We start from the raw sequence: 115,343 nt of genomic DNA on the forward strand, positions 1-115,343 counted from the left end.
TGATTTTTTGTTTGAAATATCTTTCCCGTCATCTATGCCCTTCTTCTATTTTAAACCTCTGAAGCGACTAGTTTTAATCCTCTTTTTATCAATTCCCTTATCTTTAAGGAATTGTTTCATAGTATTGACGTCATCAGGCTGTCCTGCTAATAGATAAGTCGCATCGTTACCATAGCGCTCAACTGCTTCATTTAAATAGGCTTGACTTTGAGAAAGACTCGAGCTGCTCTCATAGCTTAGATTTGCATGATTTTTAGCTGAATCTTCCAGTTCATTGTTAAAGGCCAACACCCCTTTACTAAAATGACTCAAGACCAATTCGTGTTTACCTAGCTCTTCTTTGATGATTGGGCGAATGGCCGCAATGCCGACATCTGAAGCAAAACACACTAGTGGTTGATCACTCTCAGTAATGGTTAGGGAGTCTTCTAGCCAACTAAGCTTTAGTTCACTTCCCTCTGAAAGGCTAGTCAGGTTATTTTTGAATAGACTGCCACTATCATGCGTCAAAATCAAAATCTCTTCTTCCTGTAGCGTTGAGGCAATAGTCAGCCAGCGACTAGCTTTCTCCTCCTTAGCATCACTCCTGCTTGCACCAGTGACTACCTCCATATTTTTTGAATTGCTATCTTTATCGTTTGACAAACTAATCTTAGCGTAGGAGCCTGCCTTCCACTGCAGATTATCCGGTTTACTTAAATGTATCAGCCTTAAATCCCCATCTACTTTTTCAATCGAGGCTACAGTGAGTGTTTGGCTCCGTCCAAGATAGGCGATAATGCCCCAAATGATAAGACTTATAGTCGCAATGACAACTAGAATTATGTATAACATTTTTTTACCTCTTTTCTGTTTACGTTTTTCCAACTTGATACTTCCTCTCTGCTGATGAGTGAATATATCCAACGTTCATTCATTTTAGTGTAAAATAAAGAATTGCTTCTTTATTTCAAAATACCTTTAACAAAGTTAGTTGCAAGTATTTCAAGCGTTCTACTTAACTCTGGCACATCTTGTTCTGTGATTTGCATATCCATGTAATAGAAAAGATTGTAGACACGTAAAATATCCTGAATTTTATCTTGCGAGTAACCTTCTGCTAACATTCGACTGGTGAAAGTTTCGACTAAAAAATTGTGGAAAGGATTTGAGACTTTGCCTTCTTCGGAGGAATAATATCCATGTAATTCATCTGCGATTGCAGGATTATACCACTCCTTAAGGATTTTGTTGGAAGAAACCAAGGAACGTGATCGTCCAAAAATTTGGCTAACGAGTTCAACCATGTCCATCTGCCAATCAATTTCTTCAATCATAGCTTGACGAGCGCGATTGTTCTCATCGATGTAGATATCCAAAAAAATGGCTTCTTTACTATCATAATAGTTATAAAAAGAGCCGACTGCCATACCGGCCTGCTTGGCAATTTCTGAAATTCCTGTCGCTTTGTATCCCTTTTTAGAAAAGACTTCATGCGCGGCTAACTTTAGGGCTTGTTTTTTATCCACAGCTATCGTGCCTCCTTTTTGTTTGAGTGAATATATTTTGTATTCATTCATATTGTAAAATAGAAAGTTCAGTTTGTCAATCATAATCCTCTCTCATCAACAACTAAATCCTAGTACTTATAGCACTAGGATTTAAATCTCTCTATTAGTTTGACAAGATAAGTGCCGCAATCAATGGGCTGATAAAGACATAAAGTAAACCCGTCACGCCAATTGCCAGACCTGCCATGGCGCCTGCGACTTGACCATATTTGAAGGCTGTCCCGGTCCCCACCGCGTGTCCCGTTCCGCCTAGGGCTAGCCCAACTGCTACATGGTCTTCAATCTTCAATACTTTTAAAACAACAGGCCCTAGAACGCTTGTCAAAATCCCAGTAGCCACTACAACGACTAAGGTCACAGTTGTCATACCTTGCATCTTGTCGATAATCCCCACCGCCATAGCGGTCGTAACTGATTTAGGGAAAAGCGAAATCGCTAGGAAGAAATCCATGCCAAAAAGTTTAGCAAGGAGTGCAGTAAATGTCGTATTAATTAACACCGCAATGGAAGTCCCTAAGAGAATACTGCGTATATGGTGTTTCATCAAGTGGAAGGTTTTATAAAGCGGAATGCCCAAAGCTACTGTTGAAGGCACAATCAAGGTGTTAAGATAACTGCCTCCCACGTAATAAGCGTGATAAGGAATGCCGGTTAGCTTGAGCACTACAATAATTAAGATTGTCGCAATCAGAAGTGGCGTCGTCAATGGGTGAGGCCAACGTCGATTGAGTCGCATACCAAGATAGTAAGCTAGAATGGATAGTCCAAGTCCAAATAAGGGATTTTCCCAAAAATTAGCAGTCACCTAGTTTACCTCCTCAGTAAAGTCGTCCACAAAACGATCCTCGTAGTTGCCTTCATAGCGGTTCTTAACGTAATTAACCACTAAGGCAATGACCACAATATTAAGCACAATGGCCCCTACTATGATGAGCACAATAGGTCCTAGAAAAGGCGCAATGACCTCATAACGGTCCATAATCCCAACTGCTGCCGGCAAAAAGAGAATGGTCATATTGGCCAAGAGAAAGTTACCTACTGCATTGACATGACGCAAACGTAGCAGCTTGAATTCAAGGGCTAAAAATAGGAGGATTAAGCCCAAAATAGAGCCAGGAATCGGTAATTGAAAATAAGTCGAAATCCCCTCTCCTATAAAGGCTAATAAAACAATAATCATGAACTGGACATAAAGTTTCACAATGAATCCTCCTTTTCTCACAATACAAGTTTACGCTTTTTCGGCCAGATTGCAAGTCAAAAAAAGGATTGGCGCTTAAGTCCAATCCTTCAACTGCTTAATGGGCAAGCTTACCTTGGTTAGCTACGGCAGACATTTTAGCTGCCAAGGCCTCTTGGTCACCTAGGTAATAATGTTTAATTGCTTGGAAGTTGTCATCAAATTCGTAAACAAGTGGAACACCTGTTGGAATATTCACTTCCATAATCTGATCTGCGCTTAGTTTATCAAAATACTTAACGAGTGCACGAAGTGAGTTACCGTGTGCTGCAATAATGATGCGTTGACCTTCTGCCATTTGTGGCCGAATCACTGTCTCAAAGTAAGGGACAACCCGCTCGATGGTAGTTGCAAGACTTTCCGCTAATGGCAAGCTATCCTCAGCAGGAACACGCCGATATTGGTCTTGCAAACGCGGGTTGCGACCATCACTAGCTTCCAAGCTTGGTGGCAATACATCAAAGGAACGGCGCCAGATTTTAACCTGTTCTTCCCCATATTTTTCTGCCGTCTCAACCTTATTCAAGCCTTGTAGGGCGCCATAATGGCGTTCATTTAACTGCCAAGCCTTATGAACGGGTATCCAAGATCGGTCTAGCTCAGTCAGAACGGCATCCAATGTATGAATGGCCCGTTTAAGATAGCTTGTATAGGCCAAATCAAAGTCAAAACCTGCTGCCCTGAGCTGGCGCCCTGCTTCATGTGCTTCAGCCAAACCTTTGTCGGTCAGTTCTACGTCCGTCCAACCTGTAAAGAGGTTAAGCCGGTTCCACTCACTTTCACCATGACGAATTAAAACTAATTGTTTCATAAAATCTCCTCCTAACATTGATAGTAGCCATAATGGAATTTGGTATTAGATCGTTTGATACGTGTTAGGCCTAAGTCTTCAAAAATAGGGTCTTGATAGTGGGCTTTGACAACGATGCGGTGCCTTGCCACCCGCTTAGCCTGCTCTAAAGCTTCCTCGGTCAAGGGCTGTCGATTGGCTAAAAGACGAATACCATCTAAGTTCTTGGATTCTTCAATTCCCACCTTGAACATTGGATCAAAGTAGACACAGTCTATACTCTTATCTTTTGCTTGAGCAAGATAGGTTTGATAATCCTGACAGTAAGTCACCAAGTCTCTCATAGCCTGAGTAAAACGACTATCTTCCATAACAAATCGAGACAGCCCATCACTTACAATCAAATGCACCAAGGGATTAAACTCTAAGGCAGTGACCTGGTAGCCAAAATACTGCATCACCAGGCTGTCACTGGCCATCCCCATGGTGGCATCCAGGACACTAGCGCCAGTTGGACAAGCTAGGGCTTCCAACAAAGGGTCGCGGCCGTTAAGTGCCCTGAGCCAAGCAGTATTGGGATGGAAAAATAGTTTCTGACCCTCCGTATCATAGTAGATTAACTCATTCTTGTTAAGGACTAAGGCACCCTCTGCCTGGCAATAGATTTGCTTCATGGTACGCTTACCACGGTCCTGATAGATTCCACCGTATAGTTGGGCCAACTCCTGGGCGCGCTTTACTAAGCCTGGCTCTTTGTCAATAGCCGTTGTGACAATCAAGGTCATACCTCCACCTCTTCCTGACCTTGGTCTTGGGAGAAAAAGAGGGTGCGTAACTCATGCCAGGTCCATTGAACCCAGAAGTTGCAAATCGTCACGAAAAAAGCAAAGATAAGTAAGATCACAATTAAAGCCTGAATACCAAAGAGCCAAGTCTTAAAATCTGAAAAGTTAGTTAGTACTTGGACGCTTTCCCAAGACAAGGTTCTTCTAAGGCTAAGTCCAGGGGAGCTAGCAGAGGCCAGCAACCGAATATCCATCATATAAGCAATGGCGATAAAGCCTATTACAATCAGTAAGGCGATGATTTGGAGGACAGACTTTTCCTTAAAGCTCAAATAGTGTCGCTCGCGACTAGGAATTCGGGTTCGCTTCTTTTTATTCTTATTTTTTCTGTGGTTGGATCGTTTTACCATGTCTTGCCCTCCTTTCTAGTTTTTCCCTTAATTGTCTGCCATATATCAAAGGCTAAATAGATTAGATGAGATGTCACCATATAAAAAATGAAAATAACAATTAGGACCGCTATAAGAGTCAATAGATAACTGAAAGATTCTGACTCAAGCATCTTTAAGTCCATCAGGCGGTTTACATCATCATGGAAAATAAAATGTACCTTCCTGACTGGAACGGGCCAACGACTGAGATAGAAAGCCCAACTTATGACCAGGGTCAAGGCTATTGATAGCCAAAACATTGTCCATTCTCTGGAATTACGAGGAGTTTTGCGGTCTACAGGCCAACCAAACCTTACTGCCTTTTTTTGCTGCCTATTGCCCATAGCTGCCTTTACCCCTTTCCTCTTTACTTTAAGTCTAGCACTTTCAATCAGACTTTTCAATTCAAGCAACCCCCACATAATCTATAGAAAAGAGCCCCTTAAAACTAAGGGACTCTTTCTCTACATTTCATTAAATATCTAGGGCAAATCGACGTTCTAACTTGGCTTGAAGCAAGGAATATGCCGTACAAATTAACCAATAGATGACCGCTACCAAGATATACATGGTCATGAAGTCATGTTCTGAGGCTCCTACCACTTTAGCCTTCTGGAATATCTCTGGTACACTAATAATGGCGGCAATCGAAGAGGACTTAACCAAATCTAGCATAACATTGGATAAGGGGGGAATGGCTAGTCGTGTAGCTTGAGGTATCACCACATAGCGAAGTGATTGTCGATAGCTCAGACCGACAGCAAAGGCTGCTTCCCATTGACCTTTTTCCACGCCTTCAATACCGGCACGAATAATTTCAGCCGTGTAGGCAGAAGCCGTAATGGACAGACCCAAAATGGCAGCCGTAAATGCCGACATGACAATCCCCATTAGTGGTAAGCCATAATAGATAAAGAACAAAGTAACTAGAAGTGGCACACCACGGAAAAAGGAAATATAGGCAATTGCAATAGCGCGTAAGCCACGCAAAGGCGCTAAACGCAAGAGTGCTAGGCAAAGTCCTCCAAACGTGGCTAAGAGAAAGCTAGCTAAAGACAAAGTCAATGTATTGCCCAGACCTTGTAGTACTGTTGGCAGTCCTTTGAGCGCCAATTCTGGATTAAAGATATAGTGCCACTTGATAGTCAAGAGCAAATGGGCCATCTTAACGATCCACTTCCACTACAGGTAGATCTTTAAGTTTCTTACCACCGATTTCTTCCTTCTCAGTTGAGACATCTTCCCCTTCATAGAACTTCTTAGAAAGTTCTGCCAAGGAACCGTCTTTACGCATTTCTTCTAAGACTTGGTTGATTTTTTCTTGTAAGGTCACAGATTCCTTGTTAAGTACGAAGGCTGCCTTACTTGGGTTATAGAAGACATTCCCTACCTTAGTCTTGAAGTCTGGGAAGAGCTTGTTGGCATTCTTAATGGCAATGGTTTGGACATAGTAATCATTTGGAATGAAGTCAGTCCGACCATTGTGGATATCCGCAATGTATTGTTCCAAGGTCCCGTTGTCATAGGTGACAGCTTCCGCACCTTTTGCTTCAGCAATGGCCATGTATTTGGTAGTTGCTTCCCCAGCTGCCTTCTTACCTTTGAAATCATCTAAGGATTTAATGCCAGAATCGTCGGACTCACGAACTACAATAGAACCGAAGCTATATTTAATTGGTGTTGAGAAAAGGAATTCTTTTTCACGTTTAGGTGTGATGTCGTAGTCGTTGGCTACAATATCCGCTTGTCCTGACTTAATGGCTGTTAACATGCCATCTGTGTTCATTTCCTTAAATTCGAGTTCAAGGTTTAATTTTTCAGCAACCTTACGCAAGATTTCAATGTCATAACCAGTTAAGACATCTTTACCCTCTACTTCTGAGTGGAAAGTTGATGGGTAGTAAGCCCCTGAAGTTGCTACAACAATTTTGCCTGATTTTTGGATGCGATCCCAAGACTCATCCGCAGCTTGCACCTGATGCACAGGCGCCAATAATGCTCCCCCTAAAGTAATCAGGCTAGCAGCAGCCACAATTTTTTTCCATTTCACATTCACCATAATAAACCTCCTAGGTTTTAAGATTTGATTTCATTCTAGCATCTAGAACAGTTACTTTCAACTGTTCTGCTCAATAAATATTGATAAACATAGCTGTTTCAGAAATAAAATAAAACAGTTTTATTATCTGTACCAAAACAAAAGAGGAGCTTAGCTCCTCTCTTCTTATCACAAACTATTGATCTTTTTCTTGTTTCTTATCGTCATCCGTTAGTTCGTGGACAGTACGTTTGAATGACACAAACATTTTACCAATCGACTCTCCAAGTTCTGGTAATCGCTTAGGGCCAAAAATCAAGAGCGCACCTAAGACAATCAAAATTAAACCCGGCGCCCCAATATCACGAAGTAATCCCATCTTGCTTCCCTCCTCTTCTCTTACGATACAAAATCCAATGGCTAATTAAAATACTAATCTCATAGAGTCCCACCAGAGGCACTAACATGGCCAAGTCGCTGACAAAATCAGCTGGCGTTAAGACAACAGCCAATACCAAGAGCACAAAGTAGGCATAGCGACGATAGGCGCTCAACCACTTAGGTGATAGCAAGCCTATATGGGTCAAAAAAGCGACTAAGAATGGCATCTCAAATAGAAAGCCTAGTGGCAAGGTCACGCCAAAGATGAAATCCAAATAATTTCCAACTGTCAGACGCGTTTCAAAGAGTTCTTGACTCCAATTCAAGAGCACTTGTAACAAGGCCGGAGCTACCAGATAAAAGCCAAAAGCTAATCCCATGATAAAGCAAAGAAAGACAGCTGGCAAGTACCAATAAATGGCACGCAACTCCTCTTGTTTAAGGGCTGGTTTGACATAGGCCCAAATCTGATAAGTGACAAAAGGTAGACTAGCGCTTAAGGCCACTAAACTGGCCACTTTAACATAGAGCCAGAGAATTTCATTAGGTCCCAAGGCTAAGAGCGGCTGGTCCAGAAATTGCGTCACTAAATGATAAAAAGGATCTACTAAGAAAATCCCAAGGCAAAACCAGAGAACAAACCAGATGAGAGAAACAATCAAGCGGGATCTAAATTCTGCCAAATGCCCTACTAGACTGAGTTGCTTGCTATCAGTCACCTGACTTCTCCCCTTTCGACACTCGAAAGAAGATGAGCAGCAAGACCAAAAGATAAAAAGCCTGGCTAGCCACTGTCCACCAAGTTGGATAAAAACCTAGCCATTCAATGGCCTGTAGGTTACCCCATACAATTGGCTTGGCTGGCAGGTACTGCGTCACAATCAAGGTATGGATGCTGACTCCCAATATCTTGAAAGCTAAGACGTAAATCCCAACAGTGAGTATCTTAAAGAGCCATGGGAGTGATAAGCGATTGGCTAAGTATTTGAGAATCAAGCAGACCAAGCTTAAAATCAATGTAGCGAGACTGATGCCAAGTAGCATTTCCCAAAAGGAAATTTTAGGCAGTATCCCCACTAAGAATAGAATTGTCTCTGCCCCCTCGCGGAAGACGGCTAGAAAGCTGACCCCAAATAGGGTCCAAAGTCTTCCACTCTTTTGATAAGCTACCAATTGGCGATCAATATAGGCTTGCCAAGAGGCTAGGCTTGAGCTCCGATGTAACCAAATCCCTACTAGGGTTAAGGTCACCACCGCAAAGAAGCCAGTGACTGCTTCAATTAATTCCCGTGCCACACCTGAGACAATAGTCGGCAATAGTGCTGTTAATGCCAGAGCCAAGCCAATACTTGCTAAGAGTCCAACACCTGTCCCTGCATAAACATAAGCGAGGGGGCGTTTGGCCTTGAGGGATTTTAGGCTAGCAACCAAGGCCAAGACGATTAACATAGCCTCTAAGCCTTCGCGCAAGACAATGAGTGAAACATCCCAGTAGGAATACTGGCTACTCTTATTAATCTGCTTAAGTTCGTCAATTAAGGCATCTAGCTTGGCTTGGTAAATCGGATCTTGCCCCTTAACCATAATGACGGGCGTTTCTTGCTCAACTCGGGTGTAGAGTTTATAATTACGGGTCGAAACCTCGCCCTCTATGCTGGGCCAGAGTTCAATGAAGGATTGCATGAGCTGCTTGGCTTGGTTGGTCTGTCCTTTAGTAAAGGCATCTTTGGCTCTATCTAAAAGTTGCAAACCATCTTTCAAGCTAGCTCCATTTGTGGTTGAAACTGCACTAGCCTCTGTACCTGTCAGAAAATCTTGAATGGCTTGTTTCAAGCTATCGCTATTGACCTCAATAACTTGGTAATCGACCGGCTCCAACTCAATCGCAGCCCGTAATAGGGCCAAGGCCGTTTCAATTCGATTGTAATGGGCGCTAGATGTTGACCGAACAATACTTTCATTAGCAGTCCAACCACTATTGACCTGCTTATAAGCCAGTTTAACTGCTTCAATATCTTGCTTGGCAATGGCAGTCTCTAATTGATTGAACAGAGGCGTCATTCTTTTCTCAAGCTTAGTCTTAGCAGCAGACTCATCCACTGGATTCTGTTCCTTGTCGAAAGCCAATAGCGCACGCGAAATGGTCACAAGATTTTCATGAGTCAAGTCTGCTTTAGCTGCCTCAATGGCTGACTTAGTTGCTTGACCCGCCGGGCTAGTCGCCTGGCTTTCCTTGGCAAAAGAGCTGTCTAAAGCCTCTAGTTTTTGCTGAGCCAGACTGGAGTCGCCTTGCTCTAGTGCCTGAGTTGCTTCCGTCACCTGAATAAAATAGGACTGCAAGTCCGTTTTGGCACTGACAAAAGGACTAAAAAACAAGATAGCAAACAGAGCTAGGCAACTAACAAATCTATTCAAATAGGCTTTGACCAAGATAGCCACCCTTTTCTACTCCCGGTAGGATAGCAAAGAGGCCACTCCCTACATGGGTAATGTATTCATTTAATTTGTCCTTGGTCCCTAGATTCTTCTGGACCTTAATGAATTGTTGGGGATCCTTTTGAAAGGAAATAAAGAGCAGGCCAGCATCAAATTGCCCTGTACGCGGATCAATACCGTTAGCATAAGAAAAGGCTCTGCGGTATATTTCTTCCCCCACTTCTTTAGCTAGCCGGACATGGCAATCTTCTGGAATCACAAGGTTGCCCTTGTCATCTTTGAGTTCCAGATCCACCGGATCAAATTCATCAACTGCCCCAAGAGGCGCCCCACTGTCACGATGACGACCAAAGGTATTCTCTTGTTCCTTTAGACTAGTACGATCCCAGGTCTCAAGGTGCATTTGGACACGTCGCACAATCAGGTAAGTCCCATTTTTCATCCAATTGTCTTGGTCACACCAAATGACACGGTCAAAATCATCTTGACTGGTCACATTAGCAGTTCCATCCTTAAAGCCAAAAAGATTACGAGGGGTAGAGCCCTGGCTAGTAATTGCAGCATAGCCCGTCTGGCTCCATCTAAGGGTTAAATGTTCGCGCCCCTTGCGAAGCAAGTTGCGAACCGCATGAAAGGCCACCTGGGCATCTTCAGCACAAGCCTGGATACAAATATCTCCACCCGTAAAAGCCTCTTGCAATTGATCACGTGCGAACTTAGGTAAGTCCTCAAGCTCAGGCAATTTTTTGCTTGTTAGTTTGAGCTTGTCTAAGAAACTCGGACTGACCCCAACCGTAATGGTAAGGCGCTCAGTCCCCATGCCGACCGCCTCGCCGGTATCGGTAGGTGGTAGCATAGTATTCGATTTATAAGCCTCAACTAGCTCACCCTGCATCATGCGAGCAATATAGGTTGTCCAAGACTTGAAAATACTACGAATAATCTCCAAATCTTCCGTCGCCAAATCCAAAACAGCAAAATAGACCTGACGCTGAATGGGTGTGGTGATGCCTGACTGACGCTTACCATAAAATGGAATAGCTTGGTTGGCGTCTTCTTGGGCTAGAGCATCTTTGGGTGAAGTCCCACCAAATAGTAATTTCATGATGCTCGGAGCCATCATAGCCCCTGCCCCCATCATGCCCGCCTTCTTAATAAAATCGCGACGGGAAATGGGTTTGTCATACCATTTTTCGTCTGATTTAGCGACCACTTTCATCAGCCTCCAAGATAACGGCCATTTGCGATAGGGGTTCCCCTAACTTAGTAACCGCTTCAGCTAGGGCTTTGGTTTCTTTCTCGTTTAATTCTGTGTAGAGTTTGTAATGGTCGGCATCCACTTTGTGGCTTGCCAAGAGATCATTGACTGCCTTAAATTTTTCGGTTAGGTTTTTGGCCAATTCAGGATCCTTGGCAGAAATTTTGTCCTTAAAGATGTTAAAGATTTTCTCTGCTCCCGCAATATTCGCTTCAAAATCATAGAGGTCTGTATGGGAATAGATTTCCTCTTCACCAGTAATCTTGCTAGTTGCCACTTCATTCAGTAAGTCTACAGCGCCTGTCAGCATGTTTTCAGGTGTTACCTCAACTGTCGCGACTTTGGCCTTAAGCTCCTTAATGTCATCTACTAGCTGCTTGGCATAGGACACTGCAGGCTCGGTCTTACCCTCTTCCCACAGGATTTGTTCAATTTTGTGGAATCCAGACCAGCCTTCTTCGGTTTGATTGTCTTCCACATAGTCTGCTAGACGGTAGTCAATCTTAACATCAGATTCTGCAAAAAGCTCTGCAATAGGTTCTGAACGCTCATAAGATTTACGAATCAGAGGATAAACTTTCTTAGCTTCATCCAACTTGCCATCTTGGATTAGCTTAGCAAAGTTTTCCGTATCTTTTAGAAGCTGATCAATCTCTGCGCTTACAAACTTCTTGTAAGCCTCAGTTTCAGCACTTAAATCTACTGATTGAGCAGAGCTTGACTCCTCAGCTAATACAGAATAGCTAGTTAATGAAACAGTGGCCACTTGAGCTCCTAATAGAGTGAGGACTGCTAACTTCTTCCAATTCTTTTTCATTTACCTTCCCGCTTTTATCGATAGATTTCTTGATAAGACTATCATACCCTATTGTAGCAAGAAAGAATATCCTTTCTAAATAAAAGAGAATTAGTTCTACTAAGGAATTACTTGTTATAATGTCGAACGAACGATTTACTAATACAAAAAAACGACCTGTTATAAGGTCGTTTAACTCTCTATGTCATTTGGTCTTGTTTAATAGCTTCCATAGCTCCTAGTAAAGCCTCAAAGAGTGGCGCATCCTGAGGCGAATGGCCTGCTTCTTCGACAATTTGGAACTTAGCATGAGGACAAGCCTGGGCTAAGGCATAGGCCCCACTCGGACGGCAATCGACGTCATAACGGCCATGGAAAATTGACATAGGAATATCTTTGAGTAAATGGGCACGATTGAGGATGTAGTTGTCCTCTCCCCAGAACATCTTGTTAGCAAAATAATGGGCTTCTAGCAGGCCGAGCGAGCGGTCAACTGGTGCTAGTTCTGCATCTGGATCAGGGAAATTTGGTCGCAGCGTAATAACGGAACCTTCCCAGGCACTCCAACGTTTCATGGCTTCTTCTGCTAGGTCCTGATCATCCCCAATCATCCGGCGATAGTAGGCTGCTACTAAATCACCTTGTTCCTCTTGGGGGATAAAATCTCTAAACAAGGCGAAGGCTTCAGGATAGAACTCGCTTGCGCCAAACTGAAAGAGCCAATCAGAATCTTCTTGGCGACCCAAGAAAATTCCGCGCAGTATCAAGCTCTTAACCCGCTCTGCATGATGAATGGCATAGGTCAAAGCCAAGGTCGAGCCATAGCTACCACCAAATACATGCCAGTCCTCTATGTTGAGTGTCTGCCTAATAATCTCTAAATCCGCCACGCTATCTAAGACAGTATTTGCTTCTAGCGAGAGGAAGGGCTGACTTTTGCCACACCCACGTTGATCAACTAGAATAATCCGATAAAATTCAGGGTCGAAGAAACGTCGAGATGCCTCCCCAACCTGGCCACCAGGACCACCGTGTAAGAAGACTACTGGACAACCTTGAGGCTTGCCTGCTTCTTCCACATATAAGGTATGTCCACAACCAACAGGAATATGATGGCTGGCAAAAACTGGTGTATTAAGATAACCTAGCATGATTTCCCCTCCTTGGAGCGACGGACCCACCATTCAAATTGGTGAGCATATTGATTTTTATCATCAACCAGTCCTTCTTGAATTTCTACACATTGCCACTGGTCTTGATCTAGGTCAGCGACAAAGGTATCTGCCGGAAAAGTTGCCTTAATCTGCGTCCGAATAACTCGGTCTGCTAAAGGTAATAAGGCAGCAAAAATCTCGGCTCCTCCAATAACCATGACTTCTTGATCTTCAGCCAGGGCTTTGATTGCTTCTAGGTTATGGACACGGTGTAGGCCTTCAATTTCAGACTTATAGTCTTCTTGTCGAGTCAAGACGTAACTTGTCCGGCCAGGCAAGAGGCGACAGCCCATGGATTCAAAGGTCTTGCGCCCCATCAGAATAGCATGGCCGAGTGTCACTTGCTTAAAAAATTTGAGGTCATTGGGCAAGTGCCAGGGTAGTTGATTTTGATAGCCAATACCGCCTGCTTGGTCTTGGGCATATACAAGCGTCAGCATGGTGATTATCTTCCTTTCTGAGCAGTTTTTTTAGACGGCAATCGGCGCCTTAATGGTTGGCCAAGGCTCATAGCCTTGTAGTCGAATTTGGTCAGTAGAGACTTGATCAAATTGCTCGAAATCGTCAATTTCCAATTGTGGCAGAGGCTTAGGCTCTCTGCTCAAGAGTGTCTCCGCCGCCTCCAAATGATTGAGATAGAGATGAGCATCCCCCAAGGTATGCACAAAGTCCCCCACCTCTAGATCACATTCTTTGGCAATCAAATGGGTTAAGAGCGCATAGGAAGCAATGTTAAAAGGCACACCTAAGAAAACATCAGCACTACGTTGGTAGAGCTGGCAGGATAACTTGCCGTCATACACATAAAACTGGAAGAGTGTGTGACAAGGTGGCAAAGCCATACTAGGCACATCCTCAGGGTTCCAGGCTGACACAATTAGGCGTCTAGAATCAGGAGAATGCTTAATCATGTCAATGAGCTGGCTAATTTGGTCCAAAGTCTCGCCATTTCGAAGAGGCCAAGAGCGCCATTGTGCACCGTAGACATTGCCTAAATTACCGTAGCGTTCAGCAAAGTCATCATCAGTCAAAACTCGTTCATTAAAGGCTGCTAATTCCTGCTGGTAGATTTCATTAAAGTCTGGATCAGCGACTGCACGCAAGCCAAAATCAGTCATATCAGGGCCATGATAGTCAGGAGACTCCACATAGCGTTTGAAGGCCCACTCGTCCCAAATATGATTATTGTGTTCTAGTAAATAGCGAACATTGGTATCACCGCGTAAAAACCAGAGCAATTCGCTCTTAATCAAGCCAAAGGGAACGCGTTTAGTCGTCACCATGGGAAAGCCATGGCTCAAATCAAAACGCATCTGATAACCAAAAAGGCTCTTGGTCCCTACCCCGGTACGATCAGTTTTGACATGACCTTCTGCTAGGATTTTTCTGACTAATTCTTGATATTGTTGCATGTGCTTCTCCTTTGCTTGGCTTTTTTCTTACAGCGTCCTATGGCGCCAATTCACTTAAATAGTCATATCGCTCATAAAGATGATAGAGGTGAGCTTCGGTCGCTTCCAATTCTGCTTGAAGACTCATTAATTGGCCAGCATCTTGACTGTTGGCTTCCATGTCTTCCTGAATCTGATTAAGGCGATTCTCAGCGTCTTCAATTGCCGCTTCAATACCTGCCCATTCTTTCTTCTCTTCATAGCTTAACTTTTTCTGTTCACGTTTCGGTTTATTGCTTGGGGCAGGCGCTATCTTTTCCTTTTCAGGGACTGTCTGCTCCTTAGCAAGGTAGTCAGAATAACTGCCCCAATAGGTGGTATAAGCCCCTTGCCCCTCTAATATCAGGTACTGGTCTACTGTCTTATCTAAGAAATAACGGTCGTGAGATACCACGACGACAAGCCCTTCAAATTGGGCTAAATAATCCTCTAAGACCGTCAAGGTATCAATATCCAAATCGTTAGTCGGCTCGTCTAAGAATAGGACGTTGGGTTCCTGAATTAAGAGCGATAATAAATATAACCGACGTTTTTCTCCCCCTGACAGGCTGGAAATGGTAGAACCATGATTAACCCGAGGGAAATTGAATTGTTCTAATATCTGTGCGGCACTTTTGGTGCGGCCATCAGGACTGACAAAGTTATCAGCGATTTGCGTCAGATAAGATAAAATCCGCATGTCTCCCGGCAAATCTTGATCTAATTGGCGGTAGTAGGCTAAGCGGACCGTCTGTCCTAGCTTCAATGTCCCAGCCGCTAAGTCATGATAACCTGCTAGGGTATTGAGAAAAGTCGTCTTACCGACCCCATTGGCACCAATCAGCCCAATACGTTCGCCTTTGGTGAAGTGCTTAGTATAGTCTTGGATGACAACTTGCTGCCCCACTTCAATCCGTGCCTGCTCCAACTCAATAACCTGGTTACCGATTCGTTGTTGATCAAATTCAAAACCAGAGGCCTCTAGGCTATCCTGACGCGCAGCAATATCTTCCTTTAATTGGTCGAATCGCTCGATTCGTGCCTGTTGCTTGGTTGTTCTAGCCTTGGCTCCCTTTCGCATCCAAGCCAATTCGGCTTGATAGAGCTTGTCCTGCTTGTCTTGCATTCTTTCTTCAAGCGCGAGTTCAGTCGCCTTCTTCTCTAAATAAGCTTGGTAGTTGCCACTATACTCGCGGAAACGACCGTGTCTTAACTCGACAATCTTATTAACGGTCCGCTCCAAGAAATAGCGATCATGGGTGACCAAGAGTAGCGCGCCCTTGTAGGAAGCAAGGTATTTTTCCAGCCATTGCACAGAATTGACATCCAAATGGTTAGTCGGCTCATCTAAGATAAGCAAATCTGGCTCGGCAATGAGGACCTGGGCAATGCCAATTCTTTTCTGTTCCCCACCTGAGCAGTCTCCTACTCGTTGATTGAGATTAACAAGACCTAATTGTGTCAGGACGGTCTTGGCTTTAACTTCAATCTGCCAAGCATCTGCCTGATTCATGGCTTCAGTGATAGACTGAAAGGCTTCCTGAAGCTTGCCATTATCAGGATCTGATAACAAGGCAAGATTGGCCGCCTCATAGTCATGCAAGAGCTTCAATTCTGGCGTATCTCCTGCAAAGACCGTATCTAAAATAGTCTGGTTAGGATCTAACTCAGGATTCTGCGCCAAATAGGCTATGCGATAATCCTTTGGCTTGTCAATAGTCCCTTGATCATAGTCGGTCTGATCTGCCAGCACCTTCAAAAAGGAACTCTTTCCGGTCCCGTTGGGTCCAATCAAACCAATACGATCCCCTGTCCGAATGGCAAAGTCAATGCCCGCTAGCAAGGTTTTGGTTCCATAGGTTTTCTCTAATCCTGTGACTGCTAAGGTCTTCATGTCATCATTCCCTCATTGTAACTCTATTTATTATAGCAAATTTGGCTAACTAAGTCTAAGCTCTATTGGCTAGGCAAACTGGGCCCGGTATAGGGCCGCATAATGACCGTCTAAAGCCAATAGTTCCTGGTGACTACCGGATTCTACCACCCCCGCCTCAGTTACTACCACGATGCGATCCACATGTTGAATGGTGGCTAAGCGATGGGCAATAATGAGACTGGTCCGTCCTTTTGTTAATTGATCAAAGGACTGCTGAATATACTGTTCGGTTTGCGTATCTAAGGCGCTAGTTGCCTCATCTAAGATAAGAATGGAAGGATTCTTCAAGAATATTCTTGCGATTGACAAACGTTGTTTTTGCCCACCAGATAAGCGTACACCTCGTTCCCCAATGGCTGTATCCAAGCCATCAGGTAACTGAGCAATGACTTGATCTAGTTTAGCCGCGCGAATGGCCTCTTCCACCTCAGCCTCACTAGCATCTAAACGACCATAGAGGACATTCTCGCGAATAGTCCCATCGAACAAGAAAACATCCTGTTGAACAATCCCAATTTGCTGCCTGAGCGATGACAAGGTGTATTCCCGAATGTCCTTGCCATCAATCAAGACTTGACCCGATGTGACATCATAAAAACGCGGCAGGAGATTGACCATACTGGACTTACCTGCCCCACTTGGGCCGACTAAGGCCACGCTCTCCCCGGGCGCAATGGACAGATTTAATTGCGAAATGACAGTACGCCCCTCTTCATAGGCCAGTTCTACATTACGATAATCTATTTGGCCTTGGAAGTGTGGCGCTGGCTGGGCACCAGGCAGGTCCTGAACCGCCACCGGTTTAGCTAGTTCTTGTCTGAAACGTTTGAAGCCGGCAAAACCCTTAGGATAAGTCTCAATCATGATATTAATACTTTCAATCGGCTTAACAAAGGTATTGGCCAATAGGACAAAGCCGACTAATTGGCCCGTCGTTAGCTCCCCTTTGAGGGTGAAATAAGCCCCGGACACCAAGGCAATTAAGGTAATAATGCGCATCAAGACATAGTTAAAGGCGCTAGAAGCGGCCATGGTTTGGTAGAATTTAAGTTTATTCTCGCGATAGTCTTGAATCAGACCTTCAAAACGCGCTTCTTCATGGGCTTCATTAGCGAATGCCTTGACTACTCGTATACCACTGAGGCTATTGGATAAACCGGCGTTAAATTCCCCCAATTGACGATAGACTTGGCTATTAATACGTCCCATCTTCTTATTGAAGATAGCCAACGCAACTCCCAAGATTGGCACCAGAATCACTGTCCCAATGGCTAATTGCACATGAACCTGCAACATGAGCCAAAAAGCCCCCACCAAACTCATCAGGGTAATGAATAAATCTTCAGGCCCATGATGGGCTAGCTCCCCGATTTCGAACAAGTCACTGGTTAGTCGCGACATGAGCTCCCCCGTCTGCTTATTATCGAAATACTCAAAGGACTGTCTTTGGAAGTATTGGAAAAGCTGACGTCGCATATCGGTCTCAATGGTAATACCCAACTTATGCCCCAGATAGACTACAATGTACTTCATCACCATGTTGAAGAGATAAAAGGCAAGCAACAAGAGACAGACCCAAATAACCGTCTGATAATGGCCTGTTGGTAAGATGGTGTCAATAACCCGGTTGACAACAAATGGAAAAGTCAACTCTAACATAGCCGAAATAACAGCGCAGCCAAAGTCAATCATGAAGAGCTTCTTATAAGGCTTGTAATAGGCAAAAAAATCGCGCAACACTCACATCATCCTTTCTCATAAAAAGGCTGACCCTCTGGCCAGCCTTGTTTTGGCTAAAAACTGTTAATCTATAGCTAGGTTAGAGACTTCCCCCTACTTAAGCTGACCTGTCTTGAGGTCATAATCCGTATAAGGTCGCTCTAAATCCAGCAATAAAGCATCGTGATGTGGCTTTTGATTCTGGCTAGGCGGTGGCGTCATATAGTCACCAAACGCCTCACTCAAATAGGCATCATAACCCGCTGGAATGGGCATTTCTGTTCCTTCAAAAGGCTTGAAAACAGCCTGATCAAAGGCCTCAATTGGATAGAGTTTGCTCATATAGTAAGGACCGGAACACAACTCAATACGGTAAGCCGCCTCTTGGCGAGTGGTCTTAGTCATCTTTTTATGAGCCAGTGACCAGATCTTATAACGGAGTTTAGAACTTGGGACTAGGCCCAGCAACACTCGACTGCCCCAGGCCAAAAGGCCCCCATGCTTTTCAGGCACGGTTTGAGCGCAGAAGAGCGAATAGATTAATGCCCAGACCTTCTGGGTCTTACGTTTCCAGGCTGAGGCCGGCGCATAGTCCAAAGGCAGTACATCTAAGGCCAGGCCATGTGGCAAGTCTAAGTCAGCTTGATAAGGCTTGAGGCAAGTTGTCTGGCGGTCACGAATCGTGATGAAGAGGTTACGGTCGACATAGCCCGCATGAGACCGCGACAGAAAATAACGCGAATCTGCCTCTTTGGGCCAGAGTTCCGCCAAACGTTCATAATCTTCCCTTGGCATAAAAAAGTCTAAATCATCGTCCCAGGGAATAAAGCCTTGATGACGTAAAGCCCCAATCGCGCCACCACCACATAAGTAGCATAAGAGATTATGCTTCTGGCAGAAGGCAACAAAGTATTGGGCCATTTCTAGGCTTTTGGCTTGAATGGGTTCCATCTAACCCCTCCTTATTTTAATTAATCACTAGATATTCCACTTAGCCACCGTTTTAAATGGTGTTTTACGGTCTTCTTCGAAGAATTGATAGATATCCTTGACATCCTCTAAATCCCCTACTTGGTGGATAATCATCCGCAGTCTTGAGGATACTTGTGGGTTTTCCATTAAGGCCACCGCCAATTGGAAGTCCTCACGTCCCGAGCGAGAAGAACCAACTAAGGTCAGGCCTTTTTCTAAGACATCACGGGTATTGACTGGCACTTCCGTCTCGGAAACTCCCATTAAAATCAGCGTTCCTTGAGGTTTAATATACTTAATAATGTCACGAATGGCTTCCTGACTGGCATCACCACCCACACACTCAAAGGCATGGTCGAAGCTGAAATCTTCCGGAATATCTTGCAATTCATATACTTCATCTACAAAGCTGAAAAGTCTTAATTTATCGTGGTTTTTACCTACTACAATAATCGTAGCATCTGGGAACTTAGCTCTTAAGACGGTAGCTTGGACAAAGGCTAGCGAGCCAGATCCCCAAACCACAATCCGGTCACGCTTGGATAAGGCCATAGAGTCAAAACGACGGGCCCCGTGCGCCGCCACCGAGACAAACTCGGTCATGGCCGCTACCACATCTGGAATGCTATGATAGCCCACAACGCGGTCTAATGGTAAATGCACAAATTCCTGCATGAAACCATCGTAACCACTGGATAGGAAGTGAGTTCCTTCCACATAGTTCTCATAGAACTCACCTGAATGGTCAAAACCTTGCGGTGGCTGATTGGGAATCATGACGACCTTATCCCCTACTTGATAGGTGCCGGTTTCGTCACGTACGACGATGCCGCAACACTCATGAATCAAGGCCATTGGTAATTTTTGCTTGAGCACTTTGGCTGAACGCTTGCCTTGGTAATAGCGTTGGTCTGCATGGCAGAGAGCCATATAATTAGGTCGCACTACGACTGGCTTAGCCGAGTCTGTCGAAACATCTTCATACTTAACTGAGAAGAAGTATGGGCGAAGTAATTGATAGACGCGATTAATCACTTTAGATCTCTCCCAACATAGCTTCTGCAATCTTCAAATCGGTCACCGTCGTAATCTTCAAGTTAGAGTATTCCCCTTTTACTAGGCCAACACTTTTCCCTTTGAGGACAAAAACCTTGCAAGCATCGGTTAAAATCTCACGCTCGTCTTGACTTAGACTAGCGAAGAGGCTATCAAACTGATTAATACGGAAGGTTTGAGGTGTCTGACCTTGGAACATGTGAGCCCGATTAGGAATAGAACTAATGGACTTACCGTCTTGGGATTCCACAATGGTATCGTTAGCCATGACCACTGTATCAGTCGCATCATAGTCAGCCATGACCTTGATGTTGTCTTGAATCATACGGTAAGAGACAAAAGGACGTACCGCATCATGAGTTATTAAAATGGCTTGGTCGGAAACAGGACCGGCCGCCTTAATATCTGCAATGATATTAAGGATACTATCATTCCGATCCCCACCCCCATCAACGGCTTTAATCTTAGACTCATGGCCTGGCAAGTGTTTGCTTACTAAATCATTGAAGTAGACTAACCAGTTAGGATGAACGGCTACATAGACTTGGTCAATGTCTGGTACTACTAAGAATTTTTCGATGGTATGAATAATAATGGGCTTATTGCCTAACATGAGGAATTGCTTAGGCATATCTTGAATCCCCATTCTAGATCCAATGCCCCCTGCTAGAATACCTGCATAAATCATGCATCTCTCTCCTTCTCACTGTCGTAAAGTGTCTTTCTATCCTAATTATTATAGCACATCTTATATCGACACGCATAGAAATCTCATTGCCTTAAGCATTTTATTAAGAAATGATCACACATCCAAAACAAAAAGCCAGACACTTGTCTGGCTTCTGGCTAATTTTTTGCTTCCATTTGCGAACGTAGCGCTTCTAAATCCTCTAGGCTATCAATTTCAAAGGTCTGATGGCCTTCAATTGGATAAACATGTACGTTTAAATCAGCTAGGTTATCCTTGACCACGTCATCCCAGTAGAGATTAGCATAATCAGCTTCTTGGTAGTAGCCTTCAATTAACTGCTGCAAATGCTGTCCATCTTCCTCACTCCAATAGGAGACGCCAGACAGAATCCGCCCTTGACCACTTTCTACCGTAATGGCCGTTACGCGAAGGTCATCTTGCTGGTAATGCAAGACCCATTCATCCTTGAAGCCTTCTTTGGCTACCCCAAAGTAAAGGGAGCTTTCGGGTGCTGATAACAAGAAGTTATCAACTAGGAAGTTATCAGCATCAATAACATAGGCATCACTCAAGTAGTGACGGACCAAGTACATGGTGTAGAAGTTATTGTAGCTTTCATATTGGTCATTGTGAATCAAGGTCACGCCATACTGGTCCTTCAGAAAATCGAATTTTTCAGCCAAGTACCCTGTCACAACAATAATGTCTTCAATCCCTTTAGCCCGCAAGAATTCAATCTGGCGCTCAATTAAGCTTGTCCCAGCGACTTCAATTAAGGACTTAGGGGTTGTAAGGGTGATTGGCCGCAAGCGAGTTCCCATACCAGCGGCGAGAATTATTGCTCTCATAGCTTAGGCTCCTTCGTGTTGTGAAACTAAGACACTGCTTACAATCATCAAAGCCGCCGATAGCAAGAGAATGGGGTTAAATTCAGCCCCTCCTAGCAAGATGGAGAAGACAATGGCCCAAATAGCGTATGAGATATTGAGTGCAGTAGCCTTTACAGGACCAATTGTATCAATTGCGCGATAAAAATTCAAATAAGACAATGTGCCTAAGACAGCAACACCTAAGATTAACCAAAGTACTGGTTGACTCATAACAGCCGTCACGCTAAAGACCAAGTCAGATTCGAAGGTAATAAAGCCCAAATAAACTAAAGTAGAGACGCATTGACGAATCCAAAGAGCTTGCTTAGGATTCAAATCTTCCTTCATCCCAATGGAACAAATCACACTCTCCAAGGACCAGCCGACTACGCTGAGAAAGGCTACTAAGAAGCCAATAAGTTGGGCATTAGATTGCATCATATCACCAGATAGACTAACACCCAAGACCGCTAACACGGCCAAACCCAAACCAATCCAAACTGGCTTAGTAATCTTTTCCTTAAGAATTAACATACCTAAAAAAGCAGCAACCACTGGGTACATCGAGGAAATACTTGCTGTTAAGCCTGCCCCAATCGCATCTACCGCATAGAGATAGGCTCGCATACCCATAGGGCCACCTAAAACAGCTGCTAACATGACCACAAAGGAACTCTTGCTAGTCAATTGTTTGAAAGTTTGCTTGAGTTGACCTTGACGAACCAACTCCCCTGTCATCATTAAGGCAGAAAAACCATCATGGAAGAGAGCCAATAAGAGAGCGGCTCCAGCCAGTCTTGGATCCACTAGCGTGAAGGGTAACATCATCAGAATAACACCATTATAATGGGTATCTGCCCCCCACAAAATACCTGACAAGAGACCGGCAATGATGCCACTTCTTTCCTTATTTTTCATCTAAGTTCATCCTTCCTTTTTTAGAGCATGGTAGCGCGCTAGGTTAGCCTGCGCACGACGGTAACGCTCAATCCCGTAGTCTCCGAAATCATCGCCTCGGCTTTCCTTGAAAATGGTCCAAACTGACCAGAGGAAGTCTTGGCAAATTTGATAGATTAAGAGCTTGGTCTTCAAGCTATCCGGCACCTCTTGATCTTGACAGTATAGGCTTAAGAAGCGGTCTTCCTGCTCTTGGCTGAAGCCGCATTCTAGACTATGGGCCGCTAAATCCCAAGCCAAGTCGTTCATACCTGAATATTCCCAGTCAATGAGATAAGATTTGCCGTCTCCACCTTTGACAAAGTTCTCTGGAACTGTGTCAATGTGACATGGCACTATTTGAACTGGTAAGTCAGCCAAATCTTCTTGTAGTTGGAAAACTTCCTGACGTGTCGCCTGATAGCCGTCAAAATAGTCCGCCTCTACTTCATCCACAAAACTCTCATACTTAGCAATCTCCTCGAAGACATCAAAACGGTTATCAAAGTCTAATCCTGATTGATGTAACTGTCTGAGGAGTCCCGTTGTCATTCGCATATTGTTAAGGTAAGTCGCTGTATTAGCATTCAAGGTTTCAGCGTCTGGAATGAAGGCTGACACCTTGGTCCCTGTCACTTCGTCAAAGTAGAGGGTCTCAGCATCTAAGCCCAGAATATGCGCTAAGAGGCTATTAGATTTTTCTGCCGAGCGATTAATAAACTTCTCCGTCCCGTTACCGGCAATCCGAATGATATAAGGTTGGCCTTTAAGGGTGACCTTGTAGTTCTTGTTAGTCATACCACCGGCACTTTCTAAGGTCGCAATTTCCTCAGGGCTGGCATCCATCTGATCGGCCAAGAACTGTTCGACTTCTTGCTTAGCAGCCTCTTCTTCCTTACGAACCAAGCGAGGATAAACGCGCTTAAGCACATGGTGAACCTGGCTAGCATCGTCAATTTCGCCCCAGAAGAAGTCATCCAGTTTAAGGTAGCCCAAGCGGTAGTCTTGCGCAACATCCAACATAATATATTCATAGTTAACATAAGGATTGAGGTTGTCAGCATAAATGGCCAACATCTTAAGGTAGAAAGGATAGGACAATTTGGACAGGCCAATCATTTCACCGTCAATACGGTTGAATTGGTGAATATCCTTACCCATCTTATATACATAGCCATCACGCAATTCCACCATGGCCTCATCATGTTGCTCACGCACACTGGTAATCAGCATAGCAGAATCACTAGCGACCTTATTCAGCCCCTTAATCCCACGAATTTCAAAGAGCAAGTCCCCTTCAATCAGGAAGAAGTCCCCATCAATATGAGGAGCCGCCGCGGCCAAAGAAGCCATGGTTCCTGTGTGGGCATAAGCCTCGTTGACTACTAGGGTCACATCAGGCATATCAGCGACATGTTGAGCCAAGAGGTCAGCTTGGAAGCCAGCCACTAAGACAAAACGCTCTACTCCTTGGTCCCGTAAAACTTGGAGCGTCCGGTCTAATAAGGTATGGTCCCCCAGAGATAGGAGTGGCACGGGTTGGTCCAGATGACGAGGTTGCCCCGCAGCTAGAATAACTGCCTGATGGATCTGTTCTTTTGCTTGAGCTAATTGAATCTTACGGGCACTAGCATCCTTAAGGCCAGTCTCTAGTAGTGCTAAGCCCTTTTCTGTCACTTGATACTGATTACGTGTCCCTTGACGCTCAATCTCAATGTAGCCTTGTTCTTCAAGACGCTTAAGAATTAGATTAATCTTGCCTAGAGATAAGTTGGTCGCTTGTGCCATATCACGTTGACTGCCCGCTTCTGCTCGGTTCAAGTAATACAGCAAGGTCATTAAGTCATTCATGTGAGCCCTTCTTTCTTCGTTCATTTTTTGAACTTTAGTCTAGTATAAACTACTTCTCGGCCTATGTCTAGGGTTTTAGCCCAAAAAGTTCAAATAATGAACAAACCCTCAGCATTTAAAGCTGAGGGTTTGAGCTCCTATTTTTTGGGAGTTTTTTTAGCGCGCCATTCTTTCCAAAGCTTGGCCAGGGAGAAGATTGGCTTATTTCTGACCAGTTGCTCTTCCGCCAGATAGTTCCGCATGGCCTTAAGGGTCTGGCCGGCTTTAGAGACGACAAAATGATAGGTGCCAGCAGACTTAGTATCAATGAAGAAGCCTCGGATAAAGCCACGTTTCATCAACATGATAGCCCGAACCTGACGAATTTCGCCCCAAGGAATCTGAACGAAATCAGCTGGATTGCGGTCATTATAGAATTCAAAGGCCTTGTTACCGACTAGAATACGGCCATGGCGCCCCATAACGCCACCAGACATCCAGTTAGCAGTCGTCACGTAGTCTGCCCGGCTATTCAAGGATTCAACCATACTTCTCTCTCCTTTTACAGTGCTTTAGAGTAGTGGAATATCAATCTGATCATAAACCGCCTCTTGATTGTTGGGCTGGTCCTTATCTCGCTTGTCTAAGTAAGCTTGTGCCTGCGCCACAGTCGTCAAACCATGTCGCTCCCAATTAATCAGAATCCGATCAATATATTTGAGGCTGAGCGCTTGGCGCAAGACAGCTTCTTTAACTGCTAGGCGAATTAAATCAGGCGCATAGCCATCTTGTTTGAGCCAGCCATTCAGGGTCTCATATTCGAGCGCTGACAGGGAACGGCCAAACTCCCCTTCTATCAGAGGAATCAACTGACTTGCTGTTATAGCCTCTTGCGAGTCGTTTGTTTGGTCTGTCTCAGCGCTAGTAGTCGTCGTCTGATTTTGAGAAGATGATGGATTCAAGGTCTCTAAGCGCTCAAACAGTGGTGCTAGACTCAACCGGTCTTGGCCCGACGCATCCACCTCAAAAACTAAATAACCCTGATCGGCCAAGAGCGAGAGCTGAGACATGGCTTGATGTGACTGCCAACCATAGTGCTGACAACATAAGTCTACAACGGTCATAGGACTCAATTGACCTTCTTTCTGACCTAATATTGTCGTTACTAGGAGAAAAGTCTCAGGGCTCAAGCCTAAATCTTGATAATGGCTGAGTAAAACCTGTGGCAAGACCACAAAGCCTTCTTGATACCAGTTATACATGATGCTCCCTCCTCTTAGTCTAGTTTTCCTATTAAGCACAGGGCAGCTTCCTCAGAATAGGAGACTGCCCTTTTACTAATTAGCTCTTAGGCCTTCTTAGCCTTTTTACTTTCACGTTCACGCGCACCCTTATCAAGGATTTGCTTACGTAGACGAACGCTCTCAGGTGTTACTTCGCAGTATTCATCATCATCCATGAACTCTAAGGATTCTTCTAGCGTTAGGATACGTGGACGTTTAATAACCGCGGTTTGGTCCTTGGTTGCTGAACGAATATTGGTTAATTGCTTAGCCTTGGTGATGTTGACTGTTAAGTCGTTCTCACGGTTGTGCTCTCCGATAATCATCCCACCGTAAACTTCAGTCCCTGGGTTAACAAAGATGGTCCCACGGTCTTCTAAGTTCATAATCCCATAAGTAGTAGCTTGGCCAGCTTCAAGCGCAACCAAAGCACCATTACGGCGGTTCCCAATATTGGAATCAATCACTGGTTGGTAGTCATCAAAGCTATGGTTCATAATCCCATAACCACGTGTCATGGATAAGAACTCAGTAGAGAAGCCAATTAAGCCACGCGCTGGTACAGAAAAGACCATACGGATTTGGCCATTACCTGTGGTCACCATATCTGCCATTTCAGCCTTACGTTGACCCAAGGCTTCAATAATCGCCCCCATGTATTCTTCTGGTGTATCAATTTGTACGCGTTCGAATGGCTCACAAGTCTTGCCATCGATTTCCTTAAGAATCACCTTAGGACGTGATACTTGGAATTCATAACCTTGACGACGCATGTTCTCAATCAAGATGGCCAAATGTAATTCCCCACGACCAGATACGATAAAGGCGTCTGGTGAGTCAGTTGGATCCACGCGCAAGGATACGTCTGTTTGCAATTCTTGCATGAGGCGATCTTGGAGGTTACGTGAAGTCACGTACTTACCTTCTTTACCTGCAAATGGTGAGTTGTTAGTTAAGAAAGTCATTTGTAGGGTTGGCTCGTCAATATGGAGAATTGGCAAGGCTTCAGGGTTCGCAGCATCCGCTACGGTCTCCCCAACGAAGATGTCTTCCATACCTGATAAGGCGATCAAGTCCCCTGCCTTAGCCTCGTTAATTTCCACGCGGTCTAAGCCGAAGAAACCAAACATCTTGGTAATACGGAAGTTCTTGCTAGTCCCGTCAACCTTCATAAGGGTTACGTTGTCGCCGACTTTCATTTTACCGCGGAAGATACGACCAATCCCGATACGACCCACATATTCGTTATAGTCTAAGAGAGAAACTTGGAATTGTAATGGTTGGTCTGAGTTATCAACTGGCGCCGGCACGTGTTCGATAACAGCATCAAAGATAGCATCCATGGATGGCTCTTGATCTGCTGGATTATCAGACAAGCTAGATGTCCCGTTAAGGGCTGAAGCATAGACTACAGGGAATTCTAATTGATCATCATCTGCCCCTAATTCAATGAAGAGTTCTAAAACTTCATCAACCACTTCTTCTGGACGAGCAGAAGGCTTGTCAATCTTGTTCACAACGACAATCGGTACTAAGTGTTGTTCTAAGGCTTTCTTCAAGACGAAGCGAGTCTGAGGCATGGTGCCTTCATAAGCATCCACCACCAGAATAACCCCATCAACCATTTTCATAATACGTTCTACTTCGCCACCAAAGTCCGCGTGACCTGGGGTGTCCAAGATATTGATGCGGGTCCCCTTGTAGTCTACGGCAGTGTTCTTGGCCAAAATCGTAATCCCACGTTCTTTTTCAATGTCGTTGGAGTCCATGGCACGCTCGTCCAATTTGGCACGCTCATCTAGGGTGTTGGACTGTTTGAGCAACTCATCAACCAATGTGGTTTTACCATGGTCGACGTGGGCAATAATGGCAATGTTTCGGATATCGTTACGCGTATTCATTAATTTCTCCTAACTGATCTTTTTCTTCTGCTAAAACGCGGATGACTTCTTCATGGACAGTGTCATGCGCGAAAATGATAGGACTAGCTGACAAAATGGATAAGGCTGAGCCGTCTGGCTTAGTTGCCTTGAAGCCCATAGCCTCACAAATGGCCCAACCAGCAGCAAAGTCCCAAGGACTTAATTTGAAACTTAGGTAAACAGCTGCCTCACCACGAATGACTTCGATCACTTCAAGCGCAGCAGAACCGTGCGCCCGAACACCTAAGACATTTTCTAAGAGGCGTTGACTATTGCAACGGTTTTGGGTAAACATGGCCACGTTCCCTACTGCTAGAGAATCTTGCAGACGGTCAATCTTAAGTGGGACTAGAGGCTGGCCGTTGAGAGTAACTCCTTGGCCTACTATTCCGGCATAAAGGTCATGTTTCATGACGTCGTAAATATAACCTGCCAATGGCTTACCATCTTGGAAAATCCCAATCAGAATCCCAAAGTTATTCTTCTGCTTAACGAAGTTAAGGGTGCCATCAATGGGATCAATGACCCAGACAATACCGGCCAAGTCTTCCGTTCCCTGACTCATACCTTCTTCGCCAATGATGCGATGGTCTGGAAAATGACTGGTAATCTTATCGACAAAGTAAGCCTCTGTCGCCTTATCCATTTCTGTAACCAAATCGCTGGCCCCTGTTTTCTGATCCACTTGAAGGGACCGTTTGAGTGATTGCCGTAAATTCTCAGCGGCTTCTTCTAGCCAGGCTAAGACATGGGCATGAACTGTCTTAAAATCTTCCATTTGAACCTCCTATGTTAATACGCACTACGGGGTTGTCCGCTGAGGAATCCTTAAGAGACTTCATTTGCTGAACGACCTGGTAGATAGAATATCCACTAGCTGACTGAAAAGCTCGATCGAGTCGCTTCTCTTCGCCAATACTAGTCACTATTTGCTTGAAGGATTGATAACGTGGCCACAGAGAATTGAGTTTAACACCACCTTGGTAAACCGATTCTACCGCTGATAGAAAGTCGATGACCGTGATTATTTCCTCTGTCGTCCAATCCGGGTTCAGAGGGTATTCAAACTGTGTCATACACGTTCCTCCATTCAAAACACTCTAACTATTATCATACCCTATTTTGACCAAAAAATAAAAGGTAAACTTCATCGTCAACGCTTACAGAATAGATTTTGTTATCATTTGGCCTAGTCGCTAGATTATTGAAGCTTAATATACGAATTTTATATAGCTCTCCTTCTCCTAATTAAAAAGCCAAGTTGACATGCAACTCAGCTTTTTCTATGAGTTTAGTTTCCTAAGGTTTGGCGCCATTCAAGAAGCGAGGCTACATCTTCTTGTGCGATATAGTCTGCTTCCAACGCAGCCTCAATTAAGGCGTCATAATTAGTTAAGGTATGGTAGCTTACCCCAGCTTCAGCAAATGCCTCTTGAGCTTTTTTCAGCTCATAGGAGAAAATGGCCACAACCCCTAACACTTGGCAGCCTGCCTCTTTTAAGGCTTGAGCCACCTTAAGCGAGGACAAACCAGTCGAGATCAAATCTTCCACTATGACTACCTTGGCCTCCGGAGTTAAGCGCCCTTCAATCTGGTTAGTCTTGCCATGTTTCTTAGCAGAGTCCCGTACGTAAACCATGGGCAAATCCAGCAAATCACTGACCCAAGCCGCGTGGGGAATACCAGCGGTTGCTGTCCCCGCCACCACTTGGACCTGAGGGTAATGCTCCTTAATCACCTGACTTAAAGCTTGGGCAATCTTGCGTCGGACTGACGGATAAGACATGGTCAGGCGATTGTCACAATAGATTGGCGATTGAATACCTGATGTCCAAGTAAAGTAGTGGTGGGGCTGCAAGGCGACCGCTTTAATGGCTAATAATTCTTGGGCAATTTCTTTAGCACTAGTCATGAAAATCCTCCTTTTCTTACTTCAAGAAGCTCTGACAAATAGCCTCATAAACAGAGACTGGATCACTAGCCAAAGTAATCGGCCGACCAACCACAATATGGCTTGATCCTAGTTGTCGGGCAACTTCCGGTGTAGCAATTCGCTTTTGATCCTGACTAGGACCACCTACCAAGCGTATACCTGGCGTGACAATGGCAAAGTCTCGGCCACATGCCTCCCGAATGACGGGTGCCTCATGAACCGAGGCAACGACTCCATCCAAACCCGCTTCCTTGGTCAACTGGGCGTAATGGCGGACACTGGTCACTAGGTCAACTGGAATCAATTGTTCAGCCTGTATTTGTTCTTGAGAGGTAGAGGTTAACTGGGTTACAGCGATAGCCAACGTTTCAGGGCTGCCCCCATCAAGCAAGCCTTGTTTGGCAGCCTCTAGCATTTCCTTACCACCCGCGGCATGAAAATTGAGCATATCCACTTTGTACTGAGCCAAACCCTTGCTTGCTCCATAAACCGTATTGGGAATGTCATGTAGCTTAAGGTCTAGGAAGATGCGATGCCCTCTTTCCTTGAGAGCAGATAAGACTTGTGGCCCATTTTGTAGATAAAGTTCCATCCCAACCTTAAGATAGAGCTGGTCGTGGCTCCTAAAGAGTGCTAGAAATGCCAAGGTTTCTTCTAAATTTTTGAAGTCTAGTGCGACGATGACATCGCTAGAAAATGTTCGGTTCATAGTTCCTCCTTATGAATCAAGTTCGACTAAGCCAAAGGCGTGATATGGAAAGAGGTGGATTCTAGCACCTTCAAGAGGGCCATACTGGTATCTAAAGAGGTGAAGCAGACGATTTCTTGCTCACTGGCTACCCGACGAATCTTAAAGCCATCCTTGGTGACATCTTTATCCTTAGAAGTAGTGTTAATGACTAGGTCTACTTGTCCTTGATAGATGGCATCTAAGACATTGTGATCTTGGCTACCAATTTTGCCTACAGAAGCTACTTTAAGTCCTGCCTGACTTAAGTAATCAGCAGTACCTGGGGTAGCCAAGAGATTGAAGCCCAAGTCACTAAAGCGACGTGCCAATTCTAAGGCTTCCGCCTTGTCTTCGTTAGCCACTGTGAAGAGGATAGTCCCTTGATCCTTGACCTGGATACCGGCAGCCACTAGACCTTTGTAGAGGGATTTTTCCAGGGTTAAGTCGCTACCCATGACTTCCCCAGTTGACTTCATTTCTGGCCCTAAGGCAGTATCAACATCCTTGAGTTTTTGGAAGCTAAAGACTGGTACCTTGGTGTAAACAGCAGACGGTTCAGGCAGCAAGCCAGTCTGATAACCAAGGTCACTTAAGGATTGGCCTAAAATAGCTTGCATGGCTAACTGCGCCATTGGGACACCTGTAATCTTGCTGAGGAATGGGACGGTCCGCGAACTACGTGGGTTCACTTCCAAGACATAAAGTTCACCCTTGCTAAGCACATACTGGATATTAAGTAGGCCTACAATGTTAAGCCCCTTAGCCAGGCGAATGGTATAGTCGACTAGTTGCTCCTTCTGAGCCTGGCTTAAGGTCTGAGGTGGGTAAACGGCGATGGAGTCACCTGAGTGGACCCCTGCCCGCTCAATATGTTCCATAATGCCCGGAATAACCACGGTTTGGCCATCACAAATGGCATCGACTTCGATTTCTTGACCGATGAGATAACGGTCTGTTAGGACAGGATGTTCCGGCGACACCCGCACAGCTGTCTCCATGTAACGACGCAAATCAGCTTCTTCATAGACGATTTCCATGGCGCGACCGCCCAAGACATAGGAAGGTCTCACCAAAACTGGATAGCCAATGGACGCCGCGTTAGCAACAGCCGTTTCCGTATCTGAGGCTGTCTTACCTAAAGGTTGTGGGATATCTAATTCATGCAAGAGCTGCTCGAACTTATCTCGGTTTTCAGCCTTGTCAATTTCTTCCAGACTAGTTCCAAGGATTTTGACCCCATGTCTTTGGAGTTTGTCGGCTAAGTTAATGGCAGTCTGACCACCAAATTGCACGACCACCCCCAGAGGCTGCTCGTGATTCAAGATAGCCATGACATCTTCTTCGGTTAGCGGTTCAAAGTAGAGTTTATCAGAAATGGTAAAGTCGGTTGAGACGGTTTCTGGGTTGTTGTTGATAATAATGGCTTCATAACCTGCCGCCTTAATGGCCAGGACGGCATGAACAGTCGCGTAATCAAATTCCACCCCTTGACCGATACGGATTGGGCCAGAGCCTAGCACCACGATTTTAGGTTTGTCCGTTACGATGGATTCATTTTCTGCTTCATAGCTAGAATAGAAATAAGGAGTTGAAGACTCGAATTCTGCCGCACAGGTATCCACCATCTTGAAGACAGGCGTGATGCCCGCTTCTTGACGTAGCTGATAAACTGCTGCCTCTGTAGTCTGCCAACGGTGGGCAATGATTTTATCAGAGAAACCGTAACGTTTGGCATAAGCTAAGAGATTGAGGTCATGCGGATGGGCCTTTAGTTCATGTTCCAAATCAATAATATGTTGCATCTTATTAAGGAAGAAGCGGTCTATTTTGGTCATGTCATGAATCTGATTAACGCTGACGCCCCGTCTCAGGGCTTCACCTATGAAGAAGAGGCGTTCATCGCTAGCAGCTTGGACCTTTTCCATGATTTCTTCCAAACTAAAGCTATCACCATTAGGTAGTCCCAGGTGATGGACGCCGTATTCTAGCGAGCGGATGGCCTTAAGCAAGGATTCCTCATAAGTCCGTCCCATAGCCATAACCTCACCGGTTGCCTTCATTTGAGTGCCTAACTTACGGTCGGCGCGTTCAAATTTGTCAAATGGAAAACGTGGAATCTTGCTGACCACATAGTCTAGACTAGGCTCAAAGCAGGCATAAGAATTCTGGGTGACAGGATTGAGAATTTCATCCAAGCTTAAGCCGACAGCAATTTTAGCGGCAATCTTAGCAATCGGATACCCCGTTGCCTTAGACGCTAGGGCAGAAGAACGAGATACGCGCGGGTTCACTTCAATGATATAGTAGTTAAAGGAATCTGGGTCCAAGGCTAATTGGACATTACAGCCCCCTTCTATCTTAAGGGCACGAATAATTTTAAGGGACACATCGCGCAACATGTGATACTCCCGGTCGGTCAGGGTTTGAGATGGGGCCACCACAACTGAATCCCCGGTATGAATGCCTACAGGATCAATGTTTTCCATGTTGCAGACGACAATGGCAGTATCATTGGCATCTCGCATGACTTCATACTCGATTTCCTTGTAACCTGCGATGGATTTTTCTAGCAAACATTGGGTCACGGGCGAATAATGGAGACCTGAAGAGACAATTTCATCTAAATCCTGGTCGTTATAACAAATACCGCCACCAGTCCCCCCCATGGTAAAGGCGGGACGGACAATAACTGGATAGCCAATTTGCGCCACAAAATCTCGAGCTTGATCTAAGTTGGTCACAATTTCAGATTCAGGTACAGGCTCACCTAATTCCTGCATGAGCTGACGGAAGAGTTGACGGTCTTCCGCTTGCTCAATGGAGGCTAGTTTGGTGCCTAGTAATTCGACACCGTATTGGTCCAAGACACCCTGACGATGAAGTTGAACAGCTAAGTTGAGCCCTACCTGGCCACCAAGGGTTGGCAACAAGGCATCAGGCCGTTCCTTACGGATGATTTTGCTGACGAATTCAAGGGTTAGGGGTTCCATATAAACCTTATCAGCAATCTGACGGTCGGTCATAATGGTGGCCGGATTGGAGTTAACTAGAATGACTTGATAGCCCTCTTCCTTCAAAGAAAGGCAAGCTTGAGTCCCGGCATAATCGAATTCTGCTGCCTGTCCAATTGTAATGGGACCCGACCCAATGACCAGAATGGTTTGAATATCTTGACGTTTTGGCATGATAGGACTCCTTTACTTGTGGCGACGAGACTGAGCTTGGAAGGCTTTCATATTCTCAATGAACTGATCAAAGAGATAATTAGGATCATGTGGTCCTGGCGATGCTTCTGGATGGTATTGAACCGAGAAGACTGGATAGAACTTATGTCGAACGCCTTCGCAGGTACGGTCATTGACTGACAAATGAGTTAATTCCAGATCTGTATCTGCTAATGAATCAATATCTACGCTATAGCCATGGTTTTGCGAGGTCAAGTCTACCTTGCCTGTCAAAAGGTTCTTAACAGGATGGTTGGCCCCACGATGACCAAATTTGAGTTTGTAGGTCTTGGCCCCTGCTGCCAAACTGATCAGTTGGTGGCCCATGCAAATACCAAAAATCGGTAGTTTGTCCATAATTTGACCAATCATGGCAATGGTCTCTGGCACATCCTCAGGGTCACCCGGCCCATTAGAGAGCATGACCCCATCAGGTTGAAGGCGTAAAACTTCCTGAGCACTAATATTATGAGGCACCACCACAATGTCACAGTTGCGCTCATTAAGCTCACGTAGGATACCTGACTTCATGCCCAAATCAACCAGGACTACTCGATAGCCCGTTCCTGACGATAGGAAGGCCTTAGATGTCGACACTTGGGCAATTTGGTCCCTAGGCAGTTCAGTCTTTCTAAGCTCTTCTAGCACTTGTTCTGGATTTTGAGACAGGTCAGTAATGATACCCTTAATGGTCCCATATTGACGAATCTTCCGAGTGAGGCTGCGCGTATCAATACCCCAAATTCCTGGAATATCTAGTTCTTTGAGGGCTTGGTCTAGGGACATTTGGCTACGGAAATTGGAAGGCTGTTGGCAAACTTCTCGGACTACTAACCCCTTGATAGAGGGATTAATGGTCTCAAAGTCATCACGGTTAATACCGTAGTTACCAATTAAGGGATAGGTAAAGGTAACAATTTGACCGTTATAGGAAGGGTCTGACAGCGTCTCCTGGTAACCGGTCATAGCTGTGTTGAAGACGACCTCGCCCACCATGGCACGGTCAGCACCAAAGCCATAACCCTTGTAGATGGTGCCATCTTCTAAAATCAATTGCTTATCATAGCTGTACATAATCTCGCTCCTTGTCTTACTCGCTCTTAGGCAAAAAATGTGGCATCTTGATAGGCGATACGGCCTTGGCTAATAGTCAGGATAGGCCAGCCATAGACTTCTTGACCGGCGTATGGTGTATTCCGACCTTTGGACAAGAAATTCTCTGGTTCAATAGTTGCTACTTTGTCTAAATCGATAACGACCAGATCAGCTGGCTGCCCGACGGCTAAGCTTCCATAAGGTAGGTCAAAGATCTTAGCCACATCAGTTGACATCTTGTCCAAGAGGAATTCTAGGGACATAATGCCTGGCTTGACAAAGTGGGTATAGAGCTGGCTAAAGGCTGTTTCAGACCCCACAATACCAAAGGCTGCCTCCTGCATTGGCAAGTCTTTCTCAGTCATAGCATGAGGTGCATGGTCAGTAGCGATAATGTCGATAGTGCCATCTAAGAGACCAGCAATTAAGGCCCGACGATCCTCGGCTGCGCGCAAGGGTGGATTCATTTTCCAGAAGCCATGGTTGTGAGGAATGTCGTCCTCATCACTCAGTAAATGATGAGGGCAGACTTCACAGGTCACCTTAATGCCGTTGGCCTTAGCCTCGCGAACCAAACGAACAGATTCCTTAGTCGACACATGGCAGACATGATAGTGACAGCCTGCCGCTTCAGCCAAGAGAATATCGCGAGCAATCTGAACTGACTCGCAGACAGATGGTATGCCTGGCAGACCCAGTTCTCGACTGCGGCAACCACAGTGCATACAACCACCCCGAATTAGGGAATTGTCCTCGCAATGGGCCACAATGGCTTTGTTGAGGCGGGCGGCAACGCACATAGATTCATACATCATATTGGCATTTTGGACCCCACGCCCATCATCACTGAAGGCAAAAACATGTTGGGCTAACTCGTCAAACTGAGCGTAGTCCTCCCCTAGCTCCCCTTTGGTAATGGCACCGTATGGGATGGCGCGAATGACAGAATCACGTGCAATAATGTCTAGCTGGGGCTTGAGATGCTCATAGGAATCAGGAACTGGATTGAGGTTAGGCATGGGCATAGCTGTTGTAAAACCACCTCGCGCAGCCGCTCTGGAAGCATGGTAGATATTTTCCTTGTATTCAAAACCTGGTTCCCGCCAGTGAACATGGACATCAATAAAACCCGGTGCTAGGAGTTTACCTTTTAAGTCAAACACTTGATCAGCAGTGGCATTGAGCTCCTTGTCCATGGCTAAAATCTTGTCCCCATCAATCAGGATTTCGACAGGCTGCAAATGTCCCTTGACCAGACGGCGACCATTTTTGAGTAATAGCATGATGTGACTTCCTTTCTATCTTGTTAGAGGGCGTTATCGGAAATTATTTTCTCCAGAATGGCTTGGCGCATATAACGGCCATTGGTCATCTGGGTGAAAATGCGAGATTGAGGAGCTTCCACCAACTCAGAGGCAATCTCCATGTCCCGGTTGACTGGTGCTGGATGCATGACAATGGCCTGTGGCTTGAGGGCTCGGTAGCGAGCTGGCGTTAGGCCATAACGGGTATGATAGTCGGCCTGGCTTAAGGACACTTGCTCCTGATGGCGTTCAAATTGGACACGCAAGAGCATGCAAACATCAACCTGGCCAATGACCTGGTCGAAGTCGACCATTTGGCCCAAAGTCGGGTCTGCAAAGACTTGAGGTCCTACAAATTGAACCTTGGCACCTAAGCGAGTTAGCATGTGATAGTTGCTTCGGGCCACCCGCGAATTCTTGATGTCACCTGCTATAACGACTTCAAGTCCTTCTATGCGGCCAAAATGCTCATAGAGGGTCATCAAATCTAACAAGCATTGGCTTGGATGCTCCCCGCTGCCATCACCGCCACTGACTATAGGAATGGTCAAGCCTTCAAGTTCTTGATAGTATGCTTCTTGGCTATGGCGAATGACCAAGATGTTGCAGCCAATCGCTTCAAGCGTCTTACAGGTATCGTAGAGGGTCTCACCCTTGTTAAGAGAGGATGTAGACGCATCAAAATTCAGGACCTGCAAGCCTAACTTCATTTGAGCCACCTCAAAACTGTGCTTGGTCCGCGTTGAGTTTTCGAAGAAAAGATTGGCCGCTATGAGGTCGGGCCGTTGAATGGGGCTAGCTCCCGCTTTAAGCTCTAGGGCTCGTTGGATAAGGTCATAGACCTCCTCCTTGCTTAAGTCCGACATTTTCACTAAGTTTCGCATACGTCTCCTCCTTATTATGGCTATCAAACTATAAGAAAAAACCACCTAATAGTCCTCGCTATCAGGTGGTTGACTTATGAGCGTCTTATTATCGCCTAACAAGACCCTTAAGTTTTCCTCTTGATAGCCTCTCTGGACTAGCTTAAAAAGTCAAATCTTAAGTGAGTAGAATTTCTTCAGTCCCATCCACTTCTTGCAGACAGACATGGACATTCTCCTCATGTGCTGTGGGAATGTTCTTACCAATAAAGTCTGCCCGAATGGGAAGCTCGCGGTGGCCGCGGTCCACCATAATGGCCAAACGAATGACCTGGGGACGGCTAACGTCGAGGATGGCATCCATGGCGGCACGCACAGTACGGCCTGTATAGAGGACATCATCCACAATGACCACAGTCTTGTCAGTTAATTTGTGAGTAAAAGAAAGATGTTTTATTTGCGGGTCATCATGATTCTTAACCAAATCATCCCGATAAAATTGAATATCGATGTGTTCTACGGCTACTTGAACCTGGGTGATGGTGGCTAGTTTCTCCTGCAGGCGATCAGCCAGATTAGCCCCTCGAGTCTTAATGCCGACCAAAACTACTTGATGAATATCGGTCCGCTCATTGATTTCATGCGCCATGCGGGTCAGCATGCGATTGATTTGGCTAGCATCGAATAAAACACGTCGTTTCATAGTCACTTCTCCATCTAGACAAAATCGTCGACATGGCCAAGTCTAAGCTGGCCTGAGCACCTTGGAAACCTCACGGGATTTCCTTAAAAATTCGGATTTTGCCCCTAAATTGCTACTAGTATACCCTTAAAGCCAGCCAGTGTCAATTAAATAAGTCAAAAAGCCCCCTAAAAAGGGAGCTTTCTTTCTATTGCTTTCGTGTTTTTTTGTAACCGAATAGAACGGCTGCACCAGCGATTACAAAGACTAGAGCGAGTAACCAACCAAAGCTGGATTCTTCCCCTGTCTTAGGTAAGGCTTTCTTCTGAACTACGGGTGCTTGAGAAGCTTCAGAGCGGGATTCAGACTGGCTATTAGCTGCTGCCTTATTAGGGTCTAGCTTCTTCTCATTAGTATTTTGCTTGTTAGCCAAAGGCTTGCTGCTTTCATTGGCTTTTGATTCTGAAACAACACTATAGGCGATATCTTGACTAGCTGTATTGCTACGGCTGTTTTCATTAGGTTTAGCCCCAACTTCATTGCTGCTAGACTTCTCAACCGTTACTGGCTTATTGATTTCACTGCCACTTGCTTGACTAGAGCTAGACTCATTACTTTGCTTAGGCTTAGCTGGTTTGCTAGTGCTAGCCACACTTGCCTCACTGCTTGATTCAGCAGCTGGGGCATTTGGTGTAATGGCAGTAGGCACAGAATTGGTCGCATTCTCCCAAGCTTCACGCATTTGACGCTCTGGTTCGTATTGAGGCATCTCAATCACATTACGAACACCTGGTTCTGTCTCAGCCTTGATGCCCAAGTTTTTCAAGACATCCGCTTCTGTAGTGTAAACCATAATATCTGCTGTATAAGCTGATAGGTTACCTTTAGAAGTTGAGTATTCTGTTAAGTAACTGGATACCTTGAGGTTGAAGCGCTTTGGATCCATCATAATGCCCCGTTGGTTGAACCAATCAACTGTTTGGACAATGGAAGCATCCTTAGAAGAGTGCGTCAAGAAGTTGACTTCTTGAACAAATTCCCCTGAATATAAGTCATAGATGCTGTATTTTAAGATAGCGTTCAAGCTCTCTGCCTGAGCTGCGAAAGCTGGTACTAGAATAGTCGCAAATAATAGTAAGGTCGCGATTATTTTCTTGAATGATCTCATCATCGTTTCCCCCTTAAGTGGATTCTCGAATCTCGTTACACTCATTATACATCTATTACAAATCAATTACAAGCCTTTAGGCCATGAATCCACTACTTTTTTCATAAAAAAGCTGTCGCTTTAAGAAGCTAAGCCCTTTCACAATACTTTAAGAAAAGAGCCGAGGCTTGCCCCGGCTCTGACCAATATATCATATATGATATATTGGGAACTTAATTAGACGTGAATTGGATGACCTAAAGCCAACTCAGCAGCATCCATAACTGTTTCAGCTAAGGATGGGTGTGAGTGGATTGTCAAGGCGATGTCTTCAGCGTTCAAGCCGCCTTCAACTGCCAAGGTCAATTCAGCAATGATGTCAGAAGCGTTAACCCCTGCAACTTGTGCCCCTAAGATGGTGTTGTCTTCCTTATCAACAACTAAACGTACGAAACCTTCAGTTGCGTTCAAGGACAAGGCACGACCGTTCCCAGCTAATGGGAATTTAACAGCTTTAGCATTTAAACCAGCTTCTTTAGCTTGGTCTAAAGTGTAACCTACAGAAGACAATTCTGGATCAGTGAAGCAGACTGCTGGCATTGCCACATAGTCAACTTCTGATGCTTGCCCAGCAATTGCTTCAGCAGCAACCTTAGCTTCATAGCTTGCTTTGTGGGCTAAGGCAGCACCTGGAACAGCGTCACCGATAGCGAAGATGTTTGGTTTGTTAGTGCGACCTTGTTTGTCAACATTGATCAAGCCACGTTCGCCCACGATAACCCCTGCAACTTCCAAGCCACAGTTATCAGTGTTAGGACGGCGACCCACAGTTACTAAGCAGTATTCTGCTTCAACAGTGTGTTGTTTGCCCCCTACTTCATAAGTTACCACAACAGACTTGTCTTTTACTTCTGAGTTCAAAGCCATAGCGTTGGTGATGATATCAACACCCTTCTTAGCGAATTCGTTCTCCACTAATTTAACCATGTCTTTTTCAAAAGTTGGGATGATTTGGTTAGAACCTTCCAAGATTGTAATCTTAGTACCGAAGTTAGCGAAAGCACCTGCTAATTCTGAACCGATGTAACCCCCACCGATTACCACCATAGAAGATGGGATGTGGTCTAAGGCTAAAGCACCAGTAGAATCAATCACGCGGTCGCTGTACTTGAAGCCTTTGATTTCGATTGGGCGGCTACCAGTTGCCACGATGGCATTGTTGAAGCTGTAAGTTTGAGCTGAATCTTCTTTGACAACACGTAATGTATGGTCATCTACGAAGAAAGCTTCCCCTTCGATAATCTCTACCTTGTTCTTCTTAAGTAACATGCGGATCCCGCCGGTTAACTTAGCAACAACTTCTTTGTCTTTCCATTCTTGGGTACGTTTGAAGTCCACAGTGATGTCTTTGGCAATAACCCCAAAGTGGTCACCGTGTTTAGCATTGTGGTAGGTGTGGCCAGCGTTGATCAAAGCCTTAGAAGGGATACACCCTACGTTCAAGCAGGTCCCCCCGATGTAGTCTTTTTCAATGATGGCAACTTTTTGGCCGAGTTGAGCAGCACGAATAGCTGCTACATACCCACCAGGGCCAGAACCAATCACGACTGTGTCGAGTTCAATTGCGAAATCTCCTACTACCATAATCTATTTCACCTTAACCTTCCATCAATAATAATTCTGGGTCAGCCAATAAACGTTTTAATTCGTTCATTGCGTTTTGTGCAGTAGCACCATCGACGATACGGTGGTCGAAACTCAAGGACAATTTCAACATACGGCCAACAGCGATTTCGCCTTCAGCGTTAACCACTGGTTGAACGTTGATTGTCCCCATCCCTAAGATGGCAACTTCTGGGTAGTTAATGATTGGTGTGAACCATTGACCACGTGCAGAACCGATGTTAGAGATGGTAATAGTCCCTTGGCTCATGTCTTGAGCAGTTAATTTACCTTCGTGAGCTAAAGCTGCCTTGCCGTTGATTTCATCTGCAATGTCGAATACTGACTTGGTGTTAGCGTCTTTGACGTTTGGTACGAAGAGGCCACGTTCAGTGTCAGTTGCAATACCGATGTTGTAGTAGTTCTTGTAGACAATTTCTTGGCTAGCGTCGTCAATGGAAGCATTGAGGACTGGGAACTTCTTAACAGTTGCTACTAAAGCTTTTACCACGTATGGCAAGAAGGTTAACTTAGTACCACGGTTAGCGGCGATGTCTTTGAACTTCTTACGGTGATCCCATAAAGCAGATACTTCTACTTCGTCGAAGAGGGTTACGTGAGGCGCAGTGTGTTTAGAGTTAACCATTGCCTTAGAAATAGCTTTACGCATTGGAGATAATGGTTCGCGAGTTTCAGCTTCGCCCTTACCAGATACGTATGGTTGTGCTGGTGCTGCAGGTGCTGCCGCAACGCTTGCTGCTTGAGCTGGTGCTGCTACTTCTGCAGCCGCAACTGGTGCTGCTTCACCGTTGAAGGCTAAGACGTCAGCCGCCACAACACGACCACCCTTACCAGAAGGTGTTACTAAACGAATGTCAACACCCTTGTCACGAGCTAATTTACGAACTGATGGCATTGCTAAGACACGTTTACCTTCACCTGCAGGAGCGCCTGTTGGGGCACCTGGGCCTGCTGGTGCTGCAGGTGCAGCTTCCGCAGCTGGAGCCGCTTCTGGTGCAGCTTCTGCAGCTGGTGCTGCATCGCCATCGTCTTCGTGGCCTGGAGCGTCGATTTCAACTAAAACGTCCCCTACGCGTGCAACAGTTCCTTCTTGAACCAAGATTTTTAAGATTTTACCAGTAACTGGAGATGGAATTTCCTCAACTGATTTGTCGTTTTGGATTTCCACTAATGTATCGTCTTCTTGAATGGTGTCGCCTTCTTTAACGTCCCATTTTACGATTTCGCCTTCGGCAATCCCTTCACCGATATCAGGCAATCTGAATTTAAAAGCCATGTTATTTACTTCCTTTCCTCAACTGAATATTAGAAGTTGTATACTTCGCGTACTTTTTCTTCGATGTCTGTTGCGTTTGGCAACCAGTCATGTTCGGCTTGACCGAATGGGAAGATGGTGTCAGGTGCTGCAACGAAACCAACTGGTGCTTCTAAGGAAAGAACCGCACGTTCAGTGATTTCAGCCATTACGCGAGCGCCAACCCCTGCTTGACGTTGTGCTTCCTGAACCACTACTACGCGACCAGTTTTCTCAGTGGTTGCGACGATTGCTTCGATGTCAAGTGGTTGAACAGTACGTAGGTCAAGGATTTCAACAGAGATTCCGTCTTTTTCAAGCTTTTCAGCCGCTTTAACCGCTTCACGAACCATTGCCCCGTAAGTGATGATGGATACGTGGTTTCCTTCTTTGACAACATTAGCTTTGCCTAAAGGAATGGTGTATTCAGCTTCTGGCACTTCCTCACGGAAAGAACGGTAGAGTTTCATGTGCTCCAAGAAGATAACTGGGTCGTTGTCACGGATAGATGACAAGAGCAAGCCTTTAGCATCGTATGGACCAGAAGGAATAACAACCTTGATACCTGGAGATTGAGCCAAGAGACCTTCCAAGTTATCCGCGTGCAATTCAGGCGTGTGAACCCCACCACCAAATGGTGCACGGAAAGTGATTGGCATGTTACGGCTACCGCCAAGACGGTAACGAGTACGTGCTGCTTGAGCAACAACAGAGTCCATTACTTCGAAGACGAAGCCTAAGAATTGGATTTCAGGGATTGGACGGAAACCTTCCAAAGCCAAACCGATGGCCATACCACCGATACCAGATTCTGCTAAAGGAGTGTTGAAGACGCGGTCTTCACCAAATTCTGCTTGTAAACCTTGAGTGGCACGGAATACCCCCCCGTTCAAGCCGACGTCTTCCCCAAAAATAAGGGTACGGTCGTCATTGCGTAATTCAATGGCTAACGCTTCTGTGATAGCCTCAATCATCGTTTTTTGAGCCATTATTAGTTATTCTCCTTTGCTTCGAATTTCTTGATTTGTTCTGCTGTGATGAAGTCTGGTGTTTCGTACATGTTCTTCAAGAAGTCAGAAATCTTTTGTTTAGGTGCTTGGTCAGCTAACTTGATGGCTTCCTTGACTTCTTCCTTAGTACGTTCGATCACCGCTTCTTCTTTTTCTTGAGACCAGAGGCCTTTTGATTCTAAGTAAGTACGGAAACGAATGAGTGGATCTTTTGCACGCCATTCTTCTTGAACACCGTCTGGTTGGTAACGGGTTGGGTCATCACCTGATAAGGTATGCGGACCGAAGCGGTAGCACATTGTTTCGATGAGGACTGGACCATTACCTGCTACAGCGTAGTCACGCGCCGCTTTGGTTACAGCATAAACTGCTAAGATGTCCATCCCGTCTACTTGAATCCCTGGGATCCCCGCAGCAACTGCTTTTTGAGCCAAAGTAGGCGCAGCAGATTGGAGCGAACGTGGCGTAGAAATCGCCCAACCATTGTTTTGGATGAAGAAGATGGCTGGTGCTTTGTAAGCGCCGGCGAAGTTAATCCCTTCGTAGAAGTCCCCTTGTGAAGAACCACCGTCACCAGTCCAAGTCGCAGCAACTGCGTCTTTACCGTTCTTCTTAAGACCTAAAGCAACCCCCATGGCTTGCACGTATTGTGCCCCGATGATGATTTGTGGTGGGTAAGCATTGAAGTCAGCTGGGTAGTTGTTCCCTTCTACGTGACCACGGGACCATAAGAAAGCCTTGTGGAGTGGTAAACCATGTTTGATGAGCTGAGGCACATCACGGTAACCAGGCAAGATGTAGTCTTCTGGTTTGAGGGCTGCAACAGAGCCTAATTGTGATGCTTCTTGACCAAAAGTTGGAGCGTAGAAGCCTAAACGTCCTTGACGGTTCAAAGCAGTTGAACGTTCGTGTAAGATACGGGACCATACCATATCTTCCATCAATTGAACCAATTCTTCATCAGATAAATCTGGTAATAAATCTTTGTTGACAACTTTACCTTCTGGGCTCAAGACTTGGACCATGTCGAAGTTAAAGTTATCTGGACGCAATAAGTCTTCAATCTTAACTTTTTTTGCCATACTTGTACACTTTCCTCTCTTTATTTAACTACTACCAAGCAAGACAGACTTAATTTCTGTATTACTGGTAGACTGTACCTTATAAATTTACCACTCTTGGCAAGCAAATGCAAGCTCTAAGGCTTGATAATAGTCACTTTAGCCCCTATCGTCCGTTTTTGTGAATGATACAATATAAGGGCCTTTTATCCAAGAAAAACGGTTACTTTCCGTCGGAAAGTGGATACATTAAGGGTTGAACTGTAATACTACAATTAAATATCTGTTTCAAATTCGCCTTATAATGACGAAACAGCATGTGTTTTCTGGTATCTTTCCAACTAATATTTCAGTTAGTGAATTTTACTTCACATGGACTTATTAAAATCACGCGCTTTTGGGGTTACTCTTCACAATCTAATTGAAGCACAAAAAAAGACCTTCCCCCTGATACAGGAAGAAGGTTTATGCTTAGTTTATTAGGCTTTGGCTTTCATAACCCAATGCTGTTCTTGCGCTTGCACCCAATCATGAGGCGCCTCTAGTTCAGCTTGACTTGGCTGATAGACAATCCGTTGACGCTGACGGTCCTGATCTGGATCTGGCAAGGGAATAGCTGACAGTAGGCTCTGAGTATAAGGATGTAGCGGGTACTCATAGAGCGCTTCAGCAGTTGCTAATTCCACCATGCGACCTCGATACATCATGCCAATACGGTCACTAAAGTATTTAACCATGGCCAAGTTATGGGCGATAAAGAGATAGGTCAAGCCTCGCTCTTCTTGCAAGCCTTGCAATAGGTTAATGATTTGGGCTTGGATGGAGACATCCAAGGCTGAGATAGGTTCATCGCAGACAATAAACTTAGGTTCAACCGCCAAGGCACGCGCAATCCCAATCCGTTGGCGTTGGCCGCCCGAAAATTCATGCGGATAGCGTAAGGCATGTTCAGGTGACAAACCGACTGAAGCCAGGAGCTCCGCCACTTTGGCATCTCGCTCTGACTTGGAGGCTACCAAGCCATGGACTTCCATACCTTCAGCTACAATATCTTGGACCTTCATACGAGGATTTAAGGAAGCATAAGGATCTTGGAAAATCATTTGAACGTCCTTGTTATAATCCAGTCGCTCTCCCTTTGATAAGTCGCTTAAAGCCTTCCCCTGATAGAGAATCTGGCCATCAGTTGGCTGATAGAGGTTGACAATGGCACGGCCAATGGTTGATTTACCACTACCCGACTCCCCTACTAAACCAAAGGTCTCCCCCGCTTGCACGGTGAAGCTAACATCGTCTACGGCCTTAACGACCGTATGGTCCTGATGATAATACTGTTTGAGGTTGCGCACTTCAATTAGAGCTTGTGTCATGCGATTCAGCCTCCTTCTTAGCTTGATAATAGGCATAGCGTTCTTGAATGCTAGCCGGTGGTGTCACTTTAGGGGCATCTGGATGCAAGAGCCAAGTTGCGGCATAGTGACCCGGATTAACCTCAAACATTGGAGGCTGCACTTCAAAATCAATATCCAGGGCATACTCATTACGGCAGGCAAAGGCATCGCCCTTTGGTGGATTGAGCAAGTTAGGCGGGGTTCCTGGAATGGCATATAGTGGACCTGACGAGGTCAAGGTCGGCGTCGCTGACAAAAGTCCCCAGGTGTATGGATGTTGTGGATTATAGTAAACTTCATCCACAGGCCCAATTTCGACTAGTCGACCCGCATACATCACCGCCACGCGATCTGCGATATTGGCTACCACCCCTAAATCGTGGGTAATGAAGATAATAGCCATGCCCTTCTGACGCTGAATATCCTGCAAAAGCTCAATAATTTGCGCTTGAACCGTAACGTCTAAGGCAGTCGTTGGTTCATCGGCAATCAAAATTTCTGGGTCCCCTGCCAAGGCAATGGCAATGACAATCCGTTGGCGTTGACCACCTGAAAATTGACTTGGGTAATCCTTAAGGCGTTGCTCAGGGTCCTTAATCCCACAGAGACTGAGTAAGTTGCAGGCTTCCGCGACTGCTTCTGCACGCGAAAACTTGCGATGTTTGATGATGACTTCCACCAATTGACGCCCGATGGTCAAGGTTGGGTTAAGCGAAGTCATGGGATCCTGGAAAATCATGGCAATTTGCGAGCCACGGATTTTTTCCATTTGCTTATCACTTAAGTTGCGAAGGTCTTGACCCATAAAATCAATCTTGCCCTCATTAATAGTGGCACTCTGGCTCAATAGACGCATAATGGCGCGGGAGGTCACGGTTTTACCGGAACCAGATTCCCCTACGATTGCCAAAGTTTCACCTTTGTGGAGTTGGAAGTCCACGCCTCGAATGGCTTGGACAGTTCCCGCATAGGTTTTGAATTGAACCTGTAAATTCTCGATGCTTAAGACACGTTCTGTCATAAAGTCACCTACTCTTTCATTTTAGGGTCGAAGGCGTCACGCAGGCCGTCCGCCAGAAGGTTGAAGGCTAGCATTAAAATCGAAATGACACCCGCTGGATACCACATTAAGTGCGGCAAGAAACGGAAGGTCTTGTAACCATCGTTAATTAAGGTCCCCAGACTAGCTGCTGGCGCTGGAATCCCAATCCCAATGAAGCTTAGGAAGGCTTCGAAGAAGATAGCTGCTGGCAAAGCAAACATAACTTGGACAATAATCAGGCCCAGCATATTAGGCAGAATGTGACGGAACATAATTTTAAGGGTTGATTGCCCCAGCACACGAGCTGCTAAGACATATTCTTGTTGCTTGATACGAATAGTTTGAGCCCGTACCACACGAGACATGGAAATCCAGCTAGTCAAGGCAATGGTAATAATGATGGACACAATCCCTGGTTGGAGCACTAAGAGCATGAGGATGACAATGACTAGGTTAGGAATCCCTGATAGGATTTCTAAAATCCGTTGCATGAGGGTATCGATTTTTCCCCCAAACCACCCAGAAACCAAGCCATAAATGACACCAAAGACTAGGTTAATGGCTGCTGCCACAAAGGCAATCAAGAGGGAAATGCGTGTCCCATAGAGGATACGCGACAGCAAGTCACGGCCTAGAGCGTCAGTTCCTAAATAATAGTAGGTACCTGCCGGTACTTTGGCAGCTAGGTAACGATCGACCAATTTTCCAGCCCGGTTGGCCCCATAACCATTAAACCAGGATAAACCTTCTAGTCCTGGAATTTTAGGTGGCAAATTGGCATAGGATGGATTCTGAGCCGTTGGTGAGTAAGGCGCAATCCAAGGCGCCAGAATGGCCAAGATAATAAAGGCCAGAATAATAATCAAGGAAACCATAGCCGCTTTATTGCGTCGCAAACGGCGCCAGGAATCCTGCCAGAAACTCAAGGCTGGCACATCACTCATGGCATCTTGGCGACCACAGTCACGCTTAGCCAGTTGCAGTTTTTGCGCGGTTAGGTCCCCTGCTTGAGCTAGTAAAGCCTCATTATAGGAAGACTTAGCTAATTCATGTTGCATCTTAGGCACCTCCGGTCAGACGGAGTCGTGGATCAATTAACCCATTGACTATGTCAGAAATTAAAATCATGACCACTAACAAGGTGGAATAGAGAATGGTAACCCCCATAATGGTTGGGAAGTCGTTCACCATAATCGACTTGGTGAATTGTTCACCGATACCTGGAATGGAGAAGATATTTTCCACTACCAGGGAACCTGTCATCAAGCCAGCCGTCATAGGCCCAATAATAGATAGGAGTGGGATGATAGCATTGCGTAAGGCATGGCGCATCACTACATAGAAGCGGCTGAAGCCTTTGGCCCGAGCCAGCTCAATATAATCCGCATTGAGGACTTCAATCATTTCCGTCCGGACAAAGCGGGCCGCATCCGCCATCGGTGACAAGGATAAGGCAATGGTTGGCAGAACGGTTGAGGCAAAGCCATCACGCCAGAAGGCAATCGGGAACCAAGCTAAGACCACGGCAAAGAGAAATTGCAAGACAACGGCGAAGACAAAGCTTGGGACTGAACGGCCCGCAATGGCAAAGACCGAAGTGAAGCGGTCTATCCAGGTATTCTGGTAGACAGCCGAAATGACACCTAGGAAAGTCCCCAGTACAGTCCCCAGCAACATGGCTTGCAAGCCCAATTGCATAGAAGGACCCGCCCGGTCAATAATAAGCTGAGAAACTGGCGTATTGTTAAATTGGAAGGACACCCCTAGGTCCCCCTTGAGAATATTGAGCAAGTAACGCCCATATTGAACCCAAATTGGCTGGTCCAGGCCATACTTAGCGTTGAGGGTTTGAATTTGGGCAGCAGTCAACTGATCTTCATTGGAAAATGGCGTCCCTGGCAGGAGCTTCATTAAGAAGAAAGTGACAGTTACAATAATAAAAAGCGTCAAGAGCATGTAGGCTAGGCGCTTGACCATATAACGAATAAAGGCTTTCATAGGTCACATCCTTTGTCCCCTTGATTTGGTGTCTTAGGGGTCTAGTATCTCTTATATTATAGCCTATCTGCCCCCTTTGACTCTAGTCACTTGCTCTAAAAAATCAAAATTCCATTTGAATGTTGTCCTTTGGCCTAGGAAAGACCTGCAAAATCCTTATTCTACTGGGCTTTTTGTCTTGTTGATAAAGTCAGCAAAAAGACGAACATTCTAGTCACTTCTCCCCTACCTTTCTTATGATAGGGACAAAAAAAGCTGAGACAGCGTCTCAGCTTGAGCCTAGGACTTAGGCTTCTTCATTGCTTACTTCTTCTTTTGGTTCTAAGTCAGCTACTGAAGGACGTACGCGTTCGCCTTGTTTAACAGTGGCAACAGCGCTTAATTCGTAGGTTAAGTAGATGCCTTCGCAGTCTAAGACAACCAAACGGTTTGCCAAGTCCACTTCTTCAACAACCCCGTGTAAGCCGCCAATTGTTACAATGGCATCCCCTTTTTTGAGGGCTTGCAACATTTGTTGCTTTTCTTGAGCTTGACGTTGTTGTGGGCGAATCATGAAGAAGTACATAACCCCCATGATTAAGACAAAGGGTAATACACTAACTAGTAAATCCATTTTGTCACTCCTTATTGTGTTCTATAATCTATACTTTATCAGACTCTGCTATAAATTGCTAGCAGTTTCTAGAAATTACGCGCATTGGCCTTGCTATAACCGTATTCTTCGAAGAAGGCTTGGCGGAAGTCTAAGAGAGAGTCATTTTCAATGTGGTAGCGGACTTGCTTCATGAGATTGAGCAAGAAGTGGACATTATGAATGGAAGCCAGACGCAGGCCGAAAATCTCGTCACACTTAATCAAGTGGCGAATATAAGCTCGACTGTAGTGCTTGCAGGTGTAGCAATCGCACTTCTCGTCGATTGGACGGAAGTCGCGGGCATACTGAGCATTCTTGACTACCAGACGTCCTTGGCTTGTCATACAGGTCCCATTGCGGGCAATCCGTGTGGCCAAGACACAGTCAAACATATCTACCCCACGAATGACGCCATCAATCAGCGAGTCAGGTGAGCCAACCCCCATTAGATAACGTGGCTTGTGCTTAGGCATGACAGGCGTCAAGTAATCCAGGACTTCATTCATCTCTTCCTTGGATTCCCCAACTGATAGGCCTCCAATCGAATAACCTGGGAAGTCCATAGCAATCATATCTTGAGCATGAGCTAGGCGTAAATCCTTGTAGCCTGCCCCTTGCAAGATACCAAAGAGGGCTTGATCCTGTGGACGTTGGTGGGCCCGTAAGCCTCGCTCAGCCCAACGCGTCGTCCGTTCGATTGAGCGTTTGACATAGTCATAAGACTGGTCAAATGGTGGACACTCGTCAAAACTCATGATAATGTCAGCACCTAATTGGTTTTCAATGTGAATGGCCTTTTCAGGCGACAGGAAGAGTTTCTCTCCATTAATATGGTTGCGGAAGTGGACCCCTTCCTCCGTGATTTTACGCATGTCGCTGAGGGAGAAGACTTGGAAACCACCTGAGTCAGTTAGAATCCCCTTGTCCCAGTTCATAAATTTATGTAGGCCACCGGCTTCCGCTACCAAGTCTTCACCTGGTCGTAACCAGAGGTGGTAGGTGTTGGCTAGGACAACGTCTGCCCCCATCTCCTTGAGTTCTTCAGGCGACAGGCCCTTGATGGTTGCCAAGGTACCGACCGGCATATACATGGGGGTCGGGAAGGATCCGTGCGGGGTATGTAAGATTCCCAGGCGGGCGCCAGTATGTTTTTCTTCTTTGATGAGTTCATACCAGACTGCTGGTTTGGTCATGTCATCGACTCCTTTATCTGTTCAGTGCTCTCCCATTATAGCAAATTTCGCCTGTCAAAACCACCACTTTTGACGTAGTCCGACTAGACAAAAAGCAGCGAGACCTAGGCCTCGCTGCTCATGCTTATTTTGGTTGTTTTAAGACATCGTTCAAGGCTTCCGCAATGGTTGGATGGGTGAAGAGGAAGTCGCGAATTTCAGTGTAAGGCACCTTGGTCTTGATGGCTAGAGCCAAGAAGTTAATGACTTCTGGCGACATAACCCCATAGTGAGTCGCACCTAAAATAGTTTGATCTGCCTTGTTGACAATGATCTTGAAGCTACCGCGGTCATTGCCGATGACTTTGGCTTTAGGCACAGCCGCCATTGGTAAGCCGAAGACTAAGACCTCATGGCCCGCTTCCACAGCTTGCGCTTCCGTCAAGCCCACATGTGATAATGGGGTTTGGAGGAAGACGGTGTAAGGAATTAGATTCCGGTCAGACACCTTGCGAGACTTGTCGCCCCAGAGTTGGTCTTTGACAATGCGGAAATCATCTAGAGATACATAGGTGAATTGTGGGCCACCTTTGACATCACCCAGAGCGTAAACGCCAGGAACTGCTGTTTCTAAGTGCTCATTCACTACCACTGCACCTTGAGCATCCAATTCAATATCCGTATTTTCTAAGCCTAATTGCGCAGTATTTGGACGGCGACCAGCTGCCACCAAGATGGCATCAGCTTCTAGACGTTGACTTTGCCCTTGGTAGTTATAGGTCACAGTCCCACCGTCAAAGGCCAAATCTTGAATGCCTAAGTAGAAGGTCAAACCAGCAGCTTCCATATCTGCCTTAATTTGAGCGGCAATTTCTGGTTCTTCACGTGGCATGAAGCGGTCAAAAATATCCAAGACGGTCACTTCAGAACCGAAGGTCCGGAACATATCGGCCATTTCCAAGCCGATATAACCTGCCCCTACCACAACTAAACGTTTTGGCAACTTTTGTAAATCCAAGGCTTCTGTTGAAGTTAAGACAAAATCATTGCCTTCTAAGCCAGGAATAGCTGGTAAGGCGGTCTTAGCCCCAGTGTTAATGAAGATGCGGTCCCCTGTCACTTGACGAGTTTGACCGTCAGTCAAGGTGACTTCAAGGCTGTGGTTGCCAGTAAAACGAGCCCAACCAGTCCAAACTTCGGCACTCGCTTCATCTGCAATCATGTGATAGTTTTTGTCGTTTAAAGCAGCAATTAACTTAGCCTTACGAGCAGCCGCTGCTTCGAAGTCTAAGCCTTGGCCTGCTGCTTCAATCAAAGTCTTAGATGGAATACAGCCGATGTTGATACAGGTCCCCCCGTACATCTTAGGAGAAGCTTCAATTAAGAGCACTTGTTCTTGACGACCAGCCAAGGTTTTCGCTAGGGTTTTGCCCCCTTTACCAAAGCCAATCACGATATTTTGATAATGTTGTGTCATGTTAATCCCTCATTTCATTCTTGCTATAATCCTAGTTTAGCTCGCTTGCCAGGAAAAAACAATTAGGTACTTTTTGGTAACTAGTGGCCCCCAATCAAATCTGCCCGCTGGATAGCGGTCGCTCCCGGCAAGAGACTGCTGGCGCGGACTAAACTACCATAGCCATAGCGTTCCCTAACAGCATCCACCACACGTTCTGCCCTTTCTTCTTGGGCGGACTGTTCCGGGTCTTGGAAGAGAGAGAGCTGGATTGAGCCGGCTGCCTGCAGGTGACTGACGGTCAGATGCAGGCTCTTAACAGGTAGGCGGAAATAGTGACGCTTGAGCAAGGTCTGGCTGTGGGCCATGAGTTGCTTGCTACTGGAGGTCAATTCAAAGGTCATTTGACCCCCCGAACGCTTGGGGACGATGTCCTTGCCATAGCCTATACCCAAGCCTAAACAAGATGTCATCCGCCCTTCTCGTCGCAGGCGGCTAGCTAGGTTATCAGCCATTTCTCGGACCACCAAGGCGACTTGCCTATAGTCCAGATAGTTCCTTTCCAAAATCTGGGAAGCACTATAAACCTGGCTCTGAGGACTATAAGCCTCACGTATGACACTGGCATCTAACCCATTGGCGTGATAATAGAGTTCTGCCCCCTTGACCCCAAAGCGGGCCTTGAGTTTGCCCAAATCGGCATGGGCCAAATCCTTCACTGAGTAGATTCCCATAGACTCTAAGGACGTCTGAGTGCGACGACCAATCCCCCAGAAATCACTGAGCTTTTCAATCTTCCAGACTGTCTCTGGAATCCTAGCGTAGGACCAATAAGCTAGATAAGGTGACCGGTACTTGGCCACATTATCCAGGCAGAGCTTGGCAAGTAGCAGATTATCCCCTATGCCCACGCAGGTCGGTAGGCCATAGCGCTTGTAAATTTCATGCTGAATCTGCCAGGCAATCTGATAATTGGAACCAAAAAGAGCATGACTGCGCCCCACATCCAAGAAAGCCTCGTCAATCGAATAAACATGCAAATCCTCCCAAGCCACATACTGGAGGAAGATTTGGTTAATATCATGGTTACGCTGAACATAAAGATTCATACGCGCCGGTGCCAAGACGATATCCGAATCCCGCTTAGGTAAATCATAGACCCGACTGCCCGTGCCGATGCCGTATTCTGACTTCATACGAGGACTGCTGGCCAGGACTAAACCTCCTTTGAGATGAGGCCTGGAGACCACACAAAGCTTGGCCGTCAGCGGGTCCAGTCCCCTTTCTACGCATTCAATACTGGCGAAGAAGGACTTGCAGTCAATGCAGAGGATGTCCTGTTTGGGGAAGAGGTCAGTGTCACGCTCAAGCATGGTCCCACCACTTGGTCGGCTCATAGACTTGGACGTGGCGGATGGTCTCGTATTCAACCGGTGAGTTGTCGATGAGGACAAATTGATCCGCCCGTCCAATGACCTGCCCCATATAGTAAGCATGGCGCTCTGCTACCTGCACATTGAGGGTCACCTTAACCCTCAGTCTTTCTTGAAAAGCCCGCTGGAGTTGGGCATCAATTTCGGACTCGGTCATGACCTCTGGCGCCTGATAAGTCGCCAAAACCTCCTCTCGATTAGCCAGAACACTGGCCTTCAAATGAGGGCTGGAGAAAAAAGGCTGCCACTTCTTCATGCCACGGTCATGATAATTTGTATTCATTGCCATTGTATTCACCTCATCTTAAGTATACGAACACATGTTCGTTTTGTCAATGGACTTGCACCCTTTGAAATAGAAAAAGCCCCTTCCCTAAATCTAGGGAAGAAGCTTCTCTCTTCTTTATAATGTTGCCAATTTGGCTGCAATAGCTTGTCCTAAAGCTTGATGATTTTCCTCGTCCATGTGAACGAAGTCGATATTGGAAGGTTGGGCCACGGTTTTAGCATCTAAGAAGGCCACGCCGTACTGGTCACAAATTCTTTCCAAGATATTGGCTAGGTATTCTGATTGCATAACGCCATACTCATCAATTTCCTGGTATAGGAATTCGGGATGATTCATAAGGCCACGCCCCACCACGATAGGAGATACCACCAAAATTTTGGGTGGAGCCTGATGACCCCAGTTAGCAGGATTCTGAATGTACTTAATCATTTCCCCAATACCTAAGGCAATCTGATTGGCGCATTTGCCAAAATGACGTTTGAACTCATTGGTTCCCAACATGATGACTACCTGATCCAGCGGAGCATGGGATTGCATGACCATTGGCAAGGCCGTCATGCCGTGTCGCTCAGGATTCTTATGGTCGGGGCTATTGACCGTTCGGCCATTGAGCCCTTCTTCGATAATTTCATCCTCTGGCCGCAAAGCTGCTAAGACACGGGTCCAGCGCTTGGGGTGACGACTGGCATTAAGGGGATTGAGGCCCCAGGTATTGCTGTCACCAAAACAAAGAATTCGCATGCTAGTCGCCTACTTTCCTTTGGCGGTCTTAACCTTACCTGTCCACTCAGTCATCCCACCCTTAAGGATGTAAATGTCATTATAGCCATTGCGTTTGAGACGAAAAGCCGCACGTTGGGCGGTCCCGAAAGCCTCGTCTACTAGGTAGACCGCTTGGTCCTTACGGATTTCCTTGAAGCGCATCTTGAATTGAGAACTTGGGATATTCCGCGCCCCTAAGATATGCCGAGCCTCAAACTCAGCCGCTTCACGAACATCGATTAATTGTCCCTTACGCCCTGCTGCAATCAGGTCTTCCTGCTTAATGGCTTTGGCAGCATAACGCCCCATTCCCCACAAGATGCCATAATAGAGGGTGTAAATCACAATAATACTTAATAAAACAACGGTAATAAAATTCAGAATTTGCATGCTTCTACTCCTAGTCCTTATTTAGGGCAAGACGTACTAATTGGGCTGCCCCGATAACCCCAGCATCGTTCCCTAACTCTGCCAAGACAAGCTGAGTGGTGTCTTTAATTGGCGGGAAAACATATTGATTGAAAAATACTTGGATTTTGTCCAAGAGGAAGGTACCGGCTGCGGATACCCCGCCACCTATCACAATCTTAGAAGGGTTGAGGGTATTGGCCACATGAGAACATGCCAAACCTAAATAGCGGGCGAACATATCCACAATATGGTTAGCGAAGAAATCGCCATCCTTGGCTGCGTCGAAAATTAATTTAGAAGAGAGCTCGTCGCCATTATCAACGGCTGCCTTAATTGGTGAATCACCTGCATATTCTTCAGCAAATTTACGGGCTAGGTTGACAATACCAGTGGCTGAAGCGACTGTCTCCAAGCAACCTGGCTTACCGCAGGTACATGGAATTGGGTCCGTTGTTTCAACGGTGATATGGCCGACTTCGCCAGCTGCCCCGTTAGCCCCGCGCACCATTTGGCCGCCAGAGACGATACCGCCCCCAACACCTGTTCCCAGGGTAAACATGACCACATTGGCTTCGCCATTACCGGCCCCTTTCCACTGTTCGCCTAAGGCTGCCACGTTGGCATCATTATCAAGGAAGAAAGGCATATCCAAGGCTGCTTCGAAGGCATCTTTCAGGCGCTGTAGGGTCCGCCAGTTAAGGTTGAAAGCCCCAATTACCGTCCCAGCTTCTGCGTCCACCTTACCCGGTGAGCCCATGCCAATCCCTAAGAAATCTTCTTTAGTAAGGCCATAACGCTCCATATGTTCCTGAATGGACTGGATAATGGAAGGCACGATGTGCTTGCCATCCTCAAGGATGTTGGTCCCAATGGTCCATTTTTCCTGAATTTCCCCTTCTGAGGAAATAATCGCAAACTTGACGGATGTCCCGCCTAAATCAATACCTAAAATTTTCTTTGACATAAATCTCACTCCTAGCGATAGATAAGGCTATTATTGAATCTAACAATTCCAAAATAAATCAGGCCGGCGCTGATAGCCAGAATAACTAGCAGGGCCAAGAGGCGATGCCACCATGTGCGGCGGAAAGAATGTGGCAGTTGCAAGACATAAGTCAAGCCAACCCCATAGAAGGCGCCACCTAAATGGCCAAAAAAGTCAATGCCTGGTGACAGGAAGGAAAAGACTAAGTTAATCACGATTAAGGCCGCATAGTTCTGGGCTCTTGCACTCAGACTGTAAGAATCCGGGTAGAGATAAGATAAGGCCAGATAACTAGCAAAGAGTCCAAAAACAGCCCCACTAGCCCCGATTGAGACACTATTATAATTAGAAAAGGCAAAGGAGACAATGTTGCCGCCAATCCCCGCCCCTAAACTTAGTAGCAAGAAGCGCCATTTGCCCATCAGAGGCTCTAATTCTTGACCTAAGAAATAGAAAGAGACACTGTTCAAGGCGATATGTTGCAAGTCAGCGTGCAAGAAGACAGCCGCCACTAGCCGCCACCATTCATTCCTAAGAACAATCGCAATATTATATTTAGCTCCCAGTAGAAGCAAGGCGCTGCCCCAGTCTAGTCCAGTTCGGGTTAACCCAAAGGTGCCAATAAACATGGCGACACACACCAATAAAAAGAGGTAGGTCACCCAAGGGCCGCGTTGAATTCGGCGCCAGGTTCGTTTGATTTCCATAATACCCTCCGTCCTCTAAATCGTTCCCAATTATTATACCTTATTTTTGGCTTTTCGCCTAGGGCTGATTCAATGAGCGCGCTAACAATAAACGTCCCACTGCCTGATCATGTACCTCTGCCTGCCAAGCCGACTGGTCATAATATTGACATGGTAAGACCAGGCTCAGCGTTGGCGTCTCGATCTGAGCCAAGAGGCGATCATAGTAGCCACCACCGAAGCCAATCCGCTGGCCATCCTCCCGGAAGGCTAGACCCGGCACCACCAAGAGATCTAAGCTAGCTAGATCCACTGCTGGCTCCGCCTGACTAGGTTGGTAGATGCCACGAAAAACTTGTTCCAAACTCTCCTGTCCCTGATACAAACAGAAATCCAAGGCTCGCTTAGGCATCATGCGCGGCAAGAAAACTTGATAGCCTAAGTCTACCAAAGGGTCTAGCCACTTGGCTGTGGGCACTTCTTCTCCTACGCCATAATAGAGGCCAATGCGCTGATAGCCTTCGTCCGCAAATAAAGCCAAAAACTGTTGCCATAAATCATCCGTTAATTGCTGGCGACTAGTAGCAGGCATGGACTTAAGGGCTGCTAGGGTAGCTTGCCGCAGGCTAGCTTTTAAATCTGTCACGTTGGTCATAGGGGGCCTCCTTATTTTAAGCGTACTTCAAAGACATAGGGATAGTACTTGCCGGTCACATAGAAGCGGTCCCCTTCAATATGGGCGATGCCATTAAGCACATCAGGTTTACCACCCGGTGTCAACTGAGCTTCTAGTTTATGTTCCTTAATCAGTGACGTAAAATCATACTGACTCTCAATGACGCCCGTCTCAGGGTCCAATTTCACTATAAAAGGGCTCTGCCAAATATTGCCGTAGAGCTTGCCATCGACGAATTCTAATTCATTGAGCCATTTAACAGGCTTACCTTGGTCCGTCACCGTCACCTCGCGCTTGAGCTCAAAGTTTTTAGCATCTCGTTCCTGCAATTTTGTAGAACCATTGGTCATCCAGAGACTGTCGCGACTGGCATCATAGGCCAGGCCCCAGCCTTCCCCCTCATAGTGAAAGGTCTCCAAAATGGCCAGGGTCTTAGGGTCTCGTTTGTAGGCTAGACCCTCTTTGTAAGTAATCTGCCAGACCGCATCCGGCGTTTGGGTTAGCCCCTCACCAAAGACTTGGCGGTCTAGTCGATCCTTAACTTCTAGCTGGCCCGTCTCCAAATTCAAGACGCCTACAACAGAATCGCCGTATTGGCCTGTCGACATAAGCAATTGGCCCTCAGGACTTACTTCCAAACCTTGGGTAAACCAACGGTCATCTCGCTCATATTGGGCCAGTACTTCATAGTCAGCCTGGTGGGCTGCCTGCACTAGCTGATTACTTGCACCTAGAGAAATTAGGGCCAAGAGCCCCAAAACTAGAGGGTATTTTTTCATCTCACTCACTTCCTCACTTGAGTTTCGCTCCATGACTTGATATGATGATAGTAACATATATTGAGTGAAGGAGCTACTTATGCTATATAATTTCTTATTAACTTTTATCCGCTTCATTTTCCGCCTAATCAATGGCCGTGAAGTGGTCCAAGGATTAGAGAATCTACCTAAGGATCAACCCTACATTATTGCCGCAACCCACCGGTCCTTGACTGATCCCTTGTTTGTAGCCTTTGAGACCTATCCTCATCAGATTGCCTTTATGGCCAAGGAAAGTCTCTTCAAGTTCAAGCCACTGGGCTGGCTCTTCCGTAAGGTCAATGTCTTCCCCGTCAATCGCGACAAACCCTCAACCAGCACTATCAAACATGCGGTTAAGATTATGAATGAAGATGGCAAGATTCTAGGAATCTTCCCTTCAGGCTCTCGTCATACTACTGAGATTAAGGGTGGGACAGCCTTCATCCAAAAACTCAGCAAACAAGCTATCGTGCCTTGTGCCATCCAACCACCTATCGGCTTCAAGCAATTCTTCTTGCGCCGTCGTTGTAAAATTGCCTTTGGTGCCCCAATTCCTTACCAAGAAGGTGTCAAGTACGACAAGGACAAGTTAGCTCAAATCGATGCCCAATTGGCTGAAGAATTTGCCAAATTAGATCATCAACTAGATCCTAACTATCACTACCAACCACGCAAAAAATAAAGCATATCCACTCCCATTATATCATATAGGATATAATGGGAGTTTTTTTCATTCAAAAGACCCTGGCAATTGGAAGGTACTCCAACTGCCAGGGTCTTGACTGATTTTATTGATTATTCTAAGCCTTCAAAGAGAAAATCAATGGGCTTAGGATTCTTAGCGGTACTGTAGTAGCGGCCGAAAAAGAGAATAGCATGGTGAGCCTGAGCCCAATCTTCCTTGGGGATAATTTCCATCAAGGCTTCTTCTACCTCCAAAGGAGTGGCATTGGCTGGCACAAAACCTAAACGTTTGGCCACCCGATCCACATGGGTATCTACCGCCAAGGCCGGAATGCCAAAACCTACAGCCAAGACCACATTGGCAGTCTTACGACCAACCCCTGCCAAGTCCATGAGCTCCTTGCGGGTTCTAGGCACTTCCCCACCATAGCGCTGCATCAACTGCTCGCAGCATTGATAGATAAACTTGGCCTTATTGCGATATAGGCCAATGGTTTGGATATAGGGCTCTATTTCCTTAGGCGAAGCTTGCAAGAAGGCTTCCGGTGTAGGAAAGCGTTCAAACAAGGCCGGCGTCACCTTATTGACCGAGACGTCGGTGGCTTGGGCACTCAACATGACCGCAATCAATAATTGAAAGACATTGTCATGGATGAGTTCGCAATGGGCGTCCGGATATAGGGCTTGAATTCTCTTGACAATCACCCTAGCTTTGTCCAAGGGCATGGTAATCTTGGCTGACATAGCATTTCCTCCTGATAGTCTGGCAAATTCCCCTCTATTATAGCTCAGGCCTCCGTCGCAGCCAAGCGACTTGCTTATCCTATTGGGCAGGGAAAAGAACCGTCCGACCTGCTTGGGCATCATAGCCTGGCATAGCCAAACGCAGGGCATCCTTACCAGTCATAGGGTCCACAATGCCTAGGCTGTATTGATAATGCCCTGCCTGAGAACTTTCTTGGGTCGATAGTTTTAAGGCCACACTCACCTTCTCTTGGCGCCCGGGCACTAGCTGAGACAAGGTCAGCGGCACTTCAATCTTTTTAAGCTCTTTACCCTGATTATCTTGAAGATAGAGGTATACCGGCCAGTCATAGTAGAAAGGCGCAGCCCCCTTATTTTCAAAGGTCAAGGTCATAGTCTGCTCTTGCCCTTTTTGCTCTAGCTGAGCCTGAGAGACATAGATTTGATAACCTAGTTGGCTGAGTATTTGCTGATAGGCTGTCCGGCCTAAATCAGCTTTGGGCGCCTTGGGCCCAATAAAGGTCATATGCGAGGCTTTGACATGCTTCAAGACTTCTTTGAGTCTTGACCCCATCAAGTCTTCCATAGAGTGGGCGCTGGTCATTTCGCCACCAATAGCGACGGTCTTCCAAGCCTGTGGCATGGCAAGCAAGCTCTTATTTTGAGTCTGGTCATAGACGCCCCCACGTCTAATCCAGTCAAGCCACTGGCTGGTATTGAGGGCTTCCCCGACCATGTCATTATAGAGCCCCAATTGATAGGTCTGACCCCATTTAAAAGGCCGGCGCATGAGAATCTGGGTCTTAGGAAAAGCCGTGCGCCAAGGCGCCACGTAACCTTCCAGAATGTCTTCAGACGGTAACCTTTTGAGTCCCTTTTCATAGTTGACATGCCACTCGCCCCAGTGGCCGACACTGCCCAACTCAATGAAGGAGACAAAGCCATCCTGCCCCCAACGCTGCCCCATGGCAGCCACCGCCTTATCATGGGCTTTAATCAGGGCCTCTTGACTATAGTCTGGCGAAAAGCCTTGGCCATAATCGGTTTGATACCAGTCACCGGCGCCCTTAATACGTTGGTAGAGCCAATCTGGAATATCCTGATGGCGGTCTTGGCCAGGCATATCCAGTACAAAGCGCAAAACCAGATGCTTGCCTTCTTTGCGCCAACGGTCAAACTGATTGGCCTTCTCAATGGCCTCAAAATCAAACTTGCCTTCCTCTGGTTCCAGCTCCTTCCAAGTCACATCCACATAGAGGAGCTGCACATCAGCCTCTACTTGGGATTTTTCAGCCTGGAGGGCATAGCCCATGAGGGGGTTGCCTGATTCAGGATCTTGCCAGTCAAAGCTAGCCTCTCGCAAAACTTGGTCTTGGGCATTCACTCGACTGGCTTGGGTCAGACTGACCACTAGCAAAGACACCATGGCCACCCAGCTTAGAAAATGTTGTCGCATATGCTCCCTCCTAGTTGCTAGCTAGCTTTTAAGCGACTAGCCATGATACTCGCCATTGTACTGAATTAAGGTTATATCTTCCACGTCCTCAAGGGCTTGGATTTTCTCCATAAAGAGGAAATCATTTTGTGACTTACAGAATACCTCAATAGCGGCTTCGATACTGCCGTCTTTGCGCATGGTGCGAGACTTGATGAAGAATCTCATTTTACCAAAGGCTTGCACAATGGCATCCCCTGTTTCTAGGCCTTTGTAGTGAATGACTGCAATGTAGACCTTGCCAGACTCCTGACGGAAATAGAAAACTACAATCATGAGAATCACAATCAAGGCCGCACAGACCGACAGCACAAACATACCAGCCCCTAGCGTAATACCCGAGGTAATAGCCCAAAAGAGATAGAGCAAGTCCATGGGGTCCTTTACTGCCGTCCGATAACGCACAATAGACAGGGCCCCGACCATCCCCAAGGAAATAACCACGTTGGTCGAAATAGCTAGAGTCACCATACAAGTCAGCACCGTCATCCCAACCAGTGTCACCGCGAAGCTACGCGAGAAAACCACGCCAGTATAAAAGCGACGATAGACAAAGTAGATAATGCAGCCCATAACGAAAGCCAGCAAGAGCGAGCCAATCAGTTTGGGCAAGTTTTCAGCAGCAAAACGCTGCGTTTCGATAAATGAACGTTTAATAACGTCTTGGACGCTAGTATTCATTCAAACCCCTCCTTCATCGACCAAATTAGAAATGCTCATGGTCGAACCAATAATTGAAGCCATGTTTATAGGCTGTCTTTTCATAGCAGAGCACGTATTTAGAGACTGCCGTATACTCCAAGGCTCCAGTCGGCACCAACTGACGCACGATTTGTGGCATAAGTTCCGTATATTTGACTTCTAGAATTAACTTGTCAGGCGGCAAGACCGGCAAGGTGGGCAACTTAGCGTCAAAAATATCAAAGGAACCAACCGCCGCACGCACATCTGTATCGAAGGTTACCCGCACCGTCCCAGCATCTAGAATCCAAGGCTCTCGTTCGTAGTCCACAATGACGCGCGGACGCATCATATTGGTCACGCACTCGATATAGAACTCACGCGCTAGGGAATGAGGACTTTGCTTAAGAAAATCATAGTGGCCTAGCAAAATATCCTCTACCTGGGCCCGTGTCAGCGGCGCACTTTCCTTATAGATATAGGCGCCGAATTTCTTCTTACGTTCAAGCCGAATATAGTGGTCCTGAAAGTTATAGATACGAATCCGATACTTCTTCCGCATCAGAACCCCGGCATCTTTTTCTTCGTAGGCAGATTGCCAGTAATCATCAAAATAGAGACTGCGAATAGTATAGCCGTCGCCCTTGACATGCTTGTCCAAGGCCAAAACAGGCGACAGACGACGTCGCAAACTGTCCTGATCATGATAGGAAATCAGATACTTGTTCTCATGTCGATAAGTCTCTCCAGAGGCTTGAATTTCTTCTTGCCAAGTCAAGTTTTGAGACTGCCCCCACAGGGAGCTTAAAAACTTATTCTTCATAAACATCCTCACTAATCTTCCCATCAGACTGAATGAAGAAACTCTTAACGCCGAAGTGTTTACCCGCTTCTGTGACATAGTAGTCGAAGGCATCGCGGCTCTCCCCAGCTTCATTAGTAGCTGTCACACGAGCAAAATAGTGCCCTTTTTCCGGCATGTCTAGGACTGTCTCAGGAAGAGTTAAGCCTTCCTCTGTATGGATGACGTCTTTGAATTCGAAGTCTTTGGCTACTTCAACCTTATAGGTTATCTTTTGCCCCTTCAAATCATAAGCCGCATCCCAACGGACTTTAAGTTTGCCATTCTCGTCCTTCTCAGGAATCCCGATAAAGAACGGCATTGGCTTCTTAAGGCTGTCCAGATAGTCCTGATAGTTGCTCTCAATTTCTTGCGGAATTGCCGCTGCTACTTCCTCATATTGGCTAGGCGTCAAACCTAGGTGCGTGCTATCAGGTTCCTTGGTTACATATGGCTGGACGGTCGCCTGATACTTGGCTACTTCTTGACTCAGATAGTCAGGCGTCAACTTGCTTCTCAAATCTTGAATGGCATCATCTAATTCCTTTCGGAATGTTTCAGACTTAAGGGCGCGTTGGAAAAGACGGTTCCCCCAATAGTTGCTGATACCAGACTCCCAGGAAGTCTTACCCGCAAACTGCTCAATCTCATATTCCTTCTTGAAGAAGGCAGAATCATGATCCCAGGGGATAAAATACCAACGCTGACTGTTCTGCGGGCTATAGAGATAGACATTCCGACTCTGAGTATCGGTGTTACCAATTAAAATCTGGAAGGCCAACCAGTAGGTCAAATTTTCTCGATCAAAGTAAGTATCCAAGGTCTGCTCAATGGGTTGGTCCAAATCATTGACTGCCTGTAACATCTCAATCAATTTACGATGATCGTGATCACCCTTAATTTCTAGCAACTTCTCAAAGGCTTGCTTATCGAAGTCTGGATCATTTTCTGGTTTAATGACCTCTTCATAAGGCAGAAATTCAAAGAAGTTGACCTTATAGAGTTGGGCATTACTATCCAGACCATGTGCCTTTAGGCCAGCCCCATTGAGCTGTTCCACTTGGGTATAGAGGCCATAATCCACAAATTTATCTGGCTCAGAACCATTTTCATCCTTAACATAGAGATGAACAAATTGTGTCCGTAAACCCATGATTTGAGGAATGCCACGAATCAAGTCATAAGCCAACTTGTTACGAAAACGCAGGCCATCAGTTTGGTGCTTATTAAGATTGAGGGTCCGCTGTCCTTGCCAGCTCCCCTTATTCTTCTTAAGCTTAATCTTGTAGTTTTTCTGTTGGTTACGGCTGGAAGTCTGACCCCGAACCTGGACCGTCGCATTCGGTACTGTTTCATTGTAACCCACCTGACCTGCCAAGGGACCCGAGTCATCCCCTGCCTGTAAGATGGCCGCCACTTGATAACGTGGCACGCCCCATTTCTCGTAATCATAAGCAGAATAAGTATTGATTTCTTCCCAGGTGTGGTTGGTATTTTCTGACTCGACGCCTGACTTAATGGTCAGGTAGAGGGTCTTAACCGACTGAGGGTCTTCTTGATAAAGCAAGTCCTTATCTCGCAAATGATAGTTACTTTCGGCAAATTCGACAGTATTCTCCTGACTGACCGAGGATGATGTGCTAGTTTCTTCTTGACTACAGGCTCCTAGGACACACGTCGCTAGAATCATCACCAGAAGCCCCGCAAGTTTAGGATTTTTTGGTGGCACGAGCGCCCACCCCTTTCAGATAATCATAAAGTCGACTGAATAAGCCTTCATGTGTTATTAAGGTCATCGGCTGGGCACTAAGTGTATAGTACATTAACTTCTTAGTAAAGCGGTCGAGACGCCAAAGAGCCAGCAAGAAGAAAATACTTGCGGCTACTAAAAAGCCAAAACCTAGAAAAGCACGATTGAAGAATTGCGAGGCCATGGTAAAGACTGGCGAGGCAATAGCGAAACTAGTAGCAGCCATCAAGGCTCCTTGATAGTCCGTAAAGTACAAGAGCATGGACAAGAGGACATTGGCAATGGCATAGATTCCATAGCCAACACACAGAATCCGGAAGTAGCCTCGCATGAGGTCATTAATCCCTAGTGGTAGGACATCCAAGAGCGCATTCCCAGCAGAAATGGCTAGGACCGTTACGAACAATTGCTTCCAAGCCAAGGCAAGGAGTTCTCGAATCATAACCGTAATCATCTCAACTTCTGCTTCCTTAATATCAGCAAGCGTCCCTTTCTCATTGAAAAGTCCATAGTAACGCTGATATTTAGGATAGAAATGGACCTCGGTTGCTAAGGCGAAGTTGATGGTCGTTACTAAAATTGTTAGGAAAGCCAAGAGTACCGGCACATCATAGACTTGAGAGGCATAGAAGAGACCTTTGACACGGCTCCCCCAGGGACCAAACCAGACCACAAAGATGTGGCCAAAAATCCCGATATGCAAGAAGAAACCAATCAAGGTCAAGTCGAAGAACTTGTCCATCCATTTGAAGAAAAGGAAGGACTCCTTTAGCATATCCAAATCCAAAGGGAAATAACGTGCCAGCAAGTAGACAATCCCCAGAAACATAAACCCATAACCCACGCAGACACTCAGCAAGAGCGCCGTTAAGGCTGGAAACTTAATGGCTAAGAGGCACCAACCTACCAAGAATGTCAGGACACTTGCTGCCAAAAAGGCTAAGAGAATGGACTTATAATCTTTGAGGGCGGTCAGATACTGGACCCCATTCCAGACAAAAATCAATTCCATAAATAAGATCAAATTCAAGACTAACTGAACAGGCGTTAAGCCAGAAAATATGAGAAATGGCGTATATAATAAGGCCCCTATTCCAATCATAGTAGCCGAAGAGCCCCAAAAAGATGGAATAATATAAGCTTCTTTCTCTTCATAAAGCATATCCGAGGCAAAACGCGTCACTGCATAAGAGAAGAAAGAATTGACTGTCAGAGAAGCTAAGATAGCGTAAGTAATCATACTAGTCAAGAAATCTCGATCTAAACGATTGAGGCCCACATAACCTGCCAAATAAGAAATCCCAAAGATTAAGGTTCCCCCAAGGACCATGGGGCCAGCATAGATTACGCCCGTATAGCCATAGGCTTTGGCACGTGAGAAGAGGCCTTTTTGGTCAAAGACCTTACGTAGTTCAAATCCAATCCCTGCCATTAGGCACTCACCTCCTCATACATGGCCAAATAACCCTTGAGCATACGGTCATATTGATAATAACGTTGAACACGTTCCCGCCCAATGGCGCCCATTTTGAGTCGATCTTCTTGCGAACGACACATGGCTTCCATGGCATCCGCCAAACCCTTTTGATAAGTTGGCGGCACAATATAGCCCGCTATTCCTAAGTCATCACCAGGTCCGCCTTCTAACAGTTCCCGACAGCAACCCACATCGGTTGTCACACAAGGACGACCTGATGCCAGTGACTCTAAGACTGATAAAGGCTGAGCCTCCGAGATGCTGGTCAGAATGGTAAAGTCTAAGTTTTCCATATAGGAAACTATGTCCACCCGACCCGTAAAAATCACATTATCCAATTGCATTTGCTTAACCAAGTCATAGCATTCTTGGGCATATTCCTCATCATCCACGCCACCCATAATATGGAGGCGAACATTATCAAGCCGGTTACTTAACTCGTAGAAGGCATAAAGCATGGTCTTAATATCCTTAATAGGTGCCAGACGCACAACCGCTCCAATATCTACCACACCATCTGGAATCTTGGCAGGAACAGAAGCAAAGCGTTGGACATCAATCCCATTCTCTACCACACGGCAACGTGCTGGATCACATCCAATCTCAATTTGAGTCAAACGCGCTTGGGTGAAAAGGCAAGAGATGATTTGGGCACGACTGTAAATAATATCCGATAACATGTAGAAAAACTTAATCCAGTGTTCCTTCATACTTGGTAACACCCAGCTAGAGCGGATGATTTCTTCCTCTCGCTCCCGGGTATAGATACCGTGCTCACTCAACAAGATAGGCTTATCGTAGCGATATTGGCCTAAAAGCGCCAAAATTCCACTATAGCCAGTTGAAATAGCATGATAGACATCTGCCTGAGGAACAGACTGGCCTAAGAGATAGAAGACAGGCAAAAGCATCGAGCGAATGGTATGGAACACTTCAGCAAAAGCGTTATAGGCATATTGCTGCTGAACCATTTCCACCATCATCTCAAGGAAATTCTCACTCTGGAGGAAGTCAACAGGGTTCAGTTTCTTATCCTGATAGAGCTGGCAAAGCACCTGCCAATCAGGCCGACCTGTCTCCATGACCTGTCTTAGGGCGTCCAGTTCAGAGGCCGTAAAATGATAATCAAAGAGTCGCTTACTTGGCGCCACATGTAGCGCATCATCTAGGAATACTTCATGGACTTCAACCACATTATCTGGTAACTGGTAGACAAATTGTCCTTTTGATTTGGACTTAGCCCCAATCACCCAGAGGACAAATTCGTGTTGAGGCATATTTTGGATATATTGATGCATCCAAGTTGAGACCCCACCATGGACATAAGGATAGCTTCCTTCTAAAATCAAACAAATTCTCATCCTTATTCCTCACTCCAGTCCATGGTGACTTTGGCTTGCGTTGCTTTCAAGAGATAGAGATCCCCCGTTAAATGCGTCAGGGTTCCACCATTTACATGACTTCCCACTTGACCTTCATTGATACGCACAAAGAGATAAACCTCATCATAGAAATGCTCAAAAGTCCATTGGATACCAGTAGAAGTCACCTCTTGCTTAGGTGCTAAAGCCGCATAACGCTGTACTGCCCCAGATAACTGTGAGCCTGTGAGGTCACGTAGACTTGGTGCTGATTCCTTGAGCCAACTAATATAGTGTTCCAAGTTCTTCTTGAGAGTACCCCAGCCTAGTTCAGCCCCTCGATCAGTGTCCAAAGGATCATCCGGATGGATAAAGTGACTATTAACGAAATGCAGATTAAGCTCAGAGAAAGCCGCTAGCTGCATAAAATCATCAATTATCCCACCCGAAATAACACGAGGCTGTTCTACCATACCATCGGCAGCCCATTCAAATTCTTGCGCGTAGGCGAAATCCCCGGGGAAATAAGTACTGGCAATGGTTTTAACTTCCGGTATCTCGTGGGTCAATACTGCTCGACCTTCCGGTGACAAAACATTGGAAGGTGGAACATAGACCGATTTTTCCACATTAGGGAAGAGTTGTTCATTAAAGCGAACTAATTCCTTCATGGCCGATATCATAGCGGATTTATCCCAGGTATGATAAGAGTAAACTCCTTTATAGTCTAAGCTCTTAGGTGAAAGAGGTTGGTGGTTATAACCATGATACCCAATTTCACCACCTGAACGCAGCAACATATTCCCAAAATAAACGAAGCGGGCAATATCTTCCTGGTCATGAACTTGGCCAGAAGTGTCATCTTCGTAGTTTTCAATCGTTGCGCCGGTATACTTAATCCCGTATTTATCAACAAAACTTAGCATGTCTACCCACCAAATATTGGTGTAGAAGTCCGCCACATTGAGATTATAGTCCCGCTTGACGTACTTACCATCACCACTCGGTACTGGCGCTGGAAAGTCATCCAGATAGAAGGCCGATCCGTTAATAACTGGATAACTTGAAACCTTGCCTAAAAGGCTAAAAGAAGCCGCATAAAGTCCCCGAGTCACCTTGTTATAGATTCCAAAGTTATCAATCACAAATTTGCCTTTACCATAACGATGTTCCCAAATCAGAGGTAAGAGCCCCTGACCTTCCTTGCGACTGACAAGAACCTTAGCCTTGTCCGACAGGTCCACCTTAAGCGCTGAGTCAAAGGGTTCCTCAATCACATACTCTCGGCCACCGCCAATCATGAAGTCTGGTTCTACGTAAAACTTGTCTACCAGTCCATGGTCAGCTTGAGACTGTTCAATCCCAAGCGCCTGTTCAATTAAGGACAGGCGACTAGATTTTTGAAGGGTCAAGGCAAATTGAGCATAGCCTCCTGCCTCTACCCAGTCTCGTAAAGCTACGAGCTCATCATCTAGATCATCTAACTGGGAAATCAACATCACGACCTTCTCGTAGCCAGACAAATCCGGAAAAGAATCCTTGGCAATATCAATCTGCTTGTAGCCGACCTTCATGTCCTTAAGAATTTGTTGGAATTGCTCCTTGGCTAAGTTACTAGATGGATCGCGACTATCCGTCACAACCAGTGTATTAACCGGCACTTGGGCTTGGGCTTGATCTGCTGTCACAACTGGCCCCGTCAAGTAAGTAAAGGGTTGTTTTTGGACTTGATAGCCAATCCCTTGGCGTTCAATAAACAAAGCTATAGCCAAGACCAAAAAGCCAATAAAGACTAAAACTAGGCCTCTATATCTAAATTGTTGCCATTTTTTCATGCAATCCCCCCTATGCTTGAAGTCGCCAAGCGTCAATGATTTGGCGATTATGGCGTGACAAATAGACTTGTCGTGTCTCAATATCTTGGTAGAATTGCTGCAAACCTAATCGATCACCTTGAGCGACCAAGGCCTGAAACTGAAAGACACGATAAGCTTCTTCCATTGGCCATTGAACTTGGCAGTAATCCAAGATTTGGCGCAGGCGCTGTCCTTCTCCTAGCGCTAGATACTGACCGCCTAACCGAAGATAGTCCTTTAATTCATGGCTAATCGCCACTTTACGTCGCAATAAATCAATGTATTGGCGTCGTGAGCTCTCAGCAAACTTTCCAGCTACTAGGCCAGATGCCAAATAGTCTTCTAGAGCTAGACAGAGCTTCTCCAAAATGTCAATATCATCCGGCTGCTTAAGCAATTCTTGCTTAAGTTCTTGTATCTTTAAATCATATTCCTTATGTAACTCGGCTAGCATAACTGTCGCATAATGGACTACTTCCACGTCTTCATTCATACGCGCTTGCTGCAACAAAGCGACGACATTGCTTGGTTGGTCCTTGAGCATACTCATGGTCAATTCGCGCTTGATAGCTGAATCATTGAGTAAAAGTGCTTCTTCAATTGGCACCCATAAGCGCACATCCTCAGATGATTGTAGAGAAATCGGTGCTTGGTCTTCTTCATCCGATAGCTGCTCGTCCATATCCTGAGCGCTTGCTTCCTGCTGACTCACCACAATAGACTGGAAGCCTTCACGACTATACATGCGCCAGTAGACTAAGGCAACCGATAATGGGCCTATGTATGGCATCAAAAGAATCGGTAGCCATAAAATTGGATGTAAAGTAACCTTGCGGGCCAGCATCTGCCGATAGAGGCCGTAAGCTAGGATGCCGTGTCCTAGTAATAAGACAAGCAAAATTAAGGTCGGTAGCATAATGGTTTCCCCTTCTTTTCTTTCTTGCTAGTTGTCATCGGTTAGCGACCATTCACTTCCAAGGCGTGTTGGAAAGCTATTTCGATTAAACCAAAGATGACACGGAGTTGGTTATAATGAGCCAAATCCATCGGATCTAACTGGCCTTCTTGTAAACCGATGACAATGACTAACTGACTACGGTAGCGTAATCCAGCAACATAATGTGGCAAATTAGGATCTAGTTGTCGATTAAGCCAAAGCTCCCCCGACATTAATGGCTCTGCCAATTGACCCAGTGCCCCATCTAAGAGCGGGGTCGTCAAGGTCTGACTCAGGCCAGGAACTGCAGCTAATTGGTTGGCACCTGTTACTTGATAGAAGACTAAAGCCATTGGATCTACTAATTCTACTAGTAGTTCTTGAGCTACCTTAAGTACCGCTTCCGGTGTTGCTTGGTTAAGTCGCTCCACCCAACTATATAGACGGCCATAGGAATCCCGTCGCCCCATAATTTGCTTTTTCAAACTGGATTTTTCAAGTAGCATATCGCGATAGAGATGGCGAACTAGATGTCCTTTATCCCGCAGCAGCTGGTTCTCTCTGGATAAGACTGCTTTGTCCTGTAAGGCTTCTGCCCGTAAGCGTCCTACCATGGCCCCTGTTACCAAATAGACTACAAAAGGCACCCAGTTGAGTGGGTCGTAGAATACGGTAATCCAGTTATTTCCTGAAGTGATGTAGACATAGAGCAAGCCAATAGAGGATAAACTAGCTGCTAATAAGCCCATCGATATACCGCCCGTCATGGCCATCATCACAATGAAAAGCAAGCGGACATCAATCACTCGGAACTGTTGTTGGTTACTTAATAAGAGCGCGAAGATTTCTGACAGCCCAAATAAAAGCAACAATTCTAGAATACGAACAAGGGTTGGATGAAGTCCCATCCAGGTCTTCAAGTCCTGCCACCAAGCAAAGATAGACGTATTGACCTTACCTAGGTAGGATTCTTTTAAAATCCCTTGCCAGTCTTCAAGTGGATTCAACTGAGGGAACCAACCATAGCGTGTCCGTAGTGAAGGTTCCGTCACCTGGCTAGCATCAACTTGCTGCAAATTACCTTTGGTAAAGCTGATTGGTACCTTGGGCTGTAAGTGATGCATACTTAAGGCTAAATCTTGATAGGTCAATTTGAAGCTATTTGGCACCAGTAAGAGTTCTGATTCATCCGTCCAATCATCCAAAACCTTATGCAATAAGCTAGCCAAATCATGAATATGTAAGAAGAGAAAGTCACTCTCTCGATTTTCTTTGAAACGTGCAGGCTTACCGGCAGCCCATTGGCTAAAGATCCGATCCAAATAGTCAGGTAATAAATGGTCTGCATAGAGATGTAGCAGGCGAATGACTTTGACTGCTACTCCATGGTCATGCCCTTCGAACAAACAGAGTTGCTCATAGCTTTGCGCCAATTGGGTGCCCTGTTGCTTATCTTGATAGCCAGCTTGCGGACCTTCCAAATAACAAAAGCGCTGAATTTTATGGGTTTTACAAGCTGTTAGTAACTGTTGAAGTGATTCCCCTTCCCCAACTTCCTGAGAATGTAAGGTTAGGAAGTTTGAGAAGAAGACTACCTGGTCAATATCATAGGTGTCAAAAATCTCCTCCAAGGCCCAGTCCTTATTATCAGGAGATAGCACCGTCAAACGTTGGCGATAGGAAGATTTTAGGTCGCAGGCTCCCAAAATAATGACACGCATGTCGGGAAAGGCTTCTTGGATAAATTCTCGCGTCAGGTACCGCGTGTTTCCAGTTACAAGTATGTTCATGATTGTTTCTTACCCCTCGAATTTCTTTTGTGGCAGCGTCTCCTTGTAATTGCCGAAACCGCCTATAATCATCACAATATAAATAGAAATGAATTTGTCAGTTATAAGACGGAATTACAAAATAAAATCTTAGTTGCTTATCTTTAAGCACCTTGATAGACCCTACCCTAAGGTCGGCCCTATTATATCATTCTATAAATGTAGGTCAAAGGTTATCTCATTTTGGTAGAGGGTCGTTACCAAAAAGTAATCCTTCCGTAACAAATTTCCCTACTTTTTTGGTGATTTCATCACAACCTTACTTTATCCTCACTTTCCTCTCATAATCGACTTTGTAAACGTTGTCTGATTTTTGACAGAAACTTTATGCCATCTAAAATTGCATTGGCATATACAAAATACCTAAATTCTATTTTTGGTAGCGTCAAAATAATATCTATCATTTGAATACTAACAATCTCATGGAACAATTTTTTGTTCCAACTATTAATAAATAAATGGAGATGTCTATTTATAAATGCCAATCTTAGCGTCTCAACGTCACTTATTAGGCTGGCATGAACATAAAATAAAGACAAGATTCAAAGATATTTTAGCGACTTTAACCCTAAAAAGGACTAGACAAAAAAATGTCATTCTTATTCATCTAACAAAAGTTACTATTGATAATATAAGCTAGTATCTAATTGGATAGTGACAATGCTCCTTTACTCACCTAGCGACTTCACTTCATAAGCTTCAAGTAAACAAAAAAAAGAACCCCAACCGTCCAAAGACGATTGATGGTTCTTTTCTTGCTTCGGTATGTTAGCGGCCTCTTTCTTTGATACGTGCAGCCTTACCAGACAAGGCACGGATGTAGTAGAGCTTAGCACGACGTACGCGACCTTTACGAACAACTTCGATTTTAGCAACACGTGGAGTGTGTACTGGGAAAGTACGTTCAACCCCTACACCGTTCGAAATTTTACGAACTGTGTAAGTTTCGCTGATGCCAGCACCGCGACGCTTGATTACTAACCCTTCGAAGATTTGGATACGTTCGCGTGAACCTTCGACAACCTTAGCGTGTACACGTACAGTGTCACCAGGGCGGAACTCAGGAATATCGCTACGTAATTGAGCTGAGGTAATTTTTTCAATCACTTTACTCATGTTTTTTTCTCCTCTCGACTAACACTCATAACTAGCCCTAGGGCGTAGCCAGCGGAATATTGTGATATCTGCGGTTTTTCACCACTTCTAGTATTATACCAAACTCTGCCTATTTGTAAAGCCTAATTGACATTTTTTTCGGCTTGAATTTCAGCTAGCCACTTGCATTCTTCTTTGGACAAATCGGCCTGCTCTAGAAGGTCTGGACGGCGCTCCAAAGTCCGGCGAATAGCTTCCTTGCCCTGCCACTGGCGAATCTTATCATGATGGCCACTGAAGAGTACCTCTGGCACCTCCATGCCACGAAAATCTCGTGGACGGGTATATTGAGGATGCTCTAAGAGTGACCGTTGGTGGGACTCGCCCACAATGGACTCCGCATTGCCTAAGACTTCAGGAATCAGGCGCACGGTAGCATCGATCATAATCATGGCCGGCAGTTCCCCATTGGTTAAGACATAGTCCCCCAGTGAAACTTCATCGGTTACAAAAGACCGCACCCGCTCGTCAAAGCCCTCGTAGTGACCACAAATAAAGACCAACTGCTCCGCCTGAGACCATTCCTGGGCCAAACTCTGACTAAATGGCACCCCGGTTGGATCCATCAGAATAATGCGGGCATTTTCCTTGGGTGCGATATGTTCTAGCATATGAACAATGGGATCCACTCGTAACAACATACCTGCCCCTCCGCCAAAGGGATAATCATCCACATGGCCATGTTTATTCACCGCAAAGTCCCGGAAGTTATGGGTCTGGAAATCAATCAGCCCCTTGGCTTGAGCTTGCCCCATCAGAGAATGGTGCATTGGCTCAAACATCTCAGGGAAGAGGGTCAAGACATCAAGCTTCATCGTCAATCAGCCCTTCCATTAGTTCAACCTTAACCTGTCCGGCCTCCAGGTCAACGGTTTTGACCACATCGCCAATAAAAGGAATTAAGGCGTCTTTGGCCTTGGGAATATTGCGTTGAACCACAAAGACATCATTAGAACCTAGCTGAAGAATTTCCTTAATCTTCCCAAGAGTCTTACCTTCTAGGGTGACAACCTCCAAGCCCAAGAGTTGATGATGGTAGTAGCTATCCTCTTCTAGCTCCTCTTGCTCACTCTCGTCAATGGCCAGCCAGCAGCCCTTGAAGCCTTCGACCTGGTTAATATTGTCGTAATCAACAAAACTAATGAGCCATGTCCCCTTATGGATGGCCGCCTTAGCAACTTGAACACTGGCTAGCGGTTGGGAATTCAAATCCTTCAGAATATAGAGGGTCTTGCCACTTGCAAAGCGCTCCTCTGGAAAGTCAGTATCGGCAATTAATTTGAGTTGACCCCGAATCCCGAAGGTATTCACAATACGGGCTACACGATAATAAGTCATACTTGTCCTCCTTTTATGCCTAATAAAAATCAGGCCTACCCTCTCAGTATACCATGAAAGGGAGCCTGATTCTAGTTGTCTTAACGACGGCCCGCTGCTTGTTTGAGGGCCATATATTCGTCCTTATGGTCAAATCCAACTAACATTTGAGGATAGCTTGCATCCAGATATTCCATCAGTCGATTTAACTTGGCTTCAGTGTCTTTAACTGTGTGTTTGGCTGGGAAGACAGCTAAGCGTTTGAAGTCTTTGGTATGGAGATAAACCACAAACTTGACGGTCTTGTAGAGGTTAAAGCGTCTGGTTTCCTTATAGACATAGCTATAGATAATGTCACGCAAGTCCACAATGGCATTCTTACGCCCCATGACAATCAATTGATCCTTATAGACATAGACGCCCAAATGCTTCTCGTAGTAGGTCGCACCCTTACGTAAGGCTTGTTCATCTTGACCTAGCTCAGGGAAGGTTACTAAGAGTTGGTCGTAGAAGCGTTTATTGCTTGCATAACGGAAGACTGCATAGGCTAGGAAACCTAAGCCTACTAAGGCAGTCCCTGCAGTCATAATGGTACCAGTGCTTTCAACACTAGCAACACTTGTTAGATTGAGTTTCTTAATCTCAAATTCCTTATTGTCTGTCACTCCAGGCTCTTGCTTTTCTAGAGATTGTCTAGTGTTTTGGAGGGAAAGGCTACTGAGCTCCTTGACTTCCCCCATAATCGTAATCGGATTGGTTGCTAAGGTGCCCTTTCTTTTCGCTTCTTCTAGCTTTTTGATAATGGCTAAATCTGGCTTTGCCTCAGTCACCAGAAGGCTCTTATCATCGGCCATGACAAAGGTTTGTTCTTTTTCGTACTTGGTATCTTCAATTCTGTAAATAGCTTTTACTGCGAAGGTGGTCTTGCTACCCTTAGTGGTTGCACGCGTTTTAGGATAAACATAACCTTCACTGGCTAACTTGTCAGGTGTCGATTGAGTCGCCACATAATGGAAGAAGCCAGCCGCACTTAAAAGCAACAAACCATAAATCACAAGACTGATCACGCCACGCTTAAAGTTTGGTTTCATAGAATTCCTTCTTTCTAGTTATTATTCGTTACTTTATTATAACGAACTGCCTTTTCCTTGTCTAGCCAACTCCTAGATAGCCAAACGCTCATCAGCTAGCAGGATATGAGGATGGTGTTTTTCAAGACAGGCCATCAGACCTTCTAGGAAGGCACGCGCCTCCTTCTCTGGATAGGGGCGAAGTTTAACTGTTTCAAACTGGTCTCGGTCATAATAGAGGATTAGCCGGCTCTTCAAGCGGCCATTGTTGCTTTCATAGTTCAGATTTAAGCCCAATACCGTGCTAAGGTCAATCAAGCGCTCCTTAGCTCCTAAGACAAGGAGATAGTTACGGTAGAGATAGAGTCCCAGTTGCTTAGACTTGAACTGGCTCTGACTCACTAGTAAATCCTGGTCCTCTGCTAACTCTGGCAAGACTTGGTAAACTTGGCTCCAAAAACGTCGCATGGCACTATAGCGATAGGCTGTGAATCCCAATACCGCCAGCGCTAAAGCAAAGAAGATATAGCTGACTAACTTCATGGATTGAATATAGGTTTCCGCCTTGTCTTGATTAAGCAAGGTCCCACCTATAAAGACACGGTTGCCCGTCTTATCGGTGACATAGCTTTCGATTGATTGTAGAAATTCTTTACTCTTGTCACCGTCATCAACCATGGCTATGACATAATGGGGCTCAGTCGCTAGTTGCCTCTGGTCGCTTTTTTCTTTGAGTATAGAAAGAAGAGAGGAGTCGTCTCGGAACAAAATTGGGATATCCAATCCCCCATCACTAACGAGTAAAAGACTCATTCCGGTCTTATCATCGCGATAGACAATCTTACCTCGCTCCTTGACCACATTGCTAACGGCAGAGACATAAGTGATTCTGGTTACTGGGACGACAGTCAGACGGCTGACTCTAGAGACATTGGGATAGACCAAGCCTTGGGCACGGAGACTATCAGCGCTCGTCCCTTGGCTAATAAAGGCAAGGCCGCCCCCAATTAAGAGGCAGATAGACGCCACGATTAAATAAGGCAGGAGCTTCATTAATTTATATCTTTTCATAGTTTGTCTCCTTCCACAGCTACTATGTCTATTATACAAGAGTGTCTGTCTTATCACCACTATCAAAAAGGACCAGGTTACCCCAGTCCTTTGCTTAGTCACTTATGGCTTAGCCACGTGCTTGACGTTTTAATTCTTTATAATCGGTCGCATGTTGAACGCCTACCAACATAGATGGATAGGCTTCTTGCAAGTAAACCATGAGACGATCTAACATGGATTGCGTGAAGTCTCTTTGATAGCGACGCGGTTTGACCACAAGACGGCGGAATTGGTTATTATGCAAGTGAACTTGGAAGGTAACCACTGAATTATTGGTTTGACGGACTGCATAAGTATAGATGATTTGAGTCAAGTCGATGATACGATCATTACCCCCAATCACTACTAGGTGATTCTTGTAGACATAGAGACCTAACTCAGGGCTATGGAAATCACTGTCGGTCACTAATTTATCCAAGTCTTGAGCTAATTCTGGGAAGTGATCATACAAGGTACTGTAGAACTTAGTATTTTTCCAGTATTTCCAGAGAGCGGTAAGTAGCAATAATAGAACCGCTGCGCCTAAGGCAAAGCTTACGAAAAGCATGATGTTAAGGCGATTCTCAGCTTCTGCCACATCTAAGAGCGCAGAATCATCATAGCCTGATTTGACAGAAGCATCAACATCAGCACGTTGGATCACTTTTTCTGCAATTTGCAGGTCATCCTTACTTTTTGAGGCATAAGCCACAACGTTTAGGGGATTAGATTCCAGTTGACCAGCCTTAATCCGTTCCTCTAGGATTTTAACTACTTTGGAATCATCATGTAATACTACTGGAAAAGCCCGCTCGCCGTCAGAGACCAAGTAAGCAACCAATCCTGTATTTTTGTTTTCAGACACTACTACCCCATTTTTTGTTTTTGTGATGGTAATCTCCAAAACAGGAATAATTTCCTTAATAGTGACTGCGGTATGCCCCGTCAGAGCTTCCGTCTTAGGATAGACCAAGCCTTGTTCTACAAACTGGTCAGCACTTGAATTCTGACTCTTATAGAAGAGGAAGCCACCAAGGGCAGCGCAAATCATGGCAAAAATTAAATAAGGCCAAACATTACGTAGATTATTGCGTTTCATAACTTACCTTCTTTCTTAAATGATAAATTTATTATACTCTTTTTAGTGGGGCTTGTGAACCCTTTCCATGAAAAAGAGCCAGCCCTAAGGCTGACTCTCCCGGTGAGGGCTTATTAAAGACCTGCAGCATTTTTCAATGCTTGGTATTCTGGTGCATGATCAGCACCCACTAGAATTTCAGGGTAGTGCTGATCTACGAAGTAAGTAAAGGCATTGACATCATCATCATAGGTCTTCTTAGAGCCTAATAATGTGCTAAGAACATGTTTCTTGAAGTTCTTATCATAGGCCTCAACTGTGTAGTTAACATGGCTAGCAATGCCCTGATGAATGGTTTGTTTAACAGCCACCAGGTAGAGGACATCCTTGGCAGGCACGATGGTGTTTCGTTGAGCTAAAGCAATGAGGTGGTCCTTGTAGACATAGAGGCCACGCTTGCTGTCAGCATATTGTCCACCTGATACCAAGAGATCCAAGTTGCCTTCCAATTCTGGGAATTGGGCATAGAGATCACGATAGGCTTTCTTACGGCGGGAAACATTGAAGGCAAAGAGCCCGATGAAGAACAAGGTAATCGCACCAAAGCCATAGGCACCGTACATAAGCATTTGGGCATTTGATTTATGCTTTTGGACATCGATGAGATAGGAACCATTTAAGGACGACTGAGCTTCTGCTTTAAGGTTTTGACGAATTTTAGAGATGTTGTCCTTGGCACTTGAGTTATCAGCCTTATCCCCTGCTACAAGAACAGGACTATTAGCTAATTCACCTTTTTCCTGAGCGGCTAAGGCAGCTTTAATATCTGCATCATCCTTGGATGCTATAAGGGCAACAAGTTTATCCCCTGATTGAACTAAGTACATTCCGGCCTTATCATCACCTTTAATGGCGCCAATTTCTTGGATAGCCTCCATTTTGATGGCTACATTTTGGCCAAAATTACTTGGGAAGAGGCCACCCCGGTCCACAACATACTGCGGGCTACTTGCAATCCCACCTATAAACCACATTAAAATAGCAAATCCACCAAATAAAACGGTGAGAAAAACAGTTGCCCAAAGGCCACGCAAGTTCTTTTCCTTCATAAACACCCTTCTTTCTCCGTAAGTATAGCTCTATTATAAACCCCTTTCATAGAATTGTACAGCTATTTTCAAGCGATTTCTTACTTAATAAGAAAGATTCCCTTAACAAAAGCAATGAGTTTGATAATAGAGACTCTGAGACATATGACTTGCCAAATGAAAAAGACGCCCCAAAGGCGTCTTAAGCTTATTTAGAAGTGATTTTCAAATCAGGATAGCCTTGCCCTATCACAACTAGGAAGGTCTCCAAGTCTTCCGCCAGAGTTTTCTTGCGACCATGATAGGATCTAAAGGTATGGAATTTCCCCTTCACATCTCGTGCTCGGAAGAAGTAGTTTACTTGTTTGACCCCGTAACGGCCCTGCGAAACTACCTTATTCAAGGTCAAAGCGACTAAGTCATTTATAGGCAGAACGGCCATGCGCAGCCCCAAGCAAATCAAACTGTCTTTATAGAGGTAGAGGCCACGATAGTCATCTGCATAATCACTGGCTACTTGCAAGTGGTCAAGCTGGCCCTTGAGTTCAGGGAAAGCTTGATAAAGACGATTATAGATTTGATGGCGGCGATAACGATTGAACAAGCCCCATACGATACACAAGACAGTGGCTGCTGTAAAACCATAAGCTAGCCAATGGATGGTCCTTTGTGACTGACGATATTCTTTCATGTTGACCAGATATTCCGTCCATAGCTGATCACGGTATGGAAGACCCGTTTCACTATTATCTGCCATCGTATCTAAGAGTTTCTTGGCCGCGTCACTCTTATCCACTTCCCCAATCAGCTTGGCAGGCTCATTGAGCAGTGCGCCATAGGTCTTAAGGCGAGCAGCGGCGACATCCGGATCATCTTTGCTAGCGACCAAGACTAGGTAAGGCTTATCTGTTACTTTAGCAGCTGAGACAAGGTAGATAGCCACATTATCCTCTTCAGCCAGGAGAAAGATCGACTCTGCTTCTACCACTACATGCTTGCTCGAGCTTTCTGGGAAAGGTTCCTGGCCTGCCAAAAGAGCTTGGGGTTGGGTCGCAAGGAGGGCCAGATAAGCAAAGAACGTAAAAATTAATAAGAACAGCAAGAGGCCACTACCGGCCCATGTCCGCCAACCATATACTTCTTTAAGCTTTTTTCTTTCTTCTTTCTTCACCGATTTCCTCCTAATGAATATAGAAAAACGCCCCTAAGGGCGCTTGATTATTCTGCTGAACTTTCTTCCGCATGGTCAGCAATGACAATGCGTGACCGCTTGCGACCACGAGTCTTAACGCTGTAGACGATAGTCCGGATGGCGCGGGCTACACGGCCCTTCTTCCCAATCACACGACCTACATCTTGCGGATTCAAGTGCAAATGATACTCCATGAAGTCATCGGTCTCTACTTGTTCCACGCCAAAATCTTCTGGGTGGTCCAAGAGCGGCTTCACGATTGCAGTAATTAATGCTTCAATATTTACCATATCTCATCATCCTTTATCTAGAACACTGCTCGAGACTATTTGCTTTCGTGGAATTTCTTCATGATCCCTTTTGAAGACAAGAGGTTACGCACGGTGTCAGATGGTTGCGCACCATTTGATAACCATTTCAATGCGAGTTCTTCTTCAACTTCTAAAGTAGCTGGGTTAGTTAATGGGTTGTAGTGACCGATTTTCTCGATGATACGACCATCACGTGGAGAACGTGAGTCAGCAACAACGATACGGTAGAAAGGTGCTTTCTTAGAACCCATACGTTTCAAACGAATTTTAACTGCCATGTTAATTTCACCTCCTCAATTGATTACAGACACTAGTCTAACATATAAAAAAGCATCTGTAAAGTATTTTTACTTTACAGATGCGAAAATTTTGTTTACTTAGCTAAACCTTCTGAGATCTTATCTAAGTTATACTTCATCATAGAGTAGTAGCTGTCGCCTTCTTGGCCTTCTTCAGCAATAGAGTCAGTGAAGATTTTAGCGTAGATTGGAATACCGGTCTCGCTAGAGATGGTCTTCATTGGACGGTCATCCACACTTGATTCTACGAAGAGAGCTGATACCTTAGAACCTTTGAGCTTCTTAACCAAATCACGAATTTGGTCAGGTGTGCCTTCTTCTTCGGTGTTAATTTCCCAGATGTAAGCTGATGGTACATTGTAGGCTTTAGAGAAGTACTTGAAGCAGCCTTCGCTGGTAACAATCATTTTCTTCTCTTCCGGAATAGCATCAAACTTAGTTTTAGCTTCCTTGTCCAAAGCTTCTAACTTGGCAACATAGTCATCCAAGTTCTTTTGGTAGAAGTCCTTGTTGCTTGGATCTTTTTCAATCAGGTGTTTAGCAATGTTCTTAGCGTAAATCACCCCATTTTCTAAGTTCAACCAAGCATGAGGGTCTTCCTTACCGGTTTCGCCCTCACCTTCCAAGTGAATGACTTTCACGCCCTCGCTGACTGCGAAGTAGTCTTTATTTTCCACTCGTTTGGCATTTTCTACCAATTTAGTGAACCAAGCATTGCCCCCAGTTTCCAAGTTAATGCCATTGTAAAAGATTAAATCAGCTTGGGTAGTCTTCTTAATATCGTCAGGTAGTGGCTCATATTCATGAGGGTCTTGGCCTACTGGTACGATGGAGTGAAGATCGATTTTATCACCCGCAATGTTCTTGGTGATATCGGCGATAATAGAGTTAGTTGCGACAACTTTGAGTTTTTTATCTTGGGCGCTCACGCTTGGTACCAAACAAAACAATACCGTCAAGAGTGCCACTAATTTCATTAGCTTATGTTTCATTTGCGTAAAACCCGCTTTCTAAAGAATTGTTGTTTTGGAGAGATGAAGAAGCTAATCGCGAAAATCACAGCTGAGGTGAGTACAATGCTGGAGCCGGCCGCCACGTTGAAGCTAGTCCCGAGGAAGAGACCTAATACTGAAGTCACAGCCCCCAAAGTCGATGAGAGGAGAATCATAGACTTAAGGCTATTGACGTAGAGATAGGCGGTGGCAGCAGGTGTAATAAGCATGGCCACAATCAGGATGGTTCCGACACTTTGCATGGCCGTTACAGACACTAAGGTCAAGAGAATCATTAAGAGGTAGTGGTAGAAGTTAACCTTCATACCCATGGCTTTAGCCATTTGCGGGTCGAAGGACGTAATCAACAACTCCTTGAAGAAGAGGATGATGACGATTAGCACCGCTACTGAAACCCAAATGGTAATCCACTTGTCAGAATCTTGAACCGCTAAGATATTCCCGAAGAGAATATGGAAGAGGTCTGTCGAACTCCGGGCCAAGCCAATCAGAATGACCCCCAAGGCCAAGAAGGAGGAGAAGGTAATCCCAATCGCTGTATCCCCCTTGATAATTGAATTTCCTCGAATGAAGGTAATAATCATGGAGGCAAAAAGCCCAAAGACAATGGCCCCGACGAAGAAATTAATCCCCAAGATGAAGGATAAAGCGACCCCTGGTAACACCGCATGGGAGATAGCATCCCCCATAAGAGACATCCCTCTTAGGATAATGAAACACCCTACAGCCCCTGAGACAATCCCAATGACAATGGCGGTGACTAGCGCATTCTGCATATAATGCAGGGTCGACACATTCTCAATAAAGTCATGAATCAAGGTCATACCAGGTCACCTCCCTTACTAAAATAAACACTGTCGCCATAGGCGGCCTTCATATTCTGGTCATTAAATACCTGCTCAGTAGGCCCTACAGCAATCAGTTGCTTATTGATGATAATCAACTGATCGAAGTAACGCCGTACCTTATGCAAATCATGATGGACAATCAAGACGGTCTTGCCTTGGGTCTTGAGATCCTTCAAGATATTCATAATAATCTCTTCACTGACCGAATCAATCCCTGTAAAGGGCTCGTCCAAGAAGATGTAATCTGCTTCTTGAACCAGACAACGTGCCATCAAAACGCGTTGGAACTGTCCACCCGAGAGGGCTGAGATTTGTCGGTTAGCGAAGTCACTCAAGCCAACTTGGGCGAGCGCTTTTTCAACTTTATTCCATTCTTTCTTACTTACCTTGCGGAAAATACCGAGATTACTATACGTGCCTAAGGAGACACATTCTTTGACCTTAATTGGAAAGTTGAAATCAATGTCGCTCTTTTGGCCGACATAAGCTACTTTCTTCAGCATCTTCGTGGCAGGCACCCCGTCTAGAAACACCTGGCCATCATGGTCTATCATGTTCAAGATTGCTTTGACAAAAGTAGATTTACCAGCACCGTTGGGCCCAATAATGCCGGTAATGGTCGGACCTGCTAATTCCATATTAACTCCTTCTAAAGCGACCACTTGATTGTCATAACTGACAGTTAGATCTTGTGTCTTAATCACATGAATCATCTCCTCTCTTACCGCTAATTATATTGTACACCAGAGAAAAGATTAGGTCAACCTAAAATGTTTAGGTTTGCAAAAATTTTTTCTTGCGATTTTAGGTTTAGGGGCTTTTAGCTTTCAAATTTATGTTTATCTATGGTCATAGGCGCTTTTCATGGCTAACTAATTATATCGGTTTCTTGTTAGCAGTGATATTAGTTTTGGCCACTGCATTTGAGACACCCACCAAAAAAATTAATGGCGAAAATTTTTCAAGCGGCATAATAAAAAGCCCCGCCCTTTTCAAAGGACAGGAGCCGAAATGTTAGGATAGGATTAAGTCCACCAGTTCTTGGGCGCTGACTGGACCAAAATAATGAGCCAAGTCTTGTTTGGATAGGACTTCTAATAAATCTTGCTTGGTAACAGGTGTGCCCAGTAAGGCTTCTTCAATATCTTGGATGGCCCCTTTACCGAAGAAATCACCATAGATGCGGCATTTGCTAATGCGACCAGCCTCAACTTCTAGGCTGAACTCTACAGTCCCGATAGCTAGATGAGCATCGCGATTATAGCTATAACGTGGCGAATTGCCATAGTTCCATTCCCAGTTGCGATACTTAGCATCCGCCAAGGCTTCAATGGCTTCCCAATCTTCTTCAGTCAGCTGATAGCGCTTGGCTTGATCAATGGAGTCAATCCCCATTAGACGGCAAATGACCTCATCCTTAAACTGGTCAATGGTCATATGGCGATAGGGTTCGTCCAAGAGTTCGCGCAAGCCCATAACCCGGCTGCGCACCGACTTAATGCCCTTAGAATCAATTTTCTTACGGTTAGGATTGAGCACTTCCACCATAGCTTCATAATCGACATCTAATAGGAGGGAGTGACCACCATAAATCTTGCCACCTACCATGGTCATGGCAGCACCTGATACCTTTTTACCTAGTGCCGTCAGGTCATTACGACCACTTGGTTCGACCTCACTTGCCCCCATATCATGCAAGAGTTTGACAACGGGTGCGTAGAAACGTTGATAGTTGCCATAGATATTGGTATGACCTGGCATAATATAGCAGACATTGACGGCCCCCTGATCGCAGTAGACCGCCCCACCGCCCGTGTCACGACGGACTAACTGAATATCATGTTCCTTAAGATAGTCATGGTTGACTTCAACTTCTGCGTTCTGGAAGCGACCGATTTCCACCTTAGGTTTACAGTAATAAGGGAAAAGTATGGTCTCGTCTAGGTCTAAATGATTAAGGACATAGACTTGCATAGCCAGCGTTAAGGCCCCATCAGGCAGATATTGGCCATTTCGAATAGGTTCAATTAGATACATGTGATCCTCCTAGGCTTGATTAGCCACACAGGCCAACAAGAGGTCTTTACTGTCTTGAGACAGCCAGACCGTCCGGTCTTGAATGGCGCGTGGCATGCGATATTGTTTTTGATTTAAAGTCACCAAGAGGGCATCCGGATTGGCCATGACCGCTTGGTGGAAAGGTTGCTTAATAAATTGTGGTGTGGTAAAGCCTACCCCGATTTCAAGATAGAGCACCTTGTCCCCTTCATGGTTAGCTAAGAAATCCTTGTAGCGACCCAATTGGGCCATAAAGTCTCCATCTTCCACCATGCCCTTTTCAGCATTTCGCTTGTTGATTTCTAGTGGCGCCCCACACTTAGGACAGAGGGGAATGTCTTCATAGGCCACCTGGCCTTGGACTTGGTGCTGAGCCAGATGGCGAATCAGCGCATGATCCCGATAGGTCTGGGCGTGGCAATGGCGACTGCACTGCATCAGGCCATACTCCCCCTGGATATGGAAGACCTTGTTAGGATCATAATCAGCCACCCAGAAGGCATTATCGGCATTGGTCGTAATGATATGGTAGTCCTTGTCCTTGAGTAAGTCTTTAAGAGCCAAGTAAGAAGGCCCCACGGGTTGATCCAGGTAGTTGAGGCAGACAAAACGACTTTGGAAGGCCCAATATTCCGACCAACTAGGGAAATCAAAGAGACTGGCCTGCAACATATCGAGAAAGCCATACTTTTCAATAAAGTCAGGAAAAGCCTCTTGGAAACGTGGGCCAATATAGGTAAAACCATCCGCAGCTGACATGCCAGCCCCAATCCCCACAACTACAGCCTGAGCTTCCTTAAGCAGGGCCAAGAGTTGTTGGGCTTGATTGGGATAGGTTTTAGTTAGTGCTTGCCACATGGGAGGCCTCCTTAGAATTAAGTAAGTCATGATAGAGTTGGTACTGGCTATCTGTCCAGACATTGAAGATGACCTTGAGCTTGGAACCTGTCTCCGCTAGATAAGCGGAGACAGTCTCAATGGCAATCGGCGTCGCCTCTTCAATAGGATAGGAAAATTCACCAGTCGAAATACAGCAGAAAGCGATTGTCGCCAAACCCGCTTGGTCGGCGCAAGCCAAGCAAGCTCGATAAGCCTTTTTGAGTAGGTCCTGCATCATGGGCGATACCGGCAAATGATGAATGCGTGGCCCTACCGTATGAATGACCTGCTTGGCTGGTAAATTAAAGCCGGATGTCATGAGAGCTTGACCGACAGGCAGCGGCTTACCACCCCGGGCTTTTTTCAAATCAGCACAGGCCAAGCGCAAAGCAACGCCGGCAAAAGTATGAATTTGGTTATCAATGCAATAATGGTTAGGTTCAAAGCAACCTAGCATGGCCGAATTAGCTGCATTCACAATAGCATCTACCGCTAAACGGGTAATATCGCCCTGCCAGAGATAGAGTGAGGGACGCGCTGTCTTCTGGCAATCTGCTAAGCCATAAATAGGTTCCTGCTGGCGCCAGGCCGCCAAGAAGCGACTTTCCAAATCCAGATAGTCCTGACTAACTGGATAAGGCAGGCGTTGATTAACTAAGCCACGATATTGCCGGAACTTTTCTTCATCACTGCCCGGCTCAGGGCTAGCCCCAAGATGACGAATCAGGGCGTCCAATTCTTGCGCAAACATGTCAGCCCCTCCTGTCTTAGTCTAGCGGATCTGGTAAGGCTAAGAAGGCTGCTTCCTCAACATCTGTCAAGCGCACCAACCAGGATTCTGCTGGATTGGCTGAGTTAAGCAAGGTTGGTTGATCTTGAGCAGCTGTGTTAACCTCCACAATACGCCCAGACAGGGGTGAGAAGATATCTAGGACGGTCTTAGAGGCTTCTAAACTTAAGAGAGAGTCGCCAGCCTCAACTTGGCTTTCGCGGGTAAATTCCACATAGCCGACTGTCCCAACATCGTCTTGTAATTCTGGTGTCATGCTAAGAGTATAGGTATCCCCTTCTTTTTCAACCCATAAATAGTTCCCTAATTTCTTCATTATAATTCCTCCGATTTCTTATCTTGATTTAGTTGATAGGCTTGCGCTAAAGCCTGGAGTGTCGCTTGTCGATTTTTAATGTCTGGCACTAAAGGAATGACCATTAGCTCCTCAAGGTCTAGACTAGCCGCCAAGTCATCTAGCTGCTGCTTGACTTGGTCAAGGGTGCCCACGACTACCCGCTGGCGATTAATTTCAATCTGTGCTCGGTCCTCCTGACTTAGGGGATAAACGGCCGCCTCCTGGACTGTTGGGAAGGTCTTGAATTCAGCATAATCTTGCTTGCCCAGTTGCCAGACGTCTAAGGCTGATAGGAGTTGCTGACACTGAGTCTCATCCTGTCCTAAGACTACAAAGACCGCTAGGCTAGCTTGCGGCCTGTGGCCTGCTTCTTGGCAGGCAGCTCGATAAGTAGTTAAGGCTTCTTGGGCACTGGCTAGTGGGTCTTTGCCTGGTGCTAGGAAATAGCCATAGACATAAGCCTGACCTAAACTTCCTGCTAACTGGGCTGACTGAAGGCCAGCCGACAGCAACCAGAGGGCTTCCTGGCTAGGACCTGCCGCATGTAAACCAACTGCATCAGGATCTGCTAAATACTCAACCAAGTCGGTCACTTGTTGGGCATAATCGGAACGCTTAAGCTCGCCCGTCCCCATCAATTCTCTGACAGAGCTGGTACCTGGATTATTTCCTAAGCCCACATTGACACGACCAGGATAGAGAGACCTGAGGGTAGTCACCCACTCAGCGACCTTATAAGGCTGGTAGTGAGGTAGCATGATGCCACCCGAACCAATCATAATGCGCTGCGTTTTACCCAACAAATGCATGATCATGAGCTCCGGGCTAGCACTGGCTAGGGCTGGCACCTGATGGTGCTCGGCCACCCAGAATCGGTGATAGCCCAATTCATCTGCTAATTGCGCTAGGGCCACTGTCTCCCTCAGGGCTTCTTGGCTTGTTCGGCCACTGTCTACCATGGCATAATCCAAAACACTTAATAACATGTGACCCCTCCATTTTCATCAATAATTTTATTATCAATCAGACCTAGGGGATTGTCAACTCATGGCGATTGACCAGATAAAATTTTCGTGCTAACGTGTAAGTATCTGATTATGCTAGCTGATTGAACAGCTGCCGAAGGAGTGTCTCACATGCCATCCCCCCTGCTTAGCCCACTAAGTCTAGGTGCCCATAGCTTAGCCAATCGCTTCGTTCTCTCACCTATGACCACTAATTCCTCAACCGCTCAAGGTCACATTACCGAAGAAGACTTGGCCTACTCCCGCCGCCGGGCCCAGTCAGCCCCCCTGCAAATCACCGGGGCTGCCTACATTCATCCCCAGGGACAACTCTTCGAATTTGGACCCAGTCTGGCTGAGGATGCCTGTGTACCGGGTTTGACAAAACTTGCTCAGGCTATGCAGCAAGATGGCGCCAAGGCGCTCATCCAATTGACCCACGCGGGACGATTTGCGGAGCCTTACCTGCGACGTCAGGGCTATGTTTACGGCCCCAGCCCAATGACCCTAAATTCCCCTATCCCCCACCAAGTAAAAGCCTTAGATCAGTCACAGATTAAGGCCATTATTGGCTACTATGCGGACGCAACGCGCCGAGCCATCCAAGCGGGCTTTGCCGGCATCGAGTTATCCAGTGCCCAACGTCTGCTGCCTCAGTCCTTCTTGTCAACCTTCTCCAACCAGCGGACGGATGCATATGGGGCTGATAGTCTAGAAAATCGCGCTCGCTTGATTTTAGAAATTTGGGACGCCATTATGGAAGTCGTCGAACGACTAGCACCTTCAGGCTTTATCCTAGGCTATCGCTGTACGCCTGAGGAAACACGTGGCCAAGAAGTCGGCTATACAGTAGAAGAATTCAATCAAGTGACGGATTGGATTTTGGAGCGTGTGCCCTTGGACTACCTCTGCCTAGCAAGTTGGGGACGGGATGTCTTCCGCAACCGCGTGAGAGCTGCGGGCCCCCATCAAGGCCGTCTAATCAACCAAGTCGTCCACGAGCACTTAGCTGGTCGGCTTCCTCTCATGGTAACGGGTGGCATTAATTCTATTGCCAAGGCCCAAGAAGCCCTAGAACATGCTGAATTAGTGGGGATTTCCACCCCCTTTGTGGCGGATCCAGACTTTGTCAATAAGTTTGCTGCAGGAGATCCTAATCCGATTAATCTGCAGATTAGTCCTGAAGACTTGGCCGACTTGGCCATTCCTCAGGCCGCCTTCAAGGACATTGTCCGCATGATGGATATCGGCCAAGCCCTGCCACAAGATACCCGCGACCAATTCCGCAAGTTGGAAGAGAATTATAAGGGCGATAATACCTTCAAAGAAGTTTAGACTTTCGCTTATATAGCTAGAAAAAGAGGCTGGAATATCCAGCCTCTTTGCTTATCTTAACGACGTTTCTTCAATTTTTTGAGTTTGCGTTGTAAGTCCTTTTCAGCCTTACGTTTAGCTAACTGTTCGGGTGTCATGAAGTCGGTATCACTCATACCGCCGCCCCCCATACCTGGGAAGCCACCACCGCCTTGTTGGAGTTGGGCCATCATTTTCTTCATACCGCCCATCTTACCATTAGACATTTGGCTCATCATATCGCGTGACTGATTGAACTGTTTAATCATGCGGTTAACATCGGCTAGCGACTGACCACAACCAGCTGCAATCCGTTTACGACGGCTCTGAGAAATAATATCTGGATTCTCACGTTCAGCTGGTGTCATGGAGAGGACAATGGCCTTAACACGCGCCATATCCTTCTGGTTGACATCTAGTTCATCCAGGCCAGGAATCTTGTTAATACCTGGGATTAACTTAATCAAGTCCTTGAGTGGGCCCATCTTGTTGACTTGGTCCATTTGCTCGATAAAGTCATTAAAGTCAAAGCTATTGGCCTTAATCTTATCCGCCATCTCTTGGGCGCGGGCTTCATCAAACTCCTGTTGAGCTTTCTCAATCAGGGTCATCATATCCCCCATACCTAGAATCCGGCTAGACATACGGTCTGGATAGAATGGCTCCAGGGCGTCTAGTTTTTCACCTTGACCGGTGAACTTAATTGGACGGTCAATGATTGAGCGAATCGATAAAGCCGCCCCGCCCCGGGTATCCCCATCTAATTTGGTGATAATCACCCCGGTAATATCCAGAGAATCGTTGAAGGCCTTGGCCACGTTGACCGCGTCTTGACCGGTCATGGCATCCACTGTCAGCAGAATTTCGTGCGGGTTAACCGCTGCCTTAATTTGACGTAACTCTTCCATCAGGGTCTCATCGACGTGCAGACGACCTGCCGTATCGATTAAGACCACATCATTGCCTTGTATACGAGCTTGAGCCACCGCTTGACGGGCAATTTCAACCGGGCTAACATCAGAACCTAAGCTAAAGACATCAAACCCTAATTGCTGACCAATGGTTTGGAGTTGGGCAATGGCTGCTGGACGGTAAATATCGCCCGCTACCAGCAAAGGACGCTTCTTGCCTTGAGCTTGAACGTATTTGGCCAATTTACCTACGGTTGTCGTCTTCCCGGCCCCTTGGAGACCAGCCATCATGATAATGGTTGGCGGTTGGGTCGCAAAGTTAAGTGGCACCTGTTCGCCACCCATGAGGGCGGTTAATTCTTCGTCAACAATCTTGACTACTTGTTGAGCGGGTGATAATGAAGCCAAGACATCTGAGCCTAAGGCCCGTTCATTGACTGTCTTAACAAAACTCTTCACCACTTGGAAGTTAACGTCGGCCTCTAAAAGGGCTAGACGAATCTCCCGCATCATCTGTCTTAAGTCTGCTTCGCTAATGGTACCTCCGGCACCAATGCCGCTAATGGCATTCTGCAAGCGTTCGGATAATCCTTCAAACGCCATTGTGTTCCTCCTTCTTGGCTAGCACTCAACTAGCCCCATGTTTTGATTTTATCTTGTTCATCATTACAGGATCAAGCTACTGATCCATGGCCCGAATTTCTGCTAGGAAAGTCTGACCCACTTGGTCCGTATGACTGGCTATCTGGTCTAGCAAGGCTAGTCTTGCCTCTCGACGTGCTAAGAGATGGAGCTGATCTTCATAGTGCTCTAAAGTCTGCTCAGCCCGCTTCAAATTATCCCGGACGGCCTGGCGACTAATATCATAGTGGTCAGCAATTTCAGCCAGGGAAAAGTCTTCCTCGTAGTAGAGGCCAAGCATAGCTTGTTGCTTATCAGTCAAGAGCCCGCCGTAAAAACCAAGCAGCTGATTGACCCGCATTACTTTTGCTAAATCCATTAGAGACGCCTACCCTTCAGGATATTGGATATAGGCAGCCAAGCGATTGGCCAAATCCGTTGAAGTTGCGTGTTCTAAGAGCTCAGCCAATTCATGGACTTCCGTCTTAGTATAGCCTAGTTTGTGCTCTAAGAAATATTCCCAGATTTCATGCTTACGCACTAGTTCAATGGCTAATTTCTGACCTTGAGGCGTTAGCATGGCTCCGCTATAGGGCTTATAGGCAACCAAGCCTTCTTGGGCCAATTTAGTAATCATCTCACTCACCGAAGGGGGGGCTACATTGAGACCAGTGGCAATTTCCTTGTTAGAAACATATTGTCCATGTCCTGCCTCGTGAATGAACTTAAGGTAGTCTTCTTGACTTTGGCTTTTTTTCATTGCGACACCTCGTCTCCTAATCCTTCTTGTCTTATTCTACCATGTTTCTAGAGTCAAGACAAACTAGATTAGGCCTGCCTAAGTCTTATTGTTATAAAAACAACCTAGTGCCCAAAGAGCACTAGGTTATTTTAGCTATCTGCTTGCAAAAATGATAAGAGATAAGGTTCTAGAATAAAAGCCACACTTACCCCAACTGCCCATGACAAGGGATAATCGGCTAGGAAGGCAGGGCCAGTTGCCGGCCCAAAGCCAAAGATCAGCAGCTTGAAATAGATGGTCACAGCCGCCGCGACTACCGCACAAATCATGGCGTTCGTTGCCAAACGCAAAGGCCAGCCGCTTAATGACAGAGTTGACTTAAGTGGCTTGGTGATCAAGTCAAAAGGAAAGCCCACGCCGACCAAGACACTGATAATAATGGCTTGTGTCGTATCCACGGCCAACTGCCCCCAAGAAAACTGACTATATTTTATTAAAATAGCGGCTGAAATGGCCGTACTAGCAAAGATGGATAAAAGTAGATTATATTGAATGACAAACTTAAAGGAAGATTGTTTTTCCATAGGACCTCCTCAAACAGATAGATTGTTAACATCTTATCCTACCCTAAAAAAATCCCACACGCAAGTAAAGTTTTCCTTAAGATTGCGATAATCCAAATCACAGCGACTTCATCTCCATTACAAAAAGAGGCTGGGCTAACCCAACCTCTCGCTATCTTAATGCTTCACTTCTAGAACATCCTTGACCAAGCTGTACATATAGGCTTCAGCATCAAACTTCTTCAAGTCAGTCGCCTTCTCACCGAGACCAATGTACTTAACTGGAATATCCAATTCATAGCGAATGGAGAGGACTACGCCCCCTTTGGCTGTTCCATCTAACTTAGTCAGCACCAAGCCGGTAATCTCAGTTGCTTCATTAAATTGTTTGGCCTGGATGAGCGCATTTTGCCCGGTTGTCGCGTCCAAAGCTAATAGGACTTCTTGGACCCCATTTGGGTTCTCACGCTCAATAATCCGCTTAATCTTAGCCAATTCTTCCATGAGATTGGCCTTGGTCTGTAAACGACCGGCCGTATCAACTAAGAGATAGTCATAACCTTCAGCGTTGGCTTTCTTAACCGCATCATAGACAACCGCAGCCGGGTCACCTTGGGCCTTGCCCGTTACCACCGGAATATCCAGACGCTCGCCCCAGACATTCAGTTGCTCGACAGCACCAGCCCGGAAGGTATCGGCAGCCGCCATGAGGACCTTGTGGCCTTCTTGCTTGAGCTGATAACCAATCTTACCGACCGAGGTTGTCTTCCCTACCCCATTAACCCCGACAAAGAGGATAACGGTAGGGCCATCTGGGTTCTCCTTAAGTGAAACCAGATTTTGGCCGCCTCTCTCATAGACTTGGACCATTTTCTCCAGAAGGACGCGTTTCACATCTTCTGGCTTGTGGACCCCGGTCCGTTCGATTTCATCACGAATGGCATCAGTAATAGCGATAGTCATCGCAAAACCAACGTCCGCCCCGATAAAGGCTTCTTCCAAGTCCTCATAGAACTCCTCATCCACTTCGCGGAAGCTCGTGAAGAGGTTGGTCATAATATCAGTGAAGTTGCGACGGGTCTTGGCTGTCCCTTGGTCGTAGGAGTCAATGACTATCTGGTCTTCTTTTTTTACTTCTTCTTCTTTGACAACGGCATCTTCCCCGGTAAAGGCACGCCGTATACGATCAAATAACCCCATGGGTTCACCCCTTTCTAAGTCTTAGCTGACTTTTGGTTTACACAATAAATTTATGAATAGCGTGAGCCACGCCATCTTCCTCATTAGTTAAGGAGACATATTGGGCAGACGCCTTAACTTGTTCAGTAGCATTGCCCATGGCTACGCCTAGACCTGCTAATTCAATCATAGACAGGTCGTTTTCCTGGTCGCCCATGGTCATCATTTCTTGCGGACTAATATCTAAGAGTTCCCCTAATTTAGCTAGGGTATCACCCTTGCTGACGCCTTTTTTCATGACTTCAAGGAAGAAGGAGCGTGACTTGAAAACAGCGTATTGGTCCTTGAAATCCGGATCCAACTTAGGAATTTGAGCATCCAAATGTTCCTGAGTGGTGACAATGACGAATTTATTAAAGGCATGATCTGGATCAAAGGTCTTGTAGTCTTGGACCACACTCGGCACATTAGTGACATTTTCCAAATAGAGGGATGGATAGCCTACCGGATAGGCAGTCGGCTCATAGAGACGATCGGCATCAATGACATTAATTGGTAAATCCAAATTTTGTGTCACTTGATACCAAGCCAAGACATCTGATGTCCCTAGAGTATTAGAGACTAATACCTGGCCATCCTGAGCCTTTTGGACCATACCACCGTTGAAGGTCACAATGTAATCTTCTGGGTCTACCAAGCCTAAATCAGCTAGGAAATGTTTCATGGCAAAGTAAGGTCGGCCAGTACAGAGCACCACCTTGACCCCCTTGGATTTAGCATAGGCTAGTGCCTGGCGGTTAGCCTGGGATACTTCTTTTTGAGCATTGAGTAAGGTACCATCGAGGTCAATGGCAATTAGCTTAATCATAGCCTTCCTCCTTCTATAAATAGGTTTGAATCTAATACTTAGTCGTAGTTGGCTTCACTCAAACGTACTGAAGCCAACTTGGAGACACCGGATTGCTCCATGGTAACCCCATAGAGCACGTCGGCATGTTCCATAGTCCCCTTACGGTGAGTAATGACGATGAACTGCGTATTTTCAGTAAAGTTCTGCAAATATTGGCCATAACGGAAGACGTTGGCATCATCCAAGGCCGCCTCCACTTCGTCCAAGACACAGAAGGGAACAGGACGCGTCTCCAGAATGGCAAACAAGAGCGCAATGGCAGTAAAGGCCCGCTCGCCCCCGGATAGGAGGGCTAGATGCTGCTTACGCTTGCCTGGCGGTTGAGCAATAATGTCAATCCCTGTTGTCAACAAATCACTTGGATCAGTCAATTGCAGGGCGGCTTCCCCACCAGCAAAGAGTTTCTTAAAGATTTTCTGGAATTGTTGGTTGATTTGATGGAAGGCCTCGCTGAATCGCTTGATTACTTCCGCATCCATCTCATCCATGGTTTCTTGTAATTGTCCCATAGCAGTCAGCAGATCGGTTTCTTGCTCCCGTAAATGAGTGTAACGCTCATCTAGGGCAGCATAATCGTCAATGGCTGCCAAGTTAATGGGACCTAAATTGTCAATTTGACGCTTAATCTGCTTAACTTGTTGGCTAACTTGACTAGCATCTTCTAGCTGACTAGCTTCTGTCTTGGCTGCTTCATAGGTCAGTTGATATTCTTGGCTTAAATAATCCAAGTGAGAATCAATCAGGGATTCATTTTTCTCAATCTGAGCCTGTGCTCGTGCTTCATCCTTATAAAGTTGTTGAAGCTGACCCTGAAGTTGGCGATCTTCTTGTTCATGAGCCCGATAGGCCTCGTTGAGAACCCGCCGCGCTTCTCTTAATGCTGCCAGTTCCGCTTGTTGCTCCTGAGCCGTGGCCTCTAAGTCCGCTAATTGCTCTAGCAAATCAGCCGATTGACGCTCTAATTCGGCTAAATCGGCAGTATTCTGGTCTGCCAGATTCTCATACTGCATAAGAAAATTCTGACGTTCCTCTAATTGACTCTTAGCTGTTGCCAGGTCATGTCGCAACTGCCGCACTTCTACTTGCTTAACGGCTTCTTGAGTCCGGTAATGGGATAGCGAGGCATCTAGAACTTGTAGTTGCTGTTGACGATCCTCTTCGCTCAAGTTCAATTGTTGTAAATCCTGACTGAGACGGGCAATGGCCGCTTGAGCCGCTACTAAGTCTTCCTGAGCTTGTGCATAGTGGGCTTCCGCATTGGCAATAGTCTGGCTTAGCTGACTGACTTCGTCTTGGGCAATCAATTGATGTTGAGATTGATGCTTGACTTGGCTGGCCAAGTGACCTAAGCCTTCTTGGGCTTGTTGGAAGGCTAAATCCGCCTGACTCATGCTAAGTCGAGCGGCTTCCACCTGCCCCTGCAAGTCTTGAATTTGGACTTGGAAAGCTTGCCATTCAGCTTCCGCCTGAGCTCGGTCTTTGATGACTTGCGCCAAGTCGGCCTTGGCTGCTTCATACTCTTGGTTACGAGCTAACATGGAGCTAGTTTGTTGCTTCTGGCGTCCACCGGTGATGGAACCACCCGGCATGAGGACTTCTCCATCCAGGGTTACAATCTTGACCTGATGCTTAAGGGCTTTGGCAAGGCTTTGGGCCGCTTCGATACGGTCACAGACTAAGGTAGTCCCCAGCAAATTGGCCACAATTATCTGGTTCACTGGATCATACTCCACTAAATCAGAAGCTAGGCCAATAAAACCAGTAGTCTGACTAGCTGTTTGGATTTGTCCAGCGCCTAGATGGCGGGCCTTCATGCTAGCACGAGGCAGGAAGGTAGCACGCCCTGCTTGGGCTTGCTTAAGGTAGGCAATGGCCGCCCGAGCAGCCGCATCATCTGTTACGACTACGTGTTGGACACTAGCACCTAGGGCCGTATCAATGGCTACTTGATAGTCAGCCGGCACCTTAATCAGGTCTGCCACTGTCCCTTCAATTCCCTGCAATTGCTTTTTACGCTTCATAATGGCTTTGACGCCTGCGTAATAACCCGCATAGTCGGCTTGGAGTTGGGCCAAGGATTGAACCTTAGCATCCAGCATCTGGCTTTGGCGCTCAAATTGGAAGAGTTTGGCCTGCAAGGCTTCACGTTGGCTATTGCCTTGACGCAACTGTTCATTCAGAGTCTGGAAGACTTGGCGAGCACTGGCTTGAGTCTCACGACTGCTTTCGTAGCGTTCCTGAGCCTCAAGGTATTGACTCTCTAAGTCTCCTTGATCCGCTTGTGCTTGAGCAGCCTGAGCCTGGTAATGAGCCAGACGTGCTTGGGCTTGTTGCTTAATTTGTTCTTGGTGAGCCAACTGGTTCTTAGCACTGGCTTCAGCCTGATAGGCATCAATTAAGTCTGCTCGCAGGCGCTCGGCCTGGTCTTCTGAAAGACCCGCAAGACTGGATCGCTCGGATTCCAGCTTGGCCAGATGTTGCTTGATTTCTGCCATTTCCAACTGAACCTTGCCTTCTTCTTCCTTCAAGGCTGATAGGCGCTCAGTTAGGGTTTGAGCCTCCGCCTGATGTTGTTGGTAGCTTAGTTGCTTCTCATGTAAATTGGAGGTGTTGAACTGGATTTGTTGGTCCAGCATTTGTTGCTTGGCCCTGGTCTGTTCAATGACTTGAACCTGAGCTTGGTTGCGCTCTGAGGCTTGCTCAATCTGCTGGATATAATCTTCTAAGCTAGCTTGTTCTTGCTCCAGTTGGGCGGTTAAGGCCTCTAACTGGGCAGTTACTTGAGCTAATTCTTGGCTAACGGCCTGATTCTTAGCCTTGGCCGCTTGCCAGGCATCACGATATTGTTCAACCTGATAGACATAGAGGGAAATCTCTAATTGCTTGAGGGCTTCCTTCTGTTCCAAATAAAGCAAGGCCGCTTCTTGTTGTTGCTTGAGTGGCTTAAGTTGGAGCTCCAACTCATGAATAATGTCCCGCACCCGGCTAAGATGGTCACTGGATTTGCTGAGTTTGCGCTCGGCTTCCTGCTTACGGAACTGGTACTTCTGAACTCCTGCCGCCTCTTCAAAAATAGAGCGGCGTTCTTCCGGCTTATTGAGGAAGATGGATTCCACCTTACCTTGGGAAATCATAGCAAAGCTGTTCTTACCCAAACCAGAGTCTAGAAGTAAATCGACGATATCCTTGAGTCGGACCGCCTCATTATTAATGAAGTACTGGGATTCCCCATTACGGTTGTAGGAACGCGTAATGGAAATTTCGCTAAAATCATAGTCCAAGTATCGGTCTTCGTTATTGAGGACCAAGGTAACTTTGGCTAGGTTGACCGCCTTACGGGCTTGGGTCCCGTTAAAGATGACGTCCTCCATCTTATTGCCCCGTAAGCTCTTAGCGGATTGCTCCCCTAAGACCCAACGGATAGCTTCCGAGAGGTTAGACTTGCCCGACCCGTTAGGGCCGACGACCGCCGTCATCCCGCGGTCAAATTCAATGACAGTCTTGTCGGCAAAAGACTTAAAACCTGTCATTTCAATACGTGCTAAATACAAGGCTTAACCTCCCTTTCTAAGTGTTGAATCTGGCAACTTGAGGCTGCCGGTTTTGGGATCTACGGATGCCATCCCCAGCTCAGCCGCCTGCATTTCAGCTTGCTTCTTGCTGGAACCTTGGCCAGTGGCAATATGTTGGTCATTAACATAGAGCTCGACGGTGAAAATTTGGTCGTGGGCAGGACCCTGCTTATCTTTGAGGCGATAGTCAATCTGGACCGTCCCTTGCTTTTGAACTCGCTCTTGGAAGAGGGTCTTGTGGTCTTGAGTTACTCTGCCCAGCAAGAGCTGGTGTTGACTGAACATAACCCGGTTGAGATAGTCTTTGGCGACCTCTAGTCCCTGATCTTCATAGATTGCGCCCAGAACCGCTTCGAAGCAGTCGGCTAAGATCGAGTCACGCTCCCGACCTCCGCTCAACTCCTCCCCCTTACCCAGTTGAAGGAATTGGTTAAATTTTAATTGGCGAGCCAAGTAGGCCAAGCTCTTCTCTTGCACGATTTGGGCTCTCATGCGGGTTAATTTACCTTCGGGTAAGTTTGGATAGCTGTGATAGAGAAATTCACTGGATAACAGTTCTAAGACGGCATCGCCCAAAAATTCCAAACGCTCATAATGTGGTAAGTGGCGTCTGGCTTGTTCATTTGCATAGGATGTATGGCGAAAGGCCTGTTGAATTAATTCCGGCTTTTTGAAAGTCAGATTCAACTGCTTCTCTATTACACGAATGGTCCGATTCATCGCCATTCACCTCCTCTGTATCATCCTATCTATTTTATCACGTTTGCCCCCCTTTTGACAAAGGGAAGTCAAGCTATAACTTAAAACTATAAGACCTAATAGTTATTTAACATAAACTATTCGCTTACATTGCCTTGAAAAGGCTTGAAAATAGGAGTAAACTGTTACAGTATCTTACAATTAATTATTTTGTGGAGGGATATACATGAATCATTCCGTACTGCGTAAAGCAGCGATTTTAGGCTTGGCTGCCTTTACCTTGGCAGGGACCTTCAGCCCTGCAGTTAATGCACAAGTTTCGCTTGAAACAAGTGTCGACAACGAAGGAACCCCTATTCAAGGTGGGACTTTGAAAATTGCGGCGGTAGCTGGCGAGCCATTTTCTGGTGCCTTCAGCTCTCTAGTGGCTGACCAATCGACTGACTTAAGCGTCGTGGAAGGCTACATCAACACTGGGCTTTTCGAATATGACGAAAACCTTCAAATTAAGGATACTGGTTTAGCAAGTGCCAAACTAGATCCTGAGAACAAGAAAGTTACCATCACCATTCGTAAAGACCAAAAATGGTCAGATGGTCAACCTCTTACTATCGATGACGTCATCGCGCCTTACTATATCATCGCCAATAAGGACTACACAGGTATCCGCTATGGGGATGACTTCAAGAACGTTGTCGGGATCGAAGACTACCATGACGGCAAATCCGACACCATCTCAGGTCTCAAGAAGATTGACGATTACACGCTTGAAATTAGCTACAAGACCTTCTCTGCTTCTATGAAGCAAGTTGGGGGTGGGATCTCTCCATACGTAGAACCTAAACATATTTATGACAAAATTGCCATTAAGGATATTGCTGATAGCGACCAAGTACGTGTCAATCCAGTCGGCATGGGGCCATTCCGCGTTAAATCCATCACGCCAGGTGAAGCCATTGTCTTAGAATCCAACGAATACTACTTCAAGGGCAAACCAAAAGTTGACGGTGCTGTCATTGAGGTGGTCAACCCATCTACTGCCGTTGCTGAAATGAAGGCTGGTAACTACGACTTAGCTGAATTACCAACTGATGCATACGATACCTTTAAAGATGCCTCCAACTTCAAGACCATTGGGACAGTTGAAAACACCTATTCCTACATCGGCTTCAAGTTCGGTAGCTGGAACAAGGATAAGGAAGAAGTTGAGATGGACCCTAGCAAGGTCATCCAAAATAAGGCTTTACGTCAAGCCATGGCTTACGCCTTCGATGCAGACGCTGTCGGTCAACGCTTCTTCAGCGGCCTCCGCTTCCGTGCTAACACCTTGATTCCTTCCCTCTTCAAGAGCGTGCACGCTTCAGATCTTCCTGGCTTCACTTATGACCCAGAAAAATCTAAACAAATCTTAGCTGATGCGGGCTTTGTAGATAAAGATGGCGACGGCTTCATAGAAGATCCTAACGGTAAGCCATTCACCCTCAAATTCTTAGCTCGTAGTTCTAGCGATATTGCTGAACCACTCTGGTCCTACTTCGTTGACTCTTGGAAGCAAGTGGGGATTAATGTCGAATTGTTAGACGGTCGTCTCTATGACTTTAACTCCTATGCTGATATGCTCCGCAGCGATGATCAATCATTTGATGTCTTTGAAGGGGCTTGGGGTACCGGTGGTGACCCAAATCCAACTGGTTTCTATAGTAAGAAAGCACCATTCAACTACGAACGTTGGGCTGATGATAAGAACGAAGAATTGTTAGATGCCCTCTCTTCTGACAAGGCCTTCGATGAAGCCTACCGTAAGGAAGCCTTCCATGCATGGCAAGCTTACACCAACGAGGAGCTTCCTGCAATTCCTTACCTCTACCGTTACGGTATTCGTTCTGTCAACAACCGTGTTAAACACTATGATGTTGCGAACGGCTCAAGCTTCGGGATTGAACAGTTAGAATTAACTGCTGACGAACCAATTAAATAATTTGGCTACTGCCCTAGGCTAGGATTATCACTCATAATCCTAGCCTATTTTTAATCAAGCAAAAAAGATGCAAGACTGGAAAGTCATTGCATCTTTTTGTGTTTTATTCTTTGACAGGTTGATCAGCAGTCAATTCAACATCTTGCCATTCAGTGCCAGAACCCAGGGTAATATCAAAGTTCTTAACCCGGTTGTTGATTGACACGAGTGAGTGACGGTAGAGAGTTGGAATAACCGGTGCTTCATCGATGACGTATTTTTGCCAATCATCATAGGCTTTCTTACGGGCTGAATCTTCGAAGGCAGCGTCAGAGTTAATTGCTGCTAAGAGCTTATCATTCTCTTCAGTTGCCCAACGCATCATGTTGAACTGGTTGTCACGACCAAATTGGCTAGATGGGTTAGGGTCGCCCCCTACCCCCATGGCAGCTTGGAAGACATCAATATCAGCATCGCTATCTAAGAGATCGTAGAAGGCGTTAAACTCAAGCAAACGACCTTCATAGAGTTCAATATTAACCCCGATTTGCTTCCAGGCATCAAGATAGTATTGAGTGATAGGCTCGGCCACATCAGAACCTGACATGGCAGCGAAGGTCAGCTTGAAGCTCTTGCCATTAGGATCTTCTACAAAACCATCGCCATCCTTATCGACGAAACCGGCATCAGCCAAGATTTGTTTGGCCTTCTCTGGTTGGTAGGTGTAACCTTCGATACTACCATCATTGTAGCTTGCAAACATGGATGGAATTGGAGAGTTAGCTCGTACCCGTAAGCCTTCGTAGAAACGTTTGCCAATGGCATCATTGTCAATCGCATAAGCCATGGCTTGACGGAGCGCTTTATTGGACACTGGCTTGCTGTCATCTGGTTGGACTTGTTCTTTTTCCTTATTCCAAGTCCCAACGTGGAAGCCAATGTAGCTGTAGACGTTGGTCAATCGACCTAAGGTCTTGAAGTTGCTTGCATCTTTATAAGTGCTGTAAGTCTCTTCAGGCAAGGCCGCGTAGTCATAGTTACCAGCCTTCATTTCTGACACAGCCGTTGAAGCGTTGACCACATCGACTTGTAGGCCTGCTACTTTTGGCTTACCTTTGTAGTAGTTGTCATTACGTTCGAAGACAACGGACTCACCTGGGGTGATGGATTTAACTTTGAAAGGACCAAAGCCGATTGGATTAGTCCGAACTTGTTCGCTATCTTCAAGATCCTTGATTGGGGTCTTCTCTAAGATATGTTTAGGTTCTACGTAGGAGGATACCCCACCACCCGCCTGAAGCATGGAAGCTGAGAATTCCTTGTAGCTAATCTCTAAGGTGTAATCATCTACCTTCTTAAGACCAGAGATGGTGTCAGACTTACCTTCATGGTAGTCTTCCATACCAACCACATTCTTGAAGTCAGAACCATAACGGATACCGGTATAGTCCTTGTGCCCTACCACGTAGTAAGGGTAGATGACGTCTTCAATGGTAAGGGGCTGGCCATCAGTCCAGGTCACACCTTCCGGGATCTTGATGGTGACTTTCTTGTTAGCTTGATCGAAGGTCAGTTTAGCCAAACCAGAATCGTCAATCTTATAGTCACCATCAGAACCGTAGAGGCCTGGGTTGATAAAACCAGTAATGGTCATGTCATTAGATTTCTCAGCATAGAGGCTGCTGAGTGCACCAGAGAAGGGATCCCCAACTAAGGCATATTTGAATACTCCACCATCAATCGCAGTTCCTTCGTTAGTCACTGATAATGGTAGATTGGCGCCTTCAGCCACGGCAATAGCTGAAGGCCACATAATGGCGCTGACTGATAAGGCCGTGGCCATGAGGGCAAGATTTTTTCTAAAGGTTTTGTTCATGTTTTTCTCCTCCAAACATAGGTATCATTTTATGATTGAGTTTACTATACTCCTATTCCTATGAAAAAGCAATAGTTTTTTCACCGTTTTTTAATTTACGTATCATCTTTTTCTTTTGAAAGCCATCAAATGGCCATTTTCACTACTGTTTTTACCCTGTCAAAAGAAGAAAGGCTGGGATATTCCCAGCCTTTTCGTTTACTTATTCTTTTATTGGTGAATCTGCTGTTAACTCTACTTGGTTCCAGTCGAAGTCAACCCCTGGAGTTGCATCATAGTGCTTAATCCGGTTGTTAAAGGATGTTAACTGGTAACGATAGAGGGTTGGCACCATTGGGACTTCATCCATAATGAAGTCTTGCCATTTCTTGAAGGCTTCCTTACGGTAATCCGCGTCAAAGGAAGCATCAGAGCGGATGTCTTTGAGTAAGCTATCATTTTGATCACTAGCATAACGCATATAGTTGAATTGGGCGTTGCGACCAAACATAAAGGCTGGGTTTGGATCCCCACCGAAGCCCATAGCTGCTGAGAAGACATCAATGTCTGCATCTGTCCCTAAGAGATCGTAGAAGGAGTTAAACTCATGCAAACGACCTTCATAGAGTTCGACGTTAATGCCGACTTGCTTCCAAGCATCTACATAATATTGGGCAATTGGCTCAGCCACATCAGTCCCTGACATAGCCAAGTACTTGAGGCTAAATTGATTACCCTTAGGATCTTCTACGAAACCATCGCCATCCTTGTCCACAAAACCTGCATCAGCCAAGATTTGTTTAGCTTTTTCTGGTTGGTAGGTATAGCCTTCACGACTGCTGTCCGCAATATCCTTGAAGGTTGGTGGAATTGGTGAGTTAGCTTGCCAACGTAACCCTTCATAGAAACGCTGACCGATAGCGCCATTGTCCACAGCATAGCCCATGGCTTGACGAAGGCTCTTATTATTAATAACCTTGCTTTCATCCACTTCAACTTCTTGCTTATCAGCATTCCATTTACCTAAGTGGAAACCCAGGTATTGGACCGTATTCTCTACTTGGCCAATAGTCTTGAAGTTCGTGGCATCCTTATAGGTGCTGTAGGCATCCGCAGGGAGACTAGCAATATCATAGTTACCGGCTTTCATCTCAGAGACAGCGGTTGATGAGTTGACCACATCCATTTGTACTGTGTCAATCTTAGGTTTACCCTTGTAGTAGTATTCATTTGCTTCTAAAATAACGGATTCGCCAGGCGTAATGGACTTAACTTTGAAAGGCCCAAAACCAACTGGTTTCTTACGCACCACATCACTGTCCACTTGATCCTTGATTGGGATATTTTCAAATGCATGTTTAGGCACGATGTAGTTACTTACCCCGCCCCAAGCTTGTAGCATGGAGTTAGAGAATTCTTTATAGGTGACTTCTAAGGTATAGTCGTCCACCTTCTTCAAACCAGAGATGGTATCAGTGGTACCTGCGTGATACTCTTCCATCCCTACGACATTTTGGAAGTCAGAACCGTAACGGACACCGGTATAGTCCTTATGACCAATGACATAGTAAGGATAAATGACATCCTCAATGGTTACTGGCTCGCCATCATCCCATTTGGTTCCTTGCGGAATGGTGATGGTTACCTTCTTGTTATCTTTGTCGAACTTAATTTTACCAAAGCCAGAGTCGTCTAACTTATAGTTGGCGTCGTTCCCAAACAAGTTAGGTGAGAACATGCCTACGATGTCGCTGTCCTTGCTGTTGCTGGTATAGAGTGGTGATAAGACACCTGAGAATGGATCCCCAACCATGGCATACTTGAGGGTCCCACCTGAGATTGGCGTCCCTTCATTATCGATTACTGTAGATAAATTAGCATCTTGGGCCTGAGCACTAGCCCAAGGGGCCAACACGCCAACTACAGACAATCCCGCTACCAATGCAGTCAAGGACTTGCTAATACGACTTTTCATAAGATTTCCTCCTTCATATTGGCTTAGTCATTACGATTAAGGATACTATAACTGATAACTGAGAAAATAGCAAGAGATTTCTTCATTGTTTTCTCATCTTCGGCTTATCATATACTCATATTAAACCTTTGATGAATCCCTTCATAAAAGATATGGTAACGATTTCCAAAAGAGACTTAATGCTCTTCTATTTTTTTGTGGCGAGAAGTCGTCTCTCACTTAGCTAGACATAAAAAAGACTAGGACAAATGTCCTAGTCTTTTATCTTCCATCGGAATTATTTAGCTGGTTGATCAGCAGTTAATTCAATTTCAGAGAGGTCAAATGTTGAACCCACTTTGAAGTCAAAATGCTTCACACGGTTGTTAACAGACACTAACTCTTGACGGAAGAGGGTTGGGATAACTGGTGCTTCTTCAGTGAAGTATGTTTGCCAGTCAGTGAAGGCTTTCTTACGGAAGGCTTCGTCAAAGGATTCAGTAGAACCTAACGCATCCAAGAGCTTGTCATTCTCTTCAGTTGCCCAACGAGTATAGTTGAAGGCTGCCTTACGACCAAACAAGTTAATTGGGTTTGGATCCCCACCTACACCGAAGGCTGCTTGATAAACATCAACGTCACCATCAGTCTTGAGTAAGTCATAGAAGGCGTTGAATTCCATGAGACGACCGTCTACTAATTCTACGTTAATCCCTACTTGTTTCCAAGAATCGATGTAGTATTGAGCGATTGGTTCAGCAGTTGCGCCCCCTTGCATAGAAGCAAACTTAAGGGTAAAGCTCTTACCGTTTGGATCTTCTACGAAGCCGTCACCGTCTTTGTCGACGAAACCAGCATCGGCAAGGATTTGCTTAGATTTTTCTGGTTGGTAGGTGTAACCTTCGATAGAACCATCGTTGTAGCCCTTAAAGACAGGTGGAATAGTGGTGTTGGCACGTGTACGCAAACCGTTGTAGAACTTCTTGCCAATTGCGTCGTTATCAACGGCATAACCCATAGCTTGACGGAGAGCTTTATTAGAGACAACGCGACTTGGGTCGTACTCAACTTCCTTCTTATCAGCGTTCCATTTACCCATCTTGAAACCGATGTAGCTCATAGCGTTTTGCCAGTGACCTAAGGTCTTGAAGTTAGTTGCATCTGCGTAGGTTGGGTATTCGTCTGAAGTCAACTTAGCAATGTCGTAGTTACCCGCCTTCATTTCAGAAACAGCAGTTGAAGGGTTGACTACATCTAATTGCATGCCGTCAACTTTTGGCTTACCTTTGTAGTAGTATTCGTTGGCCTCGAAAGTAACAGATTCCCCTGGTGTAACCGATTTAACACGGAAAGGACCGTTCCCTACTGGGTTCTTACGAACTGCATCTGAATCTTCTTGTTCAGCAACTGGAATTTTCTCAAGAACATGCTTTGGTGCGATATATTGAGAAACACCGCCCCCTGCTTGTAACATACCAGCTGGGAATTCCTTGTAGGATACTTCTAAGGTCCAGTCATCAACACGCTTAAGACCCGAGATTTCTTCAGCTTTACCTTCATGGTATTCTGCCATCCCTACAACGTTCTCAAAGTCATCGCCATAACGAATCCCTGTGTAGTCCTTGTGCCCTACTACATAGTAAGGGTAAATTACGTCATCGATAGTCAATGGTTCACCATCATCCCACTTAGTATTTTCAGGGATTTTGATGGTTACTTTTTTGTTGTCCTTATCAAAGGTCAGCTTTGCAAAACCATCATTAGTGATGACAAAGTTCTCATCATAACTGTATAAACCAGTTGTAAAGTTATCAACGACATCTCCATCTGGACCAGTTGAATAATAGAGTTGGCTTAAGACACCCGCAAATGGGTCCCCTACTAAGGCAACTTTCAAAGTTCCACCCGAAATTGGTGTGCCTTCGTTATCTACCACTTCTGGTAAATTAACACCTTCAGCGTGAGCTAAGGTTGGCGCAAAAGCACCAGCTACAGTAAAAGCAGCAGCTACTAAAGCTAAGCTCTTCTTCATAGACTTCTTCATATTGTACCCCCAATGGATAATATTTTTATATGCCCTTATTCTACCCTTTTTTATGGGCAATAGCAAGCGTTTTATTATAAATTTCTCACTTTATATTCATGTTTTTGTAGGGAAAAATTTATTTAGGTCAAATCTGACTATATTTGGCCTGAGAAAGTGGATTTTGGTAGACAAATCATCCTTAAATACATGCAAGGCTCTTAGTCTTCTTGTCCCTACTCATCAATATAAACTGGACGTAAGTTATTGGAGCGGCCAAACGGCAATACTTCAAATTGCTTAACCTTTGGCTTGAGTAAGTAGGCTGCACTGGCTTGATAGATAGGGGCGACCACGCCATCTTCTTTAACTAAGATTTTCTCTGCCTCAATTAAGGTCTCGCGACGCTTAGCAGGATCTTTAGCATAGTCATTGCGTGCTAATTCGACTAATTTATCAAATTCAGGATTAGCATATTTGGCGAAGTTAGTCCCGCCACCTGTCTTGTACTGTTCAATAAAGTTAACCGCATCCTGATATTCAGGCGTCCAAGTCCCATAGAAAATATCGTAGTCTAGCTTGCGTTGAATTTCTAGACGGTTCTTAAGTGGCACCGAAAGGACGCTTAACTTGAGACCTGGTAAATTTTTCTCCAGCTCTTCCTTGAGGAATTCAGCTGTTCGTTTGGAGAGGCCTACATCTGACGTTAAGAGTTGTAACTCAATGGTCTCTTGGCCTAGTTCTTCCTTAGCCTTAGCCCAATCAGCTTGTGCTGCTTGGACATCGTAGGTCAACATGGGTCCAGCCTGCTCTTGGTAATCTTCACCAGCCTCATTGACGTCGAAGGCTTTAGGCACTAAGTTGTTGAGCGGCTGAGAACCATCCTGAATAACGGAATCAGCGTAAACTTGCTTATCAAATGCCTGGGCAATAGCCCGACGGAGAGCTGCATTGCCTGTTGTTGGACGAGTCGTGTTGAAACTCAGATAACCGATTGTCGCTTTGGGAATACTGTGGAAGTCTGGCGCACCTGAGTATTCTTGGACAAATTGGTCGGACAAGGTTGTGAAGTCCAACTGATTACTATCAAATAAATCTGCCCCAGTCGAATTCTCCTTAATGACTTGTTGGTGCACCTGAGTCAGATAAACATGACTGGCATCCCAGTATTGAGGATTCTTAACTAAGTCCCACTCGAGGTTGGTCCCATTCCATCCTTGAATCGTGAAGGGCCCATTAGTCACCACATTATCTGCTGTGGTCCCATAACTATCCCCTTTTTCTTGGAAGAAGGTTTTATTAATCGGCATGTAACGCGAACCAGTTAGAATCTTAGCCAAAGCCGGCACTGGGTATTCCAAGGTTAGTTCCAGAGTTTTGTCATCAATAGCCTTGACCCCTAATTCTTCGACAGGCTTGTCACCATTGCGGATAGCCGCCCCATTCTTAAGAATTTCAATCGAAGTCACGCTCGTACCAGCTTGACGATCCGCTAGACGGCGGAAGGCCAACTCAAAGTCTTGTGCCTTGACTGGATCACCATTGGACCAATAAATGTCATCGCGTAGAGTGAAGGTGTGGGTTAAGCCATCCTCACTGACCTTAACGGAAGCTGCCTGCCCCAGTTCCACTTCTTGCGCATTCTTAATTCGATAGAGACCTTCAAAAACTTGCCCAATGACATCCATGCTGGCGATATCTGAATAGAGGCCTGAATCCAAGGTGGCCAACTCAGACGGAGCAGGAATACTTAGTTTCTGTTCAATGGCAGGATTAAGGCTTACTTCTTGCGCTGATATAGTGGCCTGCTGAGCTGTAAGGAGCGTGCTAGTCGTGAGTCCTAGCGCGAGTAAGGAACGAAAAATAGTCTTGATTCTAGTCATAAGTCAACCTCCTTAGGGCTAAAAGATATGTTAGGGACTAGTTTAAGACTTTTATTAGTGATAGTCAAAGATACTTTTACTATAAGCTACTATAGCGAATGGCTATATGACATTATCATGTCATCCCCTTAGCCTTGGAGCATAGACTTAAAATTAAGCACAAAAAAACTGAGCCCTAAGGCTCAGTTTTTCTATTAACCTAAACGTTGACGAGCGTCAGTTGTACGCTGTAAAGCTTGACCTACATAGTTAATACAGAGCATCATAACAAGAATGAAGAGTGCAGCAGGTAGCCATACCCATTGTTTATTCTCGATAATATCCGCAGTCTTAGCAGCCCCAATCAAGGTCCCTAGTGATGGCGTACCGATTGGCAAACCAAACCCTAAGAAAGATAGCCCTGTTTCTAACCCAATATTACCTGCCAAAGCTAATACTAAACGCGTAATAACGATAGAAGAAATATTTGGGAGAAGTTCAAACAACATAATCTTCCAGTCATAGGTTCCCATAGTCTTAGACGCACTAATGTAATCTTTGGATGCTTCACTTAAGGTTCTCGTTCTAATTAATCGAGCAACCCCCATCCATCCTAAGAAACCAATAGTCAAGGATAGGCCATAGATATCATTACTCTTATAAATTGTCCCAATTGCAATTATCAGAACTATCGTTGGAATGATTAAGAAGAAGTCAACCACTCGCATAATGACATTGTCAACACGACCGCCATAGTAACCTGATATTAAACCTAAGATTACCCCAATAACCATTTGCAAGCCAGTAACAATTAAGGCAATCGAGACAGAGTTACGACCACCCAAAATTAACTGTCCTAGGACATCACGACCACCTTCATCCGCGCCAAGAACATATGTATGTCCATCTACTACTGAACCAGGCGTTGTGTAACGGTTAAAAATCTGAACTTTGGTTGCAGACTCCAAATTCAAGAAATATGGAGCGACATAAAGGAACAAGAAGATTGCAATCAATACTAATAATGAAAACAAGGCTAGCTTATCCTTCATGAATTCACGACGAATGACCTCAAAGCCCATTGGTGGGAGAGATTCTGGATCTTTATTTTTTGTTTTAGCTAATTTTGCGCTTTTATCTTTTGTCATACTCTCTCACCTCCTAATCTAACCGTACTCGTGGATCTACGAATACCATGATAATATCGGACAAGAGACCACCAAGTAGTGTCAAGAAGCCATAGAACAATACTAGGGTAATCATAACACTATAGTCGCGTCCAGAAACTGAAGTAATGAATAACTGCCCCATCCCTTGATAAGTAAAGATTTGCTCAGTAATCATTGCCCCGCCAAAGAGCCCAGTAAGCTCGTAACCAAAGAATGCTGCAATTGGTAATAACGCGTTTCGAAGGATGTGTTTGTTATATACAACACGTTCTGGCACACCTTTTGCACGAGCAGTCCGAACATAGTCATCTGCTTTAGCATCTACAATCCCAGAGCGTAACCATTGGATAGTCGAAGTTGTACTTAAAACGGCCAAAGTAAAGGCAGGTAGAATCATATGGTAGATACGAGACAATACATAGTCCAAAGTACCAGGTTGCAAGCCAGCTCCAACTGTACCACGTGTTGGGAACCAACCTAAAGTATAGCCAAATAACCAAAGGAAGAATAGGCCTAAAACAAAACTAGGGATAGAGAAGGTTAAAAAGTTGTAAAAGTTAACAACTTTATCAAACCAACCACCACTATAACGCCCTGACAAGATCCCTAATGGTAAGGCAATCATGTAGGTGATAATTGTTGTGAATAGAGACAACCATACCGTTGGCCAAATGCGTTGGGCAATAATAGCCGTTACAGGCTGTTTGTGGGCAAAGGAACGCCCAAAATCACCATGGAACATACCAACCATCCAGTCGATGTATCGTTTCCAAAGCGGTTGGTTCAAACCTAATTTTACCCGCATAGCTTCAATTTGTTCAGCGGATATTTTTGGATCAACCAAACCAGTCAAAGGATCCCCTGGCATTAACTCAGCCATAACGAAAATCAGAACACTGAGCGCCAAAAGTTGCGGAATCATCAGTAACAAACGTCTAAATATCACTTTCCACATTTTAGAGCTCGCCTCCTTTATTAGTGTCTACAGTTCGAAGAGCCGTTAAGTGGGTCTCAGAAACTGGTTTAAGGTCATACACTCGACCGTTTTCGTCATAATAAAGCGACGCATTTTCACTGTATTCCTTTTCGACCCGTAAACGATTAAGCTTGTTTTGCTCACGATTATTAGGGTTCATTTCTGGAATAGCCGACAAGAGGCGACGGGTATAAATGTGACGTGCGTCATTATAGATATCATCACGTGTTCCATACTCAGTGAAGCGACCACGGTACATAATAGCAATCTCATCACACATATGCTTAACGACACCTAAGTCGTGCGAAACGAAGAGATAACTAACATTATATTCTTCTTGAATCTGCTTCATGAAGTTAAGAACTTGGGCTTGAACAGATAAGTCCAAGGCAGAAACAGGCTCATCGGCAATCACTAATTTAGGGTTGAGGGCTACAGCACGTGCTACCCCAATCCGTTGACGTTGACCACCAGAGAACTCATGTGGGTACTTGTAGAGTGCTTCTTCCGATAACCCTACGATATCTAAGAGCTCCAACTTGCGCTTCTTCTCTTCATCAGGTGTTAAGCTGAGGAAGTTCCGCATTGGCTCCCCTAAGATGTCGGTAATCCGACGTTTAGGGTTGAAGCTAGAGAGGGAATCTTGGAAGATCATTTGCACGTTGTGACGGTAGTTAGAACGGCGATGACGCGCTGCTTTAGAGACTTCTTCACCCTCATAGTAGATTTTCCCTGAGGTAATCTTCTCTAAACCAATGATGGCCTTCCCGATGGTAGACTTACCAGAACCTGATTCACCAACCAAGCCATAAGTCTTCCCTTCTTCTAAGGTCAAGTTGACGCCGTCTACAGCATAGACATAGTCGGTCACACGGTTCAGGAAACCAGACCGAATAGGATAGTGGACCTTTAGGTCCTCAATGCGCATAAATTCAGCCATTAGTTCTCCTCCCCTTCAAAATGGAAATGTTTGTAACAAGTACAACGGACAAAGTGCCCTGGTGATACTTCATGTAAGCCTGGGTTTTCTTCGTGGGCGTCTTCCGCAATCCAAGGAATACGTGGCGCGAAACGACAGCCTGTCCGAATCATCTTAGTTAATGGTGGTACCGCCCCTTGAATGACGTGAAGCTTATCAGAGCCACCTTCTAATTCACTGGTTTGCGGAATTGAACGCAAGAGTGAACGTGTATATGGATGTTGCGGATTGTTGAAGAGTTCTTCAACAGGTGCAATCTCAACGAATTGACCGGCATACATCACGGCTACGCGGTCAGCTGTCTCAGCTACGACCCCTAAGTCGTGAGTAATGAGGATAATCCCTGCTTCGGTCTCCTTCTGGATGTCGTTCATCAAGTCCAAGATTTGAGCTTGAATAGTCACGTCCAAAGCGGTAGTCGGTTCATCGGCAATAATAATCGGTGGCTTACATGCCAAGGCAATGGCGATGATAACCCGCTGACGCATCCCCCCAGATAATTCGTGTGGGTACTGACGAGCAGTCCGCTCTGGGTTAACAATCCCTACTTGATCCAAGAGCTCTAAGACGCGTTTTTGACGTTCTTCCTTGTTGAGTTTGGTGTGGTAGTAGAGGGCTTCATCAATTTGAGCTGCGATGGTCATCAATGGGTTGAGCGATGCCAATGGGTCTTGGAAGATCATCCCAATATCGTTCCCACGGATTTTGTTATATTGATTCTCAGTATATTCTATTAAGTTATCGCCACGGTAGTTAATTTGGCCTTCAATCTTAGTATTGCGAGGATTATGCAAACCAATGATTGAAGTGGCAAGAGTTGACTTCCCACAGCCTGACTCCCCAACAATGGCTAATTTTTCATTCTTTGATAAGGTAAAGCTAACGCCGTCTACTGCATTGTAGAAGGTATCCTTAACGCGGAATCCAACGTGTAAGTCCTTTACATCTAGAATAACTTTTTCGTTATCCATTCTAGTTCCTCCATTCGTGATCATGTTTTATGTCTTCATCTAAGTAAAAAAAGTAGCACTGCATAGATAGAGCGTGCTGACTTCATCGTCTTTTCAGTTCTTAGGGAGTAAGCTGGTCGATATAAGTGACCACATCGCCTACATTCTTAAGGGCTTCAATACGACTATCCTCAAATTGAACACTAAAGGTGTCCTCGAGCTCCATAATCAGTTCGAAGACGTCAATTGAGTCTGCACCGAGATCTTCAAAGGTCATCTCATTGGTGACCTTGTCTTCAGTTAAACCAAATCGTTCAACAATCAATCGCTGGACTGTTTGGAAAACTTCCTGGGTCTGGGGCATCCATGCACCTCCGTTCAATATGACATAAAATCTACACTTCCTTATTTTACTAAGTTTTAAGCCAATTGTCCATGGTTTTGGCAGAGAAAATTATGAAATCTCTCATTCTTCTCATTTATCCCTCAAAACTTGCTTAGACTTTGCCCATGATTGCGACCAAGTAAGCGATATCTTCAAAATCATTCCTAATAAAGCTAAAAATTACCTTTTTATCCGCCATCAATCAGTCATCAAGAGGCCATTATAATAATCCTGTTTTTCAATATGCATAGCCTATTATGGGTTAACCAGAAATAGGATATGCATATTGAAAAGCAAGATGGCGATGATACGTCATAGGATTACCTATTTAACCTAAACTGCCGATCATCTTTTCTTTTTATTTTTTTATTCCTCAATCATTTTTCAAGCTTTTTGATGTACCCCGAACTTCTTTTGATATGCAAAAAGACCAGGCTAACATGGCCTGGCCGAATAAGACTATTCTTCTGTTTGAGCTGGTTGCTCCTGACCGAAGTAGTCAGTTGCTTCCTGGATAATACCAGATTCCACAATCGTGCGAGCCTGACGAATAGCATTGAAGATGGCTTGTTCGTTAGAAGAGCCATGGGCTTTAATGACTGGCGCCTTGACCCCTAAGAGGACTGCCCCACCCTGTTTGGTATCATCAAAGTTGTCGCGGAGGCCAGATAAGGCGTCTTTGACTAAGAGGGCTCCTAATTTAGTCTTAAGCCCACCACCCAATAATTGGGATTTAATCAGGCCAAAGAGGGTTTTGGAGGTGCCTTCTAAGGTCTTCAAGACAGCATTTCCGGTGAAGCCGTCGGTGACCACAATATCAACCGGTCCGTCTAGCAAGGTCTTAGTCTCCACGTTGCCGTAGAAGTCTAGGCTAGTCTCAGCAGCCAAGAGTTCATAGGCCGCCTTAGATAGTTCATTACCCTTGGTAGCTTCAGTCCCATTGTTAAGTAGTCCAATCTTAGGCTGGGCGATGCCCAGGACACGTTGGGCATAAAAGTTAGCTAGAACCGCAAATTGCAGTAAGTTGACTGGCTTGCAGTCAGCGTTAGCACCGGCATCCATCAAGACCAAGTAAGGATGCTGACTAGAAGCAGTTGGTAAGACTGGCATAAGGCCTGGACGATCAATATTCTTAATCCGTCCCACAATCAGTAAGCCACTGGCTAAGAGGGCCCCGGTGTTACCTGCTGACAGCAAGGCATCAGCTTGGCCTTCCTTGACTGCTTGCGCCGCTAATACCATGGAGGCATTCTTCTTCTTGCGAATAGCACGCACTGGCTCGTCATCCCCATTGATTTTTTCTGGGGTATGGATGATTTCGACCCGCGCTGTCGCTTCTAAATATGGGCGAATTTTATCTTGGTCGCCAAATAAGAGCACTTCGATGTTATCGAAGGCTGCAATGGCAAGATTTACCCCTTTTACGGCTGATTCAGGCGCGAAATCCCCGCCCATGGCATCTACTGCAATTCTAATCATTCCTTGTCTTCCTCCTTATAAACTAATCATATCTATCAATATTTGGCAATCGCTATACCAATTCTCGTGCTTTCATCATAACAAGTCCCTGCCAAGCCGTCAACCTAGATGAGAATCTGGCAGTTTGGCTAGACCTCAATCGCTTGCGTCTGACTCCATTGATTAAGCGCCTGCCATTCGGCTTCCGATAGGCGTTCTGGATGCTTGAGTAAGTCCTGAACATCCTTGCGGGCAACTGTTAAGATTTTTTCGTCTTCAATCAAATTAGCATAGTGGAATTCAGGCAAACCACTTTGGCTGCGGCCCATTAAGTCCCCCATACCGCGAATCTTCAAATCTTCACGGCTAATCAGGAAACCATCTTGGTGGTCCACCATAATCTTAAGTCGCTCCTTACCCTGTTCAGTTGAAGGACTGCCAATCAGGTAACAATAACTGGCAAGCTGGCTCCGCCCTACTCGCCCACGCAACTGATGGAGCTGGGCCAAGCCAAAGCGCTCGGCTGACTGAATGACCATAATGGTGGCATTGGGCACGTCAACTCCGACTTCCACCATGGTGGTCGCCACGAGAATCTGGACCTGATTTTGCTTGAAGCGGTCCATGACGGCTTCTTGCTCTTCCTTATTAAGTTGGCCGTGTAAGACATCGACCTTAAAGCTTGGGAAGCGGTCTGCCAAGCGGTCTGCCACCTCTAGCACGTTCTCTATCTGCTCCAAGTGTTCAGAACTCTCAATCAGAGGGAGCACATAGTAGACCTGGTGTCCGGCCTCTAATTCTTGGGCCACATGGTCTTCTAGTTCCTCTAATTGATCTTCCTTGAGCCAACGGGTCGTGATAGGCTGACGGCCCTTAGGTAACTGATCAATGGTGGAGACGTGCATCTCGCCATAGAGGGTCATGGCTAGGGAACGTGGAATAGGCGTTGCGGTCATTTGGAGTAGGTTGACGGCTATTTTGTCATTTTTATCTACTAGGGCTTGGCGCTGACCAACCCCAAAGCGATGTTGCTCGTCAATGATAACCAAGCCAAGTTGCTTGAATTTGACCGTTTCTTGGATCAAGGCATGAGTCCCGATGACCACCTGAATCTGCCCATTAGCCAAGCCATCTAAGACTGCTTGCTTGGCCTTGGCTGTCATGGCACTGGTCAAGAGCGCGGCTTCTATCCCCATGGAGGCAAAGAGCTGGTTGAAAGACTGGGCATGCTGTTTAGCTAGAATCTCAGTCGGCGCCATGAGGGCTGACTGGAAGCCTCCACTTAAGCTAGCTAAAATAGCCAGAAAGGCTACTAGGGTTTTCCCGCTCCCAACGTCCCCCTGCACCATGCGCCGCATAGGGTGCTGGGCCATAAGGTCACGACAGATTTCATTGACTACCTGCTTCTGTGCTTGAGTTAGCTCATAAGGCAAACGTCCGATCCACGTCTTAAGCTGGTCATTGTCATAATGAATCTGGATGCCTGGCTCTGTTTCATGCTGCTTAAGGGCCGCTTGCAGACGCCATTGGTAGAGGAAAAACTCCTGATAGATAATTTTCCGTGTAGCCTGATGATGCTGTTCTTGATCAGCCGGAAAATGCATGGCATAGAGGGCCAAAGGCAAATCTAAGAGCCGATACTGGTCGTTGAGGTGTTGAGGTAAGACCTCTGGGATGGCCTCCTGATACTGATTGAAGGAAGCTGCAATACTAGTCACAATGGCGCTCTGCTTAAGGCCCTTAGTAGCATGGTAAACTGGCGCAAAGTCCTGGCCTTCCTGAGCTACTTGAATCAGCTTCATACCCAGTAGGGTCTGGCGATTGGATTGCCATTTGCCATAAATGGCTCGCTCCTGCCCTAGCTGGATGGCTTGCTTAAGATAGGGTTGATTGAAGAAGGAGACAATGATAATTTCGTGGTCATTGACCGCCAGCTTGAAAGAAACCCGGCTCTTCTTGCCACCAAAGTAGGCTACCACAGGTGGGGTCACGACCTTGCCCTTAAGGGTGACCTTCTCCTGATCAAGGATGGTCGCCAAAGGACGCACGGCTACCGATTCAAAGCGGAAGGGAAAATGAAACATGAGGTCGCGAACAGTGGAGACGCCGACCTGTTGGAAGAGCTTAACTCGCGCGGGTCCCACTCCCTTGAGATGATCAATGCTGTCTAACCAATTAAGTCCCATAAGCCCCCTCCTTTCTGCTTGTCTGTCTCATTATTATAACATCTTCATAGCCAGATAGCGACTATTCAAGCTGGATTCCAAGCTCGCTCGGGCATAGAAAAAGACCAAGGCATGAGCCTTAGTCTTTTAACTGATTTGATTATTCCACTGACATCATGTAGTGGTAAACTGGTTGGTCCCCTTGGACGATTTCAACTTCTAAGTCATTGAATTTGTCAGTTAAGAGCTCTGCGACCTCATCTGCTAATTCAGTAGTTCCTTCTTCCCCGACAATAATAGTTGCCAACTCAGAGTCTTCATCCACCATAGCTTCTAAGGTTGCCAAGAGGGCATCCTTCAAATCAGGCAAGGACAAGACAATCTTGTTGTTAACTAAGCCTAGGTAGTCATCCTTCTTGATGGACACGCCATCAATCTCGGTGTCACGAATGGAGTAAGTAATTTGGCCAGATTGGACGAAATCACGTGACTCATTCATTTGGGCCCCATTGGCTGCTAAATCTAAGCTTGCATCGAAGGCCATCATAGC

The 115,343-nt window shown here is 45.7% G+C and carries 108 protein-coding genes (1 of these 108 running past the window's edge); 3 read left to right on the forward strand and 105 right to left on the reverse strand.

The window, feature by feature from the left end:
- Positions 1-45: 45 nt before the first annotated feature.
- From GCWU000182_RS00005 to GCWU000182_RS00290, 57 genes are all read right to left on the reverse strand, one after another.
- Positions 46-834, reverse strand: a complete 789-nt coding sequence (locus tag GCWU000182_RS00005; RefSeq protein ID WP_035364332.1) for a ferredoxin reductase domain-containing protein — start codon at positions 832-834, stop codon at positions 46-48.
- Between the two features lie 110 nt (positions 835-944).
- A complete protein-coding gene (locus tag GCWU000182_RS00010; protein WP_172863484.1) occupies positions 945-1,508 on the reverse strand; it encodes a TetR/AcrR family transcriptional regulator in 564 nt (187 codons plus the stop codon).
- Positions 1,509-1,653: 145 nt separating this feature from the next.
- Positions 1,654-2,355 (reverse strand): LrgB family protein, encoded by a 702-nt coding sequence (locus GCWU000182_RS00015; RefSeq protein ID WP_023390665.1) that lies wholly within the window; start codon positions 2,353-2,355, stop codon positions 1,654-1,656.
- The gene (locus GCWU000182_RS00020) at positions 2,356-2,751 is read right to left on the reverse strand and encodes a CidA/LrgA family protein (RefSeq protein ID WP_035363777.1); all 396 of its coding nucleotides are present in this window, start codon (positions 2,749-2,751) and stop codon (positions 2,356-2,358) included. It lies immediately after the preceding gene.
- Positions 2,752-2,848: 97 nt separating this feature from the next.
- On the reverse strand, positions 2,849-3,601 hold the full coding sequence (gene gpmA / locus GCWU000182_RS00025) for a 2,3-diphosphoglycerate-dependent phosphoglycerate mutase (RefSeq protein WP_035363779.1): 753 nt from the start codon (positions 3,599-3,601) through the stop codon (positions 2,849-2,851).
- Positions 3,602-3,612: 11 nt separating this feature from the next.
- Positions 3,613-4,365: a class I SAM-dependent methyltransferase gene (locus GCWU000182_RS00030; RefSeq protein ID WP_023390668.1), complete on the reverse strand. Its 753-nt coding sequence runs from the start codon at positions 4,363-4,365 to the stop codon at positions 3,613-3,615.
- A complete protein-coding gene (locus GCWU000182_RS00035) occupies positions 4,362-4,775 on the reverse strand; it encodes a hypothetical protein (protein ID WP_023390669.1) in 414 nt (137 codons plus the stop codon). The genes GCWU000182_RS00030 and GCWU000182_RS00035 overlap by 4 nt, the downstream gene beginning before the upstream one ends.
- A 495-nt stretch (positions 4,776-5,270) precedes the next feature.
- Positions 5,271-5,960, reverse strand: a complete 690-nt coding sequence (locus tag GCWU000182_RS00045; RefSeq protein ID WP_023390671.1) for an amino acid ABC transporter permease — start codon at positions 5,958-5,960, stop codon at positions 5,271-5,273.
- 1 nt (position 5,961) lies between these two features.
- Positions 5,962-6,855: a transporter substrate-binding domain-containing protein gene (locus tag GCWU000182_RS00050; RefSeq protein WP_023390672.1), complete on the reverse strand. Its 894-nt coding sequence runs from the start codon at positions 6,853-6,855 to the stop codon at positions 5,962-5,964.
- A gap of 175 nt (positions 6,856-7,030) precedes the next feature.
- Positions 7,031-7,213 (reverse strand): twin-arginine translocase TatA/TatE family subunit, encoded by a 183-nt coding sequence (locus tag GCWU000182_RS00055; RefSeq protein WP_023390673.1) that lies wholly within the window; start codon positions 7,211-7,213, stop codon positions 7,031-7,033.
- Complete coding sequence (gene tatC, locus GCWU000182_RS00060) at positions 7,197-7,934, reverse strand: twin-arginine translocase subunit TatC (RefSeq protein WP_023390674.1); 738 nt, start codon at positions 7,932-7,934, stop codon at positions 7,197-7,199. Before tatC ends, GCWU000182_RS00055 begins: the two co-directional genes overlap by 17 nt.
- A complete protein-coding gene (locus GCWU000182_RS00065; protein ID WP_023390675.1) occupies positions 7,927-9,654 on the reverse strand; it encodes an FTR1 family iron permease in 1,728 nt (575 codons plus the stop codon). Before GCWU000182_RS00065 ends, tatC begins: the two co-directional genes overlap by 8 nt.
- Positions 9,623-10,864, reverse strand: a complete 1,242-nt coding sequence (gene efeB, locus GCWU000182_RS00070; RefSeq protein ID WP_246269773.1) for an iron uptake transporter deferrochelatase/peroxidase subunit — start codon at positions 10,862-10,864, stop codon at positions 9,623-9,625. Before efeB ends, GCWU000182_RS00065 begins: the two co-directional genes overlap by 32 nt.
- Positions 10,854-11,726, reverse strand: a complete 873-nt coding sequence (locus GCWU000182_RS00075) for an EfeM/EfeO family lipoprotein (protein WP_023390677.1) — start codon at positions 11,724-11,726, stop codon at positions 10,854-10,856. The genes efeB and GCWU000182_RS00075 overlap by 11 nt, the downstream gene beginning before the upstream one ends.
- Before the next feature lie 179 nt (positions 11,727-11,905).
- Complete coding sequence (gene pip / locus GCWU000182_RS00080; protein WP_023390678.1) at positions 11,906-12,856, reverse strand: prolyl aminopeptidase; 951 nt, start codon at positions 12,854-12,856, stop codon at positions 11,906-11,908.
- Positions 12,850-13,359 (reverse strand): dihydrofolate reductase, encoded by a 510-nt coding sequence (locus GCWU000182_RS00085; protein WP_023390679.1) that lies wholly within the window; start codon positions 13,357-13,359, stop codon positions 12,850-12,852. Before GCWU000182_RS00085 ends, pip begins: the two co-directional genes overlap by 7 nt.
- 30 nt (positions 13,360-13,389) lie before the next feature.
- On the reverse strand, positions 13,390-14,331 hold the full coding sequence (locus tag GCWU000182_RS00090; protein ID WP_023390680.1) for a thymidylate synthase: 942 nt from the start codon (positions 14,329-14,331) through the stop codon (positions 13,390-13,392).
- Positions 14,332-14,368: 37 nt separating this feature from the next.
- The gene (locus GCWU000182_RS00095) at positions 14,369-16,243 is read right to left on the reverse strand and encodes an ABC-F family ATP-binding cassette domain-containing protein (RefSeq protein WP_023390681.1); all 1,875 of its coding nucleotides are present in this window, start codon (positions 16,241-16,243) and stop codon (positions 14,369-14,371) included.
- Between the two features lie 69 nt (positions 16,244-16,312).
- Positions 16,313-18,025: an ABC transporter ATP-binding protein gene (locus GCWU000182_RS00100; protein WP_023390682.1), complete on the reverse strand. Its 1,713-nt coding sequence runs from the start codon at positions 18,023-18,025 to the stop codon at positions 16,313-16,315.
- Positions 18,026-18,118: 93 nt separating this feature from the next.
- Positions 18,119-18,955 carry a LicD family protein gene (locus tag GCWU000182_RS00105; protein WP_023390683.1) on the reverse strand — a complete coding sequence of 279 codons (837 nt, stop codon included), beginning with the start codon at positions 18,953-18,955 and terminating at the stop codon, positions 18,119-18,121.
- Between the two features lie 27 nt (positions 18,956-18,982).
- Entirely contained in the window at positions 18,983-20,011 is a 1,029-nt protein-coding gene (locus tag GCWU000182_RS00110; RefSeq protein ID WP_035363782.1) for a zinc-binding dehydrogenase, read from the reverse strand.
- Position 20,012: 1 nt separating this feature from the next.
- The gene (locus GCWU000182_RS00115; RefSeq protein ID WP_023390685.1) at positions 20,013-20,720 is read right to left on the reverse strand and encodes an IspD/TarI family cytidylyltransferase; all 708 of its coding nucleotides are present in this window, start codon (positions 20,718-20,720) and stop codon (positions 20,013-20,015) included.
- 158 nt (positions 20,721-20,878) lie between these two features.
- The gene (locus GCWU000182_RS00120; protein WP_023390686.1) at positions 20,879-21,571 is read right to left on the reverse strand and encodes a sugar phosphate nucleotidyltransferase; all 693 of its coding nucleotides are present in this window, start codon (positions 21,569-21,571) and stop codon (positions 20,879-20,881) included.
- Positions 21,572-21,574: 3 nt separating this feature from the next.
- Positions 21,575-22,510, reverse strand: a complete 936-nt coding sequence (locus GCWU000182_RS00125) for a DMT family transporter (protein ID WP_023390687.1) — start codon at positions 22,508-22,510, stop codon at positions 21,575-21,577.
- Between the two features lie 6 nt (positions 22,511-22,516).
- Positions 22,517-24,379 (reverse strand): phosphocholine cytidylyltransferase/choline kinase family protein, encoded by a 1,863-nt coding sequence (locus GCWU000182_RS00130; protein WP_035363785.1) that lies wholly within the window; start codon positions 24,377-24,379, stop codon positions 22,517-22,519.
- A gap of 137 nt (positions 24,380-24,516) precedes the next feature.
- Positions 24,517-24,906: a DUF956 family protein gene (locus GCWU000182_RS00135; protein ID WP_023390689.1), complete on the reverse strand. Its 390-nt coding sequence runs from the start codon at positions 24,904-24,906 to the stop codon at positions 24,517-24,519.
- A 24-nt stretch (positions 24,907-24,930) separates the two neighbouring features.
- Positions 24,931-25,620, reverse strand: a complete 690-nt coding sequence (locus GCWU000182_RS00140; protein ID WP_023390690.1) for a DnaD domain-containing protein — start codon at positions 25,618-25,620, stop codon at positions 24,931-24,933.
- An 86-nt stretch (positions 25,621-25,706) separates the two neighbouring features.
- Entirely contained in the window at positions 25,707-27,542 is a 1,836-nt protein-coding gene (gene typA / locus GCWU000182_RS00145) for a translational GTPase TypA (protein WP_023390691.1), read from the reverse strand.
- Positions 27,529-28,341: an inositol monophosphatase family protein gene (locus GCWU000182_RS00150; RefSeq protein ID WP_023390692.1), complete on the reverse strand. Its 813-nt coding sequence runs from the start codon at positions 28,339-28,341 to the stop codon at positions 27,529-27,531. Before GCWU000182_RS00150 ends, typA begins: the two co-directional genes overlap by 14 nt.
- On the reverse strand, positions 28,328-28,639 hold the full coding sequence (locus GCWU000182_RS00155) for a UPF0223 family protein (RefSeq protein ID WP_023390693.1): 312 nt from the start codon (positions 28,637-28,639) through the stop codon (positions 28,328-28,330). The genes GCWU000182_RS00150 and GCWU000182_RS00155 overlap by 14 nt, the downstream gene beginning before the upstream one ends.
- Positions 28,640-28,854: 215 nt before the next feature.
- Positions 28,855-29,475 carry an orotate phosphoribosyltransferase gene (gene pyrE / locus GCWU000182_RS00160; RefSeq protein ID WP_023390694.1) on the reverse strand — a complete coding sequence of 207 codons (621 nt, stop codon included), beginning with the start codon at positions 29,473-29,475 and terminating at the stop codon, positions 28,855-28,857.
- A 16-nt stretch (positions 29,476-29,491) separates the two neighbouring features.
- Positions 29,492-30,205, reverse strand: coding sequence for an orotidine-5'-phosphate decarboxylase (gene pyrF, locus GCWU000182_RS00165; RefSeq protein ID WP_023390695.1), 714 nt, complete (start codon positions 30,203-30,205; stop codon positions 29,492-29,494).
- A 26-nt stretch (positions 30,206-30,231) separates the two neighbouring features.
- A complete protein-coding gene (carB, locus tag GCWU000182_RS00170) occupies positions 30,232-33,411 on the reverse strand; it encodes a carbamoyl-phosphate synthase large subunit (RefSeq protein WP_023390696.1) in 3,180 nt (1,059 codons plus the stop codon).
- Between the two features lie 12 nt (positions 33,412-33,423).
- On the reverse strand, positions 33,424-34,524 hold the full coding sequence (carA, locus tag GCWU000182_RS00175; RefSeq protein WP_023390697.1) for a glutamine-hydrolyzing carbamoyl-phosphate synthase small subunit: 1,101 nt from the start codon (positions 34,522-34,524) through the stop codon (positions 33,424-33,426).
- A gap of 26 nt (positions 34,525-34,550) precedes the next feature.
- Complete coding sequence (locus GCWU000182_RS00180; RefSeq protein ID WP_211234434.1) at positions 34,551-35,831, reverse strand: dihydroorotase; 1,281 nt, start codon at positions 35,829-35,831, stop codon at positions 34,551-34,553.
- Between the two features lie 20 nt (positions 35,832-35,851).
- Positions 35,852-36,733 carry an aspartate carbamoyltransferase catalytic subunit gene (locus GCWU000182_RS00185; protein WP_023390699.1) on the reverse strand — a complete coding sequence of 294 codons (882 nt, stop codon included), beginning with the start codon at positions 36,731-36,733 and terminating at the stop codon, positions 35,852-35,854.
- 157 nt (positions 36,734-36,890) lie between these two features.
- Positions 36,891-37,415 (reverse strand): bifunctional pyr operon transcriptional regulator/uracil phosphoribosyltransferase PyrR, encoded by a 525-nt coding sequence (gene pyrR / locus GCWU000182_RS00190; protein ID WP_023390700.1) that lies wholly within the window; start codon positions 37,413-37,415, stop codon positions 36,891-36,893.
- Positions 37,416-37,602: 187 nt separating this feature from the next.
- On the reverse strand, positions 37,603-38,565 hold the full coding sequence (locus tag GCWU000182_RS00195) for an LPXTG cell wall anchor domain-containing protein (protein WP_169727600.1): 963 nt from the start codon (positions 38,563-38,565) through the stop codon (positions 37,603-37,605).
- Between the two features lie 213 nt (positions 38,566-38,778).
- A complete protein-coding gene (lpdA, locus tag GCWU000182_RS00200) occupies positions 38,779-40,185 on the reverse strand; it encodes a dihydrolipoyl dehydrogenase (protein ID WP_023390702.1) in 1,407 nt (468 codons plus the stop codon).
- A gap of 13 nt (positions 40,186-40,198) precedes the next feature.
- Positions 40,199-41,500 carry a dihydrolipoamide acetyltransferase family protein gene (locus GCWU000182_RS00205; RefSeq protein WP_023390703.1) on the reverse strand — a complete coding sequence of 434 codons (1,302 nt, stop codon included), beginning with the start codon at positions 41,498-41,500 and terminating at the stop codon, positions 40,199-40,201.
- Between the two features lie 29 nt (positions 41,501-41,529).
- Positions 41,530-42,507 (reverse strand): alpha-ketoacid dehydrogenase subunit beta, encoded by a 978-nt coding sequence (locus tag GCWU000182_RS00210; RefSeq protein ID WP_023390704.1) that lies wholly within the window; start codon positions 42,505-42,507, stop codon positions 41,530-41,532.
- Positions 42,508-42,509: 2 nt separating this feature from the next.
- On the reverse strand, positions 42,510-43,610 hold the full coding sequence (gene pdhA, locus GCWU000182_RS00215) for a pyruvate dehydrogenase (acetyl-transferring) E1 component subunit alpha (RefSeq protein WP_023390705.1): 1,101 nt from the start codon (positions 43,608-43,610) through the stop codon (positions 42,510-42,512).
- 458 nt (positions 43,611-44,068) lie between these two features.
- A complete protein-coding gene (locus tag GCWU000182_RS00220) occupies positions 44,069-44,959 on the reverse strand; it encodes an ABC transporter ATP-binding protein (RefSeq protein ID WP_023390706.1) in 891 nt (296 codons plus the stop codon).
- Positions 44,940-46,001, reverse strand: coding sequence for an ABC transporter ATP-binding protein (locus tag GCWU000182_RS00225; RefSeq protein ID WP_023390707.1), 1,062 nt, complete (start codon positions 45,999-46,001; stop codon positions 44,940-44,942). Before GCWU000182_RS00225 ends, GCWU000182_RS00220 begins: the two co-directional genes overlap by 20 nt.
- Positions 46,002-46,009: 8 nt before the next feature.
- Positions 46,010-47,080 carry an oligopeptide ABC transporter permease gene (gene opp3C / locus GCWU000182_RS00230; protein ID WP_023390708.1) on the reverse strand — a complete coding sequence of 357 codons (1,071 nt, stop codon included), beginning with the start codon at positions 47,078-47,080 and terminating at the stop codon, positions 46,010-46,012.
- A gap of 1 nt (position 47,081) precedes the next feature.
- A complete protein-coding gene (gene opp3b, locus GCWU000182_RS00235) occupies positions 47,082-48,020 on the reverse strand; it encodes an oligopeptide ABC transporter permease (protein ID WP_023390709.1) in 939 nt (312 codons plus the stop codon).
- Positions 48,021-48,306: 286 nt separating this feature from the next.
- Positions 48,307-48,633: a preprotein translocase subunit YajC gene (yajC, locus tag GCWU000182_RS00240; protein ID WP_023390710.1), complete on the reverse strand. Its 327-nt coding sequence runs from the start codon at positions 48,631-48,633 to the stop codon at positions 48,307-48,309.
- A gap of 68 nt (positions 48,634-48,701) precedes the next feature.
- On the reverse strand, positions 48,702-49,847 hold the full coding sequence (tgt, locus tag GCWU000182_RS00245; protein WP_023390711.1) for a tRNA guanosine(34) transglycosylase Tgt: 1,146 nt from the start codon (positions 49,845-49,847) through the stop codon (positions 48,702-48,704).
- Between the two features lie 124 nt (positions 49,848-49,971).
- Entirely contained in the window at positions 49,972-51,303 is a 1,332-nt protein-coding gene (locus GCWU000182_RS00250; protein ID WP_023390712.1) for an FAD-dependent oxidoreductase, read from the reverse strand.
- Between the two features lie 80 nt (positions 51,304-51,383).
- Positions 51,384-52,655, reverse strand: a complete 1,272-nt coding sequence (locus GCWU000182_RS00255) for a Y-family DNA polymerase (protein WP_023390713.1) — start codon at positions 52,653-52,655, stop codon at positions 51,384-51,386.
- Positions 52,648-53,004, reverse strand: a complete 357-nt coding sequence (locus tag GCWU000182_RS00260; protein ID WP_023390714.1) for a hypothetical protein — start codon at positions 53,002-53,004, stop codon at positions 52,648-52,650. Before GCWU000182_RS00260 ends, GCWU000182_RS00255 begins: the two co-directional genes overlap by 8 nt.
- A gap of 114 nt (positions 53,005-53,118) precedes the next feature.
- Complete coding sequence (locus tag GCWU000182_RS00265) at positions 53,119-53,745, reverse strand: SGNH/GDSL hydrolase family protein (protein WP_023390715.1); 627 nt, start codon at positions 53,743-53,745, stop codon at positions 53,119-53,121.
- A 9-nt stretch (positions 53,746-53,754) separates the two neighbouring features.
- On the reverse strand, positions 53,755-54,156 hold the full coding sequence (locus tag GCWU000182_RS00270) for a rhodanese-like domain-containing protein (protein WP_023390716.1): 402 nt from the start codon (positions 54,154-54,156) through the stop codon (positions 53,755-53,757).
- A 10-nt stretch (positions 54,157-54,166) separates the two neighbouring features.
- Entirely contained in the window at positions 54,167-55,141 is a 975-nt protein-coding gene (locus tag GCWU000182_RS00275) for an ROK family glucokinase (RefSeq protein ID WP_023390717.1), read from the reverse strand.
- 11 nt (positions 55,142-55,152) lie between these two features.
- A complete protein-coding gene (locus GCWU000182_RS00280) occupies positions 55,153-55,869 on the reverse strand; it encodes a rhomboid family intramembrane serine protease (protein ID WP_023390718.1) in 717 nt (238 codons plus the stop codon).
- Positions 55,870-55,927: 58 nt separating this feature from the next.
- Positions 55,928-56,503 (reverse strand): 5-formyltetrahydrofolate cyclo-ligase, encoded by a 576-nt coding sequence (locus GCWU000182_RS00285; protein ID WP_023390719.1) that lies wholly within the window; start codon positions 56,501-56,503, stop codon positions 55,928-55,930.
- A gap of 11 nt (positions 56,504-56,514) precedes the next feature.
- Positions 56,515-57,303 (reverse strand): glutaminyl-peptide cyclotransferase, encoded by a 789-nt coding sequence (locus GCWU000182_RS00290; RefSeq protein ID WP_035363792.1) that lies wholly within the window; start codon positions 57,301-57,303, stop codon positions 56,515-56,517.
- A 79-nt stretch (positions 57,304-57,382) separates the two neighbouring features.
- Between GCWU000182_RS00290 and GCWU000182_RS00295 the strand changes: the two genes are divergently transcribed.
- A complete protein-coding gene (locus GCWU000182_RS00295; protein WP_035363794.1) occupies positions 57,383-58,006 on the forward strand; it encodes a lysophospholipid acyltransferase family protein in 624 nt (207 codons plus the stop codon).
- Between the two features lie 113 nt (positions 58,007-58,119).
- On the opposite strand, the gene nth is transcribed toward GCWU000182_RS00295, so the two are convergent.
- From nth to GCWU000182_RS00435, 28 genes are all read right to left on the reverse strand, one after another.
- Positions 58,120-58,752: an endonuclease III gene (nth, locus tag GCWU000182_RS00300; protein ID WP_023390722.1), complete on the reverse strand. Its 633-nt coding sequence runs from the start codon at positions 58,750-58,752 to the stop codon at positions 58,120-58,122.
- Positions 58,753-58,831: 79 nt separating this feature from the next.
- On the reverse strand, positions 58,832-60,208 hold the full coding sequence (locus tag GCWU000182_RS00305; protein WP_023390723.1) for a DUF4832 domain-containing protein: 1,377 nt from the start codon (positions 60,206-60,208) through the stop codon (positions 58,832-58,834).
- Positions 60,209-60,244: 36 nt separating this feature from the next.
- Complete coding sequence (locus GCWU000182_RS00310; protein ID WP_023390724.1) at positions 60,245-60,928, reverse strand: DUF4956 domain-containing protein; 684 nt, start codon at positions 60,926-60,928, stop codon at positions 60,245-60,247.
- A gap of 25 nt (positions 60,929-60,953) precedes the next feature.
- Complete coding sequence (locus tag GCWU000182_RS00315; RefSeq protein ID WP_035364348.1) at positions 60,954-61,688, reverse strand: polyphosphate polymerase domain-containing protein; 735 nt, start codon at positions 61,686-61,688, stop codon at positions 60,954-60,956.
- Between the two features lie 52 nt (positions 61,689-61,740).
- Positions 61,741-63,459 carry a CotH kinase family protein gene (locus GCWU000182_RS00320; RefSeq protein WP_035364350.1) on the reverse strand — a complete coding sequence of 573 codons (1,719 nt, stop codon included), beginning with the start codon at positions 63,457-63,459 and terminating at the stop codon, positions 61,741-61,743.
- A 19-nt stretch (positions 63,460-63,478) separates the two neighbouring features.
- Positions 63,479-64,951 carry an exopolysaccharide Pel transporter PelG gene (gene pelG, locus GCWU000182_RS00325; RefSeq protein ID WP_023390727.1) on the reverse strand — a complete coding sequence of 491 codons (1,473 nt, stop codon included), beginning with the start codon at positions 64,949-64,951 and terminating at the stop codon, positions 63,479-63,481.
- Positions 64,951-66,357 carry a GT4 family glycosyltransferase PelF gene (gene pelF / locus GCWU000182_RS00330; protein ID WP_035363796.1) on the reverse strand — a complete coding sequence of 469 codons (1,407 nt, stop codon included), beginning with the start codon at positions 66,355-66,357 and terminating at the stop codon, positions 64,951-64,953. The genes pelG and pelF overlap by 1 nt, the downstream gene beginning before the upstream one ends.
- A 2-nt stretch (positions 66,358-66,359) precedes the next feature.
- Positions 66,360-68,192 carry a DUF2194 domain-containing protein gene (locus GCWU000182_RS00335; protein WP_023390729.1) on the reverse strand — a complete coding sequence of 611 codons (1,833 nt, stop codon included), beginning with the start codon at positions 68,190-68,192 and terminating at the stop codon, positions 66,360-66,362.
- 10 nt (positions 68,193-68,202) lie between these two features.
- A complete protein-coding gene (locus GCWU000182_RS00340) occupies positions 68,203-69,129 on the reverse strand; it encodes a hypothetical protein (RefSeq protein WP_023390730.1) in 927 nt (308 codons plus the stop codon).
- Between the two features lie 41 nt (positions 69,130-69,170).
- Complete coding sequence (locus GCWU000182_RS00345; RefSeq protein WP_023390731.1) at positions 69,171-70,940, reverse strand: hypothetical protein; 1,770 nt, start codon at positions 70,938-70,940, stop codon at positions 69,171-69,173.
- 807 nt (positions 70,941-71,747) lie between these two features.
- Complete coding sequence (gene rplS / locus GCWU000182_RS00350) at positions 71,748-72,095, reverse strand: 50S ribosomal protein L19 (protein ID WP_023390732.1); 348 nt, start codon at positions 72,093-72,095, stop codon at positions 71,748-71,750.
- 122 nt (positions 72,096-72,217) lie between these two features.
- Complete coding sequence (gene trmD / locus GCWU000182_RS00355) at positions 72,218-72,949, reverse strand: tRNA (guanosine(37)-N1)-methyltransferase TrmD (protein ID WP_023390733.1); 732 nt, start codon at positions 72,947-72,949, stop codon at positions 72,218-72,220.
- A complete protein-coding gene (rimM, locus tag GCWU000182_RS00360; protein ID WP_023390734.1) occupies positions 72,939-73,472 on the reverse strand; it encodes a ribosome maturation factor RimM in 534 nt (177 codons plus the stop codon). The genes trmD and rimM overlap by 11 nt, the downstream gene beginning before the upstream one ends.
- Positions 73,473-73,552: 80 nt before the next feature.
- Positions 73,553-74,542 carry a hypothetical protein gene (locus GCWU000182_RS00365; RefSeq protein WP_023390735.1) on the reverse strand — a complete coding sequence of 330 codons (990 nt, stop codon included), beginning with the start codon at positions 74,540-74,542 and terminating at the stop codon, positions 73,553-73,555.
- 72 nt (positions 74,543-74,614) lie between these two features.
- Positions 74,615-75,592 carry a hypothetical protein gene (locus GCWU000182_RS00370; protein WP_023390736.1) on the reverse strand — a complete coding sequence of 326 codons (978 nt, stop codon included), beginning with the start codon at positions 75,590-75,592 and terminating at the stop codon, positions 74,615-74,617.
- A 109-nt stretch (positions 75,593-75,701) separates the two neighbouring features.
- A complete protein-coding gene (locus tag GCWU000182_RS00375) occupies positions 75,702-76,712 on the reverse strand; it encodes a hypothetical protein (RefSeq protein ID WP_023390737.1) in 1,011 nt (336 codons plus the stop codon).
- Between the two features lie 113 nt (positions 76,713-76,825).
- Entirely contained in the window at positions 76,826-77,800 is a 975-nt protein-coding gene (locus GCWU000182_RS00380; protein WP_023390738.1) for a hypothetical protein, read from the reverse strand.
- Positions 77,801-77,987: 187 nt separating this feature from the next.
- The gene (locus tag GCWU000182_RS00385) at positions 77,988-78,950 is read right to left on the reverse strand and encodes a hypothetical protein (RefSeq protein WP_023390739.1); all 963 of its coding nucleotides are present in this window, start codon (positions 78,948-78,950) and stop codon (positions 77,988-77,990) included.
- A gap of 47 nt (positions 78,951-78,997) precedes the next feature.
- Positions 78,998-79,261, reverse strand: coding sequence for a KH domain-containing protein (locus tag GCWU000182_RS00390; RefSeq protein ID WP_023390740.1), 264 nt, complete (start codon positions 79,259-79,261; stop codon positions 78,998-79,000).
- Positions 79,262-79,296: 35 nt separating this feature from the next.
- A complete protein-coding gene (gene rpsP, locus GCWU000182_RS00395) occupies positions 79,297-79,560 on the reverse strand; it encodes a 30S ribosomal protein S16 (RefSeq protein WP_023390741.1) in 264 nt (87 codons plus the stop codon).
- Between the two features lie 95 nt (positions 79,561-79,655).
- Positions 79,656-80,558, reverse strand: a complete 903-nt coding sequence (locus GCWU000182_RS00400) for a metal ABC transporter substrate-binding protein (RefSeq protein WP_156905299.1) — start codon at positions 80,556-80,558, stop codon at positions 79,656-79,658.
- Positions 80,559-80,569: 11 nt separating this feature from the next.
- Positions 80,570-81,418 (reverse strand): metal ABC transporter permease, encoded by an 849-nt coding sequence (locus GCWU000182_RS00405; RefSeq protein WP_023390743.1) that lies wholly within the window; start codon positions 81,416-81,418, stop codon positions 80,570-80,572.
- Positions 81,415-82,146: a metal ABC transporter ATP-binding protein gene (locus GCWU000182_RS00410; protein ID WP_035363800.1), complete on the reverse strand. Its 732-nt coding sequence runs from the start codon at positions 82,144-82,146 to the stop codon at positions 81,415-81,417. The genes GCWU000182_RS00405 and GCWU000182_RS00410 overlap by 4 nt, the downstream gene beginning before the upstream one ends.
- Positions 82,147-82,456: 310 nt before the next feature.
- Complete coding sequence (locus GCWU000182_RS00415) at positions 82,457-83,479, reverse strand: lipoate--protein ligase (RefSeq protein WP_023390746.1); 1,023 nt, start codon at positions 83,477-83,479, stop codon at positions 82,457-82,459.
- A 9-nt stretch (positions 83,480-83,488) separates the two neighbouring features.
- Entirely contained in the window at positions 83,489-84,358 is an 870-nt protein-coding gene (locus tag GCWU000182_RS00420; RefSeq protein ID WP_023390747.1) for an SIR2 family NAD-dependent protein deacylase, read from the reverse strand.
- Entirely contained in the window at positions 84,339-85,130 is a 792-nt protein-coding gene (locus GCWU000182_RS00425) for a protein-ADP-ribose hydrolase (RefSeq protein ID WP_023390748.1), read from the reverse strand. The genes GCWU000182_RS00420 and GCWU000182_RS00425 overlap by 20 nt, the downstream gene beginning before the upstream one ends.
- Positions 85,131-85,146: 16 nt before the next feature.
- On the reverse strand, positions 85,147-85,485 hold the full coding sequence (locus GCWU000182_RS00430) for a glycine cleavage system protein H (protein ID WP_023390749.1): 339 nt from the start codon (positions 85,483-85,485) through the stop codon (positions 85,147-85,149).
- Positions 85,485-86,492 (reverse strand): MsnO8 family LLM class oxidoreductase, encoded by a 1,008-nt coding sequence (locus GCWU000182_RS00435; RefSeq protein WP_023390750.1) that lies wholly within the window; start codon positions 86,490-86,492, stop codon positions 85,485-85,487. Before GCWU000182_RS00435 ends, GCWU000182_RS00430 begins: the two co-directional genes overlap by 1 nt.
- 150 nt (positions 86,493-86,642) lie before the next feature.
- On the opposite strand from GCWU000182_RS00435, the gene GCWU000182_RS00440 reads away from it, so the two are divergent.
- Complete coding sequence (locus GCWU000182_RS00440; RefSeq protein ID WP_035363802.1) at positions 86,643-87,845, forward strand: NADH-dependent flavin oxidoreductase; 1,203 nt, start codon at positions 86,643-86,645, stop codon at positions 87,843-87,845.
- Positions 87,846-87,901: 56 nt separating this feature from the next.
- On the opposite strand, the gene ffh is transcribed toward GCWU000182_RS00440, so the two are convergent.
- The 8 genes from ffh to rnc form a co-directional block, all read right to left on the reverse strand.
- Complete coding sequence (gene ffh, locus GCWU000182_RS00445) at positions 87,902-89,377, reverse strand: signal recognition particle protein (RefSeq protein WP_023390752.1); 1,476 nt, start codon at positions 89,375-89,377, stop codon at positions 87,902-87,904.
- 76 nt (positions 89,378-89,453) lie between these two features.
- Positions 89,454-89,774, reverse strand: coding sequence for a YlxM family DNA-binding protein (gene ylxM, locus GCWU000182_RS00450; RefSeq protein WP_023390753.1), 321 nt, complete (start codon positions 89,772-89,774; stop codon positions 89,454-89,456).
- A 9-nt stretch (positions 89,775-89,783) separates the two neighbouring features.
- Entirely contained in the window at positions 89,784-90,155 is a 372-nt protein-coding gene (locus GCWU000182_RS00455; RefSeq protein WP_023390754.1) for a metal-dependent transcriptional regulator, read from the reverse strand.
- Positions 90,156-90,286: 131 nt separating this feature from the next.
- Positions 90,287-90,721, reverse strand: coding sequence for a hypothetical protein (locus tag GCWU000182_RS00460; RefSeq protein WP_023390755.1), 435 nt, complete (start codon positions 90,719-90,721; stop codon positions 90,287-90,289).
- A gap of 156 nt (positions 90,722-90,877) precedes the next feature.
- The gene (gene ftsY / locus GCWU000182_RS00465) at positions 90,878-91,900 is read right to left on the reverse strand and encodes a signal recognition particle-docking protein FtsY (protein ID WP_023390756.1); all 1,023 of its coding nucleotides are present in this window, start codon (positions 91,898-91,900) and stop codon (positions 90,878-90,880) included.
- 37 nt (positions 91,901-91,937) lie between these two features.
- Positions 91,938-92,747, reverse strand: a complete 810-nt coding sequence (locus GCWU000182_RS00470) for a Cof-type HAD-IIB family hydrolase (RefSeq protein WP_023390757.1) — start codon at positions 92,745-92,747, stop codon at positions 91,938-91,940.
- A gap of 38 nt (positions 92,748-92,785) precedes the next feature.
- Positions 92,786-96,340, reverse strand: coding sequence for a chromosome segregation protein SMC (gene smc, locus GCWU000182_RS00475; protein WP_035363804.1), 3,555 nt, complete (start codon positions 96,338-96,340; stop codon positions 92,786-92,788).
- Positions 96,341-96,343: 3 nt separating this feature from the next.
- The gene (rnc, locus tag GCWU000182_RS00480; protein ID WP_051372904.1) at positions 96,344-97,081 is read right to left on the reverse strand and encodes a ribonuclease III; all 738 of its coding nucleotides are present in this window, start codon (positions 97,079-97,081) and stop codon (positions 96,344-96,346) included.
- A 205-nt stretch (positions 97,082-97,286) separates the two neighbouring features.
- Here rnc and GCWU000182_RS00485 point away from each other — a divergent pair, with 205 nt between their 5' ends.
- Complete coding sequence (locus GCWU000182_RS00485; protein WP_023390760.1) at positions 97,287-99,038, forward strand: oligopeptide ABC transporter substrate-binding protein; 1,752 nt, start codon at positions 97,287-97,289, stop codon at positions 99,036-99,038.
- Between the two features lie 103 nt (positions 99,039-99,141).
- Here the strand turns inward: GCWU000182_RS00485 and GCWU000182_RS00490 are convergent, their stop codons facing one another.
- From GCWU000182_RS00490 to GCWU000182_RS00545, 12 genes are all read right to left on the reverse strand, one after another.
- Positions 99,142-100,893 (reverse strand): oligopeptide ABC transporter substrate-binding protein, encoded by a 1,752-nt coding sequence (locus tag GCWU000182_RS00490; RefSeq protein WP_023390761.1) that lies wholly within the window; start codon positions 100,891-100,893, stop codon positions 99,142-99,144.
- Positions 100,894-101,095: 202 nt separating this feature from the next.
- Positions 101,096-102,847 carry an oligopeptide ABC transporter substrate-binding protein gene (locus GCWU000182_RS00495; protein WP_023390762.1) on the reverse strand — a complete coding sequence of 584 codons (1,752 nt, stop codon included), beginning with the start codon at positions 102,845-102,847 and terminating at the stop codon, positions 101,096-101,098.
- Positions 102,848-103,124: 277 nt separating this feature from the next.
- A complete protein-coding gene (locus GCWU000182_RS00500) occupies positions 103,125-104,870 on the reverse strand; it encodes an oligopeptide ABC transporter substrate-binding protein (protein WP_023390763.1) in 1,746 nt (581 codons plus the stop codon).
- 215 nt (positions 104,871-105,085) lie between these two features.
- A complete protein-coding gene (locus tag GCWU000182_RS00505; RefSeq protein ID WP_023390764.1) occupies positions 105,086-106,732 on the reverse strand; it encodes a peptide ABC transporter substrate-binding protein in 1,647 nt (548 codons plus the stop codon).
- 194 nt (positions 106,733-106,926) lie between these two features.
- Positions 106,927-107,859 carry an ABC transporter permease gene (locus GCWU000182_RS00510; protein ID WP_023390765.1) on the reverse strand — a complete coding sequence of 311 codons (933 nt, stop codon included), beginning with the start codon at positions 107,857-107,859 and terminating at the stop codon, positions 106,927-106,929.
- 13 nt (positions 107,860-107,872) lie between these two features.
- A complete protein-coding gene (opp4B, locus tag GCWU000182_RS00515) occupies positions 107,873-108,835 on the reverse strand; it encodes an oligopeptide ABC transporter permease (RefSeq protein WP_023390766.1) in 963 nt (320 codons plus the stop codon).
- A gap of 1 nt (position 108,836) precedes the next feature.
- Positions 108,837-109,796: an ATP-binding cassette domain-containing protein gene (locus tag GCWU000182_RS00520; RefSeq protein ID WP_023390767.1), complete on the reverse strand. Its 960-nt coding sequence runs from the start codon at positions 109,794-109,796 to the stop codon at positions 108,837-108,839.
- Positions 109,796-110,806, reverse strand: coding sequence for an ABC transporter ATP-binding protein (locus tag GCWU000182_RS00525; RefSeq protein ID WP_035363807.1), 1,011 nt, complete (start codon positions 110,804-110,806; stop codon positions 109,796-109,798). Before GCWU000182_RS00525 ends, GCWU000182_RS00520 begins: the two co-directional genes overlap by 1 nt.
- Positions 110,807-110,906: 100 nt before the next feature.
- On the reverse strand, positions 110,907-111,149 hold the full coding sequence (gene acpP, locus GCWU000182_RS00530) for an acyl carrier protein (protein WP_023390769.1): 243 nt from the start codon (positions 111,147-111,149) through the stop codon (positions 110,907-110,909).
- Between the two features lie 480 nt (positions 111,150-111,629).
- Complete coding sequence (gene plsX / locus GCWU000182_RS00535) at positions 111,630-112,649, reverse strand: phosphate acyltransferase PlsX (RefSeq protein ID WP_023390770.1); 1,020 nt, start codon at positions 112,647-112,649, stop codon at positions 111,630-111,632.
- 128 nt (positions 112,650-112,777) lie between these two features.
- Positions 112,778-114,814 carry an ATP-dependent DNA helicase RecG gene (recG, locus tag GCWU000182_RS00540; protein ID WP_023390771.1) on the reverse strand — a complete coding sequence of 679 codons (2,037 nt, stop codon included), beginning with the start codon at positions 114,812-114,814 and terminating at the stop codon, positions 112,778-112,780.
- A 139-nt stretch (positions 114,815-114,953) separates the two neighbouring features.
- Positions 114,954-115,343: the 3' portion of a DAK2 domain-containing protein gene (locus GCWU000182_RS00545; protein WP_023390772.1), read on the reverse strand. It continues 1,284 nt past the right edge of the window; 390 of the gene's 1,674 nt are visible here — the last part of the coding sequence; its start codon lies beyond the right edge, outside the window — the gene reads right to left on this strand; it ends in the stop codon at positions 114,954-114,956.

This window comes from Abiotrophia defectiva ATCC 49176, from assembly GCF_000160075.2.
GTDB lineage: Bacteria > Bacillota > Bacilli > Lactobacillales > Aerococcaceae > Abiotrophia > Abiotrophia defectiva.

Bases quoted from the DNA above. Each gene is read 5' to 3' on its own strand.
- GCWU000182_RS00440 (WP_035363802.1), top strand. From the start codon at position 86,643: ATGCCATCCCCCCTGCTTAGCCCACTAAGTCTAGGTGCCCATAGCTTA.
- rnc (WP_051372904.1), bottom strand. From the start codon at position 97,081: ATGAATCGGACCATTCGTGTAATAGAGAAGCAGTTGAATCTGACTTTC.
- GCWU000182_RS00125 (WP_023390687.1), bottom strand. From the start codon at position 22,510: ATGAAAAATAAGGAAAGAAGTGGCATCATTGCCGGTCTCTTGTCAGGT.
- GCWU000182_RS00105 (WP_023390683.1), bottom strand. From the start codon at position 18,955: ATGGAACCCATTCAAGCCAAAAGCCTAGAAATGGCCCAATACTTTGTT.
- GCWU000182_RS00210 (WP_023390704.1), bottom strand. From the start codon at position 42,507: ATGGCTCAAAAAACGATGATTGAGGCTATCACAGAAGCGTTAGCCATT.
- carA (WP_023390697.1), bottom strand. From the start codon at position 34,524: ATGTACAGCTATGATAAGCAATTGATTTTAGAAGATGGCACCATCTAC.
- GCWU000182_RS00400 (WP_156905299.1), bottom strand. From the start codon at position 80,558: ATGAAATTAGTGGCACTCTTGACGGTATTGTTTTGTTTGGTACCAAGC.
- GCWU000182_RS00425 (WP_023390748.1), bottom strand. From the start codon at position 85,130: ATGTTTGCGCAAGAATTGGACGCCCTGATTCGTCATCTTGGGGCTAGC.
- GCWU000182_RS00130 (WP_035363785.1), bottom strand. From the start codon at position 24,379: ATGAATGACTTAATGACCTTGCTGTATTACTTGAACCGAGCAGAAGCG.
- pelG (WP_023390727.1), bottom strand. From the start codon at position 64,951: ATGGCAGGGATTGGATTTGAACTACGTAAGGTCTTTGACCAAAAAGGC.
- pdhA (WP_023390705.1), bottom strand. From the start codon at position 43,610: ATGGCAAAAAAAGTTAAGATTGAAGACTTATTGCGTCCAGATAACTTT.
- GCWU000182_RS00140 (WP_023390690.1), bottom strand. From the start codon at position 25,620: ATGTATAACTGGTATCAAGAAGGCTTTGTGGTCTTGCCACAGGTTTTA.
- GCWU000182_RS00195 (WP_169727600.1), bottom strand. From the start codon at position 38,565: ATGATGAGATCATTCAAGAAAATAATCGCGACCTTACTATTATTTGCG.
- GCWU000182_RS00135 (WP_023390689.1), bottom strand. From the start codon at position 24,906: ATGGTTGAATCCTTGAATAGCCGGGCAGACTACGTGACGACTGCTAAC.
- opp3b (WP_023390709.1), bottom strand. From the start codon at position 48,020: ATGAAAGCCTTTATTCGTTATATGGTCAAGCGCCTAGCCTACATGCTC.
- GCWU000182_RS00055 (WP_023390673.1), bottom strand. From the start codon at position 7,213: ATGGGATTACTTCGTGATATTGGGGCGCCGGGTTTAATTTTGATTGTC.
- recG (WP_023390771.1), bottom strand. From the start codon at position 114,814: ATGGGACTTAATTGGTTAGACAGCATTGATCATCTCAAGGGAGTGGGA.
- ylxM (WP_023390753.1), bottom strand. From the start codon at position 89,774: ATGGATTTAGCAAAAGTAATGCGGGTCAATCAGCTGCTTGGTTTTTAC.
- rimM (WP_023390734.1), bottom strand. From the start codon at position 73,472: ATGACTTATTATCGTGTAGCCCGTATTGTGAATACCTTCGGGATTCGG.
- GCWU000182_RS00520 (WP_023390767.1), bottom strand. From the start codon at position 109,796: ATGGCTGAATTTATGCGCATTGAGGACCTAAAGGTCCACTATCCTATT.
- GCWU000182_RS00430 (WP_023390749.1), bottom strand. From the start codon at position 85,485: ATGAAGAAATTAGGGAACTATTTATGGGTTGAAAAAGAAGGGGATACC.
- GCWU000182_RS00390 (WP_023390740.1), bottom strand. From the start codon at position 79,261: ATGGTAAATATTGAAGCATTAATTACTGCAATCGTGAAGCCGCTCTTG.
- pip (WP_023390678.1), bottom strand. From the start codon at position 12,856: ATGCTAGGTTATCTTAATACACCAGTTTTTGCCAGCCATCATATTCCT.
- pyrE (WP_023390694.1), bottom strand. From the start codon at position 29,475: ATGACTAGTGCTAAAGAAATTGCCCAAGAATTATTAGCCATTAAAGCG.
- GCWU000182_RS00265 (WP_023390715.1), bottom strand. From the start codon at position 53,745: ATGCGAATTCTTTGTTTTGGTGACAGCAATACCTGGGGCCTCAATCCC.
- GCWU000182_RS00050 (WP_023390672.1), bottom strand. From the start codon at position 6,855: ATGGTGAATGTGAAATGGAAAAAAATTGTGGCTGCTGCTAGCCTGATT.
- GCWU000182_RS00375 (WP_023390737.1), bottom strand. From the start codon at position 76,712: ATGAAACGCAATAATCTACGTAATGTTTGGCCTTATTTAATTTTTGCC.
- GCWU000182_RS00525 (WP_035363807.1), bottom strand. From the start codon at position 110,806: ATGGATAACGAAAAAGTTATTCTAGATGTAAAGGACTTACACGTTGGA.
- GCWU000182_RS00225 (WP_023390707.1), bottom strand. From the start codon at position 46,001: ATGACAGAACGTGTCTTAAGCATCGAGAATTTACAGGTTCAATTCAAA.
- GCWU000182_RS00295 (WP_035363794.1), top strand. From the start codon at position 57,383: ATGCTATATAATTTCTTATTAACTTTTATCCGCTTCATTTTCCGCCTA.
- ftsY (WP_023390756.1), bottom strand. From the start codon at position 91,900: ATGGGGTTATTTGATCGTATACGGCGTGCCTTTACCGGGGAAGATGCC.
- pyrR (WP_023390700.1), bottom strand. From the start codon at position 37,415: ATGAAACGACGTGTTTTATTCGATGCTAGCCAAATCAATCGCATGCTG.
- plsX (WP_023390770.1), bottom strand. From the start codon at position 112,649: ATGATTAGAATTGCAGTAGATGCCATGGGCGGGGATTTCGCGCCTGAA.
- GCWU000182_RS00045 (WP_023390671.1), bottom strand. From the start codon at position 5,960: ATGGCCCATTTGCTCTTGACTATCAAGTGGCACTATATCTTTAATCCA.
- nth (WP_023390722.1), bottom strand. From the start codon at position 58,752: ATGTCAGCCAAGATTACCATGCCCTTGGACAAAGCTAGGGTGATTGTC.
- acpP (WP_023390769.1), bottom strand. From the start codon at position 111,149: ATGCCCCAGACCCAGGAAGTTTTCCAAACAGTCCAGCGATTGATTGTT.
- GCWU000182_RS00460 (WP_023390755.1), bottom strand. From the start codon at position 90,721: ATGGAAAAACAATCTTCCTTTAAGTTTGTCATTCAATATAATCTACTT.
- GCWU000182_RS00405 (WP_023390743.1), bottom strand. From the start codon at position 81,418: ATGACCTTGATTCATGACTTTATTGAGAATGTGTCGACCCTGCATTAT.
- GCWU000182_RS00340 (WP_023390730.1), bottom strand. From the start codon at position 69,129: ATGCTACCGACCTTAATTTTGCTTGTCTTATTACTAGGACACGGCATC.
- GCWU000182_RS00220 (WP_023390706.1), bottom strand. From the start codon at position 44,959: ATGACACAAGCTCTAATTGAAGTGCGCAACCTCAAACAGTATTATCAT.
- opp3C (WP_023390708.1), bottom strand. From the start codon at position 47,080: ATGCAACATGAATTAGCTAAGTCTTCCTATAATGAGGCTTTACTAGCT.
- GCWU000182_RS00380 (WP_023390738.1), bottom strand. From the start codon at position 77,800: ATGAAGGAAAAGAACTTGCGTGGCCTTTGGGCAACTGTTTTTCTCACC.
- carB (WP_023390696.1), bottom strand. From the start codon at position 33,411: ATGCCAAAACGTCAAGATATTCAAACCATTCTGGTCATTGGGTCGGGT.
- GCWU000182_RS00305 (WP_023390723.1), bottom strand. From the start codon at position 60,208: ATGCGACAACATTTTCTAAGCTGGGTGGCCATGGTGTCTTTGCTAGTG.
- GCWU000182_RS00120 (WP_023390686.1), bottom strand. From the start codon at position 21,571: ATGAGAGCAATAATTCTCGCCGCTGGTATGGGAACTCGCTTGCGGCCA.
- GCWU000182_RS00275 (WP_023390717.1), bottom strand. From the start codon at position 55,141: ATGTCAAAGAAAATTTTAGGTATTGATTTAGGCGGGACATCCGTCAAG.
- gpmA (WP_035363779.1), bottom strand. From the start codon at position 3,601: ATGAAACAATTAGTTTTAATTCGTCATGGTGAAAGTGAGTGGAACCGG.
- GCWU000182_RS00470 (WP_023390757.1), bottom strand. From the start codon at position 92,747: ATGATTAAGCTAATTGCCATTGACCTCGATGGTACCTTACTCAATGCT.
- GCWU000182_RS00270 (WP_023390716.1), bottom strand. From the start codon at position 54,156: ATGCAAATTCTGAATTTTATTACCGTTGTTTTATTAAGTATTATTGTG.
- GCWU000182_RS00030 (WP_023390668.1), bottom strand. From the start codon at position 4,365: ATGACCTTGATTGTCACAACGGCTATTGACAAAGAGCCAGGCTTAGTA.
- GCWU000182_RS00075 (WP_023390677.1), bottom strand. From the start codon at position 11,726: ATGAAAAAGAATTGGAAGAAGTTAGCAGTCCTCACTCTATTAGGAGCT.
- GCWU000182_RS00005 (WP_035364332.1), bottom strand. From the start codon at position 834: ATGTTATACATAATTCTAGTTGTCATTGCGACTATAAGTCTTATCATT.
- GCWU000182_RS00505 (WP_023390764.1), bottom strand. From the start codon at position 106,732: ATGACTAGAATCAAGACTATTTTTCGTTCCTTACTCGCGCTAGGACTC.
- GCWU000182_RS00260 (WP_023390714.1), bottom strand. From the start codon at position 53,004: ATGGCAATGAATACAAATTATCATGACCGTGGCATGAAGAAGTGGCAG.
- GCWU000182_RS00285 (WP_023390719.1), bottom strand. From the start codon at position 56,503: ATGACCAACGTGACAGATTTAAAAGCTAGCCTGCGGCAAGCTACCCTA.
- lpdA (WP_023390702.1), bottom strand. From the start codon at position 40,185: ATGGTAGTAGGAGATTTCGCAATTGAACTCGACACAGTCGTGATTGGT.
- GCWU000182_RS00335 (WP_023390729.1), bottom strand. From the start codon at position 68,192: ATGAAAAAATGGCAACAATTTAGATATAGAGGCCTAGTTTTAGTCTTT.
- GCWU000182_RS00490 (WP_023390761.1), bottom strand. From the start codon at position 100,893: ATGAACAAAACCTTTAGAAAAAATCTTGCCCTCATGGCCACGGCCTTA.
- pyrF (WP_023390695.1), bottom strand. From the start codon at position 30,205: ATGAACCGAACATTTTCTAGCGATGTCATCGTCGCACTAGACTTCAAA.
- GCWU000182_RS00495 (WP_023390762.1), bottom strand. From the start codon at position 102,847: ATGAAAAGTCGTATTAGCAAGTCCTTGACTGCATTGGTAGCGGGATTG.
- GCWU000182_RS00155 (WP_023390693.1), bottom strand. From the start codon at position 28,639: ATGACACAGTTTGAATACCCTCTGAACCCGGATTGGACGACAGAGGAA.
- GCWU000182_RS00085 (WP_023390679.1), bottom strand. From the start codon at position 13,359: ATGCTGACGCTTGTATATGCCCAAGACCAAGCAGGCGGTATTGGCTAT.
- yajC (WP_023390710.1), bottom strand. From the start codon at position 48,633: ATGGATTTACTAGTTAGTGTATTACCCTTTGTCTTAATCATGGGGGTT.
- GCWU000182_RS00345 (WP_023390731.1), bottom strand. From the start codon at position 70,940: ATGAACATACTTGTAACTGGAAACACGCGGTACCTGACGCGAGAATTT.
- typA (WP_023390691.1), bottom strand. From the start codon at position 27,542: ATGAATACGCGTAACGATATCCGAAACATTGCCATTATTGCCCACGTC.
- GCWU000182_RS00310 (WP_023390724.1), bottom strand. From the start codon at position 60,928: ATGAATACTAGCGTCCAAGACGTTATTAAACGTTCATTTATCGAAACG.
- GCWU000182_RS00415 (WP_023390746.1), bottom strand. From the start codon at position 83,479: ATGTATCTAATTGAACCTATTCGAAATGGCCAATATCTGCCTGATGGG.
- GCWU000182_RS00290 (WP_035363792.1), bottom strand. From the start codon at position 57,303: ATGAAAAAATACCCTCTAGTTTTGGGGCTCTTGGCCCTAATTTCTCTA.
- GCWU000182_RS00280 (WP_023390718.1), bottom strand. From the start codon at position 55,869: ATGGAAATCAAACGAACCTGGCGCCGAATTCAACGCGGCCCTTGGGTG.
- GCWU000182_RS00255 (WP_023390713.1), bottom strand. From the start codon at position 52,655: ATGCTTGAGCGTGACACTGACCTCTTCCCCAAACAGGACATCCTCTGC.
- rpsP (WP_023390741.1), bottom strand. From the start codon at position 79,560: ATGGCAGTTAAAATTCGTTTGAAACGTATGGGTTCTAAGAAAGCACCT.
- pelF (WP_035363796.1), bottom strand. From the start codon at position 66,357: ATGAGAATTTGTTTGATTTTAGAAGGAAGCTATCCTTATGTCCATGGT.
- GCWU000182_RS00435 (WP_023390750.1), bottom strand. From the start codon at position 86,492: ATGTTATTAAGTGTTTTGGATTATGCCATGGTAGACAGTGGCCGAACA.
- GCWU000182_RS00420 (WP_023390747.1), bottom strand. From the start codon at position 84,358: ATGTGGCAAGCACTAACTAAAACCTATCCCAATCAAGCCCAACAACTC.
- GCWU000182_RS00250 (WP_023390712.1), bottom strand. From the start codon at position 51,303: ATGACACAACATTATCAAAATATCGTGATTGGCTTTGGTAAAGGGGGC.
- GCWU000182_RS00185 (WP_023390699.1), bottom strand. From the start codon at position 36,733: ATGCGAAACTTAGTGAAAATGTCGGACTTAAGCAAGGAGGAGGTCTAT.
- GCWU000182_RS00090 (WP_023390680.1), bottom strand. From the start codon at position 14,331: ATGCAACAATATCAAGAATTAGTCAGAAAAATCCTAGCAGAAGGTCAT.
- GCWU000182_RS00510 (WP_023390765.1), bottom strand. From the start codon at position 107,859: ATGACAAAAGATAAAAGCGCAAAATTAGCTAAAACAAAAAATAAAGAT.
- tgt (WP_023390711.1), bottom strand. From the start codon at position 49,847: ATGACCAAACCAGCAGTCTGGTATGAACTCATCAAAGAAGAAAAACAT.
- GCWU000182_RS00320 (WP_035364350.1), bottom strand. From the start codon at position 63,459: ATGATTCTAGCGACGTGTGTCCTAGGAGCCTGTAGTCAAGAAGAAACT.
- GCWU000182_RS00095 (WP_023390681.1), bottom strand. From the start codon at position 16,243: ATGAAGACCTTAGCAGTCACAGGATTAGAGAAAACCTATGGAACCAAA.
- GCWU000182_RS00150 (WP_023390692.1), bottom strand. From the start codon at position 28,341: ATGGAAGATTTTAAGACAGTTCATGCCCATGTCTTAGCCTGGCTAGAA.
- GCWU000182_RS00035 (WP_023390669.1), bottom strand. From the start codon at position 4,775: ATGGTAAAACGATCCAACCACAGAAAAAATAAGAATAAAAAGAAGCGA.
- GCWU000182_RS00115 (WP_023390685.1), bottom strand. From the start codon at position 20,720: ATGATTTATGCAGGTATTCTAGCAGGGGGCATTGGATCTAGAATGGGG.
- opp4B (WP_023390766.1), bottom strand. From the start codon at position 108,835: ATGTGGAAAGTGATATTTAGACGTTTGTTACTGATGATTCCGCAACTT.
- trmD (WP_023390733.1), bottom strand. From the start codon at position 72,949: ATGAAGCTTGATGTCTTGACCCTCTTCCCTGAGATGTTTGAGCCAATG.
- GCWU000182_RS00205 (WP_023390703.1), bottom strand. From the start codon at position 41,500: ATGGCTTTTAAATTCAGATTGCCTGATATCGGTGAAGGGATTGCCGAA.
- GCWU000182_RS00370 (WP_023390736.1), bottom strand. From the start codon at position 75,592: ATGAAAAGATATAAATTAATGAAGCTCCTGCCTTATTTAATCGTGGCG.
- GCWU000182_RS00455 (WP_023390754.1), bottom strand. From the start codon at position 90,155: ATGAAAAAAAGCCAAAGTCAAGAAGACTACCTTAAGTTCATTCACGAG.
- ffh (WP_023390752.1), bottom strand. From the start codon at position 89,377: ATGGCGTTTGAAGGATTATCCGAACGCTTGCAGAATGCCATTAGCGGC.
- rplS (WP_023390732.1), bottom strand. From the start codon at position 72,095: ATGAGTAAAGTGATTGAAAAAATTACCTCAGCTCAATTACGTAGCGAT.
- GCWU000182_RS00365 (WP_023390735.1), bottom strand. From the start codon at position 74,542: ATGAAACCAAACTTTAAGCGTGGCGTGATCAGTCTTGTGATTTATGGT.
- GCWU000182_RS00485 (WP_023390760.1), top strand. From the start codon at position 97,287: ATGAATCATTCCGTACTGCGTAAAGCAGCGATTTTAGGCTTGGCTGCC.
- GCWU000182_RS00500 (WP_023390763.1), bottom strand. From the start codon at position 104,870: ATGAAGAAGTCTATGAAGAAGAGCTTAGCTTTAGTAGCTGCTGCTTTT.